This window comes from Pseudomonas syringae group sp. 26L6 (assembly GCF_032587815.1).
Classification (GTDB): domain Bacteria; phylum Pseudomonadota; class Gammaproteobacteria; order Pseudomonadales; family Pseudomonadaceae; genus Aquipseudomonas; species Aquipseudomonas amygdali.
On the sequence record NZ_JAWHPJ010000020.1, the window covers coordinates 52,416 to 167,758 of the forward strand.

The 115,343-nt window shown below is 58.3% G+C and carries 104 protein-coding genes and 1 riboswitch (1 of these 105 only partly in view); of the genes, 55 read left to right on the plus strand and 49 right to left on the minus strand.

The features are described from left to right. Nucleotides 1-587: 587 nt before the first annotated feature. Nucleotides 588-3,080, plus strand: a complete 2,493-nt coding sequence (locus tag RYA97_RS11165; protein WP_057404602.1) for a ligase-associated DNA damage response DEXH box helicase — start codon at nt 588-590, stop codon at nt 3,078-3,080. Then, nucleotides 3,077-3,733 carry a ligase-associated DNA damage response endonuclease PdeM gene (gene pdeM / locus RYA97_RS11170; protein ID WP_005743206.1) on the plus strand — a complete coding sequence of 219 codons (657 nt, stop codon included), beginning with the start codon at nt 3,077-3,079 and terminating at the stop codon, nt 3,731-3,733. Before RYA97_RS11165 ends, pdeM begins: the two co-directional genes overlap by 4 nt. 60 nt (nt 3,734-3,793) lie before the next feature. Here the strand turns inward: pdeM and RYA97_RS11175 are convergent, their stop codons facing one another. Both RYA97_RS11175 and dcd read right to left on the minus strand, forming a co-directional pair. Beyond that, the gene (locus tag RYA97_RS11175) at nt 3,794-4,015 is read right to left on the minus strand and encodes a hypothetical protein (RefSeq protein WP_002554835.1); all 222 of its coding nucleotides are present in this window, start codon (nt 4,013-4,015) and stop codon (nt 3,794-3,796) included. A 112-nt stretch (nt 4,016-4,127) separates the two neighbouring features. Continuing rightward, nucleotides 4,128-4,694 (minus strand): dCTP deaminase, encoded by a 567-nt coding sequence (gene dcd / locus RYA97_RS11180; protein WP_002554836.1) that lies wholly within the window; start codon nt 4,692-4,694, stop codon nt 4,128-4,130. 319 nt (nt 4,695-5,013) lie between these two features. Between dcd and RYA97_RS11185 the strand changes: the two genes are divergently transcribed. Next, a complete protein-coding gene (locus tag RYA97_RS11185; protein ID WP_002554837.1) occupies nt 5,014-5,223 on the plus strand; it encodes a cold-shock protein in 210 nt (69 codons plus the stop codon). Between the two features lie 150 nt (nt 5,224-5,373). Here the strand turns inward: RYA97_RS11185 and apbC are convergent, their stop codons facing one another. After that, nucleotides 5,374-6,468, minus strand: a complete 1,095-nt coding sequence (gene apbC / locus RYA97_RS11190) for an iron-sulfur cluster carrier protein ApbC (protein WP_016982017.1) — start codon at nt 6,466-6,468, stop codon at nt 5,374-5,376. A 185-nt stretch (nt 6,469-6,653) separates the two neighbouring features. On the opposite strand from apbC, the gene metG reads away from it, so the two are divergent. The 4 genes from metG (at nt 6,654) to RYA97_RS11210 (ending at nt 10,628) form a co-directional block, all read left to right on the plus strand. After that, nucleotides 6,654-8,702, plus strand: coding sequence for a methionine--tRNA ligase (metG, locus tag RYA97_RS11195; RefSeq protein WP_005743205.1), 2,049 nt, complete (start codon nt 6,654-6,656; stop codon nt 8,700-8,702). Between the two features lie 129 nt (nt 8,703-8,831). After that, on the plus strand, nt 8,832-9,704 hold the full coding sequence (rsxB, locus tag RYA97_RS11200) for an electron transport complex subunit RsxB (RefSeq protein ID WP_016982016.1): 873 nt from the start codon (nt 8,832-8,834) through the stop codon (nt 9,702-9,704). Continuing rightward, nucleotides 9,701-10,339, plus strand: a complete 639-nt coding sequence (gene nth, locus RYA97_RS11205) for an endonuclease III (protein WP_005779294.1) — start codon at nt 9,701-9,703, stop codon at nt 10,337-10,339. The genes rsxB and nth overlap by 4 nt, the downstream gene beginning before the upstream one ends. 106 nt (nt 10,340-10,445) lie before the next feature. After that, nucleotides 10,446-10,628, plus strand: a complete 183-nt coding sequence (locus RYA97_RS11210) for a PA3496 family putative envelope integrity protein (protein WP_002554842.1) — start codon at nt 10,446-10,448, stop codon at nt 10,626-10,628. 159 nt (nt 10,629-10,787) lie between these two features. Here the strand turns inward: RYA97_RS11210 and RYA97_RS11215 are convergent, their stop codons facing one another. After that, on the minus strand, nt 10,788-11,414 hold the full coding sequence (locus RYA97_RS11215; RefSeq protein WP_002554843.1) for a response regulator transcription factor: 627 nt from the start codon (nt 11,412-11,414) through the stop codon (nt 10,788-10,790). A gap of 1,295 nt (nt 11,415-12,709) precedes the next feature. Here RYA97_RS11215 and RYA97_RS11220 point away from each other — a divergent pair. Next, nucleotides 12,710-13,237 carry a hypothetical protein gene (locus RYA97_RS11220; RefSeq protein ID WP_044294429.1) on the plus strand — a complete coding sequence of 176 codons (528 nt, stop codon included), beginning with the start codon at nt 12,710-12,712 and terminating at the stop codon, nt 13,235-13,237. Nucleotides 13,238-13,672: 435 nt separating this feature from the next. On the opposite strand, the gene RYA97_RS11225 is transcribed toward RYA97_RS11220, so the two are convergent. Continuing rightward, entirely contained in the window at nt 13,673-14,890 is a 1,218-nt protein-coding gene (locus tag RYA97_RS11225; RefSeq protein WP_003412906.1) for an argininosuccinate synthase, read from the minus strand. A 120-nt stretch (nt 14,891-15,010) separates the two neighbouring features. After that, a complete protein-coding gene (locus RYA97_RS11230) occupies nt 15,011-15,916 on the minus strand; it encodes a flagellar protein MotY (protein WP_004658181.1) in 906 nt (301 codons plus the stop codon). Nucleotides 15,917-16,065: 149 nt separating this feature from the next. Here RYA97_RS11230 and pyrC point away from each other — a divergent pair, with 149 nt between their 5' ends. From pyrC to bfr, 4 genes are all read left to right on the plus strand, one after another. Beyond that, complete coding sequence (gene pyrC, locus RYA97_RS11235) at nt 16,066-17,109, plus strand: dihydroorotase (RefSeq protein ID WP_002554848.1); 1,044 nt, start codon at nt 16,066-16,068, stop codon at nt 17,107-17,109. Continuing rightward, nucleotides 17,106-17,783, plus strand: coding sequence for a ribonuclease T (gene rnt / locus RYA97_RS11240; protein ID WP_002554849.1), 678 nt, complete (start codon nt 17,106-17,108; stop codon nt 17,781-17,783). Before pyrC ends, rnt begins: the two co-directional genes overlap by 4 nt. A 199-nt stretch (nt 17,784-17,982) precedes the next feature. Then, complete coding sequence (locus RYA97_RS11245; protein WP_002554850.1) at nt 17,983-18,201, plus strand: bacterioferritin-associated ferredoxin; 219 nt, start codon at nt 17,983-17,985, stop codon at nt 18,199-18,201. Nucleotides 18,202-18,402: 201 nt separating this feature from the next. Continuing rightward, the gene (gene bfr / locus RYA97_RS11250) at nt 18,403-18,873 is read left to right on the plus strand and encodes a bacterioferritin (protein WP_002554851.1); all 471 of its coding nucleotides are present in this window, start codon (nt 18,403-18,405) and stop codon (nt 18,871-18,873) included. A 128-nt stretch (nt 18,874-19,001) separates the two neighbouring features. On the opposite strand, the gene grxD is transcribed toward bfr, so the two are convergent. The 3 genes from grxD to RYA97_RS11265 form a co-directional block, all read right to left on the minus strand. Next, nucleotides 19,002-19,328, minus strand: a complete 327-nt coding sequence (grxD, locus tag RYA97_RS11255) for a Grx4 family monothiol glutaredoxin (protein WP_002554852.1) — start codon at nt 19,326-19,328, stop codon at nt 19,002-19,004. Between the two features lie 88 nt (nt 19,329-19,416). After that, nucleotides 19,417-21,525, minus strand: a complete 2,109-nt coding sequence (locus RYA97_RS11260) for a molybdopterin oxidoreductase family protein (protein ID WP_016982014.1) — start codon at nt 21,523-21,525, stop codon at nt 19,417-19,419. A gap of 132 nt (nt 21,526-21,657) precedes the next feature. Beyond that, nucleotides 21,658-21,951, minus strand: a complete 294-nt coding sequence (locus RYA97_RS11265; protein WP_002554854.1) for a hypothetical protein — start codon at nt 21,949-21,951, stop codon at nt 21,658-21,660. 451 nt (nt 21,952-22,402) lie between these two features. On the opposite strand from RYA97_RS11265, the gene argF reads away from it, so the two are divergent. Further along, on the plus strand, nt 22,403-23,323 hold the full coding sequence (gene argF, locus RYA97_RS11270) for an ornithine carbamoyltransferase (protein ID WP_002554855.1): 921 nt from the start codon (nt 22,403-22,405) through the stop codon (nt 23,321-23,323). Then, nucleotides 23,320-24,393, plus strand: coding sequence for an ABC transporter ATP-binding protein (locus RYA97_RS11275; RefSeq protein ID WP_054076915.1), 1,074 nt, complete (start codon nt 23,320-23,322; stop codon nt 24,391-24,393). Before argF ends, RYA97_RS11275 begins: the two co-directional genes overlap by 4 nt. An 8-nt stretch (nt 24,394-24,401) precedes the next feature. Here the strand turns inward: RYA97_RS11275 and ybaK are convergent, their stop codons facing one another. Continuing rightward, nucleotides 24,402-24,872, minus strand: a complete 471-nt coding sequence (gene ybaK, locus RYA97_RS11280; RefSeq protein WP_004658186.1) for a Cys-tRNA(Pro) deacylase — start codon at nt 24,870-24,872, stop codon at nt 24,402-24,404. A 340-nt stretch (nt 24,873-25,212) separates the two neighbouring features. Between ybaK and RYA97_RS11285 the strand changes: the two genes are divergently transcribed. The 10 genes from RYA97_RS11285 to RYA97_RS11330 all read left to right on the plus strand — a co-directional run bounded on the left by RYA97_RS11285 (nt 25,213) and on the right by RYA97_RS11330 (nt 37,330). Further along, complete coding sequence (locus tag RYA97_RS11285; RefSeq protein WP_316883191.1) at nt 25,213-26,070, plus strand: MIP/aquaporin family protein; 858 nt, start codon at nt 25,213-25,215, stop codon at nt 26,068-26,070. A gap of 60 nt (nt 26,071-26,130) precedes the next feature. Continuing rightward, nucleotides 26,131-27,636 carry a glycerol kinase GlpK gene (gene glpK / locus RYA97_RS11290; RefSeq protein WP_002554859.1) on the plus strand — a complete coding sequence of 502 codons (1,506 nt, stop codon included), beginning with the start codon at nt 26,131-26,133 and terminating at the stop codon, nt 27,634-27,636. Between the two features lie 99 nt (nt 27,637-27,735). Further along, the gene (locus tag RYA97_RS11295) at nt 27,736-28,491 is read left to right on the plus strand and encodes a DeoR/GlpR family transcriptional regulator (RefSeq protein WP_003363617.1); all 756 of its coding nucleotides are present in this window, start codon (nt 27,736-27,738) and stop codon (nt 28,489-28,491) included. A gap of 440 nt (nt 28,492-28,931) precedes the next feature. Then, on the plus strand, nt 28,932-30,470 hold the full coding sequence (gene glpD, locus RYA97_RS11300) for a glycerol-3-phosphate dehydrogenase (protein WP_046832734.1): 1,539 nt from the start codon (nt 28,932-28,934) through the stop codon (nt 30,468-30,470). Between the two features lie 347 nt (nt 30,471-30,817). Continuing rightward, nucleotides 30,818-31,732, plus strand: coding sequence for a glutamate/aspartate ABC transporter substrate-binding protein (locus RYA97_RS11305; RefSeq protein WP_004664079.1), 915 nt, complete (start codon nt 30,818-30,820; stop codon nt 31,730-31,732). Between the two features lie 130 nt (nt 31,733-31,862). Then, nucleotides 31,863-32,609: an amino acid ABC transporter permease gene (locus RYA97_RS11310; protein ID WP_005741015.1), complete on the plus strand. Its 747-nt coding sequence runs from the start codon at nt 31,863-31,865 to the stop codon at nt 32,607-32,609. Continuing rightward, nucleotides 32,606-33,274: an amino acid ABC transporter permease gene (locus RYA97_RS11315; protein ID WP_170947361.1), complete on the plus strand. Its 669-nt coding sequence runs from the start codon at nt 32,606-32,608 to the stop codon at nt 33,272-33,274. Before RYA97_RS11310 ends, RYA97_RS11315 begins: the two co-directional genes overlap by 4 nt. After that, entirely contained in the window at nt 33,271-34,005 is a 735-nt protein-coding gene (locus RYA97_RS11320) for an amino acid ABC transporter ATP-binding protein (RefSeq protein WP_002554866.1), read from the plus strand. Before RYA97_RS11315 ends, RYA97_RS11320 begins: the two co-directional genes overlap by 4 nt. Nucleotides 34,006-34,060: 55 nt before the next feature. Continuing rightward, a complete protein-coding gene (locus tag RYA97_RS11325) occupies nt 34,061-35,986 on the plus strand; it encodes an ATP-binding protein (protein WP_005741014.1) in 1,926 nt (641 codons plus the stop codon). Nucleotides 35,987-36,001: 15 nt separating this feature from the next. Beyond that, nucleotides 36,002-37,330, plus strand: a complete 1,329-nt coding sequence (locus RYA97_RS11330) for a sigma-54-dependent transcriptional regulator (RefSeq protein ID WP_002554868.1) — start codon at nt 36,002-36,004, stop codon at nt 37,328-37,330. A gap of 131 nt (nt 37,331-37,461) precedes the next feature. Here the strand turns inward: RYA97_RS11330 and RYA97_RS11335 are convergent, their stop codons facing one another. The 3 genes from RYA97_RS11335 to RYA97_RS11345 all read right to left on the minus strand — a co-directional run bounded on the left by RYA97_RS11335 (nt 37,462) and on the right by RYA97_RS11345 (nt 40,041). Further along, a complete protein-coding gene (locus tag RYA97_RS11335) occupies nt 37,462-38,109 on the minus strand; it encodes a DsbA family oxidoreductase (protein WP_054076910.1) in 648 nt (215 codons plus the stop codon). Between the two features lie 81 nt (nt 38,110-38,190). Beyond that, a complete protein-coding gene (locus RYA97_RS11340; RefSeq protein ID WP_080164866.1) occupies nt 38,191-39,183 on the minus strand; it encodes an alpha/beta fold hydrolase in 993 nt (330 codons plus the stop codon). Between the two features lie 123 nt (nt 39,184-39,306). Next, nucleotides 39,307-40,041 (minus strand): 5-methyltetrahydropteroyltriglutamate--homocysteine methyltransferase, encoded by a 735-nt coding sequence (locus RYA97_RS11345; protein ID WP_005741012.1) that lies wholly within the window; start codon nt 40,039-40,041, stop codon nt 39,307-39,309. A gap of 106 nt (nt 40,042-40,147) precedes the next feature. Here RYA97_RS11345 and metR point away from each other — a divergent pair, with 106 nt between their 5' ends. Next, nucleotides 40,148-41,065: a transcriptional regulator MetR gene (metR, locus tag RYA97_RS11350; RefSeq protein WP_002554872.1), complete on the plus strand. Its 918-nt coding sequence runs from the start codon at nt 40,148-40,150 to the stop codon at nt 41,063-41,065. Nucleotides 41,066-41,103: 38 nt separating this feature from the next. On the opposite strand, the gene RYA97_RS11355 is transcribed toward metR, so the two are convergent. The 3 genes from RYA97_RS11355 to RYA97_RS11365 form a co-directional block, all read right to left on the minus strand. After that, entirely contained in the window at nt 41,104-41,514 is a 411-nt protein-coding gene (locus tag RYA97_RS11355) for an NUDIX hydrolase (RefSeq protein WP_005741011.1), read from the minus strand. Beyond that, on the minus strand, nt 41,511-42,602 hold the full coding sequence (gene ddlA, locus RYA97_RS11360; RefSeq protein ID WP_004658205.1) for a D-alanine--D-alanine ligase: 1,092 nt from the start codon (nt 42,600-42,602) through the stop codon (nt 41,511-41,513). Before ddlA ends, RYA97_RS11355 begins: the two co-directional genes overlap by 4 nt. Before the next feature lie 152 nt (nt 42,603-42,754). Continuing rightward, a complete protein-coding gene (locus tag RYA97_RS11365; RefSeq protein WP_002554875.1) occupies nt 42,755-43,036 on the minus strand; it encodes a type B 50S ribosomal protein L31 in 282 nt (93 codons plus the stop codon). A 294-nt stretch (nt 43,037-43,330) separates the two neighbouring features. Between RYA97_RS11365 and RYA97_RS11370 the strand changes: the two genes are divergently transcribed. Beyond that, nucleotides 43,331-44,461: an OpgC domain-containing protein gene (locus RYA97_RS11370; protein ID WP_005741010.1), complete on the plus strand. Its 1,131-nt coding sequence runs from the start codon at nt 43,331-43,333 to the stop codon at nt 44,459-44,461. Between the two features lie 65 nt (nt 44,462-44,526). On the opposite strand, the gene RYA97_RS11375 is transcribed toward RYA97_RS11370, so the two are convergent. Then, complete coding sequence (locus RYA97_RS11375) at nt 44,527-45,459, minus strand: hypothetical protein (RefSeq protein ID WP_010200907.1); 933 nt, start codon at nt 45,457-45,459, stop codon at nt 44,527-44,529. 204 nt (nt 45,460-45,663) lie between these two features. Between RYA97_RS11375 and RYA97_RS11380 the strand changes: the two genes are divergently transcribed. Together RYA97_RS11380 and RYA97_RS11385 are read left to right on the plus strand one after the other, a co-directional pair. Further along, nucleotides 45,664-46,377: a hypothetical protein gene (locus RYA97_RS11380; protein ID WP_005741120.1), complete on the plus strand. Its 714-nt coding sequence runs from the start codon at nt 45,664-45,666 to the stop codon at nt 46,375-46,377. Between the two features lie 178 nt (nt 46,378-46,555). Continuing rightward, nucleotides 46,556-47,245, plus strand: coding sequence for a hypothetical protein (locus RYA97_RS11385; protein WP_005779263.1), 690 nt, complete (start codon nt 46,556-46,558; stop codon nt 47,243-47,245). A gap of 50 nt (nt 47,246-47,295) precedes the next feature. Here RYA97_RS11385 and RYA97_RS11390 read toward each other — a convergent pair whose 3' ends face one another. After that, complete coding sequence (locus RYA97_RS11390; RefSeq protein ID WP_005746573.1) at nt 47,296-48,201, minus strand: hypothetical protein; 906 nt, start codon at nt 48,199-48,201, stop codon at nt 47,296-47,298. Nucleotides 48,202-48,561: 360 nt separating this feature from the next. On the opposite strand from RYA97_RS11390, the gene RYA97_RS11395 reads away from it, so the two are divergent. The 3 genes from RYA97_RS11395 (at nt 48,562) to RYA97_RS11405 (ending at nt 53,123) form a co-directional block, all read left to right on the plus strand. Further along, nucleotides 48,562-51,681, plus strand: a complete 3,120-nt coding sequence (locus tag RYA97_RS11395) for a transglycosylase domain-containing protein (protein WP_005779259.1) — start codon at nt 48,562-48,564, stop codon at nt 51,679-51,681. 87 nt (nt 51,682-51,768) lie between these two features. Then, a complete protein-coding gene (locus RYA97_RS11400) occupies nt 51,769-52,359 on the plus strand; it encodes a PadR family transcriptional regulator (protein WP_004658215.1) in 591 nt (196 codons plus the stop codon). After that, the gene (locus RYA97_RS11405; RefSeq protein ID WP_005779257.1) at nt 52,356-53,123 is read left to right on the plus strand and encodes a siderophore-interacting protein; all 768 of its coding nucleotides are present in this window, start codon (nt 52,356-52,358) and stop codon (nt 53,121-53,123) included. The genes RYA97_RS11400 and RYA97_RS11405 overlap by 4 nt, the downstream gene beginning before the upstream one ends. A 15-nt stretch (nt 53,124-53,138) precedes the next feature. Here RYA97_RS11405 and RYA97_RS11410 read toward each other — a convergent pair whose 3' ends face one another. Next, on the minus strand, nt 53,139-53,795 hold the full coding sequence (locus RYA97_RS11410; protein ID WP_005746579.1) for a Pr6Pr family membrane protein: 657 nt from the start codon (nt 53,793-53,795) through the stop codon (nt 53,139-53,141). 53 nt (nt 53,796-53,848) lie between these two features. Further along, a complete protein-coding gene (locus tag RYA97_RS11415; protein ID WP_004658220.1) occupies nt 53,849-54,076 on the minus strand; it encodes a VF530 family DNA-binding protein in 228 nt (75 codons plus the stop codon). Nucleotides 54,077-54,520: 444 nt separating this feature from the next. Here RYA97_RS11415 and RYA97_RS11420 point away from each other — a divergent pair, with 444 nt between their 5' ends. Continuing rightward, a complete protein-coding gene (locus RYA97_RS11420) occupies nt 54,521-56,938 on the plus strand; it encodes a glucose/quinate/shikimate family membrane-bound PQQ-dependent dehydrogenase (protein WP_005779256.1) in 2,418 nt (805 codons plus the stop codon). Between the two features lie 822 nt (nt 56,939-57,760). On the opposite strand, the gene RYA97_RS11425 is transcribed toward RYA97_RS11420, so the two are convergent. From RYA97_RS11425 to RYA97_RS11460, 8 genes are all read right to left on the minus strand, one after another. After that, complete coding sequence (locus tag RYA97_RS11425; protein WP_005779254.1) at nt 57,761-58,957, minus strand: PotD/PotF family extracellular solute-binding protein; 1,197 nt, start codon at nt 58,955-58,957, stop codon at nt 57,761-57,763. Continuing rightward, a complete protein-coding gene (locus RYA97_RS11430) occupies nt 58,954-59,961 on the minus strand; it encodes a CobW family GTP-binding protein (RefSeq protein ID WP_005779252.1) in 1,008 nt (335 codons plus the stop codon). Before RYA97_RS11430 ends, RYA97_RS11425 begins: the two co-directional genes overlap by 4 nt. Then, nucleotides 59,958-60,257, minus strand: coding sequence for a hypothetical protein (locus tag RYA97_RS11435; RefSeq protein WP_003405362.1), 300 nt, complete (start codon nt 60,255-60,257; stop codon nt 59,958-59,960). Before RYA97_RS11435 ends, RYA97_RS11430 begins: the two co-directional genes overlap by 4 nt. 22 nt (nt 60,258-60,279) lie before the next feature. Then, nucleotides 60,280-61,029 (minus strand): SDR family NAD(P)-dependent oxidoreductase, encoded by a 750-nt coding sequence (locus tag RYA97_RS11440; RefSeq protein ID WP_005746583.1) that lies wholly within the window; start codon nt 61,027-61,029, stop codon nt 60,280-60,282. A 31-nt stretch (nt 61,030-61,060) separates the two neighbouring features. Beyond that, nucleotides 61,061-61,822, minus strand: a complete 762-nt coding sequence (locus RYA97_RS11445) for an SDR family NAD(P)-dependent oxidoreductase (RefSeq protein ID WP_005779249.1) — start codon at nt 61,820-61,822, stop codon at nt 61,061-61,063. Between the two features lie 10 nt (nt 61,823-61,832). Continuing rightward, a complete protein-coding gene (locus tag RYA97_RS11450) occupies nt 61,833-63,173 on the minus strand; it encodes an MFS transporter (RefSeq protein WP_004664063.1) in 1,341 nt (446 codons plus the stop codon). 27 nt (nt 63,174-63,200) lie between these two features. Beyond that, a complete protein-coding gene (locus RYA97_RS11455; protein ID WP_004658231.1) occupies nt 63,201-64,082 on the minus strand; it encodes a polysaccharide deacetylase family protein in 882 nt (293 codons plus the stop codon). A 77-nt stretch (nt 64,083-64,159) separates the two neighbouring features. After that, nucleotides 64,160-65,533 (minus strand): amidase, encoded by a 1,374-nt coding sequence (locus RYA97_RS11460; protein ID WP_316892322.1) that lies wholly within the window; start codon nt 65,531-65,533, stop codon nt 64,160-64,162. Between the two features lie 347 nt (nt 65,534-65,880). Here RYA97_RS11460 and RYA97_RS11465 point away from each other — a divergent pair, with 347 nt between their 5' ends. Next, a complete protein-coding gene (locus RYA97_RS11465) occupies nt 65,881-66,873 on the plus strand; it encodes a GntR family transcriptional regulator (protein ID WP_371217845.1) in 993 nt (330 codons plus the stop codon). 304 nt (nt 66,874-67,177) lie between these two features. Here the strand turns inward: RYA97_RS11465 and RYA97_RS11470 are convergent, their stop codons facing one another. From RYA97_RS11470 to RYA97_RS11485, 4 genes are read right to left on the minus strand one after another with little or no spacing between them, the layout of a single operon-like run. Further along, complete coding sequence (locus RYA97_RS11470) at nt 67,178-67,606, minus strand: group I truncated hemoglobin (protein WP_004658235.1); 429 nt, start codon at nt 67,604-67,606, stop codon at nt 67,178-67,180. Beyond that, entirely contained in the window at nt 67,606-68,481 is an 876-nt protein-coding gene (locus RYA97_RS11475; RefSeq protein WP_005779243.1) for a DUF3034 family protein, read from the minus strand. Before RYA97_RS11475 ends, RYA97_RS11470 begins: the two co-directional genes overlap by 1 nt. A 3-nt stretch (nt 68,482-68,484) precedes the next feature. Beyond that, nucleotides 68,485-70,839 carry an EAL domain-containing protein gene (locus tag RYA97_RS11480; RefSeq protein WP_005779241.1) on the minus strand — a complete coding sequence of 785 codons (2,355 nt, stop codon included), beginning with the start codon at nt 70,837-70,839 and terminating at the stop codon, nt 68,485-68,487. Next, nucleotides 70,836-71,510 carry a methylamine utilization protein gene (locus RYA97_RS11485; RefSeq protein ID WP_039847547.1) on the minus strand — a complete coding sequence of 225 codons (675 nt, stop codon included), beginning with the start codon at nt 71,508-71,510 and terminating at the stop codon, nt 70,836-70,838. The genes RYA97_RS11480 and RYA97_RS11485 overlap by 4 nt, the downstream gene beginning before the upstream one ends. 182 nt (nt 71,511-71,692) lie before the next feature. Here RYA97_RS11485 and lon point away from each other — a divergent pair, with 182 nt between their 5' ends. The 4 genes from lon to cmoB all read left to right on the plus strand — a co-directional run bounded on the left by lon (nt 71,693) and on the right by cmoB (nt 76,633). Then, entirely contained in the window at nt 71,693-74,110 is a 2,418-nt protein-coding gene (lon, locus tag RYA97_RS11490; protein ID WP_005746592.1) for an endopeptidase La, read from the plus strand. A gap of 330 nt (nt 74,111-74,440) precedes the next feature. Continuing rightward, nucleotides 74,441-74,833 carry a protease inhibitor I42 family protein gene (locus tag RYA97_RS11495; protein WP_002554900.1) on the plus strand — a complete coding sequence of 131 codons (393 nt, stop codon included), beginning with the start codon at nt 74,441-74,443 and terminating at the stop codon, nt 74,831-74,833. Nucleotides 74,834-74,933: 100 nt separating this feature from the next. Beyond that, entirely contained in the window at nt 74,934-75,677 is a 744-nt protein-coding gene (gene cmoA / locus RYA97_RS11500) for a carboxy-S-adenosyl-L-methionine synthase CmoA (RefSeq protein ID WP_005735111.1), read from the plus strand. After that, on the plus strand, nt 75,674-76,633 hold the full coding sequence (cmoB, locus tag RYA97_RS11505) for a tRNA 5-methoxyuridine(34)/uridine 5-oxyacetic acid(34) synthase CmoB (RefSeq protein WP_002554902.1): 960 nt from the start codon (nt 75,674-75,676) through the stop codon (nt 76,631-76,633). The genes cmoA and cmoB overlap by 4 nt, the downstream gene beginning before the upstream one ends. A 9-nt stretch (nt 76,634-76,642) precedes the next feature. Here cmoB and pdxJ read toward each other — a convergent pair whose 3' ends face one another. The 11 genes from pdxJ to rpoE form a co-directional block, all read right to left on the minus strand. After that, nucleotides 76,643-77,383 (minus strand): pyridoxine 5'-phosphate synthase, encoded by a 741-nt coding sequence (gene pdxJ, locus RYA97_RS11510; protein WP_005779232.1) that lies wholly within the window; start codon nt 77,381-77,383, stop codon nt 76,643-76,645. A 59-nt stretch (nt 77,384-77,442) separates the two neighbouring features. Then, nucleotides 77,443-78,126, minus strand: coding sequence for a DNA repair protein RecO (gene recO, locus RYA97_RS11515; protein ID WP_002554904.1), 684 nt, complete (start codon nt 78,124-78,126; stop codon nt 77,443-77,445). Nucleotides 78,127-78,185: 59 nt separating this feature from the next. Then, the gene (era, locus tag RYA97_RS11520) at nt 78,186-79,088 is read right to left on the minus strand and encodes a GTPase Era (RefSeq protein ID WP_003363707.1); all 903 of its coding nucleotides are present in this window, start codon (nt 79,086-79,088) and stop codon (nt 78,186-78,188) included. Continuing rightward, nucleotides 79,081-79,770 (minus strand): ribonuclease III, encoded by a 690-nt coding sequence (rnc, locus tag RYA97_RS11525; RefSeq protein WP_002554906.1) that lies wholly within the window; start codon nt 79,768-79,770, stop codon nt 79,081-79,083. The genes era and rnc overlap by 8 nt, the downstream gene beginning before the upstream one ends. Then, entirely contained in the window at nt 79,767-80,144 is a 378-nt protein-coding gene (locus RYA97_RS11530; RefSeq protein WP_002554907.1) for a DUF4845 domain-containing protein, read from the minus strand. Before RYA97_RS11530 ends, rnc begins: the two co-directional genes overlap by 4 nt. A gap of 116 nt (nt 80,145-80,260) precedes the next feature. After that, nucleotides 80,261-81,115 carry a signal peptidase I gene (lepB, locus tag RYA97_RS11535; protein ID WP_002554908.1) on the minus strand — a complete coding sequence of 285 codons (855 nt, stop codon included), beginning with the start codon at nt 81,113-81,115 and terminating at the stop codon, nt 80,261-80,263. A gap of 9 nt (nt 81,116-81,124) precedes the next feature. After that, nucleotides 81,125-82,921, minus strand: coding sequence for a translation elongation factor 4 (gene lepA, locus RYA97_RS11540; RefSeq protein ID WP_010200891.1), 1,797 nt, complete (start codon nt 82,919-82,921; stop codon nt 81,125-81,127). A 171-nt stretch (nt 82,922-83,092) separates the two neighbouring features. Next, a complete protein-coding gene (locus RYA97_RS11545) occupies nt 83,093-84,517 on the minus strand; it encodes a DegQ family serine endoprotease (protein ID WP_225231702.1) in 1,425 nt (474 codons plus the stop codon). A 298-nt stretch (nt 84,518-84,815) separates the two neighbouring features. Then, nucleotides 84,816-85,775: a MucB/RseB C-terminal domain-containing protein gene (locus tag RYA97_RS11550; protein ID WP_005779219.1), complete on the minus strand. Its 960-nt coding sequence runs from the start codon at nt 85,773-85,775 to the stop codon at nt 84,816-84,818. Between the two features lie 8 nt (nt 85,776-85,783). Beyond that, nucleotides 85,784-86,374, minus strand: a complete 591-nt coding sequence (locus RYA97_RS11555; RefSeq protein WP_004658251.1) for an anti sigma-E factor RseA C-terminal domain-containing protein — start codon at nt 86,372-86,374, stop codon at nt 85,784-85,786. A 33-nt stretch (nt 86,375-86,407) separates the two neighbouring features. Beyond that, nucleotides 86,408-86,989: an RNA polymerase sigma factor RpoE gene (gene rpoE, locus RYA97_RS11560; protein ID WP_002554912.1), complete on the minus strand. Its 582-nt coding sequence runs from the start codon at nt 86,987-86,989 to the stop codon at nt 86,408-86,410. A 497-nt stretch (nt 86,990-87,486) separates the two neighbouring features. Here rpoE and nadB point away from each other — a divergent pair, with 497 nt between their 5' ends. Continuing rightward, nucleotides 87,487-89,103, plus strand: coding sequence for an L-aspartate oxidase (nadB, locus tag RYA97_RS11565; RefSeq protein ID WP_002554913.1), 1,617 nt, complete (start codon nt 87,487-87,489; stop codon nt 89,101-89,103). On the opposite strand, the gene RYA97_RS11570 is transcribed toward nadB, so the two are convergent. After that, complete coding sequence (locus tag RYA97_RS11570; RefSeq protein WP_005746600.1) at nt 89,072-89,536, minus strand: protein YgfX; 465 nt, start codon at nt 89,534-89,536, stop codon at nt 89,072-89,074. The genes nadB and RYA97_RS11570 overlap by 32 nt on opposite strands. Next, nucleotides 89,520-89,774, minus strand: a complete 255-nt coding sequence (locus RYA97_RS11575) for a succinate dehydrogenase assembly factor 2 (protein ID WP_003378499.1) — start codon at nt 89,772-89,774, stop codon at nt 89,520-89,522. The genes RYA97_RS11570 and RYA97_RS11575 overlap by 17 nt, the downstream gene beginning before the upstream one ends. Nucleotides 89,775-89,927: 153 nt before the next feature. Here RYA97_RS11575 and RYA97_RS11580 point away from each other — a divergent pair, with 153 nt between their 5' ends. Beyond that, nucleotides 89,928-90,869: a YgfZ/GcvT domain-containing protein gene (locus RYA97_RS11580; RefSeq protein ID WP_038820211.1), complete on the plus strand. Its 942-nt coding sequence runs from the start codon at nt 89,928-89,930 to the stop codon at nt 90,867-90,869. Between the two features lie 114 nt (nt 90,870-90,983). Beyond that, entirely contained in the window at nt 90,984-91,805 is an 822-nt protein-coding gene (locus tag RYA97_RS11585; protein ID WP_004658258.1) for an HDOD domain-containing protein, read from the plus strand. A gap of 2 nt (nt 91,806-91,807) precedes the next feature. Here the strand turns inward: RYA97_RS11585 and RYA97_RS11590 are convergent, their stop codons facing one another. Both RYA97_RS11590 and RYA97_RS11595 read right to left on the minus strand, forming a co-directional pair. After that, nucleotides 91,808-93,190: a sensor histidine kinase gene (locus tag RYA97_RS11590; RefSeq protein ID WP_004664052.1), complete on the minus strand. Its 1,383-nt coding sequence runs from the start codon at nt 93,188-93,190 to the stop codon at nt 91,808-91,810. Then, a complete protein-coding gene (locus RYA97_RS11595; RefSeq protein ID WP_002554918.1) occupies nt 93,183-93,854 on the minus strand; it encodes a response regulator in 672 nt (223 codons plus the stop codon). Before RYA97_RS11595 ends, RYA97_RS11590 begins: the two co-directional genes overlap by 8 nt. A 480-nt stretch (nt 93,855-94,334) precedes the next feature. Between RYA97_RS11595 and RYA97_RS11600 the strand changes: the two genes are divergently transcribed. The 4 genes from RYA97_RS11600 (at nt 94,335) to RYA97_RS11615 (ending at nt 98,379) form a co-directional block, all read left to right on the plus strand. Beyond that, a complete protein-coding gene (locus tag RYA97_RS11600; protein WP_005746605.1) occupies nt 94,335-95,315 on the plus strand; it encodes a Bug family tripartite tricarboxylate transporter substrate binding protein in 981 nt (326 codons plus the stop codon). Nucleotides 95,316-95,377: 62 nt separating this feature from the next. Next, a complete protein-coding gene (locus RYA97_RS11605) occupies nt 95,378-95,836 on the plus strand; it encodes a tripartite tricarboxylate transporter TctB family protein (protein WP_005746607.1) in 459 nt (152 codons plus the stop codon). A gap of 1 nt (nt 95,837) precedes the next feature. Further along, complete coding sequence (locus RYA97_RS11610; RefSeq protein ID WP_002554921.1) at nt 95,838-97,352, plus strand: tripartite tricarboxylate transporter permease; 1,515 nt, start codon at nt 95,838-95,840, stop codon at nt 97,350-97,352. After that, nucleotides 97,345-98,379: an AbrB family transcriptional regulator gene (locus RYA97_RS11615; protein ID WP_005746608.1), complete on the plus strand. Its 1,035-nt coding sequence runs from the start codon at nt 97,345-97,347 to the stop codon at nt 98,377-98,379. The genes RYA97_RS11610 and RYA97_RS11615 overlap by 8 nt, the downstream gene beginning before the upstream one ends. 21 nt (nt 98,380-98,400) lie before the next feature. On the opposite strand, the gene ung is transcribed toward RYA97_RS11615, so the two are convergent. Both ung and RYA97_RS11625 read right to left on the minus strand, forming a co-directional pair. After that, nucleotides 98,401-99,093, minus strand: a complete 693-nt coding sequence (gene ung / locus RYA97_RS11620; protein WP_002554923.1) for a uracil-DNA glycosylase — start codon at nt 99,091-99,093, stop codon at nt 98,401-98,403. A 192-nt stretch (nt 99,094-99,285) separates the two neighbouring features. Continuing rightward, nucleotides 99,286-99,777: a hypothetical protein gene (locus tag RYA97_RS11625; RefSeq protein WP_080726030.1), complete on the minus strand. Its 492-nt coding sequence runs from the start codon at nt 99,775-99,777 to the stop codon at nt 99,286-99,288. Between the two features lie 396 nt (nt 99,778-100,173). Then, a riboswitch (guanidine-I (ykkC/yxkD leader) is annotated at nt 100,174-100,276 on the plus strand. Between the two features lie 63 nt (nt 100,277-100,339). On the opposite strand from RYA97_RS11625, the gene RYA97_RS11630 reads away from it, so the two are divergent. The 11 genes from RYA97_RS11630 to RYA97_RS11680 all read left to right on the plus strand — a co-directional run. Further along, nucleotides 100,340-101,407 (plus strand): putative urea ABC transporter substrate-binding protein, encoded by a 1,068-nt coding sequence (locus RYA97_RS11630; RefSeq protein WP_010200879.1) that lies wholly within the window; start codon nt 100,340-100,342, stop codon nt 101,405-101,407. A 27-nt stretch (nt 101,408-101,434) separates the two neighbouring features. Beyond that, on the plus strand, nt 101,435-102,250 hold the full coding sequence (locus RYA97_RS11635) for an ABC transporter permease (protein ID WP_004642515.1): 816 nt from the start codon (nt 101,435-101,437) through the stop codon (nt 102,248-102,250). Continuing rightward, on the plus strand, nt 102,247-103,029 hold the full coding sequence (locus RYA97_RS11640; protein WP_117140166.1) for an ABC transporter ATP-binding protein: 783 nt from the start codon (nt 102,247-102,249) through the stop codon (nt 103,027-103,029). Before RYA97_RS11635 ends, RYA97_RS11640 begins: the two co-directional genes overlap by 4 nt. Beyond that, nucleotides 103,026-103,751, plus strand: coding sequence for an urea amidolyase associated protein UAAP1 (locus RYA97_RS11645; RefSeq protein ID WP_117140165.1), 726 nt, complete (start codon nt 103,026-103,028; stop codon nt 103,749-103,751). Before RYA97_RS11640 ends, RYA97_RS11645 begins: the two co-directional genes overlap by 4 nt. A gap of 11 nt (nt 103,752-103,762) precedes the next feature. Further along, nucleotides 103,763-104,380: an urea amidolyase associated protein UAAP2 gene (locus RYA97_RS11650; protein WP_016980711.1), complete on the plus strand. Its 618-nt coding sequence runs from the start codon at nt 103,763-103,765 to the stop codon at nt 104,378-104,380. Nucleotides 104,381-104,489: 109 nt separating this feature from the next. Next, nucleotides 104,490-108,506 carry an urea carboxylase gene (locus RYA97_RS11655; RefSeq protein ID WP_316892330.1) on the plus strand — a complete coding sequence of 1,339 codons (4,017 nt, stop codon included), beginning with the start codon at nt 104,490-104,492 and terminating at the stop codon, nt 108,504-108,506. A 35-nt stretch (nt 108,507-108,541) separates the two neighbouring features. Next, on the plus strand, nt 108,542-110,356 hold the full coding sequence (gene atzF, locus RYA97_RS11660) for an allophanate hydrolase (protein WP_117140164.1): 1,815 nt from the start codon (nt 108,542-108,544) through the stop codon (nt 110,354-110,356). A gap of 142 nt (nt 110,357-110,498) precedes the next feature. Continuing rightward, complete coding sequence (locus RYA97_RS11665) at nt 110,499-113,804, plus strand: dermonecrotic toxin domain-containing protein (protein WP_117140163.1); 3,306 nt, start codon at nt 110,499-110,501, stop codon at nt 113,802-113,804. A 56-nt stretch (nt 113,805-113,860) separates the two neighbouring features. Continuing rightward, entirely contained in the window at nt 113,861-114,085 is a 225-nt protein-coding gene (locus RYA97_RS11670; protein WP_005779194.1) for a cysteine-rich CWC family protein, read from the plus strand. A 35-nt stretch (nt 114,086-114,120) separates the two neighbouring features. Then, entirely contained in the window at nt 114,121-114,813 is a 693-nt protein-coding gene (locus RYA97_RS11675; RefSeq protein WP_005779192.1) for a pseudouridine synthase, read from the plus strand. Between the two features lie 297 nt (nt 114,814-115,110). Then, nucleotides 115,111-115,343, plus strand: the 5' end (the start) of a protein-coding gene (locus tag RYA97_RS11680; RefSeq protein WP_117140162.1) for an alpha/beta fold hydrolase. 649 nt of this gene lie beyond the right edge of the window; 233 of the gene's 882 nt are visible here — the first part of the coding sequence; it begins with the start codon at nt 115,111-115,113; the stop codon falls past the right edge of the window.

Genomic DNA, 115,343 nt, shown 5'->3' on the forward strand with positions numbered 1-115,343 from the left:
GAGCGTCCGGAAAGGCATGCGACGCGGAGCGACGCACGATATTGAGATCATCGTTCCTACGCTCCAGCGCGGGGATGCAGGTCTCAACGCTCTGCGTCGCCAAGAGGACGCAGAGCGTCCGGAAAGGCATGCGACGCGGAGCGGCGCACGATATTGAGATCATCGTTCCTACGCTCCAGCGTGGGAATGCAGGTCTCGACGCTCTGCGTCGCCATGAGGACGCGGAGCGTCCGGAAAGGCATGCGACGCGGAGCGACGCACGATATTGAGATCATCGTTCCTACGCTCCAGCGTGGGAATGCAGGTCTCGACGCTCTGCGTCGCCAGGAGGACGCGGAGCGTCCGGAAAGGCATGCGACGCGGAGCGGCGCACGATATTGAGATCATCGTTCCGCACGCTCCAGCGTGGGAATGCAGGTCTCGACGCTCTGCGTCGCCATGAGGACGCGGAGCGTCCGGAAAGGCATGCGACGTGTAGCGCCGCACGATCGTTGAGATTCCGCATGCTCCAGCCATATAACCATTTAAAACTATTACCCTTTCTTCGCTGTCTCTGACTTAACGCCACTCAGAGCACACGCAAACGGATGAGCAGACCCACCGATTTCGCTCGACGATGGTTTCTCGCCCGGGGCTGGAAGCCGTTCGCTTTTCAGAAGGAGGTCTGGGCGGCGGTGAAGAAGGGTGAGTCCGGCCTGCTACATGCCAGTACTGGCTCGGGCAAGACCTACGCCGTATGGTTCGCCGCGCTCAACCGCTTCGCCAAAGCCAATACGCTCACCGCTGACAACAAACCTCGTAAACGCAAACCGCCCGCTGAACCACTGAGTGTCCTGTGGATCACGCCCATGCGCGCCTTGGCCGCCGATACCGCCAGAGCCCTTGAAGCACCATTGGCCGAACTGGATATCCCGTGGTCTGTGGGCTTGCGCACCGGCGATACCAGCGGCAGCGAACGCGCCCGCCAGAGCCGGCGGCTGCCCTCAGCGCTGATCACCACCCCAGAGAGCCTGACACTGCTGCTGACCCGTGCCGACGCTCAGGTCGCCTTGTCGACACTGAAGATGGTGGTGGTGGACGAATGGCACGAGCTGATCGGCAACAAGCGCGGCGTGCAGTTGCAACTGGCCCTGGCGCGCCTGAGGCGCTGGAATCCGCAATTGATCGTGTGGGGCATTTCGGCAACGCTGGGTAATCAGCAACATGCGCAGCAGGTGCTGATCGGCGACGGCGGCATGACCGTGCAAGGCAAGATCGTCAAGGACTTACAGGTCGATACGCTGTTGCCGCCGTCCATCGAACGCTTCCCGTGGGCCGGGCATATGGGCTTGCGCATGTTGCCGCAGGTCGTCACCGAGGTGGAAAGCAGCGCGAGCTGTCTGGTGTTCACCAACACTCGGGCACAATCGGAAATCTGGTATCAGGCGCTACTGGAAGCCCGCCCCGACTGGGCCGGGTTGATTGCCCTGCATCACGGGTCGCTGGCCCGCGAGGTCCGAGACTGGGTCGAGCGTGCGCTGAAAGAAGGCGCGCTCAAGGCCGTGGTGTGTACATCAAGCCTGGACCTGGGCGTGGACTTTCTGCCGGTCGAGCGCGTGCTGCAAATCGGCTCGCCAAAAGGCGTCGCACGCCTGATGCAACGTGCCGGACGCTCAGGCCATGCGCCGGGCCGCCCTTCGCGTGTCACGCTGGTGCCGACCCACAGCCTGGAACTGGTCGAAGCAGCCGCCGCCCACGACGCCGTCGCCGCGCGGATGATCGAGCCACGCGAATCGCCGCAGCAGCCGCTGGACGTTCTGGTCCAGCATCTGGTCAGCATCGCACTGGGCGGTGGCTTCCTGCCCGATGAACTGCTGACCGAAGTGCGCAGCGCCTGGGCCTATCGAGACCTCAGCGACGAGCAGTGGCAATGGGCGCTGGCCTTTGTGCGCAACGGCGGTCACTCACTGACGGCCTACCCCGATTACCGCCGCGCCGAACCGGATGAACAGGGTGTCTGGCGTGTACCCGATGCGCGTCTTGCCAGGCGACACCGCATGAGCGTAGGCACCATCGTCAGCGAAGCTACCGTTAACCTGAAGTACTGGAAAAAAGGCGGCGGTGGCGGCTCGTTGGGCAGTGTTGAAGAAGGTTTCATCGCCCGGCTCAAGCCTGGTGACGGCTTTCTGTTCGGCGGGCGCCTGCTGGAGCTGGTCCGAGTGGAAAACATGACCGCCTACGTCAAGCGAGCTACTGGCAAGAAAGCCGCAGTGCCACGCTGGAACGGTGGGCGAATGCCCCTGTCCAGCGAACTGGCAGACGCCGTGGTGGAGAAGTTCGATGCGGCGGCGCGGGGTGAATTCACCAGCCCTGAAATGCAAGCCATCAAACCCTTGCTGGAAGTGCAGCAACAATGGTCCGGGCTACCGCAACGTGACACGCTGCTGGCCGAAACACTCAAATCCCGCGAAGGCTGGCACCTGTTCCTCTACCCGTTCGCCGGCCGACACGTGCATTTGGGGCTGGGCAGCCTGCTGGCCTGGCGCCTGAGCCGGCATCGGCCGCTGACCTTTTCCATCGCCGTCAACGACTACGGGCTGGAGTTGCTCAGTGCCAGCGAGATCGACTGGGCCCAGGCGTTGCGGGCTGACCTGTTCAGCGAGACGGATCTTTTGGCCGACATTATTGCCAGCCTGAATGCGGGCGAACTGGCACTGCGGCGCTTTCGCGAAATCGCTCGAATTTCGGGGCTGGTGTTTTCCGGCTACCCGGGAGCGGCGAAAAGCAATCGACAGCTTCAGGCATCGAGCGGGCTGTTTTTTGAGGTATTCAAGCAATACGACGCTGACAACATGCTGCTGACCCAGGCCGAACAGGAAGTGCTACGCCAGGAGCTGGATCTGCAACGTCTGGAGCTGACATTACGCCAGATCAACAGTCGCAGGCTGGACCTGCATGCGATAAAACGCGCAACCCCGCTGGCGTTTCCACTGCTGGTCGAGCGCTTTCGCGAAAGCCTAAGTTCGGAAAAACTCGCTGACCGCATTGCGCGCATGGTCCGTGATCTGGAGAAAGCCGCAGGTCCGGAGCATGAGCAATGAAACCGTACGTCGCGATAACACTGGCGGGAGAAGAGCTGTGGCTGCTGGCCGACAAGGCCATCTACTACCCCGCAGAACGATCCTTGCTGATTGCCGATGCGCACTTTGGCAAGGCAGCGGCCTACCGCAAGCTGGGTCAACCAGTGCCACACGGCACCACTCAAGCCAATCTGCGACGACTGGACAGCCTGCTCGATGCGTATGCCTGCGATCATCTGATCTTTTTGGGCGACTTTCTGCACGCGCCGGAATCACACGCAGCGGGCACGCTCGCGGCACTGGAACAATGGCGGGGCGAACACCCGGCGTTGCGCATCACCCTGATCCGCGGTAACCATGACAAACGGGCGGGCGACCCACCCGCCTATCTGGGCATAGATGTAGTCCCCGAACCCCTGACGCTGGGGCCCTTTGCCTTGCAACACGAGCCTGATCCACACCCTCAATTGCACGTACTGGCCGGGCATGTTCACCCGGTTTACCGGCTGCACGGGCGTGGCAGGCAAAGCTTGCGACTGGCGTGCTTCTACCTGGGCCAACGCGTCAGCCTGCTGCCAGCGTTCGGTGAGTTTACGGGCGGGTTTCAGATTCGTCCGGCGCAGGACTGCTCAGTCTATGTGACAGGCGGTGATGCCGTGTGGCGAGTGGTATAGCGTCGCTAGCCGCCGCATACGAGGCCCTGCCCCTCACAAGGAGAAGCAGGGAACTGGTAATCAGGCAACCGGCGCAGGTGGCGGCTCGTCAGGAACGGTAGGTCCACCTGGCTCAGTGGGCTCCGGATAGGGAGTATCTGGCCCTGGATCACCCGGAATGCCACCACCGACCACATTAAGCTCGGGAAGCAGATCCGAATGAGCCATCAATGACCAGGCAAGCAACCCGATCTCGTTAAGCGGAGATTGAACCTGTTCAGAGATTTTGAAAGTAGTCTTCATAGGGCACTCCAGATCAAAGGCCGTCGCACATATCGATTATGCGAAAGCATGTGAGCAGATAGAGTGCGAAATAGAGTATTAATTCAATTCCACTAATCACCTGACCAGCAAATCAGGTACGTGGCAGGGTGACGCCACGCTGGCCCTGGTATTTGCCGCCTCGATCCTTGTAGGACACTTCACATTCCTCATCGGACTCGAGGAACAGCATCTGTGCCACGCCTTCGTTGGCGTAGATCTTGGCCGGCAGTGTCGTGGTGTTGGAAAACTCCAACGTTACATGGCCTTCCCACTCTGGCTCGAGCGGCGTGACATTGACGATGATGCCGCAGCGCGCGTAGGTGCTTTTGCCCAGGCAGATGGTCAGAACGTTACGCGGAATGCGGAAATATTCGACGGTGCGTGCCAGCGCGAACGAGTTGGGGGGGATGATGCATACGTCGCTCTTGATATCGACGAAGCTTTTTTCATCAAAGTTTTTCGGATCGACAGTGGCCGAATTGATGTTGGTGAACACCTTGAATTCGTCTGCGCAACGCACGTCGTAGCCGTAGCTGGACACGCCGAAGGAGATCACCCTGTCAGCTCCTTCGCCACGTACCTGGCGCTCGACAAAGGGCTCGATCATCCCGTGTTCCTGCGCCATGCGGCGAATCCACTTGTCCGATTTGATGCTCATGGCGGTGTCCTGAATAGCGAGGTAAAAAAGATATCCGGCATCTTACCGGGCCGGGGCCGACGGTTCAAAGGCAACAGATAGCGAGTTTGTGTGACGAGCCGGGCTCTTTCGCTGCGAATGGAAATAATCATCAACAGACCATTGGCACGTTCGGAAAAAAGGGTTAAGGTGGCGTCACTGTGTTGCTTGTGTCACTGAGAATCTCTACACGATGTTGAATTTCGATCCAACCATCTCCATGAATTTTCCAGCTCTTTGCACTCAGTCTCGGCCAGGGCTCTTCCTACGCCGCAGTTAACTTTGTCCAAGGAGATATACTATGTCCAATCGCCAAACTGGTACCGTTAAGTGGTTCAACGATGAAAAAGGCTTCGGCTTCATCACTCCACAATCCGGTGACGACCTGTTCGTGCACTTCAAAGCTATCCAATCCGACGGCTTCAAAAGCCTGAAAGAAGGCCAACAGGTTTCTTTCATCGCTACCCGCGGTCAGAAAGGCATGCAAGCTGAAGAAGTTCAAGTTATCTAACTTGTACTGATTCGCTTAAAAACCCCGCCCTTAAAAGCGGGGTTTTTTATTGCCTGTCGTTTGAGCATTTGCGTACCCATCAAGCCATGCATAAGCCTGACCGAGAGACGTCAATTGGCTGCGCCTCCCCGCCAGAGTACCGCTACAGAATCAATCGTCGCTGACAGAAATGGTCGGCATCGCCGGGCTTGCAGCTTCCTGCAAGACGATTCGTGCACCCACGTGACGTGCCAGCTCCTGATACACCATCGCAATCTGACTTTCCGGCTCGGCAATCGCGGTAGGCTTGCCGCCATCTGCCTGCTCGCGAATCAGCATCGACAACGGCAGTGATGCAAGCAACTCGACATTGTACTGCGACGCCAGCTTCTCACCGCCGCCCTCACCAAAAAGATGCTCCGCATGGCCGCAATTGGAGCAGATGTGTACCGCCATGTTTTCCACAACGCCCAGCACCGGGATGTTGACCTTGCGGAACATCTCGACACCCTTCTTCGCATCCAGCAAGGCCAGATCCTGAGGCGTGGTGACAATCACGGCACCGGCAACCGGGACCTTCTGCGCCAGCGTCAACTGGATATCGCCCGTGCCGGGCGGCATGTCGATAACCAGATAGTCCAGATCATTCCAGGCAGTCTGCGTGACCAGTTGCAGCAACGCCCCTGACACCATAGGCCCGCGCCAGACCATAGGCGTGTTGTCATCGGTCAGAAACGCCATCGACATCACGTCAATGCCATGAGCCTGGACCGGCACGAACCACTTCTGGTCCTTGATCTTCGGCCGCGTGCCTTCGGCAATACCGAACATCACACCCTGACTCGGCCCATAGATATCAGCATCGAGAATACCGACCCGTGCGCCCTCGCGAGACAGTGCCAATGCCAGATTGGCCGCCGTGGTGGACTTGCCGACACCGCCCTTGCCCGACGCAACGGCCACGATGTTTTTCACATTGGCCAGACCGGCGATCTGGCTCTGTGCCTTGTGCGCGCTGATCACGCTTTTAATGGCAACCGTGGCCGAGCTGACGCCGTCCAGGTTCTCGATGGCGGTTTTCAGCACTTGCGCCCAGCCGTTCCTGAACAGGTCGGCGGCATAGCCCAGTTCAAGTTGCACGCTGACCTGTGCACCCTGTATATCGATGGACCGCACGCAACCGGCACTGACCGGGTCCTGATTCAGATAAGGGTCGGTGTACTGGCGAAGAATCGTCTCCACCGCTGCGCGATTGACTGCGCTCATGGGCTTACTCCGTAAAAGACTGAGTGAAACAGCCGACTATCGTACCTGTTCTGTCCGTAGCCGACATGATTTCACTGAACCCTGCCCAACCACTCAGGAGTATTCCCACAACCGAGCGGGGTGAAAAAAATCGCTCAGACCTTTATAGTGGCCGGTCTCCGTTTCACTTCAAGTAGCCGAGCCCCATGTCCGAGCCACGCAAGATTCTCGTTACCAGCGCCCTGCCCTATGCCAATGGCTCCATCCACCTTGGCCACATGCTCGAGTACATCCAGACCGACATGTGGGTGCGCTTTCAGAAGCACCGCGGCAACCAATGCATTTATGTCTGCGCGGACGACGCTCACGGTTCGGCAATCATGCTGCGCGCTGAAAAAGAAGGCATTACGCCAGAACAGCTCATCGACAACGTCAAGGCCGAACACAGCGCCGACTTCGCCGACTTCCTGGTGGATTTCGATAATTTCCACTCGACGCACTCGGACGAAAACCGCGAGCTGTCGAGCATGATCTACACGCGCCTGCGCGACGCAGGTCATATAGCAACTCGTTCGGTGACCCAGTATTTCGACCCGGAAAAGAAAATGTTCCTGGCCGACCGCTTCATCAAAGGCACCTGCCCGAAATGTGCGGCTGAAGATCAGTACGGCGACAACTGTGAAAAGTGCGGCGCAACCTATGCCCCGACCGACCTGAAAAACCCCAAGTCGGCAATTTCCGGGACCACACCGGTACTCAAGGACTCGAAGCACTTCTTCTTCGACCTGCCTGCATTCGACGCGATGCTGAAAAGCTGGACGCGCAGCGGAACCCTGCAGGACGCCGTCGCCAACAAGATCGCCGAATGGCTGGACAGCGGCCTGCAACAGTGGGACATCTCCCGCGATGCTCCGTATTTCGGCTTTGAAATCCCCGATGAGCCAGGCAAATACTTTTACGTATGGCTGGATGCGCCGATCGGCTACATGGCCAGCTTCAAGAACCTGTGTGCACGTCGTCCGGACCTGGACTTCGACGCGTACTGGGGCAAGGGTGCAACCACCGAGCTCTATCACTTCATCGGCAAGGACATCGTCAATTTCCACGCCCTGTTCTGGCCAGCCATGCTGGAAGGTGCAGGGTTGCGCACACCGACCGGCATCAACGTTCACGGCTACCTGACCGTAAACGGACAGAAAATGTCGAAGTCACGTGGCACCTTTATCAAGGCACGCACCTACCTCGACCATCTGCCACCCGAGTACCTGCGCTATTACTACGCGTCGAAACTGGGTCGTGGCGTCGACGACCTGGATTTGAACCTCGAAGACTTCGTGCAAAAGGTCAACTCTGACCTGATCGGCAAGGTCGTGAACATCGCCAGCCGTTGTGCCGGGTTTATTCACAAAGGCAACGCCGGTGTGATGGGCGAGGCCAATGCAGCGCCCGAATTGACCGATGCATTCCTGGCGGCCGCGCCGAGCATTGCCGACGCCTACGAAGCCCGCGACTTCGCCCGTGCCATGCGTGAAACCATGGCTCTGGCGGATCGCGCCAACGCCTATATCGCGGAAAAAGCCCCGTGGGCGCTGGCCAAACAGGAAGGCAAACAGGATGAAGTCCAGGCAGTTTGCTCGCTGGGTATCAATCTGTTCCGCCAACTGGTCATTTTCCTCAAACCGGTATTGCCGAATCTGGCCGCCGACGCAGAGAAGTTTCTCAACGTCGAACCATTGACCTGGGAAGACCACAAGACCTTGCTGGGCAATCATCAGCTCAACCCGTTCTCGGCACTGATGACCCGCATAGATCCACTCAAGGTAGAAGCCATGGCTGCTGCTTCCAAGGAAGACCTGACCGCTACCGACGCTACCGCGAGCAGTGCGCCTGCCGGTAATGGCGAACTCGCCAAAGACCCGCTGTCGGCGGAAATCGACTTTGACGCTTTTGCCGCTGTAGACCTGCGCGTTGCCCTGATTCTCAAGGCCGAACATGTGGAGGGTGCCGACAAGTTGCTGCGCCTGACTCTGGACATCGGCGACGAGCAACGTAATGTCTTTTCCGGCATCAAAAGCGCCTATCCGAACCCGTCCGAGCTCGAAGGCCGTCTGACCATGATGATCGCCAACCTCAAGCCAAGGAAAATGCGTTTCGGCATTTCCGAAGGCATGGTGATGGCGGCAGGCCCTGGCGGCGAGGAGATCTATCTGCTCAGTCCGGACAGTGGTGCAAAACCCGGCCAGCGCATCAAGTAAACCCGGACAAGGCCCGGTATCCAGCCATCAGGCGGATACCGGGCCTTTGCGCATTCGCAAACCTCCCGATCTGTCCGATAATGCTGCACCCTCGATAGACAGAACACCTGTTGGTCACCTGGCAAGATCATGACTGAATTGATTCGCCTGCTTCCCGACGTGGACCTTATCCGCAGCATCGACGCCCTTCTGCCGCAGACTCAGTGCGGCAAGTGCGGCCACCCCGGCTGCAAGCCCTACGCAGAGGGCATTGCCGGCGGCGAAGCCATCAACAAATGCCCACCGGGCGGGGACGAAACAATAGCCCAACTGGCAGAGCTGCTTGCTGTTCCGGTTCTGAGGCTGGATATGGAACGCGGTGCAGCCCCTGCGCAGGTTGCGTTCATTCGCGAAGCAGAGTGCATTGGCTGCACCAAATGCATTCAGGCCTGCCCCGTGGACGCCATCGTCGGCGCTGCAAAGTTGATGCACACCGTGATTGTCGATGAGTGCACTGGCTGCGATCTGTGCGTTGCGCCATGCCCGGTGGACTGCATTGAAATGCATCCACTGCCGCTGGCGAGTGTCACACCCATTGTAGGCGGCCTGGCGCCCACCCCTGATCTGCAACAAGCTCGTCTGCGCAAGCGTACCCACGTCCGGCTGCGTTTCGAAGCACGCAATGCACGCTTGTACCGCGAGCAACGAACCCGGCTGGCCGAGCGTATCGCCCGGTCACAGCGCGCCGAACCAAGTCGTGACGCTTTACAGTCCGCCGCCAGACACGTCCAGAACGACAAGCCTGCCACGCCGGACGAGGCCCTGAAAAAAGCCCGGATTGCCGTGGCCATGAGTCGTGCGCAGCTCAACAAGTCGCTCAAGGCTTTCGGCCATCCGCCGATTGCCGAGCAGGCCGCCAGGCTCGTGGAGTTGCAACGCGAATATGAAGCAGCCGAACAGGCACTTGCAGCGCTTCTGCAAGCACCCGCACAGACTCATCCTGAGGAAAATCTCCGCCCATGAATGCTGCAAAACGTCAGGAAATCTTTCGCAGGCTGCATGAGGACAATCCGGACCCGAAAACCGAACTGGCCTACACCACGCCTTTTGAGCTGTTGATAGCCGTTATCCTTTCTGCCCAGGCCACTGACGTGAGCGTCAATAAGGCCACGGCGAAGCTGTACCCGGTCGCCAATACGCCACAAGCCATGTATGACCTGGGCGTTGAAGGGCTGTCTGAGTACATCAAGACAATTGGCCTCTACAACAGCAAAGCCAAAAACGTAATTGAAACCTGCCGGATGCTGGTGGAGTTGCATAACAGCGAAGTACCGCAGACCCGAGAAGCGCTCGAGGCCTTACCGGGCGTAGGACGCAAGACTGCCAATGTCGTGCTCAACACCGCTTTCCGTCAGGTCGCGATGGCTGTAGACACTCACATCTTTCGCGTCAGCAACCGTACGGGCATCGCGCCAGGGAAAAATGTGGTGGAGGTCGAGAAGCAATTGATGAAATTTGTGCCCAAGAACTATCTGCTCGATGCGCACCACTGGCTGATCCTGCACGGACGCTACGTTTGCCAGGCACGCAAGCCCAGATGCGGCAGTTGCCGTATAGAAGACCTGTGCGATTACAAGGAGAAAACGTCCGACGATTGAGCCAGCCAGGTAATTGCTGCCCTGTCGATTGAAAAAATCTTTTTTACCCGCTTGTGGATTGTCGATATAAGAAGCGCCAGAGAGCCCAAGCCCTGGAGTCGACTTCATGAGCACTGACAACGAGCAACTGGACGTGGACGATGACCTTGTTGCCGTCGATACGGACGAAACCGAAACTGCGACCGTAGAGCCGGCAAAGACCAATCTGAGCAAACGACGCACCATCGACAACCTGCTTGAAGAGCGGCGCTTGCAGAAGCAACTGGCCGATTACGATTTCGACTTCTAGACAAGCGCAAAACCTCGCACCGGCTTCCTGGCACCTAACGTTCTACTCTGGCATTTGAAGCCTCTCGCAGAAGAGGCTTCAATACGTGAGATGGCTGCTCGTCACTCGCTCCACACACGTGGACATCAGGCACACGCCCTTCTCAAACAGGCCGGCTACTCAGACCAGCCCGTTACGCTGGGCGAGCTCGATCAGATCGACCAGTGAATGCGCGTTGAGCTTGAGCAGCAAACGCGTTTTGTAGGTACTGACGGTTTTATTGCTCAGAAACATACCGTCTGCAATTTCCTTGTTGGTCTTGCCTCTGGCCAGTTGTTGCAGAACCATCATCTCCCTGCCAGAAAGTCGGTCAACCATGTCCGACTCGCTCGCGTTGCCCATACTGGAGCGAACAGTATGCAACGCCTGATTGGGAAAGTAGCTGTACCCCGAGAGTACCGCCTTGATAGCGCTGAGCAGCTCGGTCAGGTCCTGTTGCTTGCAGACATATCCGGCGGCCCCTGCCTGCATGCAGCGCATGGAAAAGTGGCCGGGTGCCTGAGACGTCAGAATCAGGACCTTGAACGGCAATGTCATGGCTGACAGGCGGGCAATGACTTCCAGCCCGTCGAGCTTGGGGATACCAATATCAAGAATGACGATATCAGGAAGGTGCTCACGAGCCAGTTGCAGCGCATCCACACCGTTGTCAGTCTCCGCGATGACCTCATAGCCATGACGCTCCATCAGCATGCGTACAGCAAGGCGAATGACGGGATGATCATCCACGATCAGCACTTTATTCATGGGCAGTCCATTTTTCGCTATTCGAATTTTCAGAGCCAGCACAATAACTTAGTCGTTTACTGCTTTGCATGGCGCTCACCCTTGTGGACTGACAGCCAAAGACCATTCCTACAATTACAGCAGAAACTTCCTACAAAACTCGGCAGGAACGTACATTTTTTATTAATTTTCACAGAGCCTTCCTTTTCGGAATCTGGTGATTTTTTATTGCTGGCGGCTACGGCATAAGCATCGCAGCGCCAGTCAGTAAATGCATGCAGCAAAACCCGGCCAAACTTTTACGTTCAAAAATGACCTTGCTGCATCTGTTAAAAGTATCGCCACACTATTTTTGCATCACCGTCAGAACACGCCTGACACATGGCTTATCGCCAGCAAAAACAGCTAAAAACCCTTGAGCTGAATCATTTGAAGGCAGGCCACTACCTGTACGCCAGGAAAATGCAGGACTGCCATCAGTTTTCATCGATCTTTGTCTCGCCGCTCGCACATCGATATAGGGCGCTGGCAGGCATTACAGCCTTTATCCAGATAGCCAGCCAACTATAGAGGCCTTGCATCCGGATGCCTTACCCGAAACCCCATGATGGAAAATCAGTGAATACACACCACGCATTACATACGTAAACGGGGATTAAAAATTACACATCCATTACGGAATTTCGTACAAATATTTATTTAAGGACACACCCTACAGGTCTGAAAGAAAAGTCCTACAACAGAAGCGCACAACATAAACGCGGCCTGCCATATTGGGCCACTGTCGACAAACGCTAAATAATGGTAATCCACCAACCTTTGCACTGTCGCAAAATCTTACACACACCATAGCATAACCCTACATCATTCAAGACCATAAGTAGCTCTTTCGGCAAGTAGCAAATACCATTTTTTATTTCAGGTCCAGACACAGGGAATCGAATAGGAAACGTACTACAAAATTCACGGACGCAACATTACAACACGTAAGACTTTATAAAGAACGACACATCAATTCTGGAGACACGCCATTTTTCACTTGCAAATTTTATTACCAGTCGTTACTTTTTTAACAGAAACTTTATTATTTACTGCCATTAACTATGTGCAGCCCTATGAAACCCTATCATTAGGTAATACAGCTTTGCAGTTCATGAGCGGCGCGTTTACACGAACTCGGTGTATCACGCGAACCGGCTGAATTCAGGTGTTACGTACACGGCTCATCAGGCGAGCTGCCGCGTGACAAACACTGAGTGCCTGGCAACTCTTTTGAATGGGCTCTGTGTATAACCATGTTCAAAAAGGGACACACCATGAATACTAGATATGCGCGCACGCGCTCATCAATACCCACCGCCTCTGAGTTAATCACCGCTGTGGAAAACTTTGTTGCCAAAGGCGGTATTATTGCAGTCATACCCGATGGAGAGGTGGCAGGCGCATCAAACCCTTCCTCAACTGATACAGCACCAACCCTGCCAGACGGGCCTGAACACGCTGGCAAGCTTGAACAACTCAAATACCTGGCCGCCAAGGGCGCAGGCTTCACAGCGCTGCAATATTCATTACGCATGAATAAAAAAGACGTTCGCCAACTGGCCACCGAAAACGGTGTGACGATCGCTGTCAGTCAGCCCATGCTCACCACCCGCAGGGACGCCCGTCATGACACTACGGATATCGACGACGTGGTGGCCGGCCACGCCATGCATTACTCGGCGCTGGGCTATACCGCAGCCGAGATTGCCCAGGTACTGGACCTGAGCCTTCGCCAGGTATGGAATATCGGCAAAGCCTATCGATTCGAGTTCAGGCAGCAACGCGAGAGCGACACGCCCTGAGGCCAGACTCTAAAACAGGTACCGAGTGCATAAGTTTCGACTGCCACGCAGAAAGCACCAGGGCCCCTGCTTTTAACTTCGACAGCTACTGTAGGAAAAAACCAAAAGCACACCTGCGCTTTTCGCCATGAACGGTAAGAACGGATTTAATGAGTACATAGGCGGTGGTACATGATCGCCTGCACCCGGCTAAAGACTTCTTACATGACTTGCCGAAGGAAATACGCTGTCAATATCAAACGCGCACTGCAACACCGAAAACACATTGAGTGTCCGGCAGGACGGTTTCGAAAACACTCATGAACAATGAGTAACTTGTCAGGGAGCCTGAATTCGAGAAATGGCTACAGGCGTTGACGCTTTACAGGCGTGACGGGGAACCCGGGTTTAAAGTGCAGCCCCGCAAGGGCTGCACTCATCGAACAACCAGCAGCATCAGAACAGCTTGCGGCCTTTATTCGCAGCAATACGCATACGCAAGGCATTGAGCTTTATGAAGCCTGCCGCATCAGCCTGATCATAGGCGCCTGCGTCATCTTCAAAGGTAGCAATATTGGCATCGAACAACGAATCGTCCGACTTGCGACCGGTGACGATCACATTGCCCTTATAAAGCTTCAGACGTACAACACCGTTCACATGGGCCTGAGACGCGTCGATCATCTGCTGCAGCATAAGACGCTCCGGGCTCCACCAGTAACCGGTGTAGATCAGGCTGGCGTACTTGGCCATCAGTTCGTCCTTGAGGTGGGCGACTTCACGGTCCAGGGTGATCGATTCAATAGCGCGGTGAGCGCGCAGCATGATGGTGCCGCCCGGTGTCTCGTAGCAGCCACGGGACTTCATGCCCACGTAGCGGTTTTCAACGATATCCAGACGTCCGATGCCGTTTTCGCCACCGATGCGGTTCAGGGTCGCCAACACAGTGGCAGGCGTCATCTCAACGCCGTCCAGCGCAACGATGTCGCCATTGCGGTAGGTCAGTTCCAGATAAGTTGCAACGTTCGGCGCGTCCTCAGGGGACTTGGTCCAGCGCCACATGTCTTCTTCGTGCTCGGTCCAGGTGTCTTCCAGCACGCCGCCCTCATAGGAGATGTGCAGCAGGTTGGCATCCATCGAGTACGGGGATTTCTTCTTGCCGTGACGCTCGATCGGAATGTTGTGCTTCTCGGCGTAGTCCATCAGCTTTTCACGAGAGAGCAGGTCCCATTCACGCCACGGAGCAATCACTTTGACCCCTGGCTTGAGCGCGTAGGCGCCCAGTTCGAAACGCACCTGATCGTTGCCTTTGCCGGTGGCACCATGGGAAATGGCATCAGCGCCGGTTTCGTTGGCGATCTCGATCAGGCGCTTGGCGATCAGCGGGCGAGCGATGGAAGTGCCCAGCAGGTACTCGCCTTCATAGACGGTGTTGGCACGGAACATCGGGAACACGAAATCACGCACGAACTCTTCGCGCAGGTCATCGATGTAGATTTCTTTCACGCCCATGGCCTGAGCCTTGGCGCGCGCCGGCTCGACTTCTTCACCCTGACCCAGGTCAGCGGTAAAGGTCACCACTTCGCAGTTGTACGTATCTTGCAGCCACTTGAGGATTACCGAAGTATCCAGGCCACCGGAATACGCGAGAACTACCTTGTTTACGTCCGCCATGCCATCACTCCACCGGGTTGTACGGAAAACCGCTGATTCTACCGTTCAAACCAGCAAATTTACAGGGGCGCGACAGCTTGTGACGACAAGGCGACGTTTGGCAGGAGCGTTATGCAGCCCTCAGGACGTGTGCGCTGCACTGACCGCAGAGGCTACAGGTACCGGACGCTCATCGGGCGCAACACGCTCCAGATGCACGTTCACGCGGCGGTTGCGCGCACGATTGGCCTCATTGGTGTTGGGCACCAGCGGGTAGCGTTCGCCGTGAAACCGCAGGGTGATTTGCTGCTCGGGGATACCCTGAGCCTTGAAGTAGTCCATGACCGCCAGCGCACGGCGGCGGGAAAGATCACGGTTGGTGAGTCGATTGCCACTGTTATCCGAATGGCCGTCAAGCTCGATACGGTTAACCGTCGGGTCGGCCTTCAGATAGGCCACCATGTTGTCCAGACGCGCCTTGGCACGGGCATCCAGTTCAATACCGCCACCGGGAAATCCTACTTCAGCCTGTTTGACCTGATCGAAGTTCATCGGCAGAAGTTTGGCTGTGCACGCCTGGTAATCGCTGAACGCCTTGCTGAACTTGACCGGTAACAGGCGCACTTCCATCTGGCCACCGTCACGGGTGTAGTGACGGATAAGCGGGCTGCGACCGTCCATCAGACCACTGATCAGGCGCCCGGCCTGTGCCTGGGAAGTATTGAAGGGTATGTCGCCATTGCTGACGCGCACCGAACCCAGATTGATATCACCGCGCCCCGGCTGCCACGGTGCTGCGGCGGCCAGCAGCGTTGCTGAACCGTTGCCCAGCATGTTGTATGAAGCCTTGAGGCGAAACGTCGCCTGCTCACCGGCACGGCGCACGAACTCACCGGCACCGAAGTCGGTGATCGGCTGAGTCAGGCGGCATTCGAACTGATCGCCTTCGACCTTCCACTCGATGCTCTCCAGACGTGTCTGGAAACTGATAGCCATCGCCGGGAGGCTGGCAAACATGCTGAGCAGGGCTAAATATCGCTGGCGCACGGGAGGCTCCACTGGAAATAAACGCGAAACAAAAAATGACTGACTGACAAGGGGGCTATCGGTAACTTCGTGCAAAACTTGATAGCGGATGCCTGAGAGAGTCTTTTCCGGTAGCATTCCCAGCGAGTTTGACCCGCCTGGAATCCCCAATGTCTGACCGCCTGACCCTCCTGCGTCCCGACGACTGGCACATTCACCTCCGTGACGGAGCTGTCTTGCCTCATACCGTTGCTGACGTAGCGCGAACTTTTGGCCGCGCAATCATCATGCCCAACCTCGTGCCTCCGGTGCGCAACGCGCAGCAAGCCGATGCCTATCGTCAGCGCATTCTGGCTGCACGCCCGGCCGGCAGCCGCTTCGAGCCGTTGATGGTGCTGTACCTCACCGACCAGACCACGCCTGAAGACATCCGTACCGCGAAAGCCAGTGGCTTCGTGCACGCCGCCAAGCTGTATCCGGCCGGTGCAACCACCAACTCCGATTCCGGTGTCACCAGCATCGACAAGATCTTCCCTGCCCTCGAAGCCATGGCTGAAGTCGGCATGCTCCTGCTGGTACACGGGGAAGTGACGCGCGGCGAGATCGACGTATTCGATCGCGAAAAGGTTTTCATTGATGAGCACCTGCGTCGTGTAGTCGAACGCTTCCCGACCCTCAAAGTGGTGTTTGAACACATCACCACCGGTGAAGCGGTGCAGTTCGTCAATGAAGCATCGGCCAATGTCGCGGCCACCATCACCGCGCATCACCTGCTGTACAACCGTAATCACATGCTGGTTGGCGGCATTCGCCCGCACTTCTATTGCCTGCCCATTCTCAAGCGCAATACGCATCAGGCCTCCCTGCTCGACGCCGCCACCAGTGGCAGCGGCAAGTTCTTCCTGGGTACCGACTCGGCACCGCACGCCCAACACGCCAAGGAAAACGCTTGCGGTTGCGCCGGTTGCTACACCGCCTACGCGGCCATCGAATTGTATGCAGAAGCTTTCGAGCAGCGTAACGCTCTGGACAAACTGGAAGGCTTCGCCAGCCTTCACGGTCCGGCGTTCTACGGCCTGCCCGCCAATCAGGACACCATCACGCTGGTGCGTGACGAGTGGACCGCCCCTGCCAGCCTGCCGTTTGGCGAGTTGACCGTTATCCCGCTGCGCGCTGGTGAAAAACTGCGCTGGCGTCTGGAGGAACACGCGTGAGTGAAGATCATTTTGACGACGAACACGAAGGCCACGGCGGTGGCGGCGGTTCTCGTCACCCGATGGCAGCACGCTTTCGCGGCTACCTGCCCGTGGTCGTCGACGTAGAAACCGGCGGTTTCAACTCAGCCACCGACGCACTGCTGGAAATTGCTGCCGTGACCATCGGCATGGATGAAAGAGGCTTCGTGTTCCCGGAACACACCTATTTCTTCCGCGTAGAACCGTTCGAAGGTGCCAACATCGAAGCCGCTGCGCTGGAGTTTACCGGTATCAAGCTGGATCACCCGTTGCGCATGGCGGTCAGCGAAGAAACCGCAATGAACGACATCTTCCGCGGCGTGCGCAAGGCTCTCAAGGCCAATGGCTGCAAACGCGCCGTGCTGGTCGGCCACAACGCCAGCTTCGACCTCGGCTTCGTCAATGCCGCTGTCGCGCGAATGGACATGAAGCGCAACCCGTTTCACCCGTTCTCAAGCTTCGACACCGCTACCCTCGCAGGCCTGGCCTACGGTCAGACCGTGCTGGCCAAGGCCTGCCAGGCTGCCGGAATCGACTTCGACGGCCGCGAGGCCCACTCGGCTCGCTACGACACCGAGAAGACTGCAGAGCTGTTCTGCGGCATCGTCAACCGCTGGAAGGAAATGGGCGGCTGGGAAGACTTCGACGACTAACGTCGGCACGCCAGTGAACGGACCGGCTTCGCGCCGGTTTTTTTCATGCCTGTCTGGAACGGGATATCTGGATACGCTGACTCTGAAAATAACCACTCATCGTTCTACCTGAATCGAACCCAAAACAGTTTTGACAAGCATTCTCATTAACATTAAGCTCCTCGGCACCAAGCAATAAACCAGCGACGGTCAATAGCTTATGTATGTTTGTCTTTGCCAAGGTGTCACAGACGGTCAAATCCGGGATGCAATTCTGGAAGGCTGCTGCAGTTATCGTGAAGTCCGTGAAACGCTGGGTGTTGCGAGTAAATGCGGAAAATGCGCCTGCCTTGCGAAGGAAGTGGTGCGTGACACGCTGACAGAACTGCAAACCACTCAGGCATCGCTGGCCTATCCAGCAGAATTTTCAGCCGCCTGAATACCCCTCATTTAAAGAACCGGGCACCCTGCCCGGTTTTTTTATGCCTGTAATTCAAGCGCTTAGCGTCAAGATGCGGAACTCAAACATTCTTATTCCTATTTAAATTCACTTATTATTCAACAACTTAGGTTTGACAGGCGTTTAAGCGCGGCTCACACTCGGCGCTTATATACACAAGCCACCGGCAGGACCTCGAACATGAAAGGCGACATTACAGTCATCCAGCATCTCAACAAGATCCTCGGAAACGAGCTGGTCGCCATCAATCAGTATTTCCTGCATGCGCGCATGTATGAAGACTGGGGTCTGAAAAAGCTCGGCGGCCATGAGTACAAAGAATCCATCCATGCGATGAAGTATGCCGACAAGCTGATCAAGCGCACGCTGTTCCTTGAAGGGCTGCCAAACCTGCAGGATCTGGGCAAGATCCTGATTGGCGAGCACACCAAGGAAATGCTGGAGTGCGACCTGAAGATCGAGCAGAAAGGCCTGGCTGATCTGAAAGCGGCCATCGCTCACTTCGAAACGGTAGGTGACTTCGGCAGCCGTGAACTGCTGGAAGACATCCTCGAGCCCAAGGAAGAGCAAATCGACTGGCTAGAGACCCAGCTGGGTCTGATCGTCAAGGTCGGTATCGAGAACTACCTGCAGTCGCAGATGGGCGACTGATTTACCGGTTGCGTTGCAATGAAAAAGCCCGCCTCAATCGAGAGCGGGCTTTTTCTTGTGCGTAAAACCATGCTTGAGCGCAGGGCACGATAATCTCGACGATCGTGCCCACGCTGCAGCGCAAGGCTTTACTCGGCTTTGGCGGCCGATGCTTCCTTGACCAGCGTTTGCAGCGAACCATCAGCCATCATTTCGGTGATGATGTCGCTACCGCCGACCAGTTCGCCAGCTACCCACAGTTGCGGGAAAGTCGGCCAGTTGGCGTACTTTGGCAGGTTGGCGCGAATTTCAGGGTTTTGCAGAATGTCGACGTAGGCAAATTTTTCGCCACACGCCATCAATGCCTGGGAAGCCTTGGCCGAAAAGCCGCATTGAGGGGCATTCGGAGCGCCTTTCATGTAAAGCAGAATGGTGTTGTTGGCAATCTGCTCTTTGATCGTTTCGATGATATCCATGGAGCACCTCGGCTGAAATATCCGACTCAGTTGTCGGCACGGTGGCGCATTGTAACGAAATCCCGAGCATGACGCTCTGTCTTGAGCCTTAACAGGCAGCCACCTGTACCGGCACACCGTTCAACGCCGCATTGCCGGAGAGTACGTCGAGTTGCCGTTCGTCGGTCAGGTCATTGGCGCTCACCCCTGGCTGACTCCGGGCAATATCCATTTTCACCCCCGTACGCGAATGCCCCCAGCCATGCGGCAGGCTGACCACTCCGGGCATCATGTCCAGACTGCCCAACACCTGCACCTCGATCGTCCCGACCCGGGAGCTGACCCGAACCTGCTGGCCATCGCTCAAACCACGACAGGCAAGATCGTCAGGGTGCATCAGCAATTGATGCCGGGGCTTGCCTTTTACCAGCCTGTGATAGTTGTGCATCCACGAATTATTGCTGCGCACGTGCCGACGACCAATCAGCAACAATGCTCCGGAATCGGGAGCGGGATCGGCAGCGAAGCGCGTCAGGTCGGCCATGATGACCTCTGGGGCCGCCTGAATCCGCCCATTGGCGGTTTTCAGGCGTTCGGTGAGGTTAGGCTTCAACGCGCCCAGATCAAGCCCATGCGGGTGACTGGCCAGCGTTTCCAGTGACAGTTTGTGCGGCGATGCATCGCCATAGAAGCCTGCGCGCAACCCGCGATCGATCATCTGCGCGGGTGGCAGGGTCGGTTTGAGTTCACGCTGCGCCTGGGCTGCAAATGATCTGGCCAGACCGACAAAGATCTCCCAGTCATGCAGCGCACCTTCGGGCTTGTCGAAAATGGCCTGATTGAAGCGAGTGACGTTGCGCACTGCCAGGGTATTGAAGGTGGTGTCGTAGTGATCGTTTTCCAACGCTGAGGTGGACGGCAGGATCAAGTCGGCGTGGCGGGTAGTTTCGTTGATGTACAGATCAATGCTGAGCATGAACTCCAGACCTTCGAGCGCCTGTTCCAACTGACGGCCATTGGGGGTGGACAGAACCGGGTTACCCGCGACAGTCACCAGCGCGCGAACCTGCCCTTCCCCGTCCACGAGCATTTCCTCGGCGAGCGCTGAAACCGGCAACTCGCCGCCGTACTCAGGCAGGCCGGACACCCGGCTTTGCCATAGATTGAAATGGCCGCCCGAAGTCGAACTGACGAGGTCAACTGCGGGCTCCGTACACAGCGTTCCGCCCACGCGATCCAGGTTGCCGGTCACCAGATTGATCAGTTGCGCCAACCAGTGACACAGCGTGCCGAAGGCCTGGGTCGACACCCCCATTCGGCCATAACAGACCGCCTTGTCGGCTGCAGCAAAATCCCGCGCCAGTTGCCGGATCTGCTCGGCGGCAATGCCGCAGCGTGGGCTCATGGCCTGCGCAGTGAAACCTGCAATGGCGTGTCGCACCTGATCCAAGCCATCGATAGGCAAGTGACTCTCGCGAGTCAGGCCTTCTTCAAACAGAGTATTGAGCAGCCCGAACAGCAGCGCTGCATCACCGCCCGGACGCACGAACAGGTGCTGGTCGGCGATGGCCGCCGTCTCACTGCGGCGCGGGTCGATGACCACGAGTTTACCGCCGCGCTGCTGGATGGCTTTCAGACGCTTCTCAACATCCGGCACGGTCATGATGCTGCCGTTGGACGCCAATGGGTTGCCACCCAGGATCAGCATGAAGTCGGTGTGATCGATATCCGGAATCGGCAACAGCATGCCGTGGCCATACATCAGGAAACTGGTGAGGTGGTGCGGCAACTGATCGACCGACGTCGCCGAAAAACGATTGCGGGTCTTGAGCAGACCGAGAAAGTAATTGCTATGGGTCATCAACCCGTAGTTATGCACGCTGGGGTTGCCCTGATAGACCGCTACCGCGTTCTGCCCATGGCGCTGCTGAATGGCGTAAAGCCGCTCCGCCACCAGATCGAACGCCTGCTGCCAGGCAATCGGCTGCCACTGATCACCGCTGCGTAGCATCGGCTGTCGCAAGCGGTCGGGGTCGTTCTGAATGTCTTGCAGCGCAACAGCCTTGGGGCAGATGTGGCCACGGCTGAAAGTGTCCAGCGGGTCACCCTTGATCGAGGTGATGCGCGGGGCGGAATCCGACTCGGTAACGGTCTCGATGGCAAGACCGCAAATGGCCTCGCACAGGTGGCAGGCGCGGTAGTGTTCAGTCCGGGTCATCACAGCCTCAGATCTTGTCGTGGCAATCCGGTTGATTGCCTGACAAGCACTATGGCCGCTGCCAATACCCCGCGCCACTGACGTTTGTCATGTGAATCGGGGAGCATCAGGCGCGCCGATGAGTAGACCGTATCAGCCGCCGATAGGCGTGACGACCTTGCGCTGCAGCTGGATTTCAGTGACGGTTTCGACCTGCTCCTGAGCCAGGTGAACACCGGTCAGGTCACCGATCAGGCGCCAGTGCTCGTCGAGCCCTGAGCTGATGGTCGCCATGCGATCAATCATGCGCCGCCCCGCATTACGCGTGACTTCGTCCTCGCTGCGCAGCAACTCAAAGGACATCGAGGTCATTGAGGCGGTCAGATGGGTAAGCGTGCGGGCGGTCAGCCCGAGTAACTCCGTTAGTTGACGCTCTTTTGAGTCCATTCCCCACCCCTCGATCAGTAATGTATCGGCAACGATTTATAACCTACGCCCGGCATTAAAGAAACGGTCCTTGTTTCCAGCCCGTGAAGCGGGTCGCATTCAGCGCACCCGCGCAAACCCGGACTGTTGCAGGATTGGTACTAATTGCCAAGCGCTATTTGAGCAGTGTACAAATGCTGCCTTCGGAAAAAGCAGAGATGGCTATTGGCCTCATCAGCTTAGCCAGTTTTTAACTCGTCAACAAAGAATAACAGTGCCCCCTGAAAGGGAGCGCCAGTGACATCGGTGTTTCAGAAAACAGCATGCTATTGGTAAGACGCGACATTTTTTTATACTATCGCGCCTTTCTTACTTCGTCGCCTCGTGCGGCTTCCGCCGCAGGTCTCGCCCGTTTTCCCGATAAAAACCGGCTTTGATAACCTGCGGTCTGTTGCAAAAAAGGTAGTTAATCATGAACGCCAGGCACTTTCTCTCGATGATGGATTACACCCCAGATGAACTCCTGGGCTTGATCCGTCGTGGCGTAGAGCTCAAAGACCTGCGAAATCGCGGTGAGCTTTTTGAGCCGCTGAAGAACCGGGTATTGGGGATGATTTTCGAGAAATCCTCGACACGTACCCGTCTTTCTTTTGAAGCAGGGATGATTCAGTTGGGTGGCCAGGCCATCTTTTTGTCCCATCGTGACACCCAATTGGGCCGTGGCGAGCCAATTGCCGACAGCGCAAAAGTGATGTCACGCATGCTCGATGCGGTAATGATCCGTACCTATGCGCACAGTAATCTGACCGAATTCGCCGCAAATTCCCGCGTTCCGGTTATCAATGGTCTGTCGGATGACCTGCACCCATGCCAGTTGCTGGCCGACATGCAAACCTTTCTGGAGCATCGCGGCTCGATCAAAGGCAAGACCGTCGCCTGGATCGGCGATGGCAACAACATGTGCAATAGCTATATAGAAGCGGCCATTCAGTTCGACTTCCAGTTGCGCGTGGCCTGCCCTGCCGGTTACGAGCCGAACCCCGAGTTCCTGGCGCTGGCCGGTGAGCGAGTGACCATTGTTCGCGACCCGAAAGCAGCGGTCGCCGGTGCACACTTGGTCAGCACCGACGTGTGGACCTCCATGGGTCAGGAAGAGGAAACCGCTCGGCGCATGGCGTTGTTCGCACCGTTTCAGGTAACGCGCGCCTTGCTCGACCTGGCCGACAAGGACGTACTGTTCATGCACTGTCTGCCTGCCCACCGTGGCGAAGAAATCAGTGTAGATCTGCTGGATGATTCGCGTTCGGTCGCATGGGATCAGGCAGAGAATCGCCTGCACGCACAGAAAGCGTTGCTGGAGTTTCTCGTCGCGCCGTCCCATCAGCGCGCATGAGCCAGTTGCTGCTGAACCTGCGCAATCTGGCGTGCGGCTATCAGAATCAGCGCGTGGTGCAGGAGTTGAATCTGCACCTTAACGCGGGTGATATCGGCTGCCTGCTGGGTTCATCGGGCTGCGGCAAGACCACCACACTGCGTGCGATTGCCGGTTTCGAGCCGATACATGCAGGGGAGATAACCCTGGCAGGCGAAGTCATTTCCCGCCCGGGCTGGACTCTGGCACCGGAAAAGCGTCGCATCGGCATGGTGTTTCAGGATTACGCGCTGTTCCCGCACCTGAGCGTCGCCGAGAACATCGCATTCGGCATTCGCAATCACCCGCGCCTTGATCAGGTGATCGCCGAGTTGCTTGAACTGGTCAACCTCGGCGCCTTGGGCAAACGCTACCCTCACGAGTTATCCGGCGGGCAGCAACAACGAGTGGCCCTGGCCAGGGCGCTGGCACCGGAGCCACAACTGTTGTTGCTCGATGAACCCTTCTCCAATCTGGATGGCGAGTTGCGTAGACGTCTGAGCCATGAGGTGCGCGATATTCTCAAAGCGCGTGGCACCAGTGCCATTCTGGTGACCCATGATCAGGAAGAGGCTTTCGCGGTCAGCGATCATGTCGGCGTATTCAAGGAGGGTCGCCTGGAGCAGTGGGATACGCCTTACAACCTGTATCACGAACCTCGCACACCCTTTGTTGCCAGCTTCATTGGCCAGGGGTATTTCATTCGCGGGCAGATGATAGACCCCGAATCGGTGCGCACCGAACTGGGTGTTCTGCGTGGCAACCGGGCATATCCGGGCGTCAGCGGCAGCGCCGTGGATGTCTTGCTGCGACCTGACGATATCGTCTACGCGCCGCAAAGCGACCTGAAAGCGCGGGTAATCGGTCGAACATTTCAGGGCGCATCGACGCTGTATCGCCTGCAGCTGTCTACCGGCAGCCAACTTGAAGCCATTTTCCCCAGTCATGCCGATCACAGCCAGGGCGAGGAAGTCGGTATTCGGGTGGCAGCTGACCATCTGGTGCTGTTTGCAGCGCCAGGCAGCGTCGCGGCGCATACGGTCAATCACTGAGCCCCAGCTTATTCCCTGCCAATCGGTGCGAACCGAGCCTGCGTATGCTCGGCCAGCACGGCTGCCGAAAGCTCAACCTCCAGCCCCCTCCTCCCGGCGCTGACGTAAATACTCTCAAAACCCTGCGCTGTGTCGTCAATGAACGTACGCAGGCGCTTCTTCTGGCCCAGTGGGCTGATGCCACCCAACAGGTAGCCCGTTGAGCGCTGCGCCGCCGCGGGGTCAGCCATTTCGGTTTTTTTCGCCCCGGCGGCCTGTGCCAGAGCCTTCAGATCAAGCGTTCCGACGACCGGCACTACGGCGACCAGTAACTCGCCCTTTTCGGTACTGGCCAACAATGTCTTGAAAACCCGCGCTGGCTCCAGCCCCAGCTTTTCCGCTGCTTCCAGCCCATATGACGCTGCTTTGGGATCGTGTTCGTAACTGTGGATACGATGTTCGGCGCGAAGTTTTTTCAGTAAATCCAGTGCAGGGGTCATGCAACGCTCCTTAGGCTTCCGACTGCCTGCCACTTTAAGCCAAGTAAAGTGAACATGCCTTGATTCACGCCACGTGCAACACTGATGGCTTTTTGGTAACAGCCATAAAATCCCGGTATAAAGCGGCTGTGCGGGCTCGTATCCACTCCATGACCGTTCGGTTCCGACCTTTGACAGCGTTGTTTCTTGTCTATATTTTTTCGTTTACGAATATTATCGAAAGCGGTTTTTCGGTATAACTCGCACCAGCGATCAGAAATGGGGTTTTTCTGATACGCACGAATAACGAGCACCCATGCCTGTCTCAGGGTGCCGAGACAAAAACAAAAATGAGGTATCCATGACCATCGCACTAAAACAACCGACACTCACCGGGCAATGTGTAGCTGAATTTCTTGGCACAGCCCTGATGATTTTTTTCGGCACAGGATGCGTTGCAGCGCTCAAGGTCGCGGGAGCCACTTTCGGCTTGTGGGAAATCTGCATCATCTGGGGCATGGCCGTCAGCATGGGGATCTACCTCAGCGCCGGCATTTCAGGTGCCCACCTCAACCCGGCCGTCAGCATCGCGCTGAGTCTGTTTGCCGGTTTCGAAAAACGCAAATTGCCTTTTTATATCTCGGTGCAAATCGCAGGCGCGTTCTGCGGAGCGGGCTTGGTGTACCTGTTGTACATCAGTCTTTTTTTCGACTTCGAACATGCGCACCACATCATTCGCGGCAGCGAACAGAGCCTTGAACTGGCGTCGGTGTTCTCGACCTATCCAAACCCTGCCATTTCCGTGGGGCAGGCATTTCTGGTCGAAGTGGTCATCACCACTATTTTGATGGGCGTCATCATGGCTTTGGGCGATGACAGCAACGGTTTGCCGCGCGGCCCGCTGGCACCCTTGCTGATAGGCCTGCTGGTGGCGGTGATCGGCAGCTCGATGGGCCCGCTGACCGGTTTTGCCATGAACCCGGCGCGCGACTTCGGTCCAAAGCTGATGACGTTCTTCGCTGGCTGGGGTGAAATAGCCTTCACCGGTGGTCGTGACATTCCTTATTTCCTGGTTCCGATTTTTGCGCCCATCCTGGGCGCCTGCCTTGGTGCTGCTGGCTATCGCGCGCTGATTGCGCGTCATCTGCCGAGTGCCGATCCTGTTGAAAACGAAAAAAATGCTCCAGTGGTTCGCGGCAAAGTTCAGGCTTCATCTTGAATTTCACTCAATTTGAATCTCACCCAACTGAATCCCACCCAACAATGCAAGGCAATCGACATGACTGACACACAGAACAAGAACTACATCATTGCTCTTGACCAGGGCACCACCAGCTCGCGCGCCATTATTTTCGACCGCGATGCCAACGTGGTGAGCACTGCCCAAAGCGAATTCGTACAGCACTATCCGCAGGCAGGCTGGGTCGAGCATGACCCGATGGAAATCTTCGCCACTCAGACTGCATGCATGACCAAGGCGCTGGCGCAGGCTGATCTGCACCATAACCAGATCGCTGCAATCGGTATCACCAACCAGCGCGAAACCACCGTCATCTGGGAGCGCGATACCGGCCGCCCTATCTACAACGCAATTGTCTGGCAGTGCCGACGCAGCACCGAGATCTGCCAGCAGCTCAAGCGTGACGGTCTTGAGGAGTACATCAAGGACACTACAGGCCTGGTGATTGACCCGTACTTCTCCGGCTCGAAGGTCAAGTGGATCCTGGACAACGTCGAAGGCAGCCGCGAGCGCGCCCGCAAAGGCGAACTGATGTTCGGCACCATCGATACCTGGCTGATCTGGAAATTCACCGGCGGCAAGGTGCACGTTACCGACTACACCAACGCCTCGCGGACCATGCTGTTCAACATCCATACACTGGAATGGGATCAGCGCATGCTCGATGTGCTGGATATCCCGCGTGAGATCCTGCCAGAAGTCAAAGGCTCTTCCGAGGTCTACGGCCACAGCAAGAGCGGCATCCCGATTGCCGGTATCGCAGGCGACCAACAGGCGGCGCTGTTCGGCCAAATGTGTGTCGAACCCGGCCAAGCCAAGAACACCTACGGCACCGGCTGCTTCCTGCTGATGAACACCGGCAAGAAAGCGGTGAAATCGGCGCATGGCATGCTGACTACCATTGGCTGCGGGCCTCGCGGTGAAGTGGCTTACGCATTGGAAGGCGCCGTGTTCAACGGTGGCTCGACCGTGCAGTGGCTGCGCGACGAACTCAAACTCATCAACGACGCGCTGGACACCGAATACTTTGCCAGCAAGGTCAAGGACAGCAACGGCGTGTATCTGGTGCCGGCGTTCACCGGTCTGGGTGCGCCCTACTGGGACCCGTATGCACGAGGCGCACTGTTCGGCCTGACCCGTGGCGTGAAGGTTGATCACATCATCCGTGCAGCGCTGGAATCCATCGCCTATCAAACCCGCGACGTACTTGATGCGATGCAGCAGGACTCCGGCGAACGCCTCAAGTCACTGCGCGTGGACGGCGGTGCCGTGGCCAACAACTTCCTGATGCAGTTCCAGGCGGACATTCTCGGCACCCACGTTGAACGCCCGCAAATGCGTGAAACAACAGCCTTGGGCGCCGCGTTCCTGGCCGGTCTGGCGATCGGGTTCTGGAGCAGCCTGGACGAGTTGCGCAACAAGGCGGTGATCGAGCGCGTGTTCGAACCTTCCTGCGAAGAGGCCCACCGCGAGAAACTCTACGCGGGCTGGCAAAAAGCTGTCGCGCGGACCCGTGACTGGGAACCGCACGAAAACGAAGAGTGATACCCGCTGTTGTGCGGAGGGGACAGGATTCCGGCTGACAGGTCACACTTGCCTGCGGCATGATGGGCGCCATTTGCAGAGGGCGCTCAAGGAAAAACAATGAACCTGCCTCCCCGCCAACAACAGATCCTCGAACTGGTCCGTGACCGTGGTTACGTCAGCATTGAGGAAATGGCGACGCTGTTCGTCGTGACCCCACAAACCATCCGCCGTGATATCAATCAACTGGCGGAAATGAATCTGCTGCGTCGCTACCACGGCGGCGCGGCCTATGACTCCAGCATCGAAAACACCGCCTACGCCATGCGTGCGGATCAGATGCGCGACGAAAAACAACGGATCGCCGAGGCCATCGCCGCACAGATCCCGGACAACGCCTCGTTGTTCATCAATATCGGCACCACCACCGAATCCATCGCCCGCGCCCTGCTCAACCACAACAACCTGAAGATCATCACCAATAACCTGCATGTGGCATCGATCCTAAGTACCAAGGATGATTTCGAGGTCCTGATAGCTGGCGGCAATGTGCGTCGTGACGGCGGCGTCGTGGGCCAGGGAAGTATCGACTTCATTACCCAGTTCAAGGTGGACTTCGCCCTGGTCGGCATCAGCGGTATTGATGAAGACGGCAGCCTGCTGGATTTCGATTATCAGGAAGTACGGGTTTCCCAGGCGATCATCGCCAACGCACGCAAAGTGCTGCTGGCGGCTGACTCGAGCAAGTTCGGGCGCAATGCAATGGTCCGCTTGGGGCCAATCACCCTCATCGACTGCCTGGTAACCGATCAGCCACCTGTGCCCGCGCTGCAGCAGTTGCTGAATCAGCACAAAATTCGTCTGGAAGTAGTGTGATTGTCAGGAACGAGTGGTTTCCGCGATTACACATGCCGTTCTGGACACTCTGCGCCCTATCCTGAATATGAGGCGCGGCGCAGATGTGTGACGCAGAGCGCCGAATATCGTGCGACGCTCCGCGTCGCATGCCTTTCTGGACGCTCTGCGTCCTCGTGCGACCAGAGCGTCGCGATCTGCATTCCCGCTGGAGCCTGAGACACGAGAGGTGTCTAGGCTGGCACGTGCAGAACGAAAAGCATCAGAAAGTACGATCATCCCGCGCATAACATCCCGCCCTACAATGTTCATTTTTGTTCTTTTCCTGACTCCACCATCAGTATTTTCAATCGATACGTGCTGGCAAGGGCAATTTTATTGAGCTATTATTTTCGAAAGTGAACATTAATGTTCAGATTCGCCTTTCGAGCTTTACTCACGAATTGTCCAGGAGGCCACCAATGCCCCACACTACCGTGCCAACCCAACCCCTCTCCGAGGTTTACGACATCGCCGTTATTGGCGGTGGCATCAATGGTGTCGGTATTGCGGCGGATGCCTCCGGTCGCGACCTGTCGGTTTTTCTTTGCGAAAAGGACGACCTGGCCAGCCACACGTCCTCGGCCAGCAGCAAGCTGATTCATGGCGGCCTGCGCTATCTTGAGCACTACGAATTCCGCCTGGTCCGCGAGGCACTCGCAGAGCGCGAAGTGTTGCTTGCCAAGGCGCCGCACATCGTTAAACCCATGCGTTTTGTCTTGCCGCACCGCCCGCACCTGCGTCCAGCGTGGATGATTCGTGCCGGCATGTTCCTGTATGACAACCTCGGCAAGCGCGAAAAGCTGCCCGCTTCGAAAACCATTCGTTTTGGTGCGGACAGCCCGCTCAACTCGAGCATCACCCGTGGCTTCGAATACTCCGATTGCTGGGTCGATGACGCTCGTCTGGTGGTGCTCAACGCCATGGCAGCGCGTGAAAACGGCGCGCACATTCATACTCAGACTCGCTGTGTCAGCGCCCGCCGTATCAAGGGCATGTGGCATCTGCATCTTGAGCGCAGCGACGGCAGCCTGTTCTCGATCCACGCCAAGGCATTGGTCAATGCGGCAGGCCCGTGGGTGGCCAAGTTCATCCGTGAAGACCTCAAGCTCGATTCGGCTTACGGCATCCGCCTGATTCAAGGCAGCCACCTGATCGTGCCGAAACTGTACGAGGGTGAGCACGCGTTCATTCTGCAGAACGAAGACAAGCGCATCGTGTTCACGATTCCGTACCTGGAGCACTTCACCATCGTCGGCACCACCGACCGTGAGTATCAGGGCGATCCGAACAAGGTGGACATCACCGAAGGCGAGATGGATTACGTGCTGAAAGTGGCCAACGACCACTTCAAGAAACAGTTGAGTCGCGCAGACGTGCTCCACACATTCTCTGGCGTGCGCCCGCTGTGCAACGACGAGTCCGATAATCCGTCTGCCATTACCCGTGATTACACGCTTTCGTTGTCAGGCGGCGCGGACGAGGCACCAATTCTGTCGGTGTTCGGCGGCAAGCTGACCACCTACCGCAAACTGGCCGAATCGGCGATGACGCAATTGGCACCGTTCTTCAAGCAGATGAAACCGAGCTGGACGGCCAAGGCAGCACTGCCAGGCGGCGAAGACATGACCACGCCAGAAGCCTTGGCAGCAGAAATGACCCGTCGCTTCAGTTGGCTGCCCGCGCCTATCGCCAAACGCTGGGCGATTACCTACGGCAGCCGCAGCTGGCGCTTGCTGGAAGGCGCGCAAGGTCTGGAAGACCTCGGCCAGCATCTGGGTGCAGGTCTGTACACCCGAGAGGTCGATTACCTGTGCGACCAGGAATGGGCTACCAGCATCGAAGACATCCTGTGGCGCCGAACCAAGCTTGGCCTGTTCACTACGCCTGAAGAACAGGCCGCTGTGCGCAGCTACCTGGAAACTGTTGTGCGCAACAAGGGCGCTATCGAGGCTGCCTGATAGCTCGCATACCACCTGTTCGTCCATCGCGCGGCGAACAGGTTTGTTCCTCTGCACCGCCCTCCCCTGAATACCCGGCTGCATTCGGTTTTCCGAACATTTCGCTCTGCCTGATTCGGCTTCCCGGACGCTTCGATTCCGGGCGTCGCATTCAACCACGAATAAAATCCTTTAAATTCATAGCCTTGATTGATTCAAGCTGCTTGGCACGACTCATGCTCTACACTCTGAACCGAGCGTTTCGACAGGGCGTGTGTCTGGATCTGGACGCCGTTGAAGCATTCGCCAAGAAGAGGGCCGACTCACATTGCGGCCCCATCAATAAAAATGAAATCAAGGATTCATCAATGCGCATCGTTCCCCATCTGTTGGGCGTAGCAATCACTGCCGCTCTGATCAGCACCCCGGTTTTCGCCGCCGAACTTACCGGCACCCTGAAGAAAATCAAGGAATCCGGCACCATCACGCTGGGCCACCGTGACGCGTCCATTCCGTTTTCCTACATCGCAGACGCTTCTGGCGTACCGATGGGCTACTCGCATGACATCCAGCTGAAAATCGTCGAAGCCATCAAGAAAGACCTCGACATGCCTGACCTCAAGGTCAAGTACAACCTGGTAACGTCTCAGACCCGTATTCCGCTGGTTCAGAACGGCACCGTCGACGTTGAATGTGGTTCTACCACCAACAATGTCGAGCGTCAGCAGCAGGTCGACTTCTCCATCGGCATCTTCGAAGTCGGCACGCGCCTGCTGTCGAAAAAAGACTCCAGCTACAAAGACTTCGATGACCTGAAAGGCAAGAACGTCGTGACCACCGCGGGCACAACTTCCGAGCGCATCCTCAAGGCGATGAACGCCGACAAGCAGATGGGCATGAACGTGATCTCGGCCAAGGACCACGGCGAATCCTTCCAGATGCTTGAGTCTGGCCGTGCGGTCGCATTCATGATGGACGACGCGCTGCTGGCCGGCGAGATGGCCAAGGCCAAGAAGCCGGATGACTGGGCAGTGACCGGTACTGCGCAATCCTACGAAATCTACGGCTGCATGGTCCGCAAGGGCGATGCCCCGTTCAAGAAGGCAGTGGATGACGCCATTGTTGCCACCTACAAGTCTGGCGACATCAACGCCATCTACAGCAAGTGGTTCATGTCCCCCGTCCCGCCTAAAGGACTGAATCTGAATTTCCCGATGAGCGACAAGCTCAAGGAACTGATTCAGAACCCGACCGACAAGGCCGCAGAAGACAAGAAAGCCTGAGCAACCGGTTCAGCCAGCCTGAACTGATCGCATCCCGGGCAGGCAAAACCTGTTCGGGACCGGCTCCTCACTCTCGAAGTCCGACAGTGCGTGCATCTCGATATAAATAGAAAAATAGGGGGAGACCCTGATGAATTACAACTGGGACTGGGGCGTGTTCTTCAAGTCCACCGGCGTCGGCAGCGAGACCTATCTGGACTGGTTCATATCCGGCCTGGGCTGGACCATCGCCATTGCTGTCGTTGCCTGGATCATTGCCCTGATACTGGGTTCGGTACTGGGCGTCATGCGCACCGTACCAAGCCGTCTGGTGTCGGGTATTGCCACGGTATACGTGGAAGTTTTCCGTAATGTGCCACTGCTGGTGCAGCTGTTCATCTGGTACTTTCTGGTGCCCGACCTGCTGCCGGAAAACCTGCAGGAGTGGTACAAGCAGGACCTCAACCCGACTACCTCAGCGTTCCTGAGCGTGGTGGTCTGCCTGGGTCTGTTTACCGCTGCACGGGTCTGCGAACAGGTGCGTACCGGCATTGAAGCACTGCCAAAGGGCCAGGAATCGGCCGCGCGTGCAATGGGCTTCAAGCTGCCGCAGATCTACTGGAACGTGCTGTTGCCACAGGCTTACCGGATCATCATTCCGCCGCTCACTTCCGAATTCCTGAACGTGTTCAAGAACTCGTCGGTAGCGTCGCTGATCGGCCTGATGGAGCTGCTCGCGCAGACCAAACAGACCGCCGAGTTTTCCGCCAACCTGTTTGAAGCCTTTACGCTCGCCACCCTCATCTACTTCACGCTGAACATGAGCCTGATGCTGCTGATGCGCATGATCGAGAAGAAAGTCGCTGTACCCGGACTCATCTCGCTGGGGGGCAAATAATGGACTTCACTGGAATCGTTCCGGCCATTCCCGGCCTGTGGAACGGCATGGTCATGACCCTCAAGCTGATGGCAATGGGTGTTGTCGGCGGCCTGGTGCTTGGCACTTTGCTGGCGTTGATGCGCCTGTCATCAAACAAGCTGCTGGCCAATGTGGCTGGCGCTTACGTGAACTACTTCCGTTCGATCCCGCTGCTGCTGGTGATCACCTGGTTCTACCTCGCAGTGCCATTCGTGTTGCGCTGGATTACCGGTGAAGACACGCCCATCGGGGCCTTCGCTTCCTGTGTCGTGGCCTTCATGATGTTCGAAGCCGCGTACTTTTGCGAAATCGTCCGTGCCGGCGTGCAGTCGATTTCCAAAGGACAGATGGGCGCAGCCCAGGCGCTGGGCATGAATTACTCGCAGATGATGCGACTGATCATCCTGCCCCAGGCGTTTCGCAAGATGACGCCGCTGTTGCTGCAACAGAGCATCATTCTGTTCCAGGACACCTCTCTGGTGTACACCGTGGGCCTTGTGGACTTTCTCAATGCATCGCGCTCCAGTGGCGACATCATCGGGCGCGCCAACGAGTTCCTGATCATTGCCGGTCTGGTGTATTTCACGATCAGCTTTGCCGCCTCGCTGCTGGTGAAGCGTCTGCAAAAAAGGTTTGCCGTATGATTTCCATCAAAAACGTCAACAAATGGTATGGCGACTTCCAGGTGCTGACCGATTGCAGCACCGAGGTCAGCAAAGGTGAAGTGGTTGTGGTGTGCGGGCCCTCCGGTTCCGGCAAGTCGACCCTGATCAAATGCGTGAATGCGCTGGAACCGTTTCAAAAAGGCGACATTGTCGTCGACGGCACATCGATTTCCGACTCGAAGACCAACCTGCCAAAACTGCGCTCGCGGGTCGGCATGGTGTTTCAGCACTTCGAACTGTTCCCGCACCTGAGCATTGTCGAAAACCTGACCATCGCGCAGATCAAGGTACTGGGTCGCAGCAAGGCCGAAGCGACCGAAAAAGGCCTGAAATTGCTGGACCGCGTCGGTCTCTCCGAGCATGCGCACAAGCATCCCGGGCAGCTTTCCGGTGGTCAGCAACAGCGTGTTGCCATCGCTCGCGCCCTGGCGATGGACCCGGTGGTCATGCTGTTTGACGAACCGACGTCTGCGCTGGACCCCGAAATGGTCAACGAAGTGCTCGACGTGATGGTACAACTGGCGCACGAAGGCATGACCATGATGTGCGTGACCCACGAAATGGGCTTCGCTCGCAAGGTCGCCAATCGGGTGATTTTCATGGACAAGGGACAGATTGTCGAAGACTGCGAAAAAGAAGAGTTTTTCGGTGACGTCAGCGCACGTTCGGAACGCGCTCAGCAATTTCTCGCCAAGATTCTCCAGCACTAGGTAATGCCGGCTGCCCGCGCATTCGCGGGCAGCTGTTCGGTTCAGGACGACTGTGATGAAATGCGACCCCACTCTGTATCGCGCCGCGCCGCCATCACTCGCCGTGAAACCTCGTCTGATACGCCAACTGTTTTTACCGCCGCTGATCCTCATGCTGATGATCGGACTGGGCTATATCGCCTACCTGATAAGCGAACACAGCGGTATCAAGAGCCTGCGCGAGACCGGTGAGCGCCAGCTGGAGCTACATGCCCGCACGGTCGAGAGCGAAATCAGCAAATACACCTATTTACCCAGCGTGCTGGAGCTTGAATCCAGCGTGTCGCAGTTGCTCAACAAGCCAAGTCCCGAGCTTCAGCAGCAGGTCAACCGTTATCTGGAAGGGATGAACCGACGCAGCGGCAGCCGCGCCATTTATGTGATGGACACCACCGGTCGGGTGCTGGCCACCAGTAACTGGCGTGATTCCGACAGCTATCAGGGTGAAGACCTGTCCTTCCGCGCCTATTTTCAGGACGCGGTGCGCGGACTGCCCGGCCGTTTTTACGGCATCGGCACCACCACGGGCGAATCGGGCTACTACCTGGCCCACGGGCTGGAAGACAAAGGCCGGATCATCGGCGTCGCCGTGATCAAAGTACGCCTGGAAGCACTGGAAGAACGCTGGCAGCGTGCTCGCCTGGAGGCGTTTGTCAGCGACGAGAACGGCATCATCATCCTCTCGAGCGACCCGGCTCGGCGCCTGAAGTCAGTACGACCGCTCACCCCGCAGGTCAAGGAACGCCTGGCCCGCAGCCTGCAATATTACTGGTGGCCGCTTAACGAACTGGTGCCACTGGAACGGGAAACCCTCTCCGAAGGCGTCGAAAAGCTTGTTTTCCCGGCCAACGTCAGCGTCGATCGGGAGCACAAGCAGGTCAGTTATCTGGCCCAGAGCCGTCCGCTGAGCGATACCGCCTGGCATCTGACGCTGCTTACGCCACTGGAAGACCTGCGCCGTGAAGCGGCCAATCAGGGCATGCTGGTAGCTGTGGCCTGCGCCCTGGTGACCTTTCTGCTGATTGCCTGGAACGAGCGGCGCAAGGTGATCTCGACCCGACTGGCGGCCAGAGAGGCGCTGCAGGCTGCGAACAATGAGCTGGAACGCAAGATCGCCGAGCGTACCGAACACCTGCGAGCCAGCAACGAACGCCTCAAGGCGCAGATTCGCGAACGAAGACAGGCTGAAGACACCCTGCGCAGAGCCCAGGACGAGTTGGTGCAAGCTGGCAAGCTGGCAGCCATCGGCCAGATGTCGACCAGCATCGCTCATGAATTGAACCAGCCTCTGGCGGCATTGCGCACCTTGTCCGGCAATACCGTGCGTTTTCTTGAGCGAGGCGCGCTGGACACCGCCAGTGCCAACCTGCGCACCATCAATGATCTGGTCGACCGCATGGGCCGCATTACCGCCAGCCTGCGCGCATTCGCCCGACGCGGCGACGATCAGGGCCAGGCGCAACTGAGCAAGGCCGTCGAGGCTGCGGCGCAGTTGCTGGGCGTACGCCTGGAGCAGTCTGGCCTGACGTTACACCGAGACTTCGTCGACGCCACCCTGAGCATCGACCAGACCCGCCTGGAACAGATCCTGGTCAATCTGATCGGCAATGCGCTGGACGCCATGTTCAACCAGCCAGCGCCCGAATTGTGGCTCACCGGGTCAATTGAAGACGGGCGTTATCGCTTGCGGGTACGTGATAACGGGCACGGCATCGATACCGAAACCCGCAAGCACCTGTTCGAACCTTTCTTCACCACCAAACCCGGCGAACAAGGCCTGGGACTGGGCCTGACCCTGTCGGCGAGCCTCGCCGCCGCAGCCGGGGGCAGCCTGAGCGCAGAGCACCCAGGTGACGGCGGCACAACATTTGTCCTGAGCCTGCCGTTTGTCCCCGATGCCCCGACCGACAATCGCCCGAGCGGCCCGGCCCAGGTGGACTGACATGAGACGACACCCATGAGCATCAACAGCGACCTGACCGTGCTGATCGTCGAAGACGACCCGCATGTGTTGCTCGGCTGCCAGCAGGCGCTGGCGCTGGAAGACATTGCCAGCGAAGGCGTATCCAGCGCCGAAGACGCCCTCAAGCGCATCGGTGACAATTTTGCCGGTATCGTCATCAGCGACATTCGTTTGCCGGGTATCGACGGGCTGGAATTACTGAGCCGCCTCAAGGCGCGTGACAGCAGCCTGCCGGTGGTGCTGATCACCGGCCACGGCGACATCACCATGGCCGTCAACGCAATGCGCGATGGTGCTTACGATTTCATGGAGAAACCCTTTTCTCCCGAGCGCCTGGTCGACGTCACCCGGCGCGCGCTGGAGCAGCGCGGGCTGGCCCGGGAAGTCTGGGCGTTGCGCAAGCAACTGGCCGAACGCGATTCGCTGGAAGGCCGAATCATCGGCCGCTCCCCCGCCATGCAAAACCTGCGTGCATTGATTACCAACGTCGCCGATACGTCGGCCAATGTGCTGATCGAAGGCGAGACCGGCACCGGCAAGGAGCTCGTCGCGCGCTGCCTGCACGACTTCAGCCGACGCAAGGACAGTCAGTTCGTGGCACTCAATTGCGGCGGGCTGGCAGAAAGCCTGTTCGAGTCGGAAATTTTCGGTCACGAAGCCAATGCATTTACCGGCGCGGGCAAGCGGCGCATCGGCAAGATCGAACACGCCCACAATGGCACGCTGTTTCTCGATGAAGTGGAAAGCATGCCGGTCAACCTGCAGATCAAACTGTTGCGCGTCCTCCAGGAACGAACTCTGGAGCGGCTTGGTTCGAACCAAAGTGTTGCAGTGGATTGCCGGGTCATTGCGGCGACCAAATCCGACCTCAATGCACTGAGCAAGACCAGTCAGTTCCGCAGCGACCTGTATTACCGTCTGAACGTCGTCACGCTGGAGCTGCCGCCATTGCGTGAGCGCCGCGAAGACATTCTGCAACTGTTCGAACACTTCCTGCAGTTGTCGTCATTGCGCTTCGACCGTGAGCCGCCGACGCTGGACAGACAGACCAGTTCAAGCCTGATGAGCCACGACTGGCCGGGTAACGTGAGGGAACTGCGCAACGTAGCCGAGCGGTTTGCCTTGGGTCTGCCGGCGTTCAAACAGGCAGGCACGGTCAGTGAAAATCAAAGCCTGGGGTTTGCCGAAGCGGTTGAGGCCTTCGAACGATCCCTGCTCAGCGAGGCCCTGCAACGCAGCGGCGGCAACCTCAGCCAGGCCAGTCAGGAACTGGGCATGGCCAAGACCACCTTGTTCGACAAGGTCAAGAAATACGGGCTTTGAGCACTGTGTCCAATCTTGAGTGTGCGGTATCGCGCAGATCTGTGACGCAGAGCGTCACCCACTGCATTCCCACGCTGGAGCGTGCGGAACGATAGGCGTCCGCACGACACCGATCCCGCTCAGGCAGTACCTTACTTCGACTCGCTGAGCATCTGCCGGATCGCGCTGACGAACACTTCAACCGGCTGCCCGCCCGATACCGCGTACTGGTCGTTGAAGACCATGGTCGGCACGGAGGTGATACCGCGGGATGTCCAGAGTTGCTCGGCTTCGCGGACCTCTGCGGTGTACTCGCCGCTGTCGAGGATGGCCTGAGCACGCAAACGGTCCAGGCCGACCTTCTGCGCTACGTCTGCCAGAGTCTGGTGGCTGGACGGGTCTTTCAGGTCACTGAAATAGGCTTCGAACAGCGCCTGCTTCAATGCGTACTGCTTGCCTTGTTGTTCGGCCCAGTGCAACAGGCGATGAGCATCGAACGTGTTGTAGATACGTCGCTCGCCCTTGGCAAAGGTGAAGCCCAGCTCGGCACCGCGCTCACGAATTGTCTCGTGAATACCTTCGATCTGTTCTGGCGTAGAGCCATATTTTTCGGCGATGTGCTCTTTGATGTCCTGCCCTTCGGCAGGCATGTTCGGGTTCAACTCGAAAGGCTGGAAGTGGATGTGCGCTTGCACTTCATCACCCAGCGCCTCCAGCGCCTGATCCAGCGCGCGCAGGCCGATGACACACCAGGGGCAGGAAACATCGGAGATGAAATCGATCTTCAGTGCAGTCGTCATGTCGGCCCTTTTCAGTCAGCAGATTCAATAAGCAAGGGCCATACGATACACCTCTGTCAGTGCCTGACAACCGGGCAGGGTTTACAGTTGGGCAAGGCTGCGACCGTCTTCATGCTGGGCTTTCAGGTACGGCAGCACCGCCCCGAGCAACGGTGCCTTGAAGGCTTCCTGAAAACGGTGCGCCAGCCCCGGAATCAGGCGCAACTGGCTGCCCTGAATATGCGCGGCCACGTGCACACCATGCATGACCGGCAACAATGGATCAGCCGTGCCATGCACCACCAGAACCGGCAGGCGCAGACGGTTCAGCAACTCCACCCGGCTCGGCTCGGCCAGAATCGCCATGATCTGACGCTTGACGCCCTCGGGATTGAAGGCCCGGTCGTAGGACACCGCAGCCTGATGCAGCAATTGCTGGCGATCATCCTTGACCTGCGGGCTGCCCAGCGCTGCAAGCAGATCGGCCTGCTGCTCGATGGCCATTTCCCGGTTGGGTGCGCCGCGCCGCGCCAGCAGTTGCATCAACGCCGCACTGGGCATAGGCAAGCCCTGCGCACCGGAGCTGGTCATGATCAGCGTCAGGCTTTCGACCCGCGACGGGGCCAGATCGGCCAGGTGCTGGGCAATCATGCCGCCCATGCTCGCGCCAAGAACGTGAAACTGGCGAATCTGCAAGGCGTCCATCAGGCCCAAGGCATCATCGGCCATATCGGTCAGCGAATACGGCGCAGAGACCGGCAGGCCCAGCTTGTAGCGCAGCACTTCAAAGGTCAGGTTGGCCTCGGCTGGCTGTTGCACCCAGGTAGACAGACCGACGTCGCGATTGTCGTAGCGAATCACCCGGTAGCCCTGCTGACACAGCGCAACCACAACCTCGTCCGGCCAATGAATCAACTGCCCGCCAAGGCCCATTACCAACAGCAAGGCAGGGTCGGACTCACTGCCGATGCTTTGATAGGCAATTCGTACCTCTTTAAGGTCAGCATGCTGTACAGGAACATCGACATCACAACGATCGGCCGCAAAAGACGGCAAGCCGCACAGAAGCGCGGCCAGAAAAATTAAAACCCGCATGAAAAACACCAAAAAACAGATCCCCAGTGGGCCGCGAGTCTGATGATGTTTCGCCAAGCGCGCTGCCACACTTGCGTGACAGTTTGATGAATGGCGCTGAGTGGTCGTTAATCGGGTGTTGCGTTACGCGGCGAACTGATCCGCCACCATCAGGTTTTCTCCAAAACGGGCGCGCGCTTCGAGGAGGGACTCCTGGTGCCAGCCCGAATGCGTGTCGCACTCGCCCAAGGACAGGACCTTGTAAACCGGCAGACGATCAAACACCGGAGCCAGCAGCTCCGGTTCGGTCACGCTGTCCAGATGCAACCCTGCAACCGGCAACAAGGCCGCGACACCCAGGTTGGGCCGCAGGTCACCGTGATAAAGGCCAATGAGCTTCTTCAACGGCGAATACTGAAGAATGTGATAGGCACGTTCGAAGGCGTTGCTCCATGCCAGCGGCAGATCGAGCGCCAGGATCGGTTCGTCGATCTGAATCCACTCGACACCGCGCGCCGCCAGACGCCCGAAGATCTCGCCATACACCGGCAGCAGATGCTCCAGCAGGTCGAGGCGATCTACCTGGTCACCCTGAACGTCACTTAGCCAGAGCAGTGTCAGAGGACCGATCAATGCGGGCTTGCGGCCTTGCTCGCACGCTTCAGCGACGCTCGCCAGCAGCGGTGCCCAATCAGGCTGAAAACGCTGGTCGCGTTTCAGGTGTGGCACCTGCCGCGGGTAACGCGCCATCAACCAGGTGCGCAGTTCGGCGTCAGTTGTCGAAACACCCTGATCCTGTTTCCAGAAAGCCTGCAGAGCGTGCTGCAATTCACAGTCTGCGCCAATGTGAAAATAGTCAGGGTATTGAGTCAGGGCCACGATGCGTCCTCCATAAAAGATGGGTCTATTGTCGACAGCTGACACAACATGAGACAAACTCATTTTTTTCGTGTTGATCACAAATACTGCTCATGGAGCACTGACGGTGCTTGAAATACGCCACCTCAAAACCCTGCACGCCCTGCGCGAGGCCGACAGCCTTGTGGAGGCCGCCGAACGCCTGCATCTGACGCAGTCGGCGCTGTCCCATCAGTTCAAGGAACTGGAAGAGCGCATGGGCATGCCGCTGTTTGTGCGCAAGACCAAACCGGTACGGTTTACCAGCGCCGGTCTGCGCCTGCTGCAATTGGCCGATTCCATGCTGCCGCAACTGCGCAGTGCCGAGCGTGACATCGCCCGTCTGGCAGGCGGCACTGCGGGAAGGCTGCACATGGCAATCGAATGCCACAGCTGTTTTCAATGGCTGATGCCGACCATCGACCAGTTCCGCGATGCCTGGCCCGAGGTCGAACTGGACCTGTCTTCCGGCTTCTCGTTTGCACCATTGCCCGCGCTGGCGCGTGGTGACCTGGACCTGGTGGTGACGTCCGACCCGCTGGAATTGCCCGGCATCACCTACGTGCCGCTGTTCACCTATGAAGCGATGCTGGCGGTGGCCAATCAACACGCGCTGGCGGGCCGGCCGTACATTGTTCCAGAAGACCTGCTCAGCGAAACGCTGATCACCTACCCGGTGGAGCGCGACCGACTGGACATCTTTACCCGTTTTCTGGAGCCCGCCGATATCGAGCCTGCACAGGTACGAACCTCGGAATTGACGGTGATGATGATGCAACTGGTCGCCAGCGGACGCGGGGTCTGTGGGATGCCGCACTGGGCGCTGCATGAATACAGCTCACGCGGCTATGTGAAGGCCAAGCGCCTGGGTGAGAAAGGGCTGTTCGCAACGCTGTATGCCGGTATTCGCGCCGACATGCTCGACGCGCCGTACATGCGCGATTTCCTGCTGACCGCCAAGGACACCTCGTTTTCGACGCTGGACGGGGTTAGCGTGGTTCGCTGACAGTATCGTCCTGCGCCAAGGCACAGGACGACACGGGTTCAGTTCGCTCGGGTTTGCCGCTGGCGGTACAACGGCAGGATCAGGTCGCGTGTCAGCGGAGCCAGATGCACATCCGCAAGACTGTCTGTGCCGACCCAGAGTACTTCTTCGATCTCGGCGGCGGGCAGAACCTGGGCATCAGATCTGACCTCGTAAAGCTGACAACACACCTCAAAACCTGGCTCATTGGCAGCCGGTGCAACGAACTCGCCGAGAAACAGCGCCTGCTGCGGATCGATGATCAGCCCGAGTTCTTCTTCAAGCTCCCTGGCCAGCGCCCGCGGTGCCGGTTCGCCAGGTTCGATCTTGCCGCCCGGTTGCATGAATGCCTGAGTGCCGCGCTTGCGCACCAGCAGGGTCCGGCCGTCTGTGCCGATCAGCAGCGCCGCCGCGATGCGGATTATCTTCATGCAAAGATTTCCGTTTTCAGCAAACGCGCCTGATCAGCGCGCTCAAGGGCCAGCACGATCAGGCGATGGATCAGTTCGGCGTAGGTCAGACCGCTGGCCTGCCAGAGCTTGGGGTACATGCTGATGGAAGTGAAGCCAGGCAGCGTGTTGACCTCATTGATGATGATGTCACGCGTGTCGGTAACGAAGAAATCGACCCGCGAAAGCCCTGCGCAACCCAGCACCTTGTAAGCCTGCAACGCGACTTCACGCACCTGATCACTCAGATCGGCAGGAAACTCGGCGGGTATCGCGATGCGCGCCTGATCACCATTCAGGTACTTGGTGTCGTAGGCGTAGAACTCGTCGTTGGCAATCACTTCGCCACAGACACTGACCTGCGCATCGAAGTTACCCAGTACCGCGCACTCCACTTCCCGGCCGACGATGCCCTGCTCGATCAGCAGCTTGTGGTCAAATTCGAAACCCAATGCCAGTGCAGCCACGAAGCCGGCCTCGTCAGACACTTTGCTGACGCCTACCGACGAGCCTTGATTGGCCGGTTTGACAAACATCGGCAGGCCCAACTGCGTGGCTGCATCGGCGAACGACAGGGTTTCCCCACGGCTGAGCACCATGAACGGCGCGACAGCAATGCCTGCATCGCGCAGCAGACGCTTGGTCACGTCTTTGTCCATGCACGCCGCCGAGGCGAGTACGTCAGCGCCGACAAACGGAACGGCCAGCATGCGCAGCACGCCTTGCAACGCACCGTCCTCACCAAACGCGCCGTGGATCAGCGGAAATACCACGTCAATGGCTGCCAGTGGCTTGCCTGTCTCGACCTCGACAAACTGGCCACCAGTGCTGCCAGGCAACAGCGACAACTGCTTGCCGGATGCACTCAATTTGATCCGCGCAGGATCATTGGCATTGAGCAGGTAGTCGGCCTCGTCGAAGCGCAACCAGCGGCCCAGCTTGTCGACGCCGATCAGGGTCAGCGTATAGCGTTCACGATCAATCGCATTGATCACGTTGCGTGCCGACTGCAACGAAACCTCATGCTCGCTGGATTGCCCACCGAAAACGATGGCGACTGACTTTTTCAAAGCGGTTACTCCTGTTTTTCAGGCCGCGAAGATAAAAGCAATGTTGGCTGTTAGTCCAGCAGATGATTGGCCATACGCCTGGAATTCAGGCAAAAAAAACCCCGGTGGTGGGCAATCCATGCGAAATGCCCATCACCGGGAGGTCAGACAGCTCATTGAGCCGCTGCGGTTTCTTTCTTGCCGCCAGAGCCGAAGGTGGCGAAACGCTTGTTGAAACCCGCGATCCGGCCCTCGTTGGTGGTCTTGCGCTGCTGCCCGGTATACATCGGGTGCGAGGCGCTGGACACGTCTAGCGCGACATAAGGATAGGTGTTGCCGTCGGTGTGCTGCTGCGTACGGTCTGTGTCTACGGTCGAGCCGATCAGGAAGTAGACGTCGGCAGCGGTATCGTGGAACAGCACAGTACGGTAAGCGGGATGGATGTCGGGTTTCATGATTAGCTCTCCAGTGAGTTGACTGCAATCGTTATACAGTAACATAACAGAAGATGAGAATGATTGCTGTTGATTGCTATCATTGGCGAGCTTGATCGAACGCGCGCGTGCAGCAACTGTCGTCCTGAAACCGCCAGAACCAGCGCGCCAGAGACATTCTGTAATAGCGTGCTTTTGCAATCGGGCCGAATTAACGGCACCCTGCCGCGCCGCCGAACGTCACTGGTCGCTGGCCTGGAACCTGAGCCTCTGTGGCCGATCTTTACTCATTAGCACTTTCAAGAGTCCACCGTTATGACTAACGGACGCGATCATCGAATCGACTTCTTTCGCGGCTTGGCGCTGATCTTCATATTCTGGGATCACGTGCCGGACAACCCGCTCGCGCAGTTGACCGTACGCAACTTCGGCTTCAGCGACGCAGCGGAAATCTTTGTCTTTCTTGCCGGTTACGCATCGATCCTGGCCTATGGACGCATCGCCCGGCGCGACGGCATGCTGGTGGCTGGCGTGCGGATCCTGCGCCGCACCTGGGTGCTGTATGTGGTGCATATCTTTCTGCTGACCCTGCTGATGGGCATCGTCTTCGTCGCCAACAATCATGTCGAGACGCGCGACATGGTCCAGCAGATGGGCCTTGAATACTTCGTCGGCAACCCGCAACAGGCATTGGCCGATGAACTGTTGCTGCGTTTCAAGCCCAACCTGACCGACCCGTTGCCGCTGTATATCGTGCTGTTGCTGACCTTGCCGCTGACCTTGCCATTGATGCTGCGCAAACTGGAACTGGCGGTCGGCCTGTCGATTGCCCTGTACCTGATGGTGCCGTTGTTCGGCTGGAACCTGCGTGCCTATGAAGGCGGTGGCGTGTGGTATTTCAATCCGGTGGCCTGGCAGTTGCTGTTCATTCTCGGCGGTGCCTGTGCATTGCGCAGCGAAACAGCCACACCCGCCGTACACTCTCCGTTGCGCCAACAACCGCTGTTCCTGATGGCCGCCATCTACGTGTTGATCGCCGGGATGCTGACCTTCAGCGAAAAATGGCCCGGCCTGCACACTGCAATCGTCTCGACCCTGCACCTCGACGCCCTGTACCCCATCAGCAAGACCGACCTAGCACCCGCGCGCCTGCTGCACTTCCTTGCACTGGTCTACGTCGTCGCCCGACTGCTGCCGACCTCAAGCGCCTGGCTCGAAAACTGGCCCGCCCGCCAGACCTGCCGCATGGGCCGTTATTCGCTGGAAGTATTCTGCCTGGGCGTATTGCTCGCGCCACTGGCAGACATGGCAAACGCACTGGCAGGTGATACATGGCCTATGCAGGTGACTACCGCGATTGTCGGGCTGGGCTTGATGATGTTGATGGCCAATGGGTTGGAATTGAATAAGCGGCTGGGGAGATATAAGGCCGCCATAGCGGTGTAAAGGAAGGAGCATTGCAAATACAAAGACTGGCAAAACGCATTTGCCAGTCTTCTTTACACATTTACTTACGGGGTACTTTTGATCAGTCTCTGATGACAGATATGTCCGACTTGCCCTTTATCAGGATGAGGTGTGTCAAGGCCAGTATTTAAAGCATACGGATTATCCACCACCCAACCACCTTCAAAATATTGGGTGCGCCAAATATGTGTCCATCTGTCTTTCTCTGCAAAAACATCTGCATCGTTACCACCGACGCAGCGGCCAATATCTACCACTGTGCGGACTTTACCGGATGCGTCAGTCTTCACAAGGCCAGTGGGACGAGACTTATCGGACTTCGGCAGATCAATTGAGTATGACGCAATGCCCCCTTCCAGGGGCGTCCCTGTCGAATCAGTCATATCAATCTCCAGAACAACGTTACTTATTCCTTGAGCAGATAACGGCCCCAGGGTAGACGCATCCGGAGGTATTCTTGACATACCATATGGCTGATCTCGCAGGCGAGCATAGGTGACCTTTGGAAATGAACCCAGTATCAGGCCATAGGTAGAACCTTGTACAAAAGCACTGGACTCGTTATGAGACACCCGAACAATTACATCCTGCCCAAGAGTCAAAGAAGAGAGCACCATTTTCTGACCACTGGCGAGCATATTCCATTTAGCGCCATCGTGAATTTCCAACTGAGCAGATCCGGACAGATGCCCTTGAATCAACACCTTTTGCCCGCGCAATGCTGTGAAGCCGTAATAGTGGCTGTCCGCTGCGCTTACCAATGAATCCTTGATAATATTAAATTTGTCAGGCAGCTCAGTAAATTTAGGTTCTACTGCCTCTTCCGTTCTAACCTCGCCAGATCCCTCTAAAACTTCCGCCTCACTTGCCTGCCCATTTAAAATATTCCGCCCCACTTCGTGTGCTATCGCTTGCGGGTGTAAAGCGCATGCCAACAACGAAAATGCCAAAATCTTTGCTGCCTTGAGATTATTCATGTGACGCTCCTAATATTAATAAAACAACTAAAATAGGACGTAATAGAAATCCAATCTCAAGGTCAATAGCAAAACGAAAAACAAAGAAACTTCCTACAAAACAATTGCCACCCCAGCAACCTGGGAATATTCCTACACTCTTCTCAGCGCAAGTTTTCCCTGTTCGTGCCGTTAGTAAATTGACTACAGAAAATCAGGTGCACAATGAATATCGGCCCTAACTACATCTCCGCACAAGAATGGCAAACCCTGTTTGATAAAAAAAACGAGATAGCCTCGCCCCCTTTGAACAAGCTCCCTACAGAGCCAGAACAAAAAAAACCGCGTGACCCGAACGCTGAATTCTATACGACCGAAGAGACACCTTGGTTTTCCAGCTACAAAAATTCGGCGGCAGGACGCGCTATTTTAGAGAACATGTCTGAAAAGGAAGCAAAAGATATCCGAGCCAGGTATCTGGAAAACCACATTAAGGATTTTGACCAAACCATATGCCGTATGTACGACAACTTCCACGATTTCAAGCAGCAGCTTTTTTACCTCAATACAGAGCTGTCAAAAAAGCATTTCGGCTTCACGCTGGGCTTTAATCAGGACATTCAGGTGACCGACCCGGACGAGGTACTCACGCCGGCGGAGTTCACGTACCTGACCGAGAAGCTGAACGAACGTCAACAACTGAAAGAGGATCTGCGTGCGCACGCAAAAATTGTGATGACGCTACTCGACCATTACACGGAAAAATTCGGTAACCAGCACACCCTCAATCTGGAGAGTTACAGCAAAGTCATCGACTACGGACAGATCTTCAGCCGCAACCATATTGGCAATTTCATGGACACGATTATTTACCAGATCGAGCGCTATGCGCCGAAGCGTGAGGAAGAACCAAAACCTCTGGTTGATGTGCACGTTTGATGAATGCAAATACAGGCCGTTGATATTTCGCTCGAAATAGCCAGTGGCATGCCATTGTTTCGTGACGCAAATCACACAAAGCCTGTAAGCAGGATTTATCCCACAGCTTTATCAGCCCAAGAATCTCGTTCATTTACCGATAACAAGAACGATACAATTATTCAGCAAGGAGCAGAAAATGTACATTAGCACTATTACTTCCGACTTTTTACTTCCTCCATCACGTCCCTTGAACCCCCTCCAAACAGAACCCCTCACACGATCGCCTGAGGATAAACCGGCACTGAGTAAAAAAGAAGAGTTTGCAAATGCTTTCTACACGCGTGAGGAAGAGCCGTGGCTGCAATTCACCTCCAATCATCCCGACGAGAGAGACCCGACTAAAAAAGTCATTCGCCCAATGACAAAAGAGCTTTATCTAGAGCACCTTAATGTGGATGCATTGCTCATGTCGGAATTACAATCCTGTTTCTACCAAGAGTTCAGAGCGGAGCTTATAGATTTGCGCCCCGACCTGACGGGTAAAAATTTCAGCTATACGATAGGCGATGATGCCGAGCTTAAAATAATAGACTTGGACGATAAGTTAGGCATCAATGAAATCAAGTATTTATCAGATGCCATCAACCAAAAAACCCACCTCAAGGATGCTGCGATCACGCATGCCAAAATCCTCATGACGCTGGCTGACCATGACACAGACACATTCAAAGGAACCTATAAACTTGACCTGCTAAATTTTCAAAACATCATTGATCTTGGAAAAATAGCACTCAGCAAAAAAGATGACCCTAGTGAAATCTGGATAAGTCAGATCAAAGAAAAAGCAGAAAAAGGTTCGACACACTTGATCGATACAAGGGCCTGATGGTCAGAAAACGCTCTGTAGCGCCTACGGCAGACAGAGCGTTTTTTAAGTCAGCTCCTTGACCAGTTGATCAGCCAGCGATTGCAAATCAGCCCCAAATTGTACACATGAGGTTTATCCGCCAATTGCTCAGCGAGCCTATTATTAGCCCAATACTTTTTTGGCTCGTAGCGAGTACTCCAGGTTTCTCGCCCGTTTTCACTCAGGTGAGTGAAATTATCAGCGAGCAAGCCGCCCTCGCAGCGTTTAAACGTTACCCGCTGTATTATTTTCCCCGAACTGTCCGAGGTGTATTGTCCGTTAGCCTGGTGATGTTTGATACTGAGCTCGAAATCAAATACACCGCCCTCCAGCGGAAAAGCCTTGCTGTCGGTAAACGTAACCTCGAGCATTGCCTCTGTGAGCGCTTGAGTCGCCAGAAAAGCGGGTTTGGTGAAACCATACGGAATCAACCTGAAGCCCTCTTCGTGGTGCAAGTCATAACGCATATGAGGAAACGAGCCAAACACCACGCTGTAATCAGTGGTATCAAACCTGGCACCGTCAGTCGCGACAATACGTATATTGACTTGTGAACCAGGATTAAGCCCTTCGATTCTCTGCGCCGATGAATGACGCTTGGGCTGCCACCGGCCGCCATCAACCTGATACTCCAACCTCCATTTCTGGTCGTAATCCGAATCCGGCGTTGTAATCAGTACGTTCTGGCCGCGCGCAGCGGTGAAATTATACTGATGAACTGCCGAAGTATTCTCCAGAATATGACTGATCTGATGAATCTTGTCCGACAGCACCACAGGATTCGAATGGCTTGGGTTTTGTACAGCCTGTTCCTGCAACATTGGTTGTTGACTGACGACAGGAGCTCCTTCTACTTGACCCATGGCGTGATAAGACATTGCCAAGAGCAATCCAGACACAAACGCACGACCTGCCTTGTTTTTCTTGTTTTTCATTTTGTTGATCTCGATAGGGATTAGCTAATCAGGGCATCATTGCCACTGACAAAACCGGACGTAATCACCTGTTTAATTCGAGATCAAGCGTTGGAAACAATTATCGGAAACGTCCTACAAATAACCAATAATATTTTATAAGTCCAACGCCTTGATTTATAAAGAATGCTTTTCAGGCGCTTATCTATGACTGATATTTTTTCAGTCAAACCCTGTGCTTAGACGAAAATGCATACAAGCCATGCCAGTCCAGGCATCGTCTCAGCCAATCTCGAAAACCACCACACAATTCCCCCCACATTCCCATCCAGCGTCTAAGCTTGGGTCAGGTGCGTTGAAAGGATGACCGGACAATCGACTATGGGCGTATTTCGGCATTCCGATAGCAAGCATGAAGCGCTGTCAGCTGACCGCCAGGATGACCCACGCGCGCCAAAGCGTCCGCGTCGCAAGCGATACGGGTGGCGGGTGTTTTGGGTGATTGTGGTGCTGGCCTGCGTTGCGCTGGGTGTTGCAATAACGGTGGAGAGCCGCAGTTCAAGGCTGCAGGCGCGGGAGTTCAGCCGCTTTGCCGCGAGCCTGAGTTATTCGATGCAGCCTGGGCCGAGCCATGACGTGGTGTATCCCGGTGACGGGCCGTTCGACAGGCGCCTGGGCTATTCGTCGCTGGATGAGTTCCTGCAGCGTCTGCTCAAGCGCGATTATGTGATTACTCGCCAGACCCGTTTCTCACCAGAGCTGATGCGCTACGTTCAGCATGGCTTCTTCGTGCCTTACGAGGAAAAGACCCAGGCTGGCCTGTCGATCACTGATTGCCGAAACGAACCGTTGTATGAGTTCAGATACCCGCAGCAGTTTTATCCGACCTTTACCGCTATTCCGCCACTGCTGGTGAACAGCCTGCTGTTTATCGAAAACCGCGACTTGCTGGACCCGCAGCAACCCTTGGCCAACCCGGCAGTGGACTGGCCACGCTTCGTGAAGGCCGCGTGGTCGCAACTGGCGAAGATGTTCGCCCTCCCCGGCCAGTCGGCTGGCGGCAGTACGCTTGCCACTCAATTGGAAAAATATCGCCATTCACCCGACGGGCTGACGCTGTCGGGTTCCGAGAAGTTGCGGCAGATGATTTCCGCCAGCGTTCGCGCCTATCAACCGGGCACCGAGACCCTCGCGGTACGCCAGCGGGTGGTGCGTGATTATCTGAACAGTGTGCCGTTGTCCGCGGTGCCGGGGCACGGTGAAGTGCATGGGCTGGCCGAAGGGTTGCGGGTGTGGTTCGGTGCGGATTTTGCCAAAACCAATGACTTACTGGCCTCCAGCCCCACAGACAAACAGCGGCTGGCCGATAAGGCGCTCGCCCTGCGCGAAGTGCTGTCACTGGTCATTGCCCAGCGTCGTCCGTCGCACTATCTGGCCAAGGGCCGCCTGGAACTGGCGGACCTGACCGACAGCCATCTACGTCTGCTGGCCCAAGCCAATGTCATTGATCAACCGCTGGCCGATGCCGCGTTGGCAGCCCAGGTCACCTACCGCGACTGGGCGCAGCAGCCGACCATTCAGCCTATCGAAACCAATAAAGGCATCAGTGTCGCGCGCACTCGTTTGTCGAACCTGCTCAATCGCCCGCTTTACGACCTGGACCGTCTTGATCTGTCGGCCACCAGTACCCTGCATGGCGAATTGCAGCGCAGCGTCAGCCAGTACCTGCGTGACCTGGCCAACCCTGAGTTCGCTGCAAAAACCGGTTTGATGGGAGAGCGGCTGCTGACCCCGGCCAGTACCACCCAGGTACGCTATAGCTTCACGCTGTTCGAACGCGGCGTGGATGGCTCGCGGGTCAGGGTGCAGACCGACAGCACTGATCAGCCGTTCGACATCAACGAAGGCAGCAAGCTGGAACTGGGTTCGACCGCGAAGATGCGTGTGCTGACCACTTACCTGGAGATCATCGCCGAGCTGCACGGGCGGTATGGGAATCTGAGTACCGCGCAACTGCGCAAGGTGCCTGTCGAAGAACCTGACCGGCTGACTCGCTGGGCAGTGGATTACCTGCTGATGAACAAGGACCGTGATCTGGCGAAAATGCTCTCGGCCGCGCTGGATCGCACCTATTCGGCCAGCCCGGCAGAGGCGTTCTTCACCGGTGGCGGCATGCACCGTTTCAATAACTTCAGGCGCGAAGACAACGAGCGGATTCCCACCCTGCGCGAGTCGCTGCGTGAGTCGATCAACCTGCCGTTCATTCGCCTGATGCGCGATGTGGTGCGCTACAGCACGTATCAGGCGCCCAACAACAGCGCCGAGTTGCTCAAGGATGACGACAACCCGCGCCGTCAGGAATACCTCACGCAGTTTGCCGACCGCGAGGGCACGGTTTTCCTGCTGCGCTTCTGGAAACGCTACAAGGAAAAGACCACTCAGGAACGCCTCGATACTTTTCTGGACGGTATCCATCCCACGGCCATCCGCTTGGCTGCCGTACATCGCTACTTGCTGCCTGGGGCTGATCAAGCGACGTTCAACGCGTTCATCCGTGCGCATCTGGATGAGCCGAAAGCAACCTCGAAGCTGACCGACAAGCGTCTTGCCGACTTGTACAAGGGCTATGGGCCGGGCACTTACGACTTGCCCGATCAAGGCTACATCGCCCGCGTCCACCCGCTGGAACTGTGGCTGGTGGGCTACCTGCTCAAACAACCTGAAGCACAATTCAAGGACGCCGTGGCCGCCAGTCGTTACGAGCGTCAGGAAGTCTACGGCTGGCTGTTCAAGAGTCGCCACAAAAGCGCTCGCGACAGTCGCGTAAGGACCATGATGGAGGTCGAAGCGTTTCTGGATATCGAACAGCGCTGGCAGCGCGTGGGCTATCCGTTCGACCATCTGGTGCCATCGCTGGCAACAGCTATCGGCAGCTCGGGTGATCGCCCGGCGGCGCTGGCCGAGCTGATCGGCATTATCCAGAACGACGGCATCCGTTTGCCGCCCGTGCGTATCGACAGTCTGCATTTTGCAGCTGGTACACCTTACGACACCGAACTGACCATCAACCCGGAGCTGGGCCAGCGCGTGCTGCCAGCAGAAGTTGCCGCGGCAATGCGCGAAGCCTTGTCGCAGGTGGTGGATGGCGGCACCGCCAAGCGTGTGCAAGGCACCTTCAAGATGCAGGACGGCAGCGTGCTGGCGATGGGCGGCAAGACTGGCACGGGTGATAACAGGATCGAGAGCATCGGCGCAGGCGGACGCATTCTCAGTTCCAGGGCGATCAATCGCACGGCGACCTTTGTGTTTTATATCGGCGACAACCACTTCGGCGCATTGACCGCGTTCGTACCGGGACGCGCCGCCGAAGGCTTTCGCTTCACCTCGGCATTGCCGGTACAGGTACTCAAAGGTATGGCTCCGATCCTGACGCCTTATCTGGAGAACCACGGACAGGCGATGTGCAATGCCCCGCTTGCCGACCCGCCCAAGGGTGTTTGACCGGCAATGACCGCTCGTCTGCCAGCTCTGTGATTACAATAAGATATATCTTAAGGTATATCTAACTTGTAACCAGAGATCAAAAACATGCGTGAAGATAAACACCCTCCCCACCATCGTCCGCCGCATCTTCGTGAACCAGGTGAAGATCGCGACGGTTTTGAAAAACGCCCAGGCCGTGAACGCGGTGGACGTGGCCCTCGGGTTTTCGCCCCTGGCGATCTGAAATTACTGCTGTTGGCACTGATCGCCGAACAGCCCGCACACGGCTATGACCTGATCCGCAAGATCGAAGGTCTGTTCGAGGGTGCGTACTGCCCCAGCCCCGGCGTTATCTACCCCACCCTGACGTTTCTTGAAGAAAGCGAAATGGTGGTCGGCGATGCCCAGGCTGGCAAGAAGCTCTACACCATCACCGATGCGGGTCGCCAATCCCTGGAAGATCAGGCCGTGGCGCTGGAAGGTGTGCGCATGCGCATCGATGTCAGCAAGCGCTCACTGCGCGGCCACGATCGTCCGCCGGAAATCCACGAAGCGGTGCACAACCTGCGCCACGCGCTGCAGATGCACCACGGCCGCTGGACCCCGGAAGAGATTCTGCGGGTCAGCGAACTGCTCAACAGCACGGCCAAGGCTGTCGTCGATGGGCCTCAACCTACCTCGGAGGAGTCGGCATGAATTCGCCCCAGTCAATCCATCGCGTCATGCATGAAATCAAGCGTCGCAAACTAAAAGTGTTGCGAGTCACAGAGCTGACTCCGCTGATGCGCCGCATTACCTTGCAGGGCCCGGAACTGGCAGGCTTCATCAGTCTGGGCACAGACGACCACGTTAAACTGTTTTTCCCGCAGACAGCGCAAGAACAGGCAGCCCTGGAAGACCTGACCGCTACCAGCGACAAGGACGCACCACGTCCACCGATGCGCGATTACACCCCGCGTCGCTATGACGAAAGCAGCGGTGAGCTGGATATCGACTTCGTTCTGCATGGCGAAGGCCCGGCTGCCACCTGGGCGGCTCAGGCTGAACCGGGGCAATTTCTGCACATCGCAGGGCCAAAGGGTTCGATGGTGGTGCCGGACATGTTCGACAGCTACCTGCTGATCGGCGATGAAACGGCGATTCCCGCCATCGCTCGACGCCTGGAATCGCTGCCCGCCAACCGTGCAGCGCTGGTGGTGGTCGAAGTGGCCAACCCGCAGGAACAGCAGGTGTTCGACAGCGCCGCACAGGTCGACGTGATCTGGATCGTACGCGGTGAGCAGAATCTGGTGGATGTCACGCGTCGCCTGGAGATGCCAGAGGGCAAGCTGTACGCGTGGGTCGCGACTGAATCCGCGCTGTCACGCAAGCTGCGTCGCGTGCTGCTCGATGAGTTCGGCCTGCAAGAGGATTTCGTCAAGGCCGCTGGCTACTGGAAGCTGGACGGCACTGAAGAATAGGCAAGCCTGGGCGACTCACATCGTGCGACGAGCCGCCCATCTGTCGACCCCAAGCAGCAACAGTGCAACCAGCAAGAACCCGAGCAGCACGCCGAGCGCGTTGATGAATGCCTTTGGAAAACCGATCGTGCCGACATCGATGAATGGATACAGGTAGTCACCAAGCATGTGGCCACGCAGCAGGACGTAGGCGAAGTAGATGACCGGATAGATCGCCCACAGCGGCACATGGCTCAAGCGCAACACGCCTTTGGGCACGTACAGCCACCAGTACAGTACGAACGCCAGCGGCATTATGTCGTGCAGCAACTCATCGGCCACCCACTGCCAGCCTTGCGGGTGCCACAGATGGCGCAACAGAATATTGTAAGCGATGCCCACCAGCGCAATGCTCACCGCAATGCCGCCGCATACCACCGGGTGCCGGAAAAAACGGTGGCCTGCCGACTGCCGCGACGTCAGGGCACAACTCAGCGCGACGGCTGCCAGGGTGTTGGTCAGTACGGTAAAGAAACTTAAAAACCGCACTAGCCCGCCCAGCAGACTGGCGTGATCGGCATAACGGCCAATGAAGATCAGGTACAGCTGGATGACCAGCCCCGACCAGCCGAGGCAGGCTGCAACAAGGGTGTAGTAGCGCTGTCCCTGCGCAGTTGAGTGTTCGCGGTGCATCAATCGTTATCCTTGAGTTCCAGCGTCCATGCCGGGCTTTTCTGGCGGGCCTGTTACCAGCCTTTGCCGCGATGCAACTTCACATACAACGCTTCAACCTTTTCACGCGCCCAGGGCGTCTTGCGCAGAAAAGTCAGACTGGATTTGATGCTCGGATCGCTTTTGAAGCAGCGAATGTCGATGCGCTCGGCCAGGCCGGACCATTCGTAATGTTCGACCAGAGCCCTGAGAATCTGCTCCAGCGTGACGCCGTGCAGCGGATCGGAATTGGGTGTTGTCATGATGAGCCTTGAAGCTGATGAAGAGGGATAGCAGCCTGAACAGCTTCCTGGAGCGCGCAGGTCTTCCCGAAAAGTTTGCCATTGTAAGCGCCGCGCTTTCATAAAACACAGTCGACTTGAGCCACTGTTGCCGACCTTGCAATGATCCATGTCAGGTTTATCGCTTTTAGAAAAATCGTTAGCGTCCTATCATTGCGCGTTTAAGGATTGCAGGTTTCCTTTCTGAAGAGACTCCGTTGAATAAACACCTATGCACGAATTCGGGCGGCAATGGTCTACGAATCAATGACCGGGCCGCGCTGAATGGGCAACCGTGTTCTGTGTGATGTTGAATTCGAACGTCGGTGATTCGTTTCAATAAACAGCCTCAAGGAATGCTGCCAGGGTCGGCGGCGTACATGAAAACAATATATCAACTACTTACTTCTCGCGGAGATTCGCATTATGAGCACTGACGGTGCTTCAAATAGAAATCGCCTGTTGCCGACCCTGCTCGGGCTGGTGATCCTGTTGATGGGGCTGGCCTTGCTGGTCGGTGGTGCCCGACTGCTGCAACTGGATGGCTCGTTGTATTACCTGTTGGCCGGTATCGGCTTCGCCGTGACCGGCGTGTTGCTGATCACTGGTCGCGCGGCTGCGCTGGGCCTTTATGCACTGCTGCTGTTCGCGAGCACTGTATGGTCGTTGTGGGAAGTCGGACTCGATTGGTGGCAACTGGTGCCACGCCTGGCGCTGTGGTTCGCACTGGGCATCGTCCTGCTGCTGCCGTGGTTCCGCAAGCCACTGCTGCGCAATGGCCCGGCGCGCATGGGCACTGGCGCACTGAGCGTTGCTGTCGTGCTGGCCGGTCTGACCGCGCTGGCGAGCCAGTTCACCAACCCTGGCCGTATCGAAGGCCAGCTGGACCGCGAAACTGCCGGCACCACCAACACCGCTCCGGCCATGCCTGACGGCGACTGGCAGTCCTACGGCCGTACCGCATTCGGTGACCGCTACTCGCCTCTGGCGCAGATCACGCCGGAAAACGTCAACAAACTGGAACCGGCCTGGACCTTCCGCACTGGCGACATCCCTGGGCCGAACGACCCGGGTGAAACCACTGCCGAGAACACACCACTCAAGGTCAACGGCATGCTCTACGTGTGTACGCCGCACAGCCAGGTGATCGCACTTGATCCGGATTCGGGCAAGGAAATCTGGCGCTTCGACCCGAAACTCAGCACCCAGAATGCGAAAAACTTCAAAGGCTGGGCGCACATGACCTGCCGTGGCGTCACTTATCATGACGACGCAGCCTATGCAGCCAGCGCCCCGGCACAAAGCCCGGCAGCACCGGGCGCAGCCAGCGCCACTTCAAATGCATGCCCACGCAGAATCTTCCTGCCGACTGCCGACACCCGTCTGATCGCGCTGAACGCCGATACCGGCAAAATGTGTGAAGACTTCGGCAACAAGGGTTCGGTTGACCTGACTGCCAACATGGGTACGTTTGCTCCGGGCGGCTATTACTCCACGTCGCCACCGGCAGTGACCAAAGACCTGGTGATCATCGGCGGCCACGTTACCGATAACGTCTCTATGGACGAACCGTCCGGCGTGATCCGTGCCTACGACGTGCACACTGGCCGTCTGGTCTGGAACTGGGACAGCGGCAACCCGGAAGAGACTGCGCCGATTGCCGAAGGCAAGATCTACACGCGCAACTCGCCGAACATGTGGTCCATGTTCAGCGTCGATGAAAAGCTCGGCATGATCTACCTACCAATGGGTAACCAGACGCCTGACCAATGGGGCGGCGATCGTACGCCGGATTCCGAGAAATACAGCGCGGGCCTGGTTGCACTGGACATCGCGACGGGTCGCGTACGTTGGAATTACCAGTTCACCCACCATGACCTGTGGGACATGGACGTGGGTGGTCAACCGACCCTGCTGGACATGAAAACGGCTGATGGCGTGAAGCCGGCGGTATTGGCATCGACCAAGCAGGGCAGCATCTACGTGCTGGACCGCAGCACCGGTCAGCCCATTGTGCCGATCAACGAAATACCGGTTCCGCAAGGTGCTGTTGCAGGCGATCACACCTCGCCGACCCAGCCCAAGTCCGACCTGAACTTCATGCCGCCGCCGCTTAAAGAGCGCGACATGTGGGGCGTGACGCCATTTGACCAGATGATGTGCCGGATCGACTTCAAGTCGCTGCGCTACGACGGCCCGTTCACGCCGCCATCGCTGCAGGGTTCGATTGTTTATCCAGGTAACTTCGGTGTGTTCGACTGGGGCGGTATTTCCGTCGACCCGGTTCGTCAGATTGCCTTCGTCAACCCGAGCTACATGGCGTTCCGTTCAAAGCTGGTGCCTGCTGCCGAAGTCGAAGGCGGCCCTGGCCGCAAGAGCGAAACCGAAGGCGTGCAGCCGAACAAGGGCGCACCATATGGCGTGATCCTGGAAGCACTGCTGTCGCCAATGGGCCTGCCGTGCCAGGCACCGGCGTGGGGTTACGTGGCGGCGGTCGATCTGACCACCCACAAAACCATCTGGATGCACAAGAACGGTACCGTGCGTGACAGTTCGCCAATCCCGATCCCGCTGACCATGGGCGTTCCAAGCCTGGGTGGCCCGATCACAACGGCGAGCGGTCTGGCCTTCCTGAGCGGTACGCTTGACCAATACCTGCGCGCCTACGATGTACGTAATGGCAAACAGCTGTGGGAAGGTCGCCTGCCAGCAGGCGCCCAAACCACACCGATGACCTACACCGGCAAGGACGGTCAGCAATACGTGCTGGTCGTGGCGGGCGGTCACGGTTCACTGGGCACCAAACAGGGTGACTACGTGATGGCATTCAAACTGCCGAAGTGATGCATTAGTGCGGCAAATGGAAAGCGGCTATCGAGAGGTAGCCGCTTTTTTTTGCTACTGAAACCTTGTCTCGGCTGCATTTGCTACCGGACAAGGCTGTAGATCTATGACGCGGAGCGTCACGAACTGCATGCCAACGCAGAGCATTGGCACGATGGTGCTCTGACGATTATCGTTCCGCACGCTCCAGCGTGGGAATGCCATTCTGGACGCTCTGCGTCAGCTCTTGAATGTGCGGTGCGGCGCAGACCTGTGACGCAGAGCGTCACGAACTGCATGCCAACGCGGAGCATTGGCACGATGGTGTTCTGACGATTATCGTTCCGCACGCTCCAGCGTGGGAATGCCATTCTGGACGCTCTGCGTCAGCTCTTGAATGTGCGGTGCGGCGTAGACCTGTGACGCGGAGCGTCACGAAATGCATGCCAACGCGGAGCATTGGCACGATGGTGCTCTGACGATTATCGTTCCGCACGCTCCAGCGTGGGAATGCCGTTCTGGACGCTCTGCGTCCTCTCTTGAATGTGCGCCGCGGCGTAGAACTGTGACGCGGAGCGTCACGAAATGTATGCCAACGCGGAGCATTGGCACGATGGTGTTCTGACGATTATCGTTCCGCACGCTCCAGCGTGGGAATGCCGTTCTGGACGCTCTGCGTCAGCTCTTGAATGTGCGGTGCGGCGCAGACCTGTGACGCGGAGCGTCACGAACTGCATGCCAACGCAGAGCATTGGCACGATGGTGCTCTGACGATTATCGTTCCGCACGCTCCAGCGTGGGAATGCCATTCGGGACGCTGTGCGTCCGCTTTTGAATGCGTGCCTAACGCGCTTTGGCGCTGCTTTTGCCACTGGCGCGGAGGATATCGTTCCAGCGGCGGACCAGGTAGTTGTGTTCGTTCATGACCGAGTTCCACACCGCAATGTGGCCCATGCGTTCCTCGTAGGAACCACCGTCGCGGATCTCTCCGGCGTCGATCAGTGGCAGGCCGTCGCTGCCGAGCAGTTGCTCGCGGGCGGGCAGACCGGCGTACCAGTAATCCCATTCTGCGGCACTCAGATAATCACGACTGCGCGCCGGATTACCGATGTAATACCCCTGCCGCGCCATCACTGCGCCCGGCCAGCCGGACAGCCACCAGTTCAGGTAGGCGTAGGCTGCATCCAGCACCGGGCCTTTGGCGTGGCGCGATAAAGACAGCCCGCCGAACCAGCCGCGATAACCCTCTTTGGGCACTGCCACGCGGTACTTCACACCCGCGCGGTGCAACCTGACCAAGGTGGGTGACCAGAGGCTCTGAATGTCGATGGTCGGGCTGAGCATCAGTTCGGCGGCTTCTTCGTCGTCTGACCAGAACGCGCCAAAATGCCCTTGCTGCTGTTTGCGCACCAGCACGTCGGCCAACACGTCGATTTCTTCGATGCTCATGTTGCCGATGTCCTTGAACGCCGCCAGCCCAGCGCCCTGCACAGCCAATGCGGCATCCAGTGCGCCGATAGCAGCGTCGCTCTGCAAGGCGATGCGCCCACCCCACACAGGGTCGAGCAACCAGCCCCAACTTTCGTCAGCAGGACTCAGCCCATCCGGCAAACGCTCGGGGCGATAGGCAAAACTGTCGGCGTTGTGAGTCAGCGGCAACATACTGATGCGCTCAGTCACCGCACTGCCCAGGCTGCCATCGTGCTGCACGAACAGACGTTCGCTGGGCACACTGCCGCTGCCCGGTTGATCGGTGGGTCTTAGTCGCCCCTGTTTGGGCAGGTCGTTGATTTCGTGCCAAAGCGCGATGCGCCGCGTGTCGATGGGTTGAATGGCCCGCGCAGGCCAGACGAAATCAACATTATGAAACCACTGATCGTAAAGGTCGTAGCTGTCGGGCTGCATGACCGCGATGCGTTGCGCGGTCTGCACGTCATGGATCTGATAGATCAGCTTGATGCCCAGTTCCTGCTCGGCCCGCTCACGCAAGGACTCCAGCAAGGTCACAGACGTACCCAGCACACGCAAGGTAATGGTCATGCCGCAGACTCGCTGAGTGATGGCGCGAAGCTACTGGAAAACACTTCGAATGAACGACGCAGCAACTCGGGATCAAGACCGCGCAGGATGAACACCAGCCGCGAGGTACGATCCTCGCCCGGCCAGGCGGCAAGGTGCACCGGCGCATGCAGGCAATGCTGCACACCATGAATCACGATGGGAGCCTGATTGTCGTTCACGTTGAGCAGCCCTTTGACGCGGAGGATTCGTTCGCCGTGGCATCTTAACAGCATCGACAGCCACACCCCGAAGCCGACCCAGTCCAGAGGCCGCTCGAACGTCAGGCAACAGACCTGCGCATCACCATGCCGCGCGGAAGTCGACAGCACACGATGCAGTTGCCAGCGGGTCACTTCAGCGGCCGGTTCTTCGCTGCGCATACCCTCGCCCAGCAGCAACTGATCGCCGCTGTGGACATCCGCCGTATCCAGCAGTGGCGCAGAAAAATTCAGCGCTTGCAGATGCTCGCGCAGGCCATCCAGCACAGACTCGTCGACCAGATCGGTCTTGCTCAACAGCAGCCGGTCCGCCGCCGCGACCTGTGCCAGCCACTCCGGATGCAGACGCTCCTGCAGCGTCGCGTGACAGGCATCCACCAGCGTGACGATCAGACCGATATGAAAACGCCCACGAAGTTGCGGGTCATTGCTCAGCGTGGTGAGAATCGGTGCCGGATCGGCCAGGCCGGTGGTCTCCAGAATGACCCGCCGAAACGCAGGAATTTCACCTCGATTACGCCGCTCCAGAAGGCCGAGCAGCGCGTCTTTCAATTCACCGCGGACGGTGCAACAGACACAACCGCTGGGCAGCAGCACGGTATCCGGTGCGACCTCTTCAACCAGCAGATGATCGATACCCACGTCGCCGAATTCATTGATCAGCAGTGCGGTGTCGCCCATGTTTTCATCGGCCAGCAGGCGTTTGAGCAGCGTGGTCTTGCCGCTGCCGAGGAAGCCGGTAATCACGTTCAGGGCAATACTCATGATGACCTCTGCAGATGATCGAGCAGACCTGAATCAAGAGGGTCCAGCGGCCGGCCGATCAGCAACTCGGCTTTCTGCCAGAGCTGCTCCAGCCCGGTCGCAAGCTCCTGCTTGCCGGTGGCTCCGAGCAGGAGGTAGGAAACGCCTTGAAAATCTTCGACCTTCAGACGAAACGGCGCGACCACCTTGTTGATTGCAGCAATACGCCGCAAGCGCTCACGCCGCCGGGGCAGTTCTGCAGCCAGCGGATCGCTCCAGTGCACGTCTTCACCCAACAGCCCGCACAATCCACACATCAGGCGTTCTCCAGCTGTTTGCTCATGGCATGACGTCGCCGGAATTGGGACCTAGCGTCTGGCCGACGAACAGGTTGCCACCCGGCTCGCTGGCCAAGAGCACCGCCACCGGCGCAACTTCCTCGGCCAGACCGAAACGCCCCAGCGGCAACTCGGCAGCCTTGGCGGTTTTCCACGCGCTGCTGATCCCGGCGACCAGCGGTGTTTCGATAGGGCCGGGAGCGATGGCATTGACCAGCACGTTGTCCTTGGCGACTTCCAGCGCAAGGGATTTGCTGAAACCGATCACCCCGGCCTTGGCGGCGGCGTAATGGGTCAGTTCGGCACCGCCCTTGATGCCCAGTTGCGAAGCAACATTGATGATGCGTCCCCAACGCTGGGCAATCATGTGCGGCAAGGCGCGCTGGCTGGCCACAAATACGCTGGTCAGGTCGACGCGCAGCATGTCGTTCCACATCTCGATGCTCAGGTCGACGCAACGTGCCTGGGTCAGCATGCCGGCGTTATTGACCAGAATGTCGATGCCGCCAAAATGCTCGACACAGGCATCGACACTGGCCTGCGCGCCCTCGACGCTGCCGACGTCGGCCACGCATTCGTGCACCTGCGCGCCGAGCTGACGGCAGTGTTCGGCAACCTTGGCCAGAGTGACCGGATCACGATCGCCCAGCACCAGATGCGCACCTTCACTCGCGTAGGCAAGCGCGATGGCAGCACCAATGCCGCTGCCTGCACCGGTGATCACCGCACGTTTTTGTTTGAGCTGTTGCATGGGTCGGGTTCCTTGGTTGAATTTGCGCGATCTACCCCGGCCAGCGCACGGTCAGGCCGCCGTCGATCACGATGCTTTGCCCGGTCAGGTAACTGGCTTCGTCGCTGCACAGAAAACGTACCAGCGCAGCGACTTCGTCCGCTCGGCCTACTCTACCCAGCGGAATGGCCTTGGCCGCCTGCGCCAGACCCTCAGGGCCCAGCGAGTTCTTGCTGTCCAGCGACTGTGGCGTTTCGATCAAACCGGGAATCACCGCATTGCAGCGGATGCCCTTGGGCGCCAGCTCCACTGCCAGCGAGCGACACAGCCCTGGCACACCCGCCTTGGCGGCGGCGTAATGGGAATGGTCCTGCCAGCCGTAGACACCACCGGCAATCGATGAGATCGCCACCAGCGAACCGCCCTCGCCCATATGCCGGGCGGCGGCGCGGAAAGTACGCATCACCCCGGTCAGGTCCACGTCGAGCATCTCGTTCCAGCGCTCGTCGGTCATTTCCAGCAACGGCGCACGACGCAACAGTCCGGCATTGGCCACAGCGTAATCGATTCGGCCATAGGCCTTGATCGCAGCCGCAGCCAGATCGTCGACCGACTCGGTGCTGGTCACATCCAGCGGCAGCATCAGGCATTCGCCACCCGCCGCCTCCACCAGCCTGCGGGTTTCATTCGGATCATGCGGGTCAGCCGGATAGAATCCGCCTGCCACCGCCACATCGTGCCGGGCAAAAGCCACTGCCAGCGCCTGGCCGATGCCGCTGGCGGCACCGGTTACTACTGCAACTTTACGAATCATGTGTTGCTCCTCATTTCACCGTTTCAGGTCGCACATGCCTGGCCGCAAACATCAGTGCACCCGACAGGAAGCAAGGCAGCGCGCCGAAATACAGCGCCGAGGTCTGCCAGTCTCCGCCTGCACTCAATACCGACGTGGCACCGAAGCCTGCGACCACTGCACCGAGCGGGCCCATGGCGTGGATGATTGCGCCGCCCGTTGCACGAATGCTGGTCGGGAAGCTTTCGCTGATGAAGAACAAGGCCGCCGAGTAAGGGCCGATCAGAAAGAACAGCCCAAGGCTGTACAAGCCAACGACCGTCACCATGTTGCTAGGCCCGTAGAGCATGCCGGCGAACGCCAGACCACCCAGCATCCAGCCAAGACCGATCACGTTACGACGACCGATCCGGTCACCCATCCAGCCGTGACACAGGTAACCGCAATAACCCACCAGGTTGGACAGCACCAGAATGATCAGCGAGTTCTCGAACGAGATGTGGTGAACGCTGACGATCACCGTTGTGCCCAGCACACTGAACACCTGAATCGCCGCCCAGTTGAGCAGGATCGCAGCACCGATCACCAGCGTGGCGCGGCACGAAGAACCGCGGAAGGCAGCACCGATCCCCGCTTTGCTGTGCTCGTCGTAATCGACCCCGTAGGTTTGCGCCACAGCCTGTGCCTGGCTCACGTCGCCCTTCTTGCGCAACTGAGTAATACGTTGATGGATCTGGAACTGCGGGCTCTCTTTGAGCTTTCGCGCCAGGATCGCGATGACGATGGCCGGGATGGCCGCGAACACGAAGCAACCCTGCCAGCCAATGATCGGCAGCAGCACGGCGGTCAGCCCTGCTGCGATCAAAGCGCCGACCGGCCAGCCGCCCTGCACCAGGCTGTAGATGAAGCCACGGCGCTTGGCCAGACGCGGGTCGTCGGATGCCGCGTAGATTTCGCTCAGGTAGGTCGCGTTGACCGTTTCTTCGGCATAACCCAGACCGCCCAGCGAACGAATCAGGATCAGCGGCGACTTGCCCCATGATCCGCCGATGGCCGTGAGCGCCGAGCAGATCGCCGAACCGCTCACGGTGAAAATGATACCCACGCGCCGTCCCAGGCGATCTACCAGCGGACCGATGGCCAGTGCCACCACCGCGGTGCCGACCGCGACCCAGGTCGCGATTTCGGCCTGTTCGACCTCACTCCAGCTGAAGTGCCGACCGATTTCCGGTAACAGCGTGCCAAACAGAATGAAGTCATATACCGCAAACACCCACGCGAAAAACGCAATCCATGTGGCGAACCGTACTTGCTCCGGAGTCAATTGCTCAGGTTTCCAGCCGGTCAGGTCGAGCTTGTTGTAAATGGACATGAGTGACGCCTCGGACAGGGCAATGAATCAGCGGGTACGGGGATTGCGACGCACGAAATCGTCGGCAATCTCGTCGAAAGTGACGAACTTGACGCCAGCATGGCTCTGAATGTGCTCGATCAAGCGCTCCAGCATCAGCAGCACTTGCGGGCGACCAGACACGTCCGGGTGAATGGTCATGGTGAATACAGCGTGTTCGTGTTCGCGATAGACCCAGTCGAACTGGTCGCGCCACATCTCTTCCAGATGTCGAGGGTTGACGAAACCGTGGCTGTTCGGTGCCTTCTTGATGAACATCATTGGCGGCAGATCGTCCAGGTACCAGTTGGCCGGAATTTCCACCAGATCGGTTTCTTCGCCACGTACCAGCGGCTTCATCCAGGTATCCGGATGCTGGCTGTAATCGATTTTGGTCCACTTGTCGCCCACCCGAACGTAGTAAGGGTGGAAGTCGTTGTGCATCAGGCTGTGGTCGTACTTGATGCCTTTCTTGAGCAGCAGCTCGTTGGTGACGTTGCTGAACTCCCACCATGGCGCGACATAGCCGGTCGGGCGTTTGCCGGTCATTTGCGTGATCAGTTCGATGGACTTGTCGAGGACGATCTCTTCCTGCTCCGGGGTCATCGCAATCGGGTTTTCATGGCTGTAACCATGCACACCGATTTCATGCCCGGCATCCGCCACGGCTTTCATCTGCTCGGGGAAGGTCTCCATGGAGTGCCCCGGAATGAACCAGGTGGTGCGCAGACCGTAACGCTCGAACAGCTTGAGCAGACGCGGAGCGCCGACTTCACCGGCGAACAGGCCGCGAGAAATATCGTCCGGCGAATCTTCGCCGCCATAGGAGCCCAACCAACCCGCTACCGCATCTACATCCACACCAAACGCACACAGAATTTCTTTGGCCATCTTTGTTCTCCCACGGGTTAATCAGAACGGCTTCGCGATGTACCGCACGCGGGCCGGTTTCAAAATTCACAGGTTGTTCAAGGGGCTGCGATCAGTGCTTCCACTGCCAGCGCTGCGCGTAGCAACCGTGCGTCTTCCCCCGCCGGAGCGCTAAGCAACACTGCGGTGGGCAGGCCCGAGGCATCACTGCCGCTGGGCAGCGACACGCCGGGCATGTTCAGCAGGCTGCCCGGCATGGTCAGGCGCAGCGTGGCGAGGTTGGTTTGAATGAACAGCTCTTCGTCGTTCAACAGGGGCACGAGCGGCGGCGCCACATGAGCAACAGTTGGAGTAATCAGCAGCGCGCCATCGAGTTCGAGGGTCAATTGCTCCTGCAAACGTTCGCGCGCGGCGTACAGATTGACCAGCAGGCTGGCGGGCATATGCCGTGCGGCCTCCAGGCGCTTGCGCACTCTGGGGTCGAGCTGGCTGGCTGCGTCGCTGTCGAGCAACGGCTGATGCAGCGCGAATGCCTCGGCTGCACCAAGCCAGCCCTGTTGCTGGGTTAACAGCAACGTGGCCTGAAATGCCTGGCAAGGCTTGACCTCGATCAGCGCACCGCTTGCACGCAAGGCTTCAACAGCACGCAACAGGTTGTCGCGAACGGCCGGCGTGACTCGTTCGTCTTCCAGCACCGCCTGATCGAGCAGGAAACGTTGACCGGCCAGGCTGCGTGGTATCAACGATGAAGGTTTGCTGCGCGCACAGAGCAGATCATCGATCACTAGAGCGTCGCGCACACTGCGGGTCAGTGGCCCGACGCTGTCCAGCGTCAGCGCCAGCGGGAAAACGCCGTCGCGGCTATAGCGGCGGCTGGTGCTGCGAAACCCCACCAGACCGTTGAGCGCTGCCGGCACACGAATAGAACCGGCGGTATCGGTGCCCATGGCGATCGGTACGGTTCTGTTGGCGACGGCGACTGCCGAACCCGAAGACGAACCGCCAGGAATGCGTGGCGAGCCGTCGCTGTTGGGGTTGATCGGCGTACCGAAATGCGGGTTCAGGCCCAGCCCTGAATAAGCGAATTCACTGAGATTGGTCTTGCCCAGGCTGACCATCCCGGACCGTGCCAGCAGCCCGACACTCGGCGCATCCAGCAGCGCGGGCGACAGGTTGTTGCGCACCGCAGCACCGGCGGTTGTGACGCTGCCTGCCACGTCGAAAAGATCCTTCCAGGCGATGGGCACGCCGTCGAAGGGGCTCAATGGCTGCCCTTGCTGCCAGCGGGCCGCAGACGCTTCGGCTTCCCTGCGTGCCCGTTCGATACTCATGGAAATGAACACATGATCGGCGCGTGCCGCCTGTTGCAGCGCCTTGTCCAGAGCCTGCACAGGGTCACTGCGCCCCTGGGCAAAATCGTCGGCCAGTGCGCAGGCATCACCGGTAACGCTGTGACTCCCGGTATCGGTCATGGACATCACACCCTCAAAAATGTACTTATTAATAAAATGTACATTTAACAAAGGCAGGTTCCATGCCAATCTGCATGTCGCGACGCCCTGACCCGATAGAGCTGACGGCCCTTTCGCGCTGGAAACGCCGTACTAGAAACCTTTCTGCAAAGGCATCAATCAGTTGCGATAAGGCGTCGTGGACGAACAGGATCGTCATAAAGAAATAATGTATCTTTTACAAAAGATACATTTTAGTGCAAAAAAGTAACGGTGGCCCCATGAGCGAGCATCAGGACGTGGCCCAGGGTGACAACGGCGCTTCTGTGCGAGAATCGTCCGTCAACCGCCAGAAGTGTATGAAACCGATGTCAGAAGAGGACACGCGCACCGCGTCGCGTTACGCCACGATCCGTGAGGTGTTGCGTAACGCAATCGTCTCGGGTGCGGCTGCCAATGGACTGGTGCTGCTTGAAGCACCGTTGGCAGAACTGTTCGGCACCAGCCGGGTGCCAGTGCGCAAGGCGCTCAATCTGCTGCATGAAGAAGGCTTGATCAGCCGTTTCGATGGCCGGGGTTACCTGGTCAATCCTGACGCCGGGGAAGTCGAGCCGTTGCGGTTAAGCCTGAGCCACAAGCAGTTCGGGCTGGACAGCAGCGAAGAGCTGGTCGACACCCGCCCACTCGGCGAACGTATTCATGACGAGATCGGCGCGGCGCTGTCGGCCTGTATCGCCTTTGGTCATTATCGGCTGGATGAACAAAGCGCCGCGCAGCACTACGGCGTCAGCCGCGCGGTGGTTCGCGAGGCGCTGATGCGTTTGCGTGATCGCGGCCTGGTGGAAAAAGAGCCTTACTCACAGTGGCTGGCAGGGCCGCTGACGGCCCGGGAGATCACCGAAGACTACGAACTGCGCGCCTGCCTTGAGCCCGAAGCCCTGCGCCAGACCGCGCCGCAGCTGAGTCGCGAAACTCTGGAGGCCATGCTGGCCAGAGTCATTCAAGCGCAAAATGCCGAACAGTGCAGCCTGGAGGAAATAGAGCGCCTTGAGGACGACCTGCATCAGCAGTGTCTGGGCGGCCTGCAAAACCGCAAGATCGCCACTTTGATCAGTCAGGCGCAGAGCCCAATGATCATCAACCGGATTTTCTACCGGTTGCTGGAAATTGGCGCGGATGAAGCGATGCTGGCCGAGCACCGGCTAATCATTGAGTTGCTGCTGCACGGTGCTTTCGACGCCGCGGCCTTGAACCTCAAGGAGCACCTGCAACGCGCCCGGCAGCGCATGCTCCAGCGCCTGAAAGTGCTATCGGTACTGCCGGAGCAGGAAGTGCCGGGGTACCTGACGCGATTGAGTTGAGATGGGGCAAAGTTGGAGTTAACGCGACAGAGACTATCGTTACCACGCTCCAGCGTGGCAACGCTGTTCTGGACGCTCTGCGTCCGATCCTGAACACGCGGCGCGGCGTCGATTTGTGACGCGGAGCGTCACGAACGGCATGCCAACGCGGAGCATTGGCACGATAGTGTTCTCGCGCAAGTGCTCTCCCTGAAGATTATCGTTCCGCACGCTCCAGCGTGGGAACGCCGTTCTGGACGCTCTGCGTCCGATCCTGGACGCGGAGCATTGACACGATAGTCAGACTGCACTTAAAGGCTACGAATTACTTACCGACCACGTCGCCACGCATTGGCGCCAACCGGGCGATCAAACGGTTCTGGACCGGAACCGGGACGTTCTCGGTGTCCATCGCTGCGATCAGGTTTTCAACCAGCGCGTTGAAATCGCTGGGGGTAAGGTTCTGGCCCTTGTGCGACTCGGCCATGCTGTCACCGGTGTAACGGCACGGGCCGCCCGCTTCGACACAGAGTTGCTCGACCAGTTTGTCGCGCAGACGCACGATGTCGACTTTCTTGAAGCGCTCGACAATCCGGTCATCCCTGGCCACGTTCATGAGCATGCCTTCGACGATGCGCTGGATGCCGGCACGCTGGCCAAGGTCTCGATAAAGACTGTCATCCTTGGGGGGCTGTTGCTGTTGGGCGCAACCGGCCAGCACCGTCAGCATCAGACAGATCAGCAAGCGTCTCATCAGAAACTCCCCTGCACAGACAGATAAGTGCCGTTCTGGTTATCCAGCGTGGCGATTTCGCCCAGACGGGCGTAGGCCAATACAACGGACAGATGCTTGTTGGGGAAATAACCGAGAAACACATCTGCCCAGTCGCTCTCGCCAGCAAACGAAAGATTATCCGGCTTTTCGCGATATTCGACGCCAAGCGCCCAGCGCGGATTGAACAGCACCGCTACCGAGCCCTCCTTGAGCAGACTGCGACTGTCACGCCGGTCCCCGCCAAACCCGAGCAGACCGGTTTCGTTGGCGCGGCTATAACGCATGCCACCGTTGACCACGACGTTGTAGCCAAACGCCGCGCCCATGAACAGCCGACTGGCCGTCAGATACCCTTCGACATCCGAATCACGCTTGGCCCCCACCAGACTCGGGATCAGGAAATCGTTCTGATGCTTGTACTGCACGCCCAGGGAAACCTGCGGCAGGCTTTCATAGATCAGGTCGCCGAACAGGCGCACTTTGACGCCGAACACGTCCTGGCTGAGGTTGTCGTCCGGCAGGCTGAGCCTGTGCTGCAGGTTGCTGATATCGAAACGTTGGTGAGCATAGGAAAACTCGACGCGGTTGCCATAGGCGACGGCGAGGCCTGCCACATCAAGGTTGTAGTCCGGCAGATTGATGTGCGTGGCGAAGGCTGTCGCCCCCCACTCGCCTTGCTCGCTGTAACCGGTGATCACCGCCCATGGGGTGATACCGCCACCGGCGCTGCCCTCAATACTGGTTGCGCCACCTGTGGCGATAAGTCGGCCGTTGTCGCCCAGCGCGAGCGTCGGGGCAACCCCTGCCACACCCGCCAAAAGATAACTCAACAGTAATGATGTCTTGTAGGACATGGATTAATTCACCATAAGACTGGGTGATGCCTGATACGTAGCAATCCATGCCTCAAATGCTGACGCCGTCAGCGGCCGACTGATCAGGTAACCCTGGGCCGTATCGCAATGCCAACGCCGGAGCAGGTCCAGACTGTGTTGGTACTCGACACCCTCTGCCACCACCTTGAGTCCGAGGTTATGGCTCATTTCGATGGTCGACCGCACGATCACCGCGTCTTCGCTGGTTTCATCCAGGTTGCGCACGAAAGACTGGTCGATTTTCAACTCCTGCACTGGCAGACGCTTCAAGTGGGCCAGTGACGAGTAACCGGTGCCGAAGTCATCGACCGACAGGCTGATACCGCAGTCGCGTAGACGATGCAGAACCACCAGGGCTTTCTCCGGCTCGCTCATGACCGCGCTCTCGGTTATCTCAAATACCAGTTGTTCGGCAGGCACCGCGTATTGCTTGAGCAGTTTCATGACATAACCGGCCAGATCGTCGCCCAGCAGGTCGTCGGCGGAAATGTTGACCGATACCTGCAGCACCAGACCGCGCTGGCGCCATTCGGCCAACTGACGCATTGCCTCTTCGATAACCCAGTTAGTCAGCAGGTTGATACTGCCGGTGCGCTCGGCGAGCACAATGAATTCGGCTGGCGAAACATTGCCAAAGCGCGGGTGAGTCCAGCGCAGCAGGGCTTCCGCCTGACGAACATAGCCCTGACGGATATCCAGTTTGGGTTGGTAATGGAGCATCAGTTCGCCATTCTGCGGAGCCTTGCGCAGGTCGCGGATCAGACATATCTGACGCTGGTGAGCGAGGTCACGTCCGTCCTGGTAGATCTGCAGGCGACCGGGAATGAACGCTGCGTCCTTGCGTGCAATCGCCGCACGGTTGACCAGTTCCTGAGCCGAATCACCGTGTTCCGGATAAACCGTGATGCCTATGCAGCACTCAAGCATCAGATCATGGTTGTCGATACGTTGCGGCTCGCTGAGCAAACGCTGCACGGCGTCGGCCATGCCCACCGCGCCGTCACTGGCAGTGTTGTCCAGCAACAGCAAGAACTCGTTGGCACTCAGCCGTGCCACCGTGTCGCCAGACCGCAAATTGCCCTGCAAACGCTGCCCCAACTGGCGTAACAGTTGCTCAACGCCTTCGGCACCCGCACTTTCGTTGATCGTGGCCAGGTTCTCGATGCCTAGGTACAGCAAGGCGACCGTGCGATTTGCCGCAATCAAACTGCCAAGACGTTCCATCACCAACGCTCGATTGGGCAGGCCGGTCAGGTTGTCGTGCAGAGCGTTGTGAGCCAACTGCCCTTCGCGCACGGCGATGCCCTGTTGCATGGTGTTGATCGCGTCGGCGAGCATGCCCAATTCGTCACTGCGCACCAGGGTTACCGGCGTTTTATAGTCACCATCGCCAATACGTTTGGCCGCAATAGCCAACTCCTGCACCGGCAGCGACACGCTGCGGGCCAGCGCCAGCGTACCCAGCAGCGACGCCAGCAATGCGATCATGGAAATCCAGAAAATCTTTTCATTCAGCGGTGCAAACGCTTGATAAGCCTTGTCCAGCGGGCTCTGCAACAGCGCGATCACTTGTCCGTCGTCGCCATTGCTGCTTTTGGCCAGCATCAGCGTTTGACTGAGAAAGTTGAGGTTCGCTTGCTCGGTCAGCAGCATCTGCCCTTCAGAGGAACTGCGCATCAGCTCGATCAGACCAGCGTACAAGGCTTTCGGCTGGGTGCTGATCAGTTCCCCGGACTGACCGTTTTCCACCGTGAGAAACGACACTTCCAGCCCACTGAGAGAACGCAGCTCTTCGGCAATGCCACTGTCGATGGTGAAGCCCATCACCACGCGGCCTATCGGCAACGGCGCAAGCACGGTACTTTCCACCAGCAAATGAGGTATTCCGCCACCCGGAATAATAAGCACTGACTGACCGGCACGCTTGGCGTTGCGCAGCGCCTGGTCATAGACAAACCTGGACCCCTCCGGCACCGCTGTCTCGGTACTGGCAACCACCACGCCATCCATGCCCAGCAGGAACATATCGCTGGCGTTGATGCGTTTGCCATGATTGAGCAATACCGATCGAATGGTCGATGAATCGGCACTCGCTACAGCATCACGAAACCCGAAGTCGGCCGCCAACAGTTGCACGGCGTCACGCAGACGCTTGCCGCGCAGATCAATCAGCCGCTCGAACACACGGCTACCCACTTCCAGCTGCGCCTGGGCCTGAGTGCGCACCGCGTCGTCGGTCGCAACCTTGACCGCGAGAAAGACTGCGCCCACGACAATCAGCAACAGGGCAATCAGAACCCCGGCGATGCGCGCCTGAAAGCTGGCTTTAAATTTCATTCATGTGCGGCCTTGTGAAAAGCGTCGCCGAAACCGCCGGGGGCCGGCTTGCCAGGTTTATCCTCGGCTTTCACTTCGACCGCGAGGTTGAAACGCTGGGTGAGGCCCGATGCGGGCACATCGAATTCACCGCCCGATACAGGCTGCATGTCTTCAATTTGCGGATGCCAGAGCGTGGCAGCGTAGTGTCCGGCTGGCACCTGATCGAGTTTGAGCAGGCCATTGCTGTCCGTCACGCCGAACCAGGGTTCGTCCGTGACATAGATGTAGCCGACCATCCAGTCATGGATGTTGCAGCCCAGCACTACCACACCAGGCTTGTCGAACAACAGCGGTTCCGAGGGGGTGCCTTCGTAAAGTCGCAACTCGAAACGCTTGGCCGGGGAAAAGGAATAAACCTGATGGCGGATGTTGTCGCTGTTGGGAAACTTGACCTGCGTGCCGGTGTGTACCGCCAGCACATGCGGTGCAAACTCCTGGTCGCGCTGGTCCATGGCAGCCTTAAGCACTGCGGGCGACGGATCAGTCGGGCCTTTGAGCGTCACTACTGCATCTGCGAGGGGCTTGCCCTGCTTGTCGAGTACCTGCGCGGTAAAGGTAGAAGCCGATGCATTCGCAGCCGATGCCATCCATAGTCCAGCCAGTAATGCCGAAATAAATACGTTGGTCATACCTGATTCAACCCATAACGGCAGCGCCGTAAATGAAATAAGCCAGCGCTGGTCAGCACGGACTGGACCAACAACTAATAAATGACAGTTTTGCAACCGCTTTACAGACTATCGACCAAGACTATTGAAACCTGAGGGCTGCTGCCCCATCTAAGAAGCATGTTCAACTTCTCAGGTGCCCCATGAGCGACCAGCAGACAGACTCGCCAGATTTGCCCGATGACGCAGACGAGCACGACGTGTCTCTGAGCTCCGACAGCACCTCGCTTGCCTTGCCCGGCCAGAACCTGCCCGACAAGGTTTACATCATCCCGATCCACAACCGTCCGTTCTTTCCGGCGCAGGTCTTGCCGGTTATCGTCAACGAAGAACCGTGGGCCGAAACGCTGGAACTGGTCAGTAAGTCGGAGCACCATTCACTGGCGTTGTTCTTTATGGACACTCCTCAGGAAGACCCGCGCCACTTCAAGACCGATGCGCTTCCCGAGTACGGCACTCTGGTCAAGGTTCACCACGCCAGCCGCGAAAATGGCCGGTTGCAGTTTGTGGCGCAAGGCTTGAGCCGTGTGCGCATTCGTACCTGGCTCAAGCATCACCGCCCACCGTATCTGGTGGAAGTTGAATACCCGCAGCAACCCAACGATCCGACTGACGAGGTGAAGGCTTACGGCATGGCTTTGATCAACGCGATCAAAGAGCTGCTGCCGCTCAACCCGCTGTACAGCGAAGAGCTGAAGAATTACCTCAACCGCTTCAGCCCCAATGATCCTTCGCCGCTCACCGACTTCGCCGCGGCCCTTACTTCGGCCACCGGCGTCGAGCTGCAAGAGGTACTCGACTGTGTGCCGATGCTCAGGCGCATGGAGAAAGTCCTGCCGATGCTGCGCAAGGAAGTCGAGGTCGCCCGCCTGCAGAAGGAAATTTCTGCCGAGGTCAATCGCAAGATCGGCGAGCATCAGCGTCAGTTCTTCCTCAAGGAGCAGCTCAAGGTTATTCAGCAGGAGCTGGGGCTGAGCAAGGACGACCGTAGTGCCGACATCGAACAGTTCGAACAGCGACTGGAAGGCAAGACCCTGCCACCGCAGGCGCGCAAGAAGTTCGACGAAGAAATAGGCAAGCTCAAGGTGCTGGAAACCGGCTCGCCGGAATACGCCGTGACGCGTAATTATCTGGACTGGACCAGTTCGTTGCCGTGGGGTGTCTACGGCGAAGACAAACTGGACCTCAAGCACGCTCGTAAAGTGCTCGATCAACACCATGCCGGCCTGGATGACATCAAGGCGCGCATTCTCGAGTTTCTTGCAGTGGGTGCCTATAAAGGCGAGATCAGCGGCTCGATCGTCCTGCTGGTGGGCCCACCGGGTGTCGGCAAGACCAGCGTCGGCCGCTCGATTGCCGAGTCGCTGGGGCGACCATTCTATCGACTGAGCGTGGGCGGCATGCGCGACGAGGCCGAAATCAAGGGCCACCGCCGTACCTACATCGGCGCCCAGCCAGGCAAGCTGGTGCAGGCGCTGAAGGATGTAGAAGTCATGAACCCGGTCATCATGCTCGATGAAATCGACAAGATGGGCCAAAGCTACCAGGGCGACCCGGCGTCTGCGCTGCTGGAAACCCTGGACCCGGAACAGAACGTCGAATTCCTCGATCACTACCTGGACCTGCGTCTGGACCTTTCCAAAGTCCTGTTCGTGTGCACCGCCAACACCTTGGACTCAATCCCCGGCCCGCTCCTTGACCGCATGGAAGTGATTCGCCTGTCCGGCTATATCACTGAAGAGAAGCTTGCGATTGCCAAACGCCACCTGTGGCCAAAGCAATTGGAGAAAGCCGGTGTTGCCAAAAGCAAGCTGAGCATCAGCGACAGCGCCCTGCGCGCCGTCATCGAAGGCTACGCTCGCGAAGCCGGTGTGCGGCATCTGGAAAAACAACTGGGCAAGCTGGTGCGCAAAGCGGTGGTCAAACTGCTGGATACGCCTGACTCGGTGATCAAGATCGGCCCGAAAGACCTTGAAGCGTCATTGGGCATGCCGGTGTTTCGCAGCGAACAGGTGCTGTCGGGCACCGGTGTGATCACAGGCCTGGCCTGGACCAGTATGGGCGGCGCGACGTTACCGATTGAAGCAACGCGCATTCACACCCTGAATCGCGGCTTCAAACTGACCGGGCAACTGGGCGATGTCATGAAAGAGTCGGCTGAAATTGCCTACAGCTACGTCAGCGCCAACCTGTCGAAGTTTGGCGGCGACGCGAAGTTCTTCGATGAAGCGTTTGTACACGTACACGTTCCCGAAGGTGCAACCCCGAAAGATGGCCCTAGCGCGGGCGTTACCATGGCCAGCGCCCTGCTGTCCCTGGCGCGTAACCAACCGCCGAAAAAAGGCGTGGCCATGACCGGCGAACTGACCCTGACCGGGCACGTATTGCCTATCGGCGGGGTGCGCGAGAAAGTCATTGCCGCGCGACGTCAGAAGATTCACGAACTGATCCTTCCGGAACCTAACCGTGGCAACTTCGAAGAACTGCCGGACTATCTCAAGGAAGGTATCACCGTTCACTTTGCCAAACGCTTTGCAGATGTGGTGAAGGTGTTGTTTTAAAGATTGATGCGGGGGCACGTCTCACACTGACTCGCTCCCGCGCCCTTCGGGCAGAATCAAAAGCGGACGTGTGTTTAACGCTGAATGATCTGACCCACAATGGGACTTCTGCCCGCAGGGCGTGGGAGCGGGCTTGTCCGCGAAGACGATGCTTCAGACGACGTATTTTCGGCGATCATACTGGCTCTTTCGCGGACAAGTCCGCTCCCACGGCCTTGACTATCTGATCTGATCAACTGATTCCGATCCTGAGCGGTATACCTGCCGTACTCCCCCCTAAAACCCTGATCGGTTATCCTTGCGCCTCGTCTCGCAAAACCGGAACTTGCCATGACCCCTGCCCGTTTCCTTGCACCGTTGAGCCTTGCGCTGCTGACGGCGTGCGCGCAAACACCGAAAAACATCGTGTCCATTGAGGCTGAAAACGACTGCCCACTGACGCTCCAGAGCGGACAGACGCTGATCCTCACCCTGCCCAGCAACCCGACAACCGGCTTTCGCTGGCTGACCCAAAACCCGGCGCAGAACATCCTGCGCAGCCTCGGGCCGGAGGTGTATGCCAACGCCGAGAGCAAGGAGATGGTCGGCAGCGGCGGGCAGTCAGTCTGGCGCTACAAGGCAACCGACGCAGGCACCGGACGACTGGTGATGACCTACCAACAGCCGTGGGCTCCGGAAGTGGCGCCGGAGCAGACTTTCGAATGCGCAATCACGGTGAACTGACCGTTTGCCCGCGGCTTGTCCGAAGGCACGCGCTGCACCATGCATCACGGCGACAACTTGGCTAGAATGCCCGCTTTTCAAAGCCTTCGCCGGAACCGCCGTGAGCAAAGAAACCGACCGCATTTTCGCCCAGCCACTGGCCCAGGTGCCTGACTTCGCCTTCAACGAAGACGTGGTGCGGGTCTTCCCGGACATGATCAAACGCTCGGTGCCCGGCTATCCGACGATTGTCGAAAACCTCGGCGTACTTGCCGCGCAGTTCGCCCAGCCGGATACCGTACTTTACGACCTTGGCAGTTCGCTGGGTGCCGTGACTCAAGCCTTGCGTCGCCATGTACGCAGCGAAGGCTGTGAAGTCATTGCGATAGATAACTCCAGTGCGATGGTCGAGCGCTGCCGTGAGTACCTCAATGCGCAGAACTCCATGTTTCAGGAGCTGTTGCCGGTGCAGGTCATCGAAGGTGACATTCTGGCGCTGGAGTTCAAGCCCGCGTCGGTGGTCGCGCTTAACTTCACCCTGCAATTCATTGCCCCCGAGCAGCGTCTGACATTGCTCGGGCGCATTCGTGATGCGCTGGTGCCAGGCGGCGCGTTGATCCTTTCGGAGAAACTGCGTTTTGATGACGAACAGGAGCATGCGCTGCTGACGGATCTGCACATCGCTTTCAAGCGCGCCAACGGCTACAGCGATCTGGAAATTGCCCAGAAGCGCAGTGCCATCGAAAACGTGATGAAGCCCGACAGCCTGGAAGAACATCGCCAACGTCTGCTCGCCGCCGGTTTTTCCAAGGTGGTGCCCTGGTTTCAATGCCTTAACTTCACCTCGTTGATTGCCCTGCCATGATTGATCTCGCTCCTCTTGTCCGCCGTCTGGCGGGAACACCTCTGGCTGATTGGGCAAACGGCTTGCAAGCCCAGCTTGATACGAAAATGGCCAAGGGTCATGGTGACTTGCAGCGCTGGCAAAGTGCGCTGGACGCGCTTCCAGACCTGCAACCCGAGCGAATCGATCTGCTCGATAGCTTTACCCTGCAAGCCGAGTGCAACGGCGAAACCCGAACCGTGCTGCGCAAGGCGTTATTAGGCCTGTCGCCTTGGCGCAAAGGGCCGTTCAATGTGTTCGGCGTACATATCGACACCGAATGGCGCTCGGACTGGAAGTGGTCACGGGTATCGCCGCATCTGGACCTGAAGGGCAAACGGGTTCTGGATGTTGGTTGCGGCAACGGCTATTACCAGTGGCGCATGCTCGGTGCAGGGGCTGACAGCGTGATTGGTGTTGACCCCAACTGGCTGTTCTTCTGCCAGTTTCAGGCCATGCAGCGCTACCTGCCTGACCTTCCTGCCTGGCATCTGCCCTTCGCACTTGAGGACTTGCCAGCCAACCTGGAAGGCTTCGATACGGTGTTCTCAATGGGCGTGCTGTATCACCGCAAATCGCCCATCGACCATTTGCTGGCCTTGAAAGACTGCCTGGTAAAAGGCGGCGAGCTGGTGATGGAAACTTTGGTAGTGCCGGGCGATGTTCATCAGGTGCTGGTGCCGGAGGACCGTTACGCACAGATGCGCAATGTCTGGTTCCTGCCGTCGGTGCCCGCGCTGGAACTGTGGATGCGCCGCGCCGGTTTCACCGACGTGCGCTGCGTCGACGTCAGCCATACGACGATCGAGGAACAGCGCAGCACCGAATGGATGCGCTTCCAGTCACTGAGCGACTATCTGGACCCTGCCGATCACAGCAAGACCGTCGAAGGCTTGCCAGCGCCGATGCGCGCTGTGATTGTGGGGCGCAAGCCTTGATCAGGACGACTACCGAGCGGCCGCCACGATCAGCGCTTTCATTTCTGCCACCGCCGCTTTGAACCCTACGAACAGAGCATGAGCCACCAACGCGTGGCCGATGTTCAGTTCGTTGATGCCTTTGATCGCGGCGACTGCTTCGACGTTATGATAATGCAGGCCGTGACCGGCGTTGACGATCAGGCCCTGAGCTACGCCGAACGCTACTCCATCGGCTATTCGCTGCAGTTCTTCGGCGACTTCAGTCGGGGTCTGAGCATCGGCATAGCGACCGGTATGCAGTTCAATGGCAGGTGCACCGACGCGCTTTGAAGCGGCGATCTGGCGCTCATCGGCGTCGATAAACAACGAGACCTCGCAGCCGATTTTCGCCAGCCGCTCGACCGCTGACTTGATCCGCGCTTCCTGGCCCGCGACGTCCAGCCCGCCTTCGGTAGTCAGCTCCTGGCGTGTCTCCGGCACCAGGCAGATATGCGCAGGACGAATGCGCTCGGCAAACGCGAGCATTTCTTCGGTCACGCCCATCTCGAAATTCATGCGGGTCTGCAGCACGTCCTTGAGCAGCAAGACGTCACGTTCCTGAATATGCCGGCGGTCTTCACGCAGGTGAACGGTGATGCCGTCGGCACCTGCCTCTTCGGCGTCCAGTGCGGCCTTGACCGGGTCCGGATAGCGCGTGCCACGGGCCTGACGCAAGGTGGCTACATGGTCGATATTCACGCCGAGAAGGATGCGAGTGCTTTGGGTCACGGTGGTCTCCAGAAAAATGAGCGAGCTGGTCGAAGCAGGCTGTAGAGAATAAAGCCTGATCAAGGCTTGCGAAACAGTTCACGACTGACTAACGGGCGACCGCCCAAGTGTACCGCCAACGCCTGACGCATCAGACGCTTGGCAGCAGACAACGCACCGGGGACGCTCCAGTCCGCTTCGGACATGGCCAGCAATTCTGCGCCTTGAAACAGGCCGGGCTGAAGCAGGTAAACACGCTCAAGCCCGGCATCCACTTGCAGGCGGTACATGCCATCAATTGCCAGCGGCTCGCCGTTGATGTCGGCGTCCATGGCAAAGCCGTAGCCCAGATCATCCAGCAACCGCCATTCGAACGAACGCAGCAAAGGTTCCAGCGGACGGCCCAGCGCGAGGGCCAGCAATGTGGCGGCGTAATGTTCGAATACGGCTGGATGCGGATCTTCGGCAGGCAACAGGCGAATCAGCAGTTCGTTGAGGTACATGCCGCTGAACAGCGCCTCGCCGGTCATCCAGGTAGCAACGCCTGCGCTTTCCATGCGGCCGACATTCTTGAGTTCGCCACGCCCTCGAAACTCGACTTCAAGCGGCACGAACGGACGTGCCAGCGAGCCTGCCTTGCCTTTGGCACTGCGTAGCACTGCACGTAGCCGCCCTTGGGGCGTGAGGAAATCGACCAGCGCGCTGTTTTCGCGATACGCACGGCTATGGAGCACATAAGCAGGTTGGCCGGTGGGCGCGCTCATCAGGCTGGCTCGAAAGAGAAGTGTTCGCCCAACCGCAGAGGGTCAGGCGAAAGGGCAGCTTAGAGGTCGCCGTAGCCGAGCGAGCGAAGGGCGCGCTCGTCATCGGACCAGCCACCTTTGACCTTGACCCACAGGTTAAGCATGACTTTGGAGTCGAACAGCAGCTCCATGTCGCGACGCGCATCACTGCCAATGCGCTTGATACGGTCGCCCTTGTCGCCAATGATGATTTTCTTCTGCCCGTCACGCTCGACGAGAATCAGCGCATGGATATGCAGGGTGCGGCCCTGCTGCTTGAACTCTTCGATCTCGACAGTGATCTGGTACGGAAGCTCGGCACCCAACTGACGCATGATCTTCTCGCGAACCAGCTCGGCAGCCAGAAAGCGGCTGCTGCGATCAGTGATCTGATCTTCCGGGAAGAAGTGATCATTTTCGGGCAGGTGCGAGGCAATCAGGCTTTCCAGCGCTTCCAGGTTGTGGCCATGCTGCGCGGAGATAGGCACGATGGACGCATTCGGCAGTTGGCCTTGCAGCCACTCCAGGTGCGGCATCAGATCGCTCTTGTCTTCAATGCGATCGGTTTTGTTGATCGCCAGAATGACCGGGCCTTGCACGTACTGAACACGCTCCAGAACCATCTGGTCTTCGTCGGTCCAGCGGGTGCGATCCACGACGAAGATCACCACGTCGACGTCTTTCAACGCAGCCGAAGCAGTCTTGTTCATGTAGCGGTTGAGCGCTTTCTCGCCATTCTTGTGCATGCCGGGAGTGTCGACATAGATCGCCTGCACGGCACCCTCGGTCTTGATCCCGAGCATGTTGTGACGCGTGGTCTGCGGCTTGCGCGAGGTGATCGCCAGCTTTTGACCCAGAATATGGTTGAGCAGCGTGGACTTGCCTACGTTGGGACGGCCGACAATGGCAACATAGCCACAGCGTGTTGCGGTTGTATCATTCATGACCGTTCTCCACGCCCAGGGCAATAAGTGCTGCTGCTGCGGCTACCTGTTCGGCAATCCGGCGGCTGACACCCTGTCCTCGGCTTTTTTCATTCAATAGGTTGATCTCGCATTCGACGAAAAACGTCCGGCAATGCGGTTCACCCTGGATATCCACCACCTCGTAACGCGGCAGTTCGCAGGCCCGCGACTGGAGAAATTCCTGCAGTCGGGTCTTGGGGTCCTTGTTGGTGTCTACCAGCGTCAGGCTGTCGAACTCGGTTGTCAGCCAGGCCAGAACACGCTCGCGCGCAGCCTCCATGCCAGCGTCCAGGTAGATCGCCCCGATCAGCGCTTCAAGGGCGTCGGCGAGAATCGACTCGCGACGGAAACCACCGCTTTTCAGCTCGCCGGACCCCAGGCGAAGGTACTCGCCCAGATCGAAACCACGGGCCAGCAATGCAAGGGTTTCACCCTTCACCAGGCGCGCACGCAAGCGCGACAACTGGCCTTCGCGGGCCTGAGGGAAGCGTTCGAACAACGCCTCGCCCGCCACGAAGTTGAGAATGGCATCACCGAGAAATTCCAGACGCTCGTTGTTGCGACCGGCAAAACTGCGATGGGTCAGGGCCAGGACCATCAGTTCCTGATCCTTGAAGGTATAGCCGAGCTGACGCTCAAGGCGGCTCAAGGATACGCTCACGGTTTACCCACACTGAATTGCTTGTCGAACTTCATCACCAGATCGATGTTCTGGAACCACGGTTCACGCTGCTCATAGTTCAAATGAGCCTTGAACGCATTGTTCTCCACCGTCACTTTCAACGCCTTGTTCAAATCTATATCCCGAATGCTGTTGACCTGCATGTTCTTACCGACATAACCGTAGAAATCGTCGACCGTGGTAATGTCCAGGGCCTGATTGGTGTCGACCGTTTCGATGATTTTCTTCATCGTCATATAGTCGAGGTAATGCGGGACCAGCTTGAAGGCCGTGCTCGTCGCGAACGCGACAAGCGCCAGCACCAACAGCCATCCCACTAGCGAAAAACCTTTTTGAGAAGTAGAGAACGTCATGTTCGACTTCAACCTCGAGAGTTCACTGCCTGCCCGACCGGGTCGACTCAGGGTTCAGAGGCGTTTCCAGTCAGCCCAAATGACATACGGCGCTGCTCCAGGCAGCGCCGCATCGATTACTTGATCAACCCTACGCGTGCAAAATTAGGGAAGTGGCTCAATTTCGGCTCCGGCCAGCTCATCCAGACGGCGAACGCCTTGCCTACGATGTTCTTGTCCGGGACCATGCCCAGTTCGTCCTTGGGAATATTGGGATCATCCCAATAACGGCTGTCATTCGAGTTGTCGCGGTTGTCGCCCATCATGAAGTAGTGCGCAGCAGGCACCGTCCATTCACTGTCAGGCGGCGCGCGGTATCGGCTCATTTCCTGACGGATCTGATGTTCGACTGCGCCCAGTTGTTCTTCGTACAGTTCTGCACTGCCCAGTGTACCGGGCTCGGTGCCGATCAGCTTCTTGGCAACCAGCTCACCGTTGATGAACAACCGCTTGTCGCTGGTATAGCGAATGCGATCACCCGGCAGACCGACGACACGCTTGATGTAGTTGACGCTTGGGTCGCTTGGGTAGCGGAACACCATCACATCGCCACGCTGCGGATCACCGAGCTGGATGACCTTCTGATCCAGTACCGGCAGGCGGATGCCATAAGCGAACTTGTTGACCAGAATGAAATCACCCACATCCAGCGTCGGCTTCATGGAGCCCGAAGGAATCTGGAACGGCTCTACCAGAAACGAGCGGAGCACCAGCACGATAAACAACACCGGAAAGAACGATTTGCCGTACTCAACCAGCAAAGGCTCTTTGTTCAAGCGCTCTACGACAGCAATGTCAGGTTCGCCGACGCTTCCCTGATAGTTCGAAATGGCAGCCCGGCGACGAGGCGCCAGGATGACCAGATCAATCAGTGCAAGCACGCCACAGACGAACACAGCGATGACCAACAACAGCGGAAAATTTAGTGACATAGGACCTGACTATTCCAACCTGAGCACTGCGAGGAAGGCTTCCTGTGGAATTTCCACGTTACCGACCTGCTTCATGCGTTTCTTACCGGCCTTTTGCTTCTCCAGCAATTTACGCTTGCGGCTGACGTCGCCGCCGTAGCATTTGGCCAGTACGTTCTTTCTAAGCGCCTTGACGGTTGTCCGGGCCACGATCTGACCGCCAATGGCGGCCTGAATTGCCACGTCGAACATTTGTCGAGGGATCAGCTCTTTCATCTTCTCGGTCAACGCACGCCCTTTGTAATGAGCGTTGTCGCGGTGAACGATCAATGCCAGGGCATCGACCTTCTCGGCGTTGATCAGAACGTCGAGCTTGACCAGGTTGGCCGACTGGTAACGATCAAAATGATAATCCAGGGAAGCATAACCGCGGCTGACAGACTTGAGACGATCGAAGAAGTCCAGAACCACTTCGTTCATCGGCAAATCGTAGCTCACCTGAACCTGGGTGCCGAGGAACAGCATGTCGTGCTGTACGCCACGTTTTTCGATGCACAACGTAATGACGTTGCCCAGGTGCTCCTGCGGCACAAGAATATTTGCGCGAACGATAGGCTCGCGCATGTCTTCGATGGACGACAGGTCAGGCAGTTTGGACGGGTTATCGACATAAATCGTTTCGCCGGTCTTCAGCAACAGCTCGAAGATTACGGTTGGCGCGGTGGTGATCAGGTCGAGATTGTATTCACGCTCAAGACGCTCCTGGATGATCTCCATGTGGAGCATGCCGAGGAAGCCACAACGGAAGCCGAAGCCCAGTGCATCGGAGCTTTCCGGCAGGTATTGCAGCGAAGAGTCATTCAGCGTCAGCTTTTGCAGGGCTTCACGGAAGTCTTCGAAATCGTCCGAGCTGACCGGGAACAGGCCGGCGTATACCTGAGGCTGGATACGCTTGAAACCGGGCAGCACGTCTACATCGGGCGTGGTGCTCAGGGTCAGGGTGTCACCAACCGGCGCGCCGTGAATGTCCTTGATGCCGGCAATGATAAAGCCCACTTCGCCGGCTTTCAGATCAACGGTTGCCGTGTGCTTGGGGTTGAACACGCCAACGCTGTCGACCAGATGCAGCTTGCCGGTGGACTTGACGAGGATCTTGTCGCCTTTCTTGACGCGACCGTGGCGCACGCGCACCAGAGACACGACGCCCAGGTAATTGTCGAACCAGGAATCGATGATCAACGCTTGCAGCGGATCTTCGATGTTGCCGGTCGGTGCGGGAATGGTTGCTACCAGACGCTCGAGGACCTCGTCCACGCCCATGCCGCTCTTGGCGCTGCACGCCACGGCATCGGTGGCGTCGATACCGATGATCTTCTCGATCTCTTCCTTGACGCGGTCCGGATCGGCCTGCGGCAAGTCCATCTTGTTCAATACCGGCATGACCTCTAGGCCCTGCTCGATGGCGGTGTAGCAGTTGGCGACCGATTGAGCCTCGACGCCCTGCCCTGCATCGACCACCAGCAATGCACCTTCGCACGCGGCCAGCGAACGGCTGACTTCATAGGTGAAGTCGACGTGCCCCGGGGTGTCAATGAAGTTCAACTGGTAGGTGATACCGTCTTTGGCCTTGTAATACAGGGTAACGCTATGGGCCTTGATGGTGATCCCGCGCTCGCGCTCAAGATCCATGGAGTCGAGCACCTGGGCTTCCATTTCGCGCTCGGACAGGCCACCGCACATTTGAATGAAGCGGTCGGCCAGCGTCGACTTGCCATGGTCAATGTGGGCGATGATGGAGAAATTGCGGATATGACTCAAATCACTCACGGATCAACACTCAAAAAGGTTGCAGGCAGATTGCCCGCCGAAAAATAGCCGGGAATTGTACCTGAACTAAGCAAGAGGCGTCACGCTTACAGGTACCCGGATAGGCGCAAGGTAAACAAACAGGTACAAAAAAGGGTGGCCGCAGCCACCCTTCCCGGTCAAACCGCCCTGTTACTCGGACAGCTTGAAGGTGATGAAGGTCGCACGGCCCTGACGCAGAACACGCATCGAAACAGAGCGATCCTTGGGCAGGCTTTTCGCCACCTCAGTGAACTGCTTACTGGACGTAATCGCCTGGTTGTTCAGATGAGTGATCACATCACCCGGCTGCAGGCCAATCAGCGAAGCCGGACCACCTGTGACTTCCTTGATGGCCACACCGCCCTTGAGGTCCAGGGATTTCTTCTGCTCGGCAGTCAGTTCGATCACCGACACGCCCAGACGGTTGCTGCTGCGTTCGGCGCCTGTGCCAGCAACATCGCCCATTTCCTGACCTTCGTCAGGCAGCGCGCCAACAGTGACCGTCAGCTTCTGACGCTTGCCGTCGCGAATCACTTCAAGTTCGGCCTTACTGCCGTCCTTGAGGTTGCCTATCAAGTGCGGCAGGTCAGCCGACATGATGATTGGCTGACCGTTGGCACTCAGAATCACGTCGCCAACCTGCAGGCCACCCTTGGCAGCCGGGCCATCTTCAAGCACCTGAGCAACCAACGCACCGGCAGGCTTGTCCAGACCAAACGATTCGGCAAGGTCCTTGTTCACTTCCTGAATAACCACACCCAACCAGCCACGGCTGACTTTGCCGCTGGCCTTGAGCTGGTTGGCCACATCCATGGCGACGTCAATCGGAATCGCGAACGACAGCCCCATGAAACCACCGGAGCGGGTAAATATCTGCGAGTTGATCCCGACTACCTCACCCGCCATGTTGAACAGCGGGCCACCCGAGTTACCCGGGTTGATGGCCACGTCAGTCTGAATGAACGGCACATACGTGTCGTTTGGCAGACTACGACCCTTGGCGCTGACAATGCCTTTGGTCACGGAGTGATCGAAGCCGAATGGCGAGCCGATCGCCAGCACCCACTCACCCACCTTGAGCGTATTGGAGTTGCCCAGTTTCGCTGTAGGGAGGTCCTTGCCGTCAATTTTCAGAACCGCAACGTCGGTGCGCGAGTCGGTACCGATCAGCTTGGCTTTCAACTCGCTGCGATCGGAAAGGCGCACAAGAATCTCGTCGGCACCATCGATCACATGATTATTGGTCAGAATGTAACCATCGGGGGAAATGATAAAGCCCGAGCCCAGTGACTGGGCTTCGCGCTGACGATCACCCTTGCCAGCTCCGGGCGGACGCGACCCTGGCGGCATGCTGCGCTCGAGAAATTCGCGCAGCATGGGCGGCAAGCCTTCCAGGTCAGGCATCTGCTGATTGGCTACGGCGCGATCAGGCAGTTTCTGGCGCGTACTGATATTCACCACTGCTGGCGAGGCCTGCTCGACCAGCCCGGTAAAATCCGGCAGGTTCTCGGCTTGAGCCGTAGCAACCTGGCCGAGCATGAGCACAGCGGCAATCAGTGAAAAGTAGGACTTCATGCGTGGTATCGACATATAGCTCCCGTTGGTAACGAGCAAAAAATTAAGCAGTACAAGCAACTGACTCAAAGACCTCAAGCAGCGATGCTCATCTCTGGATCAGCGACATGGCCTCTGGAAACGACAAAAGGCCAAAGCTGCGAGGCTGTGACCTATAGAAAAAAACCAGAGTTTTTGCAACGTGCAAACCTCACCAAACATTTCAGTACCTGCGCCCAGGCCAGGTTGAATGCGCCCTGGCGACTCTTGAAACCCAGGATGAAAATTTTTACATCCTGGAATTCGTGACTTCAAATGTTTATTTTTTGGCTGAAGATTCGTCGTTACGCATCGACAAGGCTATACGCTCGGCGGTGCCCATCGGTATTTCTCCGACGACCGTCACCATCATGTCGCCCTGCGGTGTTGTGAGACGACGCGAGACCGCCACTGTCGGGCCTAGCTGAGTGCGAATATCAGAAGATGCGCCGCCTTTCACTGCCTCGATGAACACTGAAAAACGCGCCAGACCGTCGCCATACATCAGATGGGTAACGGAGGATTGCGTGGAGGAGTCCTTGCGCACACCACTGCTGCTGACGTCGAAACCAGGCGGCAGCCAATCAGAATGCCATGCCACAGAACTTATGGACGGCTCAGGCTTGGCTTTCAACACAGACACGGGCTTGCAGTCGGCGCTAGTCTTGAGCATTTGCTCGGACAGAACGCCGGCGGTATCAAGATCGGTAAACTGGAAACGTTCGAGCAGTTGCCCCTTCTCGCTCAACAGAAGCGACTTGAGCACAAGACCGGTTTCGTTATCCAGGTGAAGTTCAAGGCCGTATCGATGCTGGTCCTTGGGGGACAGCGCAACGATAGTAGCCTGACGACCGGCCACTCTGGATTTTCCGACAATTTTTATGTCGTACCAGGCGGAAAGTCTTTTGACATCGAATGCGCGGGCAGATGAGTCGGCCGGATTGGCCACACCCGCTTCAAGCGTGCCGCTGACGCACTGTGTAAGCCCGTCAACACGCAGAACTTCCTGAGCAGAGCCATCAAGCTGCAACAAACGCTCCTGAACATGCCCATCCGCTATGCGGTGCCAGATTCGATGGGTAGAAAAACTACCATTGCGTTCGTATACAAAGGTGCCTTGATAGCTCTGCTGCTGATCAACCTTGGCAAGACGATTGATTGCGTCTTGCGCATCATCAGCCTGTACCGGGAGGGCAAGCCATCCACCAAGCAGTAATGGCAGTAGAGGGACGGCTCGCATGATCCTCCTTAACGGTTTTCCAGACTCGCAGCACGTGCGTAAGGCAGCGCGCTTTCAGTACCTTTCAACGCTGCTTCCTGGGCGTGCTGACGCAGGTAGCCAGGCAGACGTTGATCACCTTGACCAGCACCCTGCAACACGCCGTTGGCCATAGGGCCAGGCGCCTGCTCGGTACTTTCAGTGTAGCCAGCCAGTACGGCAGGGCCTTTCACTTGTGGAACAGTCAGGTTGGCAGGCTGTTGGGTCTGCTGTGCCAGTTGTGCACCGGCGATATCGTCCTGGTTGTAAAGGCGGACACCGGCCAGAACGGCTACGGTAACCGACGCTGCAACAGCCAGACGACCCAGCGTGCGCCAAGGTCCACGTGCTGCTTTGAGCGGGCTGACTTCATCGGCGATCGCGGCAGATACAGCAGCCGAAATATCCAGATGCGGGATCAGCAGCTCTTTGTGCATAGCTGCACGAGCAACTTGGTAACGCGACCAGGTAGCGCGAGTATCGGCATCGTCAATGGCATTCAATACCCGACGTAATTCCAGTTCGTCCGCTTCGTTATCCAGTACCGCGGACAGCGATTCCTGCAGGGCTTCACGACTCATGGCGGGTTCCTCTCTTGGGCTATCGCCGCTGTCTCAGGATTCCTGCAACAACGGCTGCAGGGCTTTATCGATGGCTTCCCGAGCGCGGAAGATCCGAGAGCGCACGGTACCAACAGGACACTGCATGACGCTCGCAATGTCTTCATAACTCAGACCATCGAATTCACGTAAAGTTAGCGCCGTACGTAAATCTTCTGGGAGAAGCTGGATGGTCCGATGGACGGTGCCCTCGATCTCATCTCTCAACAATGCACGTTCCGGCGACTCGATGTCCTTGAGGCCATGATCGCCGTCGTAGAACTCCGCGTCTTCAGACCTTACATCGCTATCCGGTGGACGCCGACCTCGCGACACCAAATAGTTTTTCGCCGTGTTAATGGCGATGCGATACAGCCAAGTATAAAAAGCACTGTCACCGCGAAAGTTTCCGAGAGCACGGTAAGCCTTGATAAAGGCTTCCTGTGCAACGTCCTGAGCCTCATGGGTGTCGTGCACGAATCGCACGATCAACCCTAGAATTTTGTGCTGATACTTCAGCACCAACAGATCAAATGCTCGCGTATCGCCACGCTGTACGCGCTCGACAAGCTGCTGATCCTCTTCCTGGGTTAGCATGAACACTCCTCGTTAAGCATGAAGGAGTGCTGCAACTGACATTGTTCAGGCTCGCAAACATAGACTCGGGCTTTTCGCAAAAGTTCTCCCCCTTCAAGCAAGTTTCCTGCGGGCCATCGTAAAGCCTGCACGAAAAACGCAGCGCGACACGGTCGGCTGCGTGAATAGTCTTGTCGCCGGTTTCGCAGTTGATGATCACTTATCTAACCCTGCGAAAACGACGCTGTTCCTGTGTAGGCAACCTGCTATTGAGCATGGATCCTGGCAAAAAGTTCCATTGGCACAATCACAGGCGTGAGCCGCAGACTGCACAAAGTTCTTTGAAATCAGTGCACTGGAGCATTTCCAGTAACAGATAACAGGGAAAACAATATGCATGACATCCGGGACTGGAGCACAATCCATACCCGCTGTGGTCTCACATTGCCATGTAGGCGTGGCTATTGTGCCGTTACCCCAATACTTATACTAGTGGTCGCCAAGGGCAGAATTCGCAGATGAGTCAACATTTTCAGCATGACGTACTGGTAATTGGCAGTGGCGCTGCCGGATTGAGCCTGGCACTGACGCTTCCCGGACACCTGAGCATCGCAGTGCTGAGCAAAGGCGATCTGGCCAATGGCTCGACATTCTGGGCCCAGGGCGGTGTGGCAGCAGTACTGGATGACACCGATACCGTACAGTCTCATGTTGAAGACACGCTGAATGCCGGCGGCGGCCTTTGTAACGAAGAAGCAGTGCGTTTCACCGTCGAGCACAGCCGCGAGGCCATTCAGTGGCTGATCGATCAGGGCGTGCCTTTCACTCGAGGCGATGACGCAGATACCGACGAAAGCGGCTTTGAATTCCACCTGACACGCGAAGGCGGCCACAGCCACAGGCGGATCATCCACGCCGCCGATGCCACAGGCGCAGCGATCTTTCGTACCCTGCTTGAACAAGCCCGTAAACGGCCGAACATCGAACTGCTCGAACAGCGCGCCGCCATCGACCTGATCACCGAACGCCGTCTCGGGCTGGAAGGCCAGCGCTGCCTGGGCGCTTATGTACTCAATCGCAACAGCGGTGAAGTGGACACCTACGGCGCGCGCTTTACCATCCTCGCGTCAGGTGGCGCTGCCAAGGTTTATCTGTACACCAGCAACCCCGACGGTGCCTGCGGCGATGGCATCGCCATGGCCTGGCGTTCCGGTTGCCGGGTGGCGAATCTGGAATTCAACCAATTTCACCCTACCTGCCTGTATCACCCCCAGGCCAAGAGTTTTCTGATCACCGAAGCACTTCGCGGTGAAGGCGCTTACCTCAAGTTGCCCAGCGGCGAACGTTTTATGCCACGGTTCGACGAACGGGCAGAACTGGCCCCTCGCGATATTGTTGCCCGTGCGATAGACCACGAAATGAAGCGACTGGGTATCGACTGCGTCTATCTGGACATCAGCCACAAACCGGAAGCCTTCATCAAAACCCACTTTCCAACCGTCTACGAACGCTGCCTGGAGTTCTCCATCGACATCACTCGCCAGCCTATTCCGGTGGTCCCGGCAGCGCATTACACCTGTGGTGGTGTCATGGTAGACAGCAAGGGCCACACCGACGTGCCTGGCCTGTACGCCATCGGCGAGACCAGCTTCACCGGCCTGCACGGTGCCAACCGCATGGCCAGCAACTCACTGCTGGAGTGCTTCGTGTATGCCCGCTCGGCAGCGGCAGACATCGAGCAGCAACTGGCCGACGTACAGATGCCCACCGACCTTCCGGCCTGGGACGCCAGCCAGGTCACTGATTCGGACGAAGACGTGATCATCGCGCACAACTGGGATGAACTGAGACGATTCATGTGGGACTACGTCGGCATTGTGCGTACCAACAAGCGCCTGCAACGTGCTCAGCACCGTGTGCGTTTGTTACTGGATGAGATCGACGAGTTCTACAGCAACTACAAGGTCAGCCGTGACCTGATCGAGTTGCGCAACCTGGCGCAGGTGGCGGAACTGATGATCTGCTCGGCCATGCAGCGCAAGGAAAGCCGTGGCCTGCATTACACGCTGGACTATCCCGACATGCTGCCGGAGGCGCTGGACACTATTCTGGTACCGCCCACTTACGTCGGCTGAACTTCAGGCGCACACGCAGACGCCGGTGCGTGTCCGGCGTGAGCGCATCAAGCGGGATGCAGCAGCTTTTTATCGAGCGGCCCGGCCGGCCTGCGATAATCGGGCGAAAACGCAGAATCACGACCAACGGTAACGCGAGGCTGTCCGGACATAACTGCACGGGCTGCCAGCCGTCGCGTTGATTCCACAATTGCCAGCCTTGATGATCGCGCTTCAGCGCGGTGAAGGCTGCCGGATGACTGAGCAGGATCGAGCGCGGCAACGTCCAGGCAGCATGCATCAGGCAGAACAGCACACCCAGTGCCAACGCCAACGAAGCGATGTTCAGCCAGAACAACGCGATCAGCGCCAGCAGCTGAACGGCGAGATACGCCGTCAATAGCAGGCGCGAGGCCTGCCAGTGACATTCAAATCGATCACTTGGGCTGGACACGATCCAGAATCATGCGAACCATACGTTGCAATTCAGCATCCTCGGACTCGGCGCGCTGCATGAACCAGCCGAACATGTCCTGATCTTCACAAGTGAGCAAACGGCGATACAGATCGCGGTCCACGTCATTCAAATGCGGATAGACCTCCCGGACAAACGGCACCAGCAGCACGTCCAGTTCAAGCATGCCACGGCGGCTGTGCCAGTAAAGGCGGTTGAGTTCGACGTCTTCGACCATGGAGCGCTCCTCAAAGTAGGCGGCAAGTATACAGCCGTGAGCCGGGCACGCGAATCTTGCAATGGTCGCAGCAGTTTTCACGTACCCCGTATGCATAACCTCGACTCGGCACTATGATGTGCCCCCGGACTTTTTTCCCAATCTGCGATGACCATGACCCAAAAAGCTTTTTTCTGCACGCTATCCCATGAGGGCGTTCTCGCCGTTCGCGGCGTGGATGCCAGCAAGTTTCTTCAGGGTCAGCTGACGTGCAACCTAAATTACCTTAATGAAGACAAATCCAGCCTCGGTGCCCGCTGCACGCAGAAGGGCCGGATGCAGTCGAGTTTTCGCATCGTTTTCGAAGGCGACGGTTGCCTGCTGGCGATGGCCAGCGAGCTGATCGAGCCGCAACTGCTGGACCTGCGTAAATACGCAGTGTTCTCCAAATCGAAACTGACTGACGAAAGCGCAGAATGGGTGCGCTTCGGCCTGCAGGATGGCGACAGTGCCCTGGTCGGCCTGGGCCTGGACCTGGCGCAGGAAACCGATGCGGTAGTACGAGCCAATGAGCTCATCGCAATCCGCGTCTCCCCGGGCCGCGCCGAACTCTGGGTACGCGCCGGGCAGGCAGACAGCGTCAAATCGCAGCTGGCTTCGCAGTTGAGCGAAGGCCCGCTCAATGACTGGTTGCTGGGTCAGATACGGGCCGGCATCGGCCAGGTATTTGGCAGCACCCGCGAGGAGTTCATCCCGCAGATGATCAACCTGCAGGCGGTCGGCGGCGTCAGCTTCAAGAAGGGCTGCTACACCGGCCAGGAAATCGTTGCGCGCATGCAATACCTGGGCAAACTCAAACGCAGGCTCTACCGCCTGACGCTGAGCAGCGAAGAAATCCCCGAGCCAGGTACGGCACTGTTTTCGCCGGTACACGCCAGCGCGGTGGGCAACGTGGTCATCGCCGCACAGTCCGGCCAGAATGTTGAACTGCTCGCCGTATTGCAGGGCGATGCGGCAGAAAATGGCCATATAAATCTTGGCTCGCCAGAAGGCGCAGCGCTGCAAATGAGTGATCTGCCCTACATACTGGACAGCAAACTCGAAACTCAGCGCTAAGCCAGACGAACACATTCAGGTTCCTAGTGTCTTTAGAGCGTTCCAGTGCACATGCTGGCGCTCTGCGGAGCGCGCGGAAAACTCTGGACACCCCCAACGGCTGCGAGATGCAACATGAGCAAGATGGCTGACGAGGTGCAGAGAAACTTGATCAAGGCCATCGACAGAGATGCCTTGTTTCTGCCTACCCTGCCGGAAGTAGCACTGAGAATTCGCCTTGCCGCCGAAGACACCGAAATCAGCATTTCGGCCCTGAGCAAGGTCATCGGTAGCGATACAGCCCTTTCCGCACGCCTGATAAAGGTCGCGAACAGCCCTCTGCTGCGCCCGAATTTTGAAGTCAGCGACGTCACCACCGCGGTTCGGCGCCTGGGCGTCAATTACACCTGTAACTTGGCTATCGGCCTGGTGGTCGAGCAGATGTTCCACGCGAAGTCTCCCGTCATCGAGCAGAAGATGCGCGATATCTGGAAGCAGAGCCTGCAGGTTGCCGGCATCAGTTACACCCTGTGTCAGAACTACACGAATCTCAAACCCGACCAGGCCACACTCGCCGGGCTGATCCACTTGATCGGGATTCTGCCGATCCTGACGTATGCCGAAGACCATTACGAGCTGCTGGCTGATCCGATCAGCCTCAACCACGTGATCGACAGCATTCACCCGGTCATTGGCGAACGCCTGCTGCGCTCATGGGACTTTCCCGAGCCGCTGGCCTGCGTGCCGATTCAGTTCCAGAACTTCGCGCGCGTATCGAAAAGTCCGGACTACACAGATCTGGTGCAGATCGCCACAGTGCATATCCACAGGAACACCGACCACCCCTTCAGCCTCATCGAGATGGTCGACCTGCCTGCGTTCAGCCAATTAAGGCTTTCCAGAGCTGAAGGCATGCTGAGCGCCCAGATGGACGAAGCGAAGAGCATGCTTTACTAGGATCAGGGCGCACTGAAACTGACCCGAACCTTCAAACCCCGCTCGGCACCATCGTGCAAGGTGATTCTGGCCAGATGCGCACGGCAGATCTCACCCACAATAGCCAGACCGAGCCCGGCACCGCTGCCCTGCTGACTGCGACGGTAGAAACGCTCGAAAACCCGCTCCCGCTCATCTGCCGGAATGCCAGGGCCATCATCCTCGACCTCCAGAACACCCGGCGCATACACCCGCAACACCACGTTACCGCCCGGTGAAGTGTGAGCCAGCGCATTGTCGATCAGGTTGCTCAACAGTTCGTTCAGCAACGTCGGCTCGCCACGCAGCCAGACCGGCTCGTCAGCCTCCAGCGCCAGCGCGACGCCGCGTGAATGAGCCAACGGCGCCATGGCCATGCCCAGCTCTCTTGCCAGCTGGCTGAGGTCCAGTTGTTGCGCGCCGCCTTCGGCAATGGCCCGCGCGCCGTTTTCAATCCGCGCCAGTGACAGCAACTGATTGGCCAGATGCGTGAGCCGATCCGTGCCAAGTGCGGCTGATTCCAGCGTACTGCGCCAGTGTTGGGGGTCGCGCTCGCGCAGGCCCAGCTCAACCCGCGCCTTGAGCGCGGCCAGCGGCGTGCGCAGCTCATGGGCAGCATCGGCGATGAACTGCGCCTGGCGCTCGAACTGCAGGCGCAGCCGCTCGGTAAAGTGGTTCAGCGCCCCTACCAGCGGACGCAGTTCATGCTGCACCTCAACCATTGGCAATGAGCGCAGATCATCCGGCTGACGCTCTTCGACTGCGGTGCGCAAGCGCTCCAGCGGTCGCAGTGCCGCACTGACCGTGAACCAGACCAGCAGCAGTGCGCCACCACCGAGCATGCCCAGACGCAACAAGGTGTCGGCCATCAGGCTGCGCGCCATGCCCTTGCGCGCCTCTTGGGTTTCGGCAACACGAATTTCAGCAGTGCCGTTCATGCCCGGATCAGTCACTGGCTTGAGCAGGCTGACCACACGTACATCCTGCCCTTGATAAATCCCGTTATAAAACTTCGCCAGCGCAGGGTAATCATCGGTACGCAAGGTGCCCGGTGGCGGCGAAGGCAGATTTTCATAACCGGAAATCAGCTTCTGATGGATGTCATTGACCTGATAATAGATTCGTCCTTCGCTGTCGTAGGCAAAGGTATCCAGCGCCACGTAGGGAATGTCGGCGCTCAGCGTGCCATCACGCTGGGTCAGACCAGCAGCGATGGTCCGCGCTGAAGCCAGCAACGTGCGGTCGTAGGCGGTATCGGCCACTTCGCGGCCATTCCAGTAAGCGCTCATGCCGCTGGCCAGCATCAACACCACCAGCAGCAACGCCAGGTTCCACAATAACCGCCAGCGCAGGCTGTCGTTAATCATCGCGGCTTTCAAGCAGATACCCCAGACCCCGAAAGGTCACGATGGCCACAGAATGCCCGTCGAGCTTCTTGCGCAGGCGATGGACGTAGATTTCGATGGCGTCAGGGCTGGCCTCCTCGTCGAGGCCGAAAACCTGCGCGGCCAGTTGCTCCTTGCTCATCACCCGACCTGGCCGGGCGATAAGCGCTTCCAGCACCGCCTGTTCGCGAGACGTCAGGGCCAGCAGCTCCTCGCCGAGCGTGAAACGCCGGGTGTCCAGATCATAGGCCAGTACGCCGCAGCGCTGTTGCCGCTCGCCACCCAGTACGCTGCGACGCAGCAATGCCTTGACCCTGGCCTCCAGCTCGGACAGCTCGAAAGGCTTGGCCAGGTAGTCGTCGGCCCCCAGGTTCAGGCCATGAACGCGATCCTTGACGTCGCTGCGCGCGGTCAGCATCAACACCGGAAGGTTTTTGCTGCGCGCCCGCAGACGCGCCAGCACTTCAAAGCCGTCCATACGCGGCAAGCCGACGTCGAGAATGGCGACGGCGTATTCCTCGCTGCTCAACGCCAGGTCGGCGGCAACGCCATCATGCAGTACATCAACGGTCAAACCTGCGCTTTTGAGCGCCTGCGCGACACTTTCAGCCAATTGCAGATGATCTTCCACAAGAAGAACACGCATCGCCGTCTCCTGATTGTCACTGTTGTTATCGATCTGGGCATCGAGGCTTGTGGCGGTGGAGTTTACAGGCAGGCCGCCGCCTGTGAAGGACAGAAACGATTCGCGGCCCTTCAATTGCGACATGAAAGGTAGCTGAAAGGTTTGCGAAAGGTTCGTCATTTAGCATCGCAAGACGACCCGGCAAAAGGGTACGTACAAAACAGGCGCCCGGATGCGTCTGGACAATAAAAACAATAAATCGCTAAACGGAGTCACGTCATGTCTATGCCAGCCCAGGCTTGCCAGTCCATTGAGCACAGCCCGTCGCGGTTTTCCCCGCACCCGTCGCGCCCCTGCTCCACCTTCCTGCAAAACATCAGCGCCCACCGCTGTACCGATGGCACTTGCGTGTCAGCCAACAGGTCTCGTGGTGCGCGAGACAAAAGCATCTGCTGAACAGCTTCTCTCTTCCAAAAACAAAAATATCTCTGGAGACTGAACATGAAATTCCCTCTGCGTCAGATAGCCGCCACCGCCGCCTGCATGCTGGTTGCCAGCCAGTTGTTTGCTGCCGAGCCAAAGCGTCCGGAATGCATTGCACCCGCCTCACCGGGTGGCGGATTCGACTTGACCTGCAAGCTGGTGCAAAGCGCGCTGATCAACGAAAAGATTCTGACCTCGCCCATGCGCGTGACCTACATGCCTGGGGGCGTCGGCGCAGTGGCCTACAACGCAGTTGTAGCTCAGCGCCCCGCAGATGCTGGCACGCTGGTCGCGTGGTCCAGCGGTTCGCTGCTCAATCTGGCGCAGGGCAAATTCGGCCGTTTCGATGAAAACGCAGTACGCTGGCTCGCCGCCGTGGGCACAAGCTATGGCGCCATTGCAGTGAAGAGCGACTCGCCATACAAGAACCTCGACGATCTGGTGAAAGCGCTCAAGGCCGACCCGAGCAAGGTAGTCATCGGCTCAGGCGGCACCGTAGGCAGCCAGGACTGGATGCAGACCGCATTGATCGCCAAGGCTGCAGACATCAACCCGCGCGCCTTGCGTTATGTCGCGCTGGAGGGCGGTGGGGAAATCGCTACTGCCCTGCTTGGCGGCCACATTCAGGTGGGCAGTACCGACATCTCCGACTCCATGCCGCACATTTTGAGTGGCGACATGCGCCTGCTCGCCGTATTCGCCGAGAAGCGCATCGACGAACCCGAAATGAAAGACATCCCCACCGCCAAGGAGCAGGGCTACGACATCGTCTGGCCTGTGGTGCGTGGCTTCTACCTCGGGCCGAAGGTCAGCGACGAAGACTACAACTGGTGGAAAGCCTCGTTCGACAAGATCCTGGCCTCTGAAGACTTCGCCAAACTGCGTGATCAGCGCGAGCTGTTCCCCTTCGCCATGACCGGCGCGGAGCTGGACACCTACGTCAAGAAGCAGGTTGCCGACTACAAACTGATGGCCAAGGAATTCGGCCTGATTCAGTAATTGAACTCAATTGACTGACGTTAAGTTGCGCCCGCACAGCGGGCGCGGCTCAGGAGCTTCTCATGGTCATACAACGCATTTTTGCTGCCGTACTGCTACTGGCATGCGCAGGTCTGGCCCTTATGGCCTGGCCTTATCAAGCGCCGTTCTCCTATGAACCGGTCGGACCACGCGCTTTCCCGCTGCTGATGCTCGGGTTGATGGGTGCCGCCCTGCTGTACCTGCTGATTCGGCCCACACCCATTGTCCACACCGAGGAAGAACCGGCACTGGACCGTGAAACCCTGATCAAGATTGGCGCATGCATCATTCTGCTGCTGATATTCGCCGGGCTGTTCGAACCCCTGGGCTTCATCCTCAGCAGCATCCTGATCGGCATTCCCATGGCACGCCTGTATGGCGGACGCTGGCTGCCGAGCGTGGTGGTGGTGATTCTGATGAGCGTCGGCCTTTACCTGTTATTCGACAAGGCCATGGACGTTCCCTTGCCTTTAGGCCTGCTCAGCGTTCTGGAGAACTGACATGGATACTTTCAGCTACCTGGGCCAGGGGTTCGGCGTCGCCCTCACCCCTTACAACCTGATTACCGCACTGTCCGGCACATTGATTGGTACCGTCGTCGGCCTGCTGCCGGGGCTTGGGCCTATCAACGGGGTGGCGCTGCTGATCCCCATTGCCTTTGCGCTGGGCCTGCCGCCTGAATCGGCACTGATTCTGTTAGCGGCCGTGTACCTGGGCTGTGAATACGGCGGACGTATCAGTTCGATCCTGCTGAACATTCCGGGCGAAGCGTCCACCGTCATGACCACGCTGGACGGCTATCCAATGGCACGCCAGGGGCTGGCCGGCGTCGCTCTGTCGCTGTCAGCATGGAGTTCGTTCATCGGTGCATTCATCGCCACTTGCGGCATGGTGCTGTTCGCGCCGTTGCTCGCCAAGTGGGCGATTGCCTTCGGTCCGGCGGAATATTTCGTACTGATGGTGTTCGCCATCGTCTGCCTGGGCGGCATGGCCGGTGACAGGCCATTGAAAACATTCATTGCCGCGCTGATCGGGCTTTTCCTGTCTGCGGTAGGCATTGATGCCAACAGCGGGGTGTACCGTTTTACCGGCGACAACATTCATCTGACCGACGGCATTCAGTTCGTGGTGCTGGTCCTGGGTCTGTTTTCAATCAGTGAAATCCTGTTGCTGCTGGAAAAGACCCATCGCGGCCAAGAGGCGGTCAAGGCCACTGGGCGCATGATGTTCAACGTCAAGGAAGCCGCTGCCGTGTTCGTGGTGAACATTCGCTGCGGTCTGCTGGGCTTCATTCTTGGCGTACTGCCGGGTGCCGGTGCGACACTGGCCAGCGCAGTCGCTTACATGACGGAAAAACGCATCGCCGGCCCTGGCGGCAAGTTTGGCCAGGGCGACATGCGCGGTCTGGCAGCTCCCGAGACCGCCATCGGGGCAACCGCTTGCGGCGCATTGGTGCCGATGCTGACGCTGGGTGTTCCGGGCTCGGGCACCACGGCGGTGATGATCGGCGCGTTGTCGCTGTACAACATCACTCCCGGTCCGATGCTGTTTCAACAGCAACCGGACATCGTATGGGGCCTGATCGCTTCGTTGTTCATCGCCAACATCATGCTGGTGATCCTCAACATCCCGATGATCCGTATCTTCACGCGCATCCTCGCCGTGCCGAACTGGGCGCTGGTCCCGGTGATTGCGATCATCACCGGGATCGGCGTGTATGCAGTGCACGCTACCACCTTCGACCTGTTCCTGATGGTCGGCATCGGCATCTTCGGTTACATCCTGCGCAAGCTGGATTTCCCGCTGTCGCCGATTCTGCTCGGTTTCATCCTTGGCGGTCTGATGGAGCAGAACCTGCGGCGCGCCCTGTCGATCTCCAACGGCGAACTGGGGATTCTCTGGGCCAGCCCGATCACCCTCGGGGTCTGGGTGGTGACCGTGTTCATGCTGCTGTTTCCGCTGATCCGTATCTGGCGCAAGCGCGCAAAACAGCAGGCTGCCGCAACGCATGGCTGATTCGTCACTGCGTCAATGGTGGGCAACGCCGCTGGTCGGTCTGCTCGGCGGCTACCTCGCCAGCCAGGTTGGCTGGCCGCTGCCGTGGATGGTTGGCTCTTTGCTGGCAATCATCCTGGTGCGCTGCCTGACACCCTGGCAACTGGCGCAGATTCCGGGTGGTCGTAAATGCGGGCAACTGATCATCGGTATCGGCATCGGTCTGCATTTCACGCCAGTGGTTATCGAGCAGGTGCTCGCGCATTTCGGGCTGATTTTCATCGGCGCGCTGGTCACCAGTCTGTCGTGTCTGGTTGGCGTCTGGCTGATGCTGCGCACCGGAGAAGATCGCCCTACGGCGTTCTTTTCGAGCATGCCGGGCGGTTCCGGGGAGATGGTCAACCTTGGCGCACGTAACGGTGCAACGCTAAGCAGCGTCGCAGCCGCGCAAAGTCTTCGGGTGCTGGCAGTAGTATTGTGCGTGCCGGCGATCTTCAAATACCTGCTGGGTGACGGTACGCCTTCGCTGCATGCCACAGCGGTCGATTGGCGCTGGCTGGCATTCCTGCTGCCGGTCGGCGCAGCACTGGCCTGGCTGTGGCAACGTCTCAAGCAACCCAACCCGTGGCTGTTCGGCCCTCTGTTGCTCAGTGCCGTAGTGAGCGTGGTCTGGGACCTGAAAATCGGCTTGCCCAACGGTGCCAGCCAGCTGGGTCAGCTACTGATCGGCAGCGGGCTGGGTTGTCATTTCAATCGGGCATTCTTTCGGCGTGCGCCATCGTTTCTGGCGCGTACGCTGTTGGGCACTGCGCTGACCATGTTGATTGCCGCACTGGCTGCGCTGGGGCTGAGCGCCCTCACCCACCTGGACCTGCGCTCACTGACGCTGGGCATGATGCCCGGTGGCATTGCCGAAATGAGCCTGACCGCAGAAGTGCTGCAACTGTCGGTCCCCCTGGTGACGGCCATGCAGGTCATGCGCCTGCTGTTCGTGCTGTTTCTTGCCGAGCCGCTGTACCGGCGCTGGAACAAGCGGTTCGCTGACTGAGCCCAATCAGAAGCACTTTGATCAGAGAACGGGCAAGCGCCAGTCGATTGGCTCGATGCCGTTTTGCTCAAGGTACTTGTTGGCCCGCCCGAAATGCCCGTTACCCAGGAAGCCTTTGTAGGCTGACAACGGCGAAGGATGGACGGAGGTCAGCACCAGGTGCTTGGTCGCATCGACCAGTTTCTGCTTGCTCTGCGCATGAGCGCCCCACAGCAGGAACACCAGATGCGGCTGATGCTCGCTGACCACTTGAATGATCCGGTCCGTGAAGTGCTGCCAGCCTTTTCCCGCATGCGAAGCTGCGTTGGCGCGCTCGACGGTAAGAGTCGTGTTAAGCAACAGCACGCCCTGATCAGCCCATGATTGCAGGCAGCCGTGATTGGGAATGTCGATATTCAGGTCGCGTTTGAGTTCTTTATAGATATTGACCAGTGACGGCGGCGTCGGCACGCCTGGCTGCACCGAGAAACACAGACCGTGAGCCTGATTCGGACCGTGATACGGGTCCTGACCGAGGATCACCACTTTCACATTGTTGAGCGGCGTCGAATTCAGCGCATTGAAAATCAGCGGCCCAGGCGGATAGATCTCTTTACCCGCGGCATGCTCCTGGCGCAGAAACTCGCGCAACTGCGCCATATAGGGCTGCTCGAATTCATCGCGCAGCGCTTCCTTCCAGCTGGGCTCAAGCTTGATGCGGTCGTCGCTAGTCATGGTTACATCCGGTAAAAACAATGCGCGGACACTAGAAAAGCCCGGCAGCAAAGTCAATGCCGGTTTCTAGATGCGCCTTTACGATCGGACGCAGAGCGTCCAGAAAGAAGTGCCGACGCGGAGCGTCGGCACGATAGTCAGTTCGCAGCAGCCAGCTCACCGCTCTGGCATGGCAGTGAGCGCAGGTTTCAGCTACCGATGCCCGCCCCGACCATCACCGCGCCCGCCTCGTCCATGATCACGGCCATCGCGTCCGCCTCGACCGCCATGGTCCTCCCAGCCGCGGTTGCCTCGGTCGCCGCGGAAGCCGTCATTGCGTCCGAAACCACCATTGCCTCGAAAGCCGTCATTACGCCCAAAACCGCCATTGCCGCGAAAGCCGTCGTTTCTCCAGCCATAACCCGGTGGGCGTCCCGGCTGGTAGTAGCGTGGCACTGGCGGCGGCGCGTAATAACGCGGTGCCGGGGCGTAATAGCGTGGTTGGGTGTAATAGCGTGGCTGAGGCGCTACATAGATGCGCTGCTCCTGATAGTAGGTGGAGCGGTAGCCATTGTCGTACGCGTAAGCGCCACCGACGACGGTTGTCGGCTGCGTGTACACATCGGATTCGTAGTAACCAGGGCGTGCGTAGCAACCGGCAAGGAAAAGGGTCAGCAACGTGATAAGCAAGGGTCTTCGATACATGGCGGCCTCCTGGACCGCGATTGGGCACGAATCAGCGACGCTGATCGGCGTCCGCCAAAGCGGTTGACGGACAGAAGTTCAGACACCGAAAAGGGAATCTAGTGCGTTGGCGCAGCGTGTAAACCCTACTAAAGATGATGGCCATCCTTGACTCAAGGGCTCTAAAGCCGGGGCGTGCAGGCATGTTTCGACTTCCTGCAAAGATGCTACAAAACATTTCAAAGCACCCATGCATCAACACAGTGCGGTTACGCACCAGCACAAGGCAGTTTCCCTCGGGGCTGACCTGCGATGGTCCGGGCAGGCCTTGAAAAACAAAGGCATTGGCGAGTTGGCACAAGTCTCGCTTGATGAATGGCGTGCAGGAGTCAACACAGGTTCGCGGCACCACAATTTGCAATAGCCGACTAGGGTTCCGGCTTGCCGACAGGCAAGTGGCTGGTCCGAGAGTTGGCGACCTCCAGTAGAGGTTACACGGCGGGACAAAAGCCCGGGAGACAGGGACACCAGTGGTGTCACGTTGCTCCTGGCCGCCTTTTTTCACTACTGGAGATTTCTCAACATGCAAAAGTCTCGTCTCTTCGGTCTGCTCACGGCAGGCCTGCTTGCTGCGTTGAGCCTCTCGGCGAATGCCGCCCAAAAAGATCACTTCAATGTCTGCTGGACCATCTACGCAGGCTGGATGCCGTGGGAATACGCAGGTAGCCAGGGCATCGTCGACAAGTGGGCGAAAAAATACGGCATCAAGATCGATGTCACCCAGCTCAATGATTACGTCGAATCCATCAACCAGTACACCGCTGGCCAGTTCGATGGCTGCACCATGACCAACATGGACGCACTGACCATTCCGGCTGCGGGCGGTGTGGAAAGCACGGCACTGATCGTCAGCGATTTCTCCAATGGCAACGACGGCATCGTGCTCAAGGGCGAGGGCAAAAAAGTCGCCGACCTGAAAGGCATGGACGTCAACCTGGTCGAGCTGTCGGTGTCTCACTACCTGCTGGCCCGGGCGCTGGACAGCGTCAAGCTCAGCGAAAAAGACCTGAAGGTCGTCAACACCTCGGATGCCGATATCTCGGCTGCCTTCAATACCGATGATGTGCAGGCCGTTACCACTTGGAACCCGATGCTGTCGGACATTAAAGCCAAACCCGGCGTGACCGAAGTGTTCAACTCCAGTCAGATTCCTGGCGAGATCATGGACATGATGGTCGTCAACACTCAGACCCTGAAGGACAACCCGGCGCTGGGCAAAGCCCTGACCGGTGCCTGGTTTGAAGTGGTCGCGCTGATGAACGCCAAAAACGCCCAGAGCAAGGCAGCGCTGGAACACATGGCCAAGGCATCGGGCACCGATCTGGCCGGCTTCCAGGCGCAACTGGACACCACCAAGCTGTTTGCCACGCCCAGGGAAGCGCTTGAGTTCGCGACCAGCAAACAATTGCCGGACACCCAGCGCAAGGTGGCTGACTTCTCGTTCGCCCATGGTTTGCTCGGTGGAGGCGCACGCGATGCCAACGCGGTCGGCATGTCGTTCGCCAATGGCGTGAACCTCGGCGACAAGGCCAACGTCAAGCTGCACTTTGACCCCAGCTACGTGCAGATGGCCGTCGACGGCAAGCTGTAAATCACGCTCAGTAAAAAGGTCATTGCCATGCGTTTGATAAACCGCCATCCGGATCGTGCCGGTCGCCTGATTCTGGTGATCCTGCCGTTCGCCCTGTTGCTGTTCGCCTACTTCATGGGCTCGGCCACCCGGCTTGCGGAAAACCCCACCGACAAACTGCTGCCCAGCGCGGTGCAGATGGCCGATGCGGTCAAACGCATGGCGTTTGTTGCCGATACCCGCAGCGGCGACTACCTGCTGTGGCAGGACACGGCATCGAGTCTGCAACGTCTGGCCATCGGCCTGGGGATCAGCGCGCTGTTGGGCCTGTGCCTGGGCATTGCGGCGGGCATCCTGCCGCTGTTCGGTGCGCCACTGTCGCCCTTGCTGACGGTAATGTCGATGGTGCCGCCGCTGGCGATCCTGCCGATTCTGTTCATCGTCTTCGGCCTGGGCGAGCTGTCGAAAGTGATGCTGATCGTGATCGGCATCACGCCGATTCTGGCCCGCGATCTGGAACAGCGTGCCCGGGAAATTCCGGTCGAGCTGCTGATCAAGGCGCAGACCCTCGGCGCCTCGACCTGGACGCTGATCCTGCGGGTGGTCCTGCCGCAGTTGCTGCCGCGTCTGCTGATTGCCCTGCGCCTGGTGCTGGGTTCGGCGTGGCTGTTCCTGATCGCCGCCGAGGCCATCGCCTCGACTGACGGTCTGGGTTACCGGATCTTTCTGGTCCGCCGCTACCTGGCGATGGACGTGATTCTGCCGTATGTAGTGTGGATCACCCTGCTTGCCTGGCTGATGGACTGGGGCCTCAAAGCCCTGACCCGACGCGCCTTTCCCTGGTACGAAGGGGCGCGGACATGAGCTTTATCAGTGTGCGCAATGTCTGGCAACAATACGATGATCAGGTGGTGCTTGAAGGCCTGAATCTGGACGTGGCCGAAGGTGAGTTCTGCACGCTGGTCGGCGCATCGGGCTGCGGCAAGTCGACTTTTCTGCGCCTGCTGCTGGGTCAGGAAACTCCGAGCCGTGGACTGATCACGCTGGACGGCAAGGCCCTGCGCAATGAGCCAGACGCCAGCCGTGGCGTGGTGTTTCAGCGCTATTCAGTGTTCCCGCACCTGTCGGTGCTGGACAACGTGGCGCTGGGTCTGGAACTGCCCCGCTCGGCGTGGCTGGGCCGACTGTTCGGCCAGGCAAAAAGCGAGGCACGCGAGCACGCCGCGCAACTGCTTGGCAAGGTTGGCCTGGGGCATGCGCTGGATAAGTACCCCACGCAATTGTCCGGCGGCATGCAGCAGCGTCTGGCCATTGCTCAGGCGCTGATCATGAAACCCCGCGTGCTGCTGCTGGACGAGCCCTTCGGCGCGCTCGACCCCGGCATTCGCAAAGACATGCACCACTTGCTGCTGGACCTGTGGCGCGAAACGAAGCTGACCGTGTTCATGGTCACTCACGACCTGTCCGAAGGTTTCAACCTCGGCACCCGCCTGCTGGTGTTCGACAAGGTCCGCCACGACCCGCACGAACCCGGCGCGTATGGCGCGCGCATCACTTACGACATTCCCCTCAACAGCGAACGCCGCGCCGAACGCGCCGCCATCGATTCGCTGCTCAACGTTTCAGAGGAGCTCGCTCAATGACTGACTCAACCACGCTGTACCCGGTTTTCGCCGAAGAGATGCTGCCCGGTGGCGGCCATCGTTCGTTCATCCTTAAGCGCGGCGAACTGCTGCGCCTGACCGACCTGCACGGCAACGCCAACGTCAGCCTGACCCTGCTCAACGCTCACGAAAAAACCGAGCGGCTGAACCTGCCCGACAGCCTCAAATGCCAGCACACCGCCAGGTTGAGCAACGGCCATTGCCTGTATTCGGACATGGGCCGCGTGCTGGCGGCCATCGTCACCGACACCTGTGGCTGGAGCGACAGCATTGGCGGCGTGCTCAATGCTCAGGAAGTCGCTGAAAAATACGGTCAGGGCCGCTATCAGGAACTGCGCAACGGCTTCTTTCGCAATGGCGTCGACAACCTGCTGGTCGAGCTGGGCAAATGGGGGCTGGGGCTGTCCGACCTGTTGATGACCCTCAACCTGTTCAGCCGAGTCGATGTCGACGAGGCAGGAATCCTGCACTTCGCCGCGAACAACTCGAAAGCCGGTGACTACATCGAGCTGTACGCACCGATGCACACGCTGGTGGTGCTGACCGCCTTGCAACATCCGATGGACCCCAACCCGCAATACGCCCCACAACCGCTCAGACTCAGCTGGATGAAGGCCGACGCCAGCGTTGCCGAGCACTGCCGCACCTCGCGCCCGGAAAACGAGCGCGGCTTCATCAACACCGACCGCCTGTTCGCCTGAGGAGCCCTGTCATGAATTCACACACTCACCTTTGCTGCGACGCAACCATACCGGCAGGCGAGCCGTTCCTGGCCGAAGTCAAGGCCGGGCAGACCGTGCGCATCCTCGATCTGCAAGGCAACCAGGCGGTCGACACGCTGTTTTTCAGCCTCGCCAACCCGCGTGAACGCTACGACGTACAACGCACCTTGCGCCGCCAGAACAGCGTGTATCTGACCACCGGCAGCGTGCTGTTTTCCAACCTCGGTCAGCCGATGCTGACCATTGTCGATGACACCTGCGGTCGCCACGACACGCTCGGTGGCGCATGCGCGCAAGAGAGCAACACCGTGCGCTACGCCCTGGAAAAACGCTACATGCACAGCTGCCGCGACAACTACCTGCGCGCCTGCCTGCACGACGGGCGTCTGACCAAGGCCGACATCGGTCCGAACATCAATTTCTTCATGAACGTGCCGGTGACAGCCGAAGGCGGCCTGACCTTCGAAGACGGTATTTCCGCGCCCGGCAAGTACGTTGAACTGCGCGCCGAGATGGACGTGATCGTGCTGATTTCCAACTGTCCGCAGCTCAACAACCCCTGCAACGGCTACAACCCGACGCCTGCGCAGTTGCTGATTCGCGACTGACCCGGCACCAGCCCTCAGCAACGGACGACCGTTGCGTAGATAGATCAATAGCGGGACGGCCCGCTTCCCATCACGAAACCAAGCGCGTCTGGGTTTCCGGGGTTATGCCATGTTCGACAAACTGCTGATCGCCAACCGTGGCGCCATTGCCTGCCGTATCCTGCGGACCCTGCGCACCTTGCAGGTGAAAGGTGTGGCGGTGTATTCCGAAGCCGACGCCGCAAGCCTGCACCTGATGCAGGCCGACGAAGCCCACAGCCTGGGCGAAGGCGGCGCAGCGGGAACTTATCTGGCGGTGGACAAGATCCTCGCCATCGCCAAAGCCAGCGGTGCCAGAGCCATTCATCCTGGCTACGGCTTTCTCTCCGAAAACGCCGCGTTTGCCCAGGCCTGTGAAGACGCCGGTATCGCCTTCGTCGGGCCAACGCCCGAGCAACTGCGCGTATTCGGCCTCAAGCACACCGCTCGCGCACTGGCCAGACAGCACGGCGTGCCCATGCTGGAAGGCACCGAACTGCTCGACAGCGTGGAATCAGCCATCGCAGCGGCGCGTGATATCGGCTATCCGGTCATGCTCAAGAGCACTGCAGGCGGTGGCGGCATCGGCATGCGAGTGTGCCGCAGCGCTGAAGAGCTGGCCGACTCGTTCGAGGCGGTGAAGCGCCTTGGCCAGAACAATTTCAGCGACGCGGGTGTGTTCATCGAGAAATACATTCAGCGTGCCCGCCATCTGGAAGTGCAGGTGTTTGGTGACGGTCAGGGCGAGGTGCTGGCGCTCGGCGTACGTGACTGCTCGGTGCAACGCCGCAACCAGAAAGTGCTGGAAGAAACCCCGGCCCCCAACCTGCCCGACGGCATGGCCGATGAACTTTGCGCGGCAGCCATCAAACTCGCCAGAGCGGTCAATTACCGCAGCGCAGGCACCGTCGAATTCGTCTTCGACAGTGAGGATCAGCGCTTCTATTTTCTGGAAGTAAATACTCGTCTGCAGGTCGAACACGGCGTCACCGAGCAGGTGTGGGGGGTAGATCTGGTCAGCTGGATGGTACAACTTGCTGCCGGAGACCTGCCGCCACTGGAGCAATTGCAGGCCGGCCTGAAACCGTCCGGCCATGCCATTCAGGCACGGCTGTACGCGGAAGATCCGGGCCGTGACTTCCAGCCCTGCCCCGGCCTGCTGACGGCGGTGAATTTTCCGCCTGCCGATGGCCATGCACTGCGCATCGACACCTGGGTTGAAGCGGGCTGCGAGATACCGCCGTACTTTGACCCGATGATTGCCAAGCTGATCAGTTGGGCGCCGACCCGCGAGCGGGCCAGCACCGGGCTGATCGATGCGCTGAACGAAACGCGCCTGTACGGGGTCGAGACCAATCGCGACTACCTGCGCCAGATCATTGCCGACACGCCGTTCGCCAGCGGCCAGCCGTGGACCCGCTGCCTGGAAGGTCTGGTGTATCACGCTGACACCTTCGAAGTGTTGAGCGGCGGCACGCAGACCAGCGTTCAGGATTATCCGGGGCGGCTGGGTTACTGGGCGGTCGGTGTACCGCCATCCGGGCCGATGGACAGCCGCGCGTTGCGCCAGGGCAATGGCCTGCTGGGCAATGCCGAAGGATGCGCTGCGCTGGAAATCACCATGAGCGGGCCGTTGCTGCGCTTTAATACCGATGCCGTGATTGCCGTGACCGGTGCGCAGATCCCGATCACGCTCGATGGCGAACCCCGCGCCATGAACACCGCGCTGCTGGTGTGCGCAGGCTCGACCCTTGCGCTGGGCACCATTGCAGGTGCCGGCGTACGCAGCTACCTGTGCGTACGTGGCGGGCTGGACGTGCCGGATTATCTGGGCAGCAAAAGCACCTTTACCCTCGGCCAGTTCGGCGGGCATGGCGGGCGGGCGTTGCGGGCCGGTGATGTGTTGCACATTGCGCCATTGGTGGATCGTAGCGCGGGCCAGCGGATTGCCGATGACGCCCTTGAAGCGCTGCCTGACATTCGCCGTATAAGGGTCATTTACGGCCCCCATGCTGCGCCGGAATACTTTACCGAAGCGTACATAGAGACGTTTTTTGCAACCGACTGGGAAGTGCATTTCAACTCCAGCCGTACCGGCGTGCGCCTGATCGGCCCGAAACCCGAATGGGTGCGCGCTGACGGTGGCGAGGCAGGTCTGCACCCGTCCAATATTCACGACAACCCCTATGCGATCGGCGCGGTGGATTTCACCGGCGATATGCCCGTGATCCTGGGGCCGGACGGACCGAGCCTGGGTGGGTTCGTGTGCCCGGTGACCATTATCGAAGCGGACTTGTGGCAGCTGGGGCAGTTGAAGGCTGGTGACAAGGTCCGGTTTTATCCGGTGAGTGTCGAGGCATGTCATGCAGAACGATGTGGGAGCGAACTTGTTCGCGAAGGCTATATTCCAGACGCAGAAAATCCATCGACTGTACCGCTCTCTTCGCGGACAAGTCCGCTCCCACAAGGCATCGCGGACTCCAGTAGGAGCGAACTTGTTCGCGAAGGCTATATTCCAGATGCAGAATATACATCGACTGTACCGCCCTCTTCGCGGACAAGTCCGCTCCTACAGGGCACCGCAAACTCCCGTGGGAGCGAACTTGTTCGCGAAGGCTATATTCCAGACGCAGAAAATCCATCGACTGTACCGCCCTCTTCGCGGACAAGTCCGCTCCTACAGGGCACCGCAAACTCCCGTGGGAGCGAACTTGTTCGCGAAGGCTATATTCCAGACGCAGAAAATACATCGACTGTACCGCCCTATTCGCGGACAAGTCCGCTCCTACAGGGCACCGCGCGCCCTCAAAGCACCGCGGACTCCTGTGGGAGCGAAGCTGTGCGCATAGAGGATTTGCCCTCCCCGGTCATTCTCGACATAGGTCAGGGCGATAAACGCCTGGTCGCACGCCTGTCCGGCGATACCCACCTGCTGCTGGAAATCGGTGCGCCAGAGCTGGATCTGGTGCTGCGTCTGCGCGGCCATGCCTTGATGCTGGCGCTGGAGGCCAAGCAACTGGAGGGCGTGATTGACCTGACGCCAGGTATTCGCTCGCTGCAAGTCCATTACCGCCCCGAACAACTGCCCCTCCGACAACTGCTCGACATCGTCGCTGGAGAGTGGGACGCAGTGTGCGCAGCGAAAGACCTGCAAGTGGCGTCGCGCATCGTTCATCTGCCGTTGTCCTGGGATGATCCGGCCTGTCAGCTGGCCATCGAGAAGTACATGACCACCGTGCGCAAGGACGCACCGTGGTGCCCGAGCAATCTGGAATTTATCCGGCGCATCAACGACCTGCCCAATCTTGACGAGGTGCAGCGTACGGTGTTCGACGCCAGTTATCTGGTCATGGGGCTGGGCGATGTGTACCTCGGCGCACCGGTCGCCACGCCTTTGGACCCGCGTCATCGATTAGTGACCACCAAGTACAATCCGGCGCGCACCTGGACCGCCGAGAATTCGGTCGGCATCGGCGGTGCCTACATGTGCGTGTACGGCATGGAAGGCCCCGGCGGCTATCAATTCGTCGGCCGCACACTGCAGATGTGGAATCGCTACCGTGACGTTGCCGCCTTCGAGGGCAAGCCATGGCTGCTGCGCTTTTTCGACCAGATCCGCTTCTACCCGGTCAGCGCCGACGAATTGCTACGCATCCGTCGCGATTTCCCGCTGGGCCGCTTCGATCTGAACATCGAACACAGCACCTTGAACATGGCTGACTACCAGGCCTTCCTGACCCGCGAAGCCGAAGGCATCACGGCATTCCGTGCTCAGCAACAGTCCGCGTTCAACGCCGAACGCGAACGCTGGATCGCCAACGGCCAGGCCGACTTTCAGAGCGATGAAGGCGTCGCGCCAAACACCGAAGAGTTGCCACTGCAAACGGGCCAACAAGGCGTCGACAGCCACATCGCTGGCAATCTCTGGCAGGTCCAGGTGCAACCCGGCGAGCGTGTCGAAGCGGGTGATGTGCTGGTGATTCTGGAGTCCATGAAAATGGAAATCCCCCTGCTCGCGCCAGTCGCAGGTGTGGTGCAGGAAGTCAGGGTGCAACCCGGCTCGGCAGTACGCGCAGGGCAGCGGGTGGTGGTGCTGGCAGCAGACTGAACCGATCAACTTTTCACTTTCAATGGAATTGCGTCATGAACGACTCAGCACTGCCCAACGACCTGCGCCTGGATACCGTACGCACTGCTTACCTGTCCGGCCAGATTTCCCCACGCCAGCTGATTCTGGCGCTACGGGAAAAAGCCGCAACGCTCAACGCGGATTATCACCTGTTCATTCACCTGCTCAGCCCGGCTGAACTGGAGCCCTATCTGGCCGCGCTGGAAAATCGCGATATTCAAAGCCTGCCACTGTATGGCGTGCCCTTCGCGATCAAGGACAACATTGATCTGGCCGCCATTGCGACCACCGCTGCCTGCCCGGCGTACGCCTACACGCCAGAGCGCTCGGCAACCATCGTCGAGCAATTGATCGCGCTGGGGGCGGTGCCCATGGGCAAGACCAATCTGGACCAGTTCGCCACCGGCCTGAATGGCAGCCGCTCGCCCTATGGCGCCTGCCCCAACAGTGTCTTGAAAGAGTACCCGTCCGGCGGCTCAAGCTCTGGTTCGTCACTGGCGGTCGCGCTGGAGGTCAGTAGCTTCTCGCTGGGCACTGACACGGCGGGTTCGGGCCGTGTGCCCGCAGCGTTGAACAATCTGGTGGGGCTGAAAGCCAGCAAGGGGCTGATTTCCACCGCTGGTGTCGTACCCGCTTGCCGTACGCAGGATTGCGTGTCGATCTTTACTGCCACAGCAAGGGAAGCCAGCCAGTTGCTGGGGCTGGTTGCCACGCTTGATCCGCACGATGAATACAGCCGACACAACCCGCAGTGGAATGACCTTTCGGCATTCGGCGCACCTCGACCGTTTCGCTTCGGCGTACCACGCGCTGAAGACCTGGAATTCTTTGGCTGTAACGAAGGACCGAGGCTGTTCAGCGCGGCCATCGCCCATCTCACTGCGCTGGGCGGGGAAGCTGTCAGGGTGGACCTGTCACCGTTTCTCGAAGCGGCGCGGTTGTTGTACGAGGGGCCGTGGGTGGCCGAACGCTACAGCGTCGCCGGGCAGTTAATGGAAGAACACCCTGATGCGGTATTGCCGGTGATCCGCGACGTGCTGGCCAAGGCACCCCAGGTCAGCGGGGTCGATACGTTTCGGGCGCAATACCGTCTACAGGCGCTCAAGGTGATTTGCGATCGGGCGCTTGAAGGGCTGGATTGTGTGGTAACGCCGAGCATCGGCCGCCCGGTAACTTCAGCAGAACTGGCTGCCGAGCCAGTGCTGCGCAATTCGGAGCTGGGCTATTACACGAACTTCGTCAACCTGCTCGACTACACCGCCATCGCCGTACCCAGTGCCTTCATGAGCAACGGTCTGCCGTGGGGCATTACGTTGTTCGGACGGGCATTCACCGATCAGTACCTGCTCAGTCTGGCCGATGCTTTCCAGCGGCACACCGACCTGTCTTTGATCGGCGGTGAAGCACCTCGATTGCCCGCGCCGAAGGCCGTAGCAGGTAACGATATGGCCCGGCTGGTGGTCTGCGGCGCGCACCTGGACGGACTGGCGTTGAACTGGCAGCTCAAGCGACGCGGTGCCCGTTTGCTGGAGTGCACACACAGCTCAGCCGACTATAAATTGTTCGCGCTGGCCGGTGGCCCGCCCTTTCGTCCAGGCATGGTACGGGTGGCCGAAGACGGTGTGGCCATTGAGGTGGAAGTCTGGGAGTTGCCCAGTGTCGAGCTGGGTTCGTTTCTGACCGGCATTCCGGCACCGCTGGGCCTGGGGAAGGTGCAACTGGCCGATGGCCGCTGGGAGAACGGGTTTATCTGTGAAGCCTACGGCCTGACAGGTGCTCGCGACATCAGCCATCTCGGCGGCTGGCGTGCCCACTTGCAACAGATGTAAGCGAAAAGGCGGCAGGCTCTGACGTGCCGCCCTTTCTGAAACAGCTCTGTTACTCCAAAGGCTCTGCCACTACTACATAGTTATGTCATGTTCGGACGGCCTTGCCGACATAGTGCGCATCCACTCACTTCGACCAGCCGTCATGAACCACATCTGGAGTCCGCTTCACCAGGACACCCTCCTTCACGCCTCATCATTTCTGCTGGAACAGCCAAGCGTTCTGCTGCCCGAGTACAGCAACAGCCGACACGATACGCTCAATGCCTGGGCGCCCTTTACCCTGCCTGCGCTCCAGCTTCCACCCCGTGAACAGCCACTGCCGCCGCTGGCCGAGAAGCACGCTAAGCAAGATAAGACCGCACGCATCGAACGCACGCTCGAAGCACTGCGCAAAAGCCCGGGTTTCCAGCTGATCGCCAACTCGGCCTTGCTCCTTGAAGCGTGCCAGCTGGATATGGACTTCCCGCCGACTCGAAAACACTATGTCCACCAACAACTCGTCATGCTGCTCGAACAAAAGACCGGCAAGACGCTGGACCCGGACACGCTGCGGATCACGTTCAGCACGCAGACCCTGCCCGCCCTGAACGACGAGGGGCATGAGCGTTACAGCCTTGACATGTCGCTGACCAACGTAGCACTGGCGGTCTTCGATCCAGAACGGTTCGTGGCCCTGTATCGCAGTGAAATCATCGACACGCCCTTGTCCGAGGAAGCCCCGTCACTGAGCGCAAGGCAGGTGCTCAAGTGGCTCAGCGAGACACCGCTGGATCGCGACTACAGCATGGCTCTGGAGGCTTTCAGGACACGACACACAGTCACCTGCCGCACCTTGTCGCGGTTGGGTTTTCTGGATGGGCTGGCTCATCGGTTCTTCCACGGGCACATCAGCCGCGACGGCTATTTCCTGACGCTGGACGCTCTGGGGCTCAGCGATTTCCCTGCCGACGTAGCGACACTGGAACAGAGCGGCCGCGGTGAGAAGTCCGAGGTTCGAATCTTGTCACTCAACGGCGAAACGGTGCCGGGAATTTTTCAGGTCAGGTCGAAAACCACCTCCCACTGTTTCATTCACATACTGAGTGCCAAGGGCAACGTCATCGAATACATCAGCGATGATCCGGACCAGATGACCAACAGTCTGCTGGCGGCCCTGAATGCCTCGAAGCTCTATGGCTACACGTTGCATGCGCTTGATCAGGACGCAGGCATCGTTGCCAGCGCGCCGCTGCTCGCAGAAGACGTTTTTACCGAACTGACCCAGGCATCATTCGCCGAGACACAGCTCAACAGCCAGAATATCGACCTGCTCAAGACGGTATCGCGCAGCCTCAAGCTGGCCGGGGCGGTAGACCTCTGGCAGACCAACCCTGCTCTTCTGGAACACATCCCCTCGGCCTCCAGAATGGCTGCGCAGGTCATGGAGAGTTATCTGCTGGAACATCACGGTCTGACGCTCAACCCTGACCACGTGTTCATCGCCTATCAATCCGGTAACTCTATCAGCCCGCTGGGCGGAGCCCGCAATCCACCCACGCATGTTTACACGCCCGATGAAAAACCGATCAGCCTGAGCGAAGCGCTGGTGATCAACTACCGGGTGGATGCTCCTCAGGGCTACATTGATCACGACGGTATTACAGAGGTCTTTCTCGACACCACCGGCCAGGGCGTACGCGCTCAGGGCCAGAGTTTGGCGATCACGCCGCAGGCACTTGAAGACTATATCAAGGCATTCGATTTTCTGAACTGGATGACCAAACGTATCCAAGAATTCTGGGGGCAGCAAAAAGAAGCCATCGAACAGGCACTCAAATCAGCCTTCATCCATCAGGCGCTGATCAGCCTGAAGCGCGGCAGCCTCAAACGCAGCGGTTTCGATCAAGTCGTTGAAGCGCTCGCCCCTTCTGCGCCCAATCACTGGCTGGTACTTGGCTTCTTCGTTCAGGGCTCGCTGATCGACGGCATGGAACATCAATACACCGGGCTGTTGATACTTGAGCAACCCGGTAAACCGAAGGTGCTCTATCAGCCTGGGTATCCCGAAGCCTTTATCGAGTTTACGGACGGCGATGCACTTGAACGCTATCTGAACCTGAAGACCGCCCAACCGGACTGGCGTGAAGCCGTGATGCGCTACGTTCCCGTGCGCCATCACCAACGTCTGGACTACCTGTTCAAGCTATGGGGCGGCGTTCAGGCACCCGGTCCGCCCGTCTCCATCCTGCGCCCGTGGACGGATGCGCTGTACAACCCAGACGCTCGAAAAGCCCTGCACCACTCATTGTGTGAAAAAAAACTGGAGGGATCGCCGTTCGGTTATCTGCATCAACTCCTGAAACAGAATTCGCTGGCTGATGCAGAAGAGCAGATCGTGACCTCCGCACAGGTTTCGCTGGCGTACTGGACAGACCGCCTACACCACTTACAGCGTTTGCTGGTGCCCATGTCTCTGTTGCTGACACCGGCGTTTTTAACGTCGCTTGCAGCGGATGTCGGCCTTACTGCACTGAGCATTGCCTCCGCGAATTTGCCGGGCAGTCGTTACGCAGAAAAGAATCAGGCGCTGCAGGCAACATTATCGCTGGGCTTGTTACAGCTTGGGCCCCAGACACCGAGACTACTGCGCACACTGACCAAAATCGTCAAACCTGCCGGTCATACAGCGGGGGCGTCTTTAGTGTTGTCCGGTGGCTCACGAGGCTCCAGCCATTTAGGCGCGCGGCCATTAAAACCGCGCCATACACGACTGGAAAAATTCTTTCATACCGACGCCCTGCTAAAACGCTGGACCATCACCAGCATAGTGTCGCCCGGTTTGTTGCCGGTGCATGCCTGGAAGCTGGGCCGCCGTTTCCTGCTCTGGACGTCGGACAGAGGTCAGGCGCGGACACTGGTGGTCAGCACCCACGGGTACTACACCCCGTGGACTGCGACGGTGAAGATCCCCAACGGCACGGAGATCCGCACCTATGCGCCGCATGGTTATGAATTGGTCGACCCCAAATTGCACCGTATCGTCAACAAGAATGCCCGGCCGTTTGCCATTTCCAATACAAAGGAAAATATCCTGATGTATCCAGTAGCCGCGCATGAGCCATTGCTGATGACGGACAAGATAATCGCGGGCACTTCACTGCCCGGCAGGCTTAAGAACTACAGCCTGTCCAAGTTCCAGACAACCAGTTACGAAACCTATGACGATATTGCACGGGTGGTAGGCGACTCGAACGCATCGCCCCTCAAGGGCTGGTTACCGCCAACGCCAATGGATGTACTGACGGTACGCAACCGCTTCGGCAAGACGCCACCGTCGTTGAGCGACCTGTTCAACAGCCTGTCGACACAGGGCATCCATTACGACAGGGTGCTGCTGGTGCACTGCCGATGCGCAGCAATATCTGCACTGTTGCGGCGCACACCGGTTTATCATCCCCCTGCAACATAGCCAATTGGCAGGAGCGCCTGAACCAACTGCCCCGATCATCGAGCAAGACAATCGCCATGAAAGACACCCGCCTTTGCCCTCTGTGCGGCTTCAACAACCAGTGCAGCCTGGCTGACCCGCTTACGGCAGATCAGGCCTGCTGGTGCTTTTCGGAAAGCATCGACCCGGCTTTGCTTGAAGCCCTGCCTGCGGACATCCGCGACAAGGCGTGTCTGTGTCCGCGTTGCGCCGGGATCCAGGAGGCCGCATCCGGCCAGTCTGCCGACCGGATCAACAAGTAGGATGCGCCCCCCATCCCCTATCCGCCGCTGTCGCCATGCGTCTTGATCGCTTCCTCAGTAACCTGCCAAGCCTCAATCGCAAAAGCGTGCGCCTGGCGCTGGCCAGCGGGCGGGTGCAGGTAGACGGGCAAACAACCAGCGACCCGCACCACGAAGTGCGCGAGTTCAGTCGCGTAGCGCTCGACGGGGAAATACTGCAAGCCGGCAAAGCTGCACGCTATTTCATGCTGCACAAACCTGAAGGCTGCGTCAGCGCGACAGTTGATACACAGCACCCGACAGTCCTCGACTTGCTGGACGAGCCTGACAGACACGAGCTGCATATCGCCGGGCGGCTGGACTTCAACACCACTGGCCTGATGCTGATTACCAACGATGGTCAATGGTCACGACGCCTCACCCAGCCGCAGACCAAAATGCCCAAAGTGTATTACGTCGAGACCGAACAACCGATCGACGAACGCTACGCAGCCACATTCGCTGCCGGTATGTATTTTTCATTTGAGAACATCACCACGCAACCAGCGCAATTAACCCTGCTGGGGCCACATAGCGCACGCCTTACTATTGTCGAAGGTCGTTATCACCAGGTGAAACGGATGTTCGGTCACTTCAATAACAAAGTGCTGCGCCTGCACCGGGAGAATATTGGCGCGCTGGCGCTGGACCCTGCCCTGGCACCCGGCGGCTACCGGGCGTTGCACGCTGCGGAAATCAGCCTGTTCTGAAAAGTCACAACCGTTTGGCGGATTACGCAAACAAGGTACGAATGACACTTGCGGGTTAACGGATCGACTGCTTGACTGGGATTGTCAGTCCTTATGCGACTGATGAGTCAATCCATTATTCCAAGAAACACTTTGTCGTATCGAGCCGCTGGTTCGCGACACATTGCCCGCCAATAACAATACCTGTCGAACAGCTTATCGGATCGACATGGGCCTTTAATCGGCTATCGCCTGCCTGTCACGAAACTCGTGCAACGTCATGTGCACGTCTACCTGTTTACGCCAGGAGTTACACCTATGTCGCCAGAAAAAGCAGTGCTGGACATACAAGGACAGTTTCGGGTTTATACCGAGTTCTATCACACCGATGCCGCCGCAAAGACCATCATTCTGGTCAACGGCTCACTGGCCACCACCGCGTCATTTGCTCAGACCGTCCGCAACCTTTACCCCACCTTCAACGTGGTGCTGTACGACCAGCCTTACTCGGGCAGGTCCAAGCCACATAACGTGCACGGCGCACCGCTGAC

Bases quoted from the DNA above. Each gene is read 5' to 3' on its own strand.
- RYA97_RS11165 (WP_057404602.1), top strand. From the start codon at position 588: ATGAGCAGACCCACCGATTTCGCTCGACGATGGTTTCTCGCCCGGGGC.
- pdeM (WP_005743206.1), top strand. From the start codon at position 3,077: ATGAAACCGTACGTCGCGATAACACTGGCGGGAGAAGAGCTGTGGCTG.
- RYA97_RS11175 (WP_002554835.1), bottom strand. From the start codon at position 4,015: ATGAAGACTACTTTCAAAATCTCTGAACAGGTTCAATCTCCGCTTAAC.
- dcd (WP_002554836.1), bottom strand. From the start codon at position 4,694: ATGAGCATCAAATCGGACAAGTGGATTCGCCGCATGGCGCAGGAACAC.
- RYA97_RS11185 (WP_002554837.1), top strand. From the start codon at position 5,014: ATGTCCAATCGCCAAACTGGTACCGTTAAGTGGTTCAACGATGAAAAA.
- apbC (WP_016982017.1), bottom strand. From the start codon at position 6,468: ATGAGCGCAGTCAATCGCGCAGCGGTGGAGACGATTCTTCGCCAGTAC.
- metG (WP_005743205.1), top strand. From the start codon at position 6,654: ATGTCCGAGCCACGCAAGATTCTCGTTACCAGCGCCCTGCCCTATGCC.
- rsxB (WP_016982016.1), top strand. From the start codon at position 8,832: ATGACTGAATTGATTCGCCTGCTTCCCGACGTGGACCTTATCCGCAGC.
- nth (WP_005779294.1), top strand. From the start codon at position 9,701: ATGAATGCTGCAAAACGTCAGGAAATCTTTCGCAGGCTGCATGAGGAC.
- RYA97_RS11210 (WP_002554842.1), top strand. From the start codon at position 10,446: ATGAGCACTGACAACGAGCAACTGGACGTGGACGATGACCTTGTTGCC.
- RYA97_RS11215 (WP_002554843.1), bottom strand. From the start codon at position 11,414: ATGAATAAAGTGCTGATCGTGGATGATCATCCCGTCATTCGCCTTGCT.
- RYA97_RS11220 (WP_044294429.1), top strand. From the start codon at position 12,710: ATGAATACTAGATATGCGCGCACGCGCTCATCAATACCCACCGCCTCT.
- RYA97_RS11225 (WP_003412906.1), bottom strand. From the start codon at position 14,890: ATGGCGGACGTAAACAAGGTAGTTCTCGCGTATTCCGGTGGCCTGGAT.
- pyrC (WP_002554848.1), top strand. From the start codon at position 16,066: ATGTCTGACCGCCTGACCCTCCTGCGTCCCGACGACTGGCACATTCAC.
- RYA97_RS11245 (WP_002554850.1), top strand. From the start codon at position 17,983: ATGTATGTTTGTCTTTGCCAAGGTGTCACAGACGGTCAAATCCGGGAT.
- bfr (WP_002554851.1), top strand. From the start codon at position 18,403: ATGAAAGGCGACATTACAGTCATCCAGCATCTCAACAAGATCCTCGGA.
- grxD (WP_002554852.1), bottom strand. From the start codon at position 19,328: ATGGATATCATCGAAACGATCAAAGAGCAGATTGCCAACAACACCATT.
- RYA97_RS11260 (WP_016982014.1), bottom strand. From the start codon at position 21,525: ATGACCCGGACTGAACACTACCGCGCCTGCCACCTGTGCGAGGCCATT.
- RYA97_RS11265 (WP_002554854.1), bottom strand. From the start codon at position 21,951: ATGGACTCAAAAGAGCGTCAACTAACGGAGTTACTCGGGCTGACCGCC.
- argF (WP_002554855.1), top strand. From the start codon at position 22,403: ATGAACGCCAGGCACTTTCTCTCGATGATGGATTACACCCCAGATGAA.
- RYA97_RS11275 (WP_054076915.1), top strand. From the start codon at position 23,320: ATGAGCCAGTTGCTGCTGAACCTGCGCAATCTGGCGTGCGGCTATCAG.
- ybaK (WP_004658186.1), bottom strand. From the start codon at position 24,872: ATGACCCCTGCACTGGATTTACTGAAAAAACTTCGCGCCGAACATCGT.
- RYA97_RS11285 (WP_316883191.1), top strand. From the start codon at position 25,213: ATGACCATCGCACTAAAACAACCGACACTCACCGGGCAATGTGTAGCT.
- glpK (WP_002554859.1), top strand. From the start codon at position 26,131: ATGACTGACACACAGAACAAGAACTACATCATTGCTCTTGACCAGGGC.
- RYA97_RS11295 (WP_003363617.1), top strand. From the start codon at position 27,736: ATGAACCTGCCTCCCCGCCAACAACAGATCCTCGAACTGGTCCGTGAC.
- glpD (WP_046832734.1), top strand. From the start codon at position 28,932: ATGCCCCACACTACCGTGCCAACCCAACCCCTCTCCGAGGTTTACGAC.
- RYA97_RS11305 (WP_004664079.1), top strand. From the start codon at position 30,818: ATGCGCATCGTTCCCCATCTGTTGGGCGTAGCAATCACTGCCGCTCTG.
- RYA97_RS11310 (WP_005741015.1), top strand. From the start codon at position 31,863: ATGAATTACAACTGGGACTGGGGCGTGTTCTTCAAGTCCACCGGCGTC.
- RYA97_RS11320 (WP_002554866.1), top strand. From the start codon at position 33,271: ATGATTTCCATCAAAAACGTCAACAAATGGTATGGCGACTTCCAGGTG.
- RYA97_RS11325 (WP_005741014.1), top strand. From the start codon at position 34,061: ATGAAATGCGACCCCACTCTGTATCGCGCCGCGCCGCCATCACTCGCC.
- RYA97_RS11330 (WP_002554868.1), top strand. From the start codon at position 36,002: ATGAGCATCAACAGCGACCTGACCGTGCTGATCGTCGAAGACGACCCG.
- RYA97_RS11335 (WP_054076910.1), bottom strand. From the start codon at position 38,109: ATGACGACTGCACTGAAGATCGATTTCATCTCCGATGTTTCCTGCCCC.
- RYA97_RS11340 (WP_080164866.1), bottom strand. From the start codon at position 39,183: ATGCGGGTTTTAATTTTTCTGGCCGCGCTTCTGTGCGGCTTGCCGTCT.
- RYA97_RS11355 (WP_005741011.1), bottom strand. From the start codon at position 41,514: ATGAAGATAATCCGCATCGCGGCGGCGCTGCTGATCGGCACAGACGGC.
- RYA97_RS11365 (WP_002554875.1), bottom strand. From the start codon at position 43,036: ATGAAACCCGACATCCATCCCGCTTACCGTACTGTGCTGTTCCACGAT.
- RYA97_RS11370 (WP_005741010.1), top strand. From the start codon at position 43,331: ATGACTAACGGACGCGATCATCGAATCGACTTCTTTCGCGGCTTGGCG.
- RYA97_RS11375 (WP_010200907.1), bottom strand. From the start codon at position 45,459: ATGAATAATCTCAAGGCAGCAAAGATTTTGGCATTTTCGTTGTTGGCA.
- RYA97_RS11380 (WP_005741120.1), top strand. From the start codon at position 45,664: ATGAATATCGGCCCTAACTACATCTCCGCACAAGAATGGCAAACCCTG.
- RYA97_RS11385 (WP_005779263.1), top strand. From the start codon at position 46,556: ATGTACATTAGCACTATTACTTCCGACTTTTTACTTCCTCCATCACGT.
- RYA97_RS11390 (WP_005746573.1), bottom strand. From the start codon at position 48,201: ATGAAAAACAAGAAAAACAAGGCAGGTCGTGCGTTTGTGTCTGGATTG.
- RYA97_RS11395 (WP_005779259.1), top strand. From the start codon at position 48,562: ATGGGCGTATTTCGGCATTCCGATAGCAAGCATGAAGCGCTGTCAGCT.
- RYA97_RS11400 (WP_004658215.1), top strand. From the start codon at position 51,769: ATGCGTGAAGATAAACACCCTCCCCACCATCGTCCGCCGCATCTTCGT.
- RYA97_RS11405 (WP_005779257.1), top strand. From the start codon at position 52,356: ATGAATTCGCCCCAGTCAATCCATCGCGTCATGCATGAAATCAAGCGT.
- RYA97_RS11410 (WP_005746579.1), bottom strand. From the start codon at position 53,795: ATGCACCGCGAACACTCAACTGCGCAGGGACAGCGCTACTACACCCTT.
- RYA97_RS11415 (WP_004658220.1), bottom strand. From the start codon at position 54,076: ATGACAACACCCAATTCCGATCCGCTGCACGGCGTCACGCTGGAGCAG.
- RYA97_RS11420 (WP_005779256.1), top strand. From the start codon at position 54,521: ATGAGCACTGACGGTGCTTCAAATAGAAATCGCCTGTTGCCGACCCTG.
- RYA97_RS11425 (WP_005779254.1), bottom strand. From the start codon at position 58,957: ATGACCATTACCTTGCGTGTGCTGGGTACGTCTGTGACCTTGCTGGAG.
- RYA97_RS11430 (WP_005779252.1), bottom strand. From the start codon at position 59,961: ATGAGTATTGCCCTGAACGTGATTACCGGCTTCCTCGGCAGCGGCAAG.
- RYA97_RS11435 (WP_003405362.1), bottom strand. From the start codon at position 60,257: ATGTGTGGATTGTGCGGGCTGTTGGGTGAAGACGTGCACTGGAGCGAT.
- RYA97_RS11440 (WP_005746583.1), bottom strand. From the start codon at position 61,029: ATGCAACAGCTCAAACAAAAACGTGCGGTGATCACCGGTGCAGGCAGC.
- RYA97_RS11445 (WP_005779249.1), bottom strand. From the start codon at position 61,822: ATGATTCGTAAAGTTGCAGTAGTAACCGGTGCCGCCAGCGGCATCGGC.
- RYA97_RS11450 (WP_004664063.1), bottom strand. From the start codon at position 63,173: ATGTCCATTTACAACAAGCTCGACCTGACCGGCTGGAAACCTGAGCAA.
- RYA97_RS11455 (WP_004658231.1), bottom strand. From the start codon at position 64,082: ATGGCCAAAGAAATTCTGTGTGCGTTTGGTGTGGATGTAGATGCGGTA.
- RYA97_RS11460 (WP_316892322.1), bottom strand. From the start codon at position 65,533: ATGACCGATACCGGGAGTCACAGCGTTACCGGTGATGCCTGCGCACTG.
- RYA97_RS11465 (WP_371217845.1), top strand. From the start codon at position 65,881: ATGTCAGAAGAGGACACGCGCACCGCGTCGCGTTACGCCACGATCCGT.
- RYA97_RS11470 (WP_004658235.1), bottom strand. From the start codon at position 67,606: ATGAGACGCTTGCTGATCTGTCTGATGCTGACGGTGCTGGCCGGTTGC.
- RYA97_RS11475 (WP_005779243.1), bottom strand. From the start codon at position 68,481: ATGTCCTACAAGACATCATTACTGTTGAGTTATCTTTTGGCGGGTGTG.
- RYA97_RS11480 (WP_005779241.1), bottom strand. From the start codon at position 70,839: ATGAAATTTAAAGCCAGCTTTCAGGCGCGCATCGCCGGGGTTCTGATT.
- RYA97_RS11485 (WP_039847547.1), bottom strand. From the start codon at position 71,510: ATGACCAACGTATTTATTTCGGCATTACTGGCTGGACTATGGATGGCA.
- lon (WP_005746592.1), top strand. From the start codon at position 71,693: ATGAGCGACCAGCAGACAGACTCGCCAGATTTGCCCGATGACGCAGAC.
- RYA97_RS11495 (WP_002554900.1), top strand. From the start codon at position 74,441: ATGACCCCTGCCCGTTTCCTTGCACCGTTGAGCCTTGCGCTGCTGACG.
- cmoB (WP_002554902.1), top strand. From the start codon at position 75,674: ATGATTGATCTCGCTCCTCTTGTCCGCCGTCTGGCGGGAACACCTCTG.
- recO (WP_002554904.1), bottom strand. From the start codon at position 78,126: ATGAGCGCGCCCACCGGCCAACCTGCTTATGTGCTCCATAGCCGTGCG.
- era (WP_003363707.1), bottom strand. From the start codon at position 79,088: ATGAATGATACAACCGCAACACGCTGTGGCTATGTTGCCATTGTCGGC.
- RYA97_RS11530 (WP_002554907.1), bottom strand. From the start codon at position 80,144: ATGACGTTCTCTACTTCTCAAAAAGGTTTTTCGCTAGTGGGATGGCTG.
- lepB (WP_002554908.1), bottom strand. From the start codon at position 81,115: ATGTCACTAAATTTTCCGCTGTTGTTGGTCATCGCTGTGTTCGTCTGT.
- RYA97_RS11545 (WP_225231702.1), bottom strand. From the start codon at position 84,517: ATGAAGTCCTACTTTTCACTGATTGCCGCTGTGCTCATGCTCGGCCAG.
- RYA97_RS11550 (WP_005779219.1), bottom strand. From the start codon at position 85,775: ATGCGAGCCGTCCCTCTACTGCCATTACTGCTTGGTGGATGGCTTGCC.
- RYA97_RS11555 (WP_004658251.1), bottom strand. From the start codon at position 86,374: ATGAGTCGTGAAGCCCTGCAGGAATCGCTGTCCGCGGTACTGGATAAC.
- rpoE (WP_002554912.1), bottom strand. From the start codon at position 86,989: ATGCTAACCCAGGAAGAGGATCAGCAGCTTGTCGAGCGCGTACAGCGT.
- nadB (WP_002554913.1), top strand. From the start codon at position 87,487: ATGAGTCAACATTTTCAGCATGACGTACTGGTAATTGGCAGTGGCGCT.
- RYA97_RS11575 (WP_003378499.1), bottom strand. From the start codon at position 89,774: ATGGTCGAAGACGTCGAACTCAACCGCCTTTACTGGCACAGCCGCCGT.
- RYA97_RS11580 (WP_038820211.1), top strand. From the start codon at position 89,928: ATGACCCAAAAAGCTTTTTTCTGCACGCTATCCCATGAGGGCGTTCTC.
- RYA97_RS11585 (WP_004658258.1), top strand. From the start codon at position 90,984: ATGAGCAAGATGGCTGACGAGGTGCAGAGAAACTTGATCAAGGCCATC.
- RYA97_RS11590 (WP_004664052.1), bottom strand. From the start codon at position 93,190: ATGATTAACGACAGCCTGCGCTGGCGGTTATTGTGGAACCTGGCGTTG.
- RYA97_RS11595 (WP_002554918.1), bottom strand. From the start codon at position 93,854: ATGCGTGTTCTTCTTGTGGAAGATCATCTGCAATTGGCTGAAAGTGTC.
- RYA97_RS11600 (WP_005746605.1), top strand. From the start codon at position 94,335: ATGAAATTCCCTCTGCGTCAGATAGCCGCCACCGCCGCCTGCATGCTG.
- RYA97_RS11605 (WP_005746607.1), top strand. From the start codon at position 95,378: ATGGTCATACAACGCATTTTTGCTGCCGTACTGCTACTGGCATGCGCA.
- RYA97_RS11610 (WP_002554921.1), top strand. From the start codon at position 95,838: ATGGATACTTTCAGCTACCTGGGCCAGGGGTTCGGCGTCGCCCTCACC.
- RYA97_RS11615 (WP_005746608.1), top strand. From the start codon at position 97,345: ATGGCTGATTCGTCACTGCGTCAATGGTGGGCAACGCCGCTGGTCGGT.
- ung (WP_002554923.1), bottom strand. From the start codon at position 99,093: ATGACTAGCGACGACCGCATCAAGCTTGAGCCCAGCTGGAAGGAAGCG.
- RYA97_RS11625 (WP_080726030.1), bottom strand. From the start codon at position 99,777: ATGTATCGAAGACCCTTGCTTATCACGTTGCTGACCCTTTTCCTTGCC.
- RYA97_RS11630 (WP_010200879.1), top strand. From the start codon at position 100,340: ATGCAAAAGTCTCGTCTCTTCGGTCTGCTCACGGCAGGCCTGCTTGCT.
- RYA97_RS11635 (WP_004642515.1), top strand. From the start codon at position 101,435: ATGCGTTTGATAAACCGCCATCCGGATCGTGCCGGTCGCCTGATTCTG.
- RYA97_RS11640 (WP_117140166.1), top strand. From the start codon at position 102,247: ATGAGCTTTATCAGTGTGCGCAATGTCTGGCAACAATACGATGATCAG.
- RYA97_RS11645 (WP_117140165.1), top strand. From the start codon at position 103,026: ATGACTGACTCAACCACGCTGTACCCGGTTTTCGCCGAAGAGATGCTG.
- RYA97_RS11650 (WP_016980711.1), top strand. From the start codon at position 103,763: ATGAATTCACACACTCACCTTTGCTGCGACGCAACCATACCGGCAGGC.
- RYA97_RS11655 (WP_316892330.1), top strand. From the start codon at position 104,490: ATGTTCGACAAACTGCTGATCGCCAACCGTGGCGCCATTGCCTGCCGT.
- atzF (WP_117140164.1), top strand. From the start codon at position 108,542: ATGAACGACTCAGCACTGCCCAACGACCTGCGCCTGGATACCGTACGC.
- RYA97_RS11665 (WP_117140163.1), top strand. From the start codon at position 110,499: ATGAACCACATCTGGAGTCCGCTTCACCAGGACACCCTCCTTCACGCC.
- RYA97_RS11670 (WP_005779194.1), top strand. From the start codon at position 113,861: ATGAAAGACACCCGCCTTTGCCCTCTGTGCGGCTTCAACAACCAGTGC.
- RYA97_RS11675 (WP_005779192.1), top strand. From the start codon at position 114,121: ATGCGTCTTGATCGCTTCCTCAGTAACCTGCCAAGCCTCAATCGCAAA.